This window comes from Microbacterium tenebrionis, assembly GCF_903645325.1.
Classification (GTDB): domain Bacteria; phylum Actinomycetota; class Actinomycetes; order Actinomycetales; family Microbacteriaceae; genus Microbacterium; species Microbacterium tenebrionis.
In genome coordinates this window covers 1-115,343 of sequence record NZ_CAHJXQ010000002.1, presented here as the reverse complement: position 1 = coordinate 115,343, position 115,343 = coordinate 1, and the positions used below count along the sequence as shown (strand labels likewise).

General features: G+C 68.9%; 97 protein-coding genes and 5 pseudogenes (1 of these 102 running past the window's edge). 38 read left to right on the top strand and 64 right to left on the bottom strand.

The genetic code is table 11. The features are described 5' to 3' along the window. On the top strand, positions 1–1,286 hold the 3' portion of the coding sequence (locus tag HWX58_RS03905) for a L,D-transpeptidase family protein (RefSeq protein ID WP_175985740.1). The gene continues 169 nt to the left of window position 1, outside the view; only the last 1,286 of its 1,455 coding nucleotides appear in the window; the start codon falls outside the window, past its left edge; the stop codon is at positions 1,284–1,286. Positions 1,287–1,368: 82 nt separating this feature from the next. Here the strand turns inward: HWX58_RS03905 and HWX58_RS03900 are convergent, their stop codons facing one another. Then, a complete protein-coding gene (locus tag HWX58_RS03900; protein ID WP_175985739.1) occupies positions 1,369–3,585 on the bottom strand; it encodes an NADP-dependent isocitrate dehydrogenase in 2,217 nt (738 codons plus the stop codon). 117 nt (positions 3,586–3,702) lie between these two features. On the opposite strand from HWX58_RS03900, the gene HWX58_RS03895 reads away from it, so the two are divergent. Then, positions 3,703–4,161, top strand: coding sequence for a GNAT family N-acetyltransferase (locus tag HWX58_RS03895; RefSeq protein WP_175985738.1), 459 nt, complete (start codon positions 3,703–3,705; stop codon positions 4,159–4,161). A gap of 84 nt (positions 4,162–4,245) precedes the next feature. On the opposite strand, the gene HWX58_RS03890 is transcribed toward HWX58_RS03895, so the two are convergent. The 8 genes from HWX58_RS03890 to HWX58_RS03855 all read right to left on the bottom strand — a co-directional run bounded on the left by HWX58_RS03890 (position 4,246) and on the right by HWX58_RS03855 (position 14,979). Further along, positions 4,246–5,064, bottom strand: coding sequence for an efflux RND transporter periplasmic adaptor subunit (locus HWX58_RS03890; protein ID WP_175985737.1), 819 nt, complete (start codon positions 5,062–5,064; stop codon positions 4,246–4,248). Positions 5,065–5,122: 58 nt separating this feature from the next. Further along, positions 5,123–6,937 carry an ABC transporter ATP-binding protein gene (locus HWX58_RS03885; RefSeq protein WP_175985736.1) on the bottom strand — a complete coding sequence of 605 codons (1,815 nt, stop codon included), beginning with the start codon at positions 6,935–6,937 and terminating at the stop codon, positions 5,123–5,125. Then, positions 6,934–8,814, bottom strand: coding sequence for an ABC transporter ATP-binding protein (locus tag HWX58_RS03880; protein ID WP_175985735.1), 1,881 nt, complete (start codon positions 8,812–8,814; stop codon positions 6,934–6,936). The genes HWX58_RS03885 and HWX58_RS03880 overlap by 4 nt, the downstream gene beginning before the upstream one ends. A 299-nt stretch (positions 8,815–9,113) precedes the next feature. Next, a complete protein-coding gene (locus HWX58_RS03875; RefSeq protein WP_175985734.1) occupies positions 9,114–9,632 on the bottom strand; it encodes a methylated-DNA--[protein]-cysteine S-methyltransferase in 519 nt (172 codons plus the stop codon). Then, on the bottom strand, positions 9,629–11,182 hold the full coding sequence (locus tag HWX58_RS03870; protein WP_175985733.1) for a DNA-3-methyladenine glycosylase 2 family protein: 1,554 nt from the start codon (positions 11,180–11,182) through the stop codon (positions 9,629–9,631). The genes HWX58_RS03875 and HWX58_RS03870 overlap by 4 nt, the downstream gene beginning before the upstream one ends. Positions 11,183–11,372: 190 nt before the next feature. Next, positions 11,373–12,983 (bottom strand): bifunctional phosphoribosylaminoimidazolecarboxamide formyltransferase/IMP cyclohydrolase, encoded by a 1,611-nt coding sequence (purH, locus tag HWX58_RS03865; protein ID WP_175985732.1) that lies wholly within the window; start codon positions 12,981–12,983, stop codon positions 11,373–11,375. Positions 12,984–13,020: 37 nt separating this feature from the next. Beyond that, positions 13,021–13,602 carry a phosphoribosylglycinamide formyltransferase gene (purN, locus tag HWX58_RS03860; protein ID WP_175985731.1) on the bottom strand — a complete coding sequence of 194 codons (582 nt, stop codon included), beginning with the start codon at positions 13,600–13,602 and terminating at the stop codon, positions 13,021–13,023. Between the two features lie 9 nt (positions 13,603–13,611). Then, positions 13,612–14,979, bottom strand: coding sequence for a cell division protein PerM (locus tag HWX58_RS03855; RefSeq protein WP_175985730.1), 1,368 nt, complete (start codon positions 14,977–14,979; stop codon positions 13,612–13,614). An 89-nt stretch (positions 14,980–15,068) separates the two neighbouring features. Here HWX58_RS03855 and HWX58_RS03850 point away from each other — a divergent pair, with 89 nt between their 5' ends. Both HWX58_RS03850 and HWX58_RS03845 read left to right on the top strand, forming a co-directional pair. Next, a complete protein-coding gene (locus HWX58_RS03850) occupies positions 15,069–16,541 on the top strand; it encodes an NCS2 family permease (protein WP_175985729.1) in 1,473 nt (490 codons plus the stop codon). 195 nt (positions 16,542–16,736) lie between these two features. Beyond that, positions 16,737–16,988 carry a glycerophosphodiester phosphodiesterase gene (locus HWX58_RS03845; RefSeq protein WP_175986125.1) on the top strand — a complete coding sequence of 84 codons (252 nt, stop codon included), beginning with the start codon at positions 16,737–16,739 and terminating at the stop codon, positions 16,986–16,988. A 79-nt stretch (positions 16,989–17,067) separates the two neighbouring features. On the opposite strand, the gene sucD is transcribed toward HWX58_RS03845, so the two are convergent. Further along, a complete protein-coding gene (gene sucD, locus HWX58_RS03840) occupies positions 17,068–17,970 on the bottom strand; it encodes a succinate--CoA ligase subunit alpha (RefSeq protein WP_175985728.1) in 903 nt (300 codons plus the stop codon). Between the two features lie 33 nt (positions 17,971–18,003). Further along, positions 18,004–19,170 (bottom strand): ADP-forming succinate--CoA ligase subunit beta, encoded by a 1,167-nt coding sequence (gene sucC / locus HWX58_RS03835; RefSeq protein ID WP_175985727.1) that lies wholly within the window; start codon positions 19,168–19,170, stop codon positions 18,004–18,006. Positions 19,171–19,303: 133 nt separating this feature from the next. Between sucC and HWX58_RS03830 the strand changes: the two genes are divergently transcribed. Further along, positions 19,304–19,969 (top strand): TetR/AcrR family transcriptional regulator, encoded by a 666-nt coding sequence (locus HWX58_RS03830; protein WP_175985726.1) that lies wholly within the window; start codon positions 19,304–19,306, stop codon positions 19,967–19,969. Between the two features lie 4 nt (positions 19,970–19,973). On the opposite strand, the gene HWX58_RS03825 is transcribed toward HWX58_RS03830, so the two are convergent. Then, on the bottom strand, positions 19,974–20,465 hold the full coding sequence (locus tag HWX58_RS03825; RefSeq protein ID WP_175985725.1) for an SLC41A family transporter: 492 nt from the start codon (positions 20,463–20,465) through the stop codon (positions 19,974–19,976). Between the two features lie 60 nt (positions 20,466–20,525). Here HWX58_RS03825 and HWX58_RS03820 point away from each other — a divergent pair, with 60 nt between their 5' ends. Then, entirely contained in the window at positions 20,526–21,977 is a 1,452-nt protein-coding gene (locus HWX58_RS03820) for a phytoene desaturase family protein (protein ID WP_175985724.1), read from the top strand. Positions 21,978–22,071: 94 nt separating this feature from the next. Then, on the top strand, positions 22,072–23,115 hold the full coding sequence (locus tag HWX58_RS03815; protein WP_175985723.1) for an ATP-dependent DNA ligase: 1,044 nt from the start codon (positions 22,072–22,074) through the stop codon (positions 23,113–23,115). Between the two features lie 196 nt (positions 23,116–23,311). Here the strand turns inward: HWX58_RS03815 and HWX58_RS03810 are convergent, their stop codons facing one another. The 3 genes from HWX58_RS03810 to HWX58_RS03800 all read right to left on the bottom strand — a co-directional run bounded on the left by HWX58_RS03810 (position 23,312) and on the right by HWX58_RS03800 (position 25,891). Beyond that, on the bottom strand, positions 23,312–23,503 hold the full coding sequence (locus tag HWX58_RS03810) for a hypothetical protein (RefSeq protein WP_175985722.1): 192 nt from the start codon (positions 23,501–23,503) through the stop codon (positions 23,312–23,314). 120 nt (positions 23,504–23,623) lie between these two features. After that, the gene (gene ligD / locus HWX58_RS03805) at positions 23,624–24,700 is read right to left on the bottom strand and encodes a non-homologous end-joining DNA ligase (protein WP_175985721.1); all 1,077 of its coding nucleotides are present in this window, start codon (positions 24,698–24,700) and stop codon (positions 23,624–23,626) included. A 39-nt stretch (positions 24,701–24,739) separates the two neighbouring features. Continuing rightward, on the bottom strand, positions 24,740–25,891 hold the full coding sequence (locus HWX58_RS03800) for an SseB family protein (protein ID WP_175985720.1): 1,152 nt from the start codon (positions 25,889–25,891) through the stop codon (positions 24,740–24,742). A 97-nt stretch (positions 25,892–25,988) separates the two neighbouring features. On the opposite strand from HWX58_RS03800, the gene glsA reads away from it, so the two are divergent. Then, positions 25,989–27,371, top strand: coding sequence for a glutaminase A (gene glsA, locus HWX58_RS03795; RefSeq protein WP_217702943.1), 1,383 nt, complete (start codon positions 25,989–25,991; stop codon positions 27,369–27,371). A gap of 2 nt (positions 27,372–27,373) precedes the next feature. Here the strand turns inward: glsA and HWX58_RS03790 are convergent, their stop codons facing one another. Then, positions 27,374–29,851: an ATP-dependent helicase gene (locus HWX58_RS03790; RefSeq protein WP_175985719.1), complete on the bottom strand. Its 2,478-nt coding sequence runs from the start codon at positions 29,849–29,851 to the stop codon at positions 27,374–27,376. Between the two features lie 62 nt (positions 29,852–29,913). Here HWX58_RS03790 and HWX58_RS03785 point away from each other — a divergent pair, with 62 nt between their 5' ends. Beyond that, entirely contained in the window at positions 29,914–30,309 is a 396-nt protein-coding gene (locus HWX58_RS03785) for a pyridoxamine 5'-phosphate oxidase family protein (RefSeq protein WP_175985718.1), read from the top strand. A 15-nt stretch (positions 30,310–30,324) separates the two neighbouring features. Continuing rightward, positions 30,325–30,720 carry a YccF domain-containing protein gene (locus HWX58_RS03780; RefSeq protein WP_175985717.1) on the top strand — a complete coding sequence of 132 codons (396 nt, stop codon included), beginning with the start codon at positions 30,325–30,327 and terminating at the stop codon, positions 30,718–30,720. A gap of 88 nt (positions 30,721–30,808) precedes the next feature. Here HWX58_RS03780 and HWX58_RS03775 read toward each other — a convergent pair whose 3' ends face one another. From HWX58_RS03775 to HWX58_RS03760, 4 genes are all read right to left on the bottom strand, one after another. Then, positions 30,809–33,985: a lamin tail domain-containing protein gene (locus HWX58_RS03775; RefSeq protein WP_175985716.1), complete on the bottom strand. Its 3,177-nt coding sequence runs from the start codon at positions 33,983–33,985 to the stop codon at positions 30,809–30,811. Positions 33,986–34,095: 110 nt separating this feature from the next. Further along, positions 34,096–35,121 (bottom strand): ABC transporter permease, encoded by a 1,026-nt coding sequence (locus tag HWX58_RS03770; protein WP_175985715.1) that lies wholly within the window; start codon positions 35,119–35,121, stop codon positions 34,096–34,098. Next, positions 35,118–36,050: an ABC transporter ATP-binding protein gene (locus tag HWX58_RS03765; RefSeq protein WP_175985714.1), complete on the bottom strand. Its 933-nt coding sequence runs from the start codon at positions 36,048–36,050 to the stop codon at positions 35,118–35,120. The genes HWX58_RS03770 and HWX58_RS03765 overlap by 4 nt, the downstream gene beginning before the upstream one ends. A gap of 20 nt (positions 36,051–36,070) precedes the next feature. Continuing rightward, the gene (locus HWX58_RS03760; RefSeq protein ID WP_175985713.1) at positions 36,071–37,057 is read right to left on the bottom strand and encodes a glycerophosphodiester phosphodiesterase family protein; all 987 of its coding nucleotides are present in this window, start codon (positions 37,055–37,057) and stop codon (positions 36,071–36,073) included. An 88-nt stretch (positions 37,058–37,145) separates the two neighbouring features. Here HWX58_RS03760 and HWX58_RS03755 point away from each other — a divergent pair, with 88 nt between their 5' ends. Continuing rightward, positions 37,146–38,075 (top strand): Bax inhibitor-1/YccA family protein, encoded by a 930-nt coding sequence (locus HWX58_RS03755; protein WP_175985712.1) that lies wholly within the window; start codon positions 37,146–37,148, stop codon positions 38,073–38,075. Between the two features lie 134 nt (positions 38,076–38,209). Next, positions 38,210–38,482 carry a GlsB/YeaQ/YmgE family stress response membrane protein gene (locus tag HWX58_RS03750; protein ID WP_175985711.1) on the top strand — a complete coding sequence of 91 codons (273 nt, stop codon included), beginning with the start codon at positions 38,210–38,212 and terminating at the stop codon, positions 38,480–38,482. Between the two features lie 336 nt (positions 38,483–38,818). Here HWX58_RS03750 and guaA read toward each other — a convergent pair whose 3' ends face one another. The 7 genes and pseudogenes from guaA to guaB all read right to left on the bottom strand — a co-directional run bounded on the left by guaA (position 38,819) and on the right by guaB (position 49,604). Further along, a complete protein-coding gene (gene guaA / locus HWX58_RS03745; RefSeq protein ID WP_175985710.1) occupies positions 38,819–40,396 on the bottom strand; it encodes a glutamine-hydrolyzing GMP synthase in 1,578 nt (525 codons plus the stop codon). Next, positions 40,393–40,917: a DUF3817 domain-containing protein gene (locus tag HWX58_RS03740; protein ID WP_175985709.1), complete on the bottom strand. Its 525-nt coding sequence runs from the start codon at positions 40,915–40,917 to the stop codon at positions 40,393–40,395. The genes guaA and HWX58_RS03740 overlap by 4 nt, the downstream gene beginning before the upstream one ends. 82 nt (positions 40,918–40,999) lie before the next feature. Then, positions 41,000–45,667 carry an ExeM/NucH family extracellular endonuclease gene (locus tag HWX58_RS03735; protein WP_250646080.1) on the bottom strand — a complete coding sequence of 1,556 codons (4,668 nt, stop codon included), beginning with the start codon at positions 45,665–45,667 and terminating at the stop codon, positions 41,000–41,002. 202 nt (positions 45,668–45,869) lie between these two features. Then, entirely contained in the window at positions 45,870–46,625 is a 756-nt protein-coding gene (locus HWX58_RS03730; protein ID WP_175986123.1) for an SURF1 family protein, read from the bottom strand. A 73-nt stretch (positions 46,626–46,698) separates the two neighbouring features. Further along, positions 46,699–47,814 (bottom strand): GuaB3 family IMP dehydrogenase-related protein, encoded by a 1,116-nt coding sequence (locus HWX58_RS03725; RefSeq protein WP_175986122.1) that lies wholly within the window; start codon positions 47,812–47,814, stop codon positions 46,699–46,701. Positions 47,815–47,834: 20 nt separating this feature from the next. Next, positions 47,835–47,978, bottom strand: a pseudogene (locus HWX58_RS03720) (DUF2277 domain-containing protein); the annotation flags it as partial. A 123-nt stretch (positions 47,979–48,101) separates the two neighbouring features. Beyond that, on the bottom strand, positions 48,102–49,604 hold the full coding sequence (gene guaB / locus HWX58_RS03715) for an IMP dehydrogenase (RefSeq protein ID WP_175985707.1): 1,503 nt from the start codon (positions 49,602–49,604) through the stop codon (positions 48,102–48,104). A 247-nt stretch (positions 49,605–49,851) separates the two neighbouring features. Here guaB and HWX58_RS03710 point away from each other — a divergent pair, with 247 nt between their 5' ends. The 4 genes from HWX58_RS03710 to HWX58_RS03695 are packed head-to-tail and all read left to right on the top strand — an operon-like array spanning position 49,852 to position 53,911. After that, on the top strand, positions 49,852–51,165 hold the full coding sequence (locus HWX58_RS03710; protein ID WP_372456263.1) for an ABC transporter permease subunit: 1,314 nt from the start codon (positions 49,852–49,854) through the stop codon (positions 51,163–51,165). A 10-nt stretch (positions 51,166–51,175) separates the two neighbouring features. Further along, positions 51,176–52,153, top strand: coding sequence for a branched-chain amino acid ABC transporter permease (locus HWX58_RS03705; RefSeq protein ID WP_175985705.1), 978 nt, complete (start codon positions 51,176–51,178; stop codon positions 52,151–52,153). Positions 52,154–52,196: 43 nt separating this feature from the next. Next, positions 52,197–53,144 (top strand): ABC transporter ATP-binding protein, encoded by a 948-nt coding sequence (locus tag HWX58_RS03700; protein ID WP_175986121.1) that lies wholly within the window; start codon positions 52,197–52,199, stop codon positions 53,142–53,144. Further along, the gene (locus HWX58_RS03695) at positions 53,141–53,911 is read left to right on the top strand and encodes an ABC transporter ATP-binding protein (RefSeq protein ID WP_175985704.1); all 771 of its coding nucleotides are present in this window, start codon (positions 53,141–53,143) and stop codon (positions 53,909–53,911) included. Before HWX58_RS03700 ends, HWX58_RS03695 begins: the two co-directional genes overlap by 4 nt. Before the next feature lie 135 nt (positions 53,912–54,046). Here the strand turns inward: HWX58_RS03695 and HWX58_RS03690 are convergent, their stop codons facing one another. From HWX58_RS03690 to groES, 3 genes are all read right to left on the bottom strand, one after another. Then, positions 54,047–55,309 carry an ABC transporter substrate-binding protein gene (locus HWX58_RS03690; protein WP_175985703.1) on the bottom strand — a complete coding sequence of 421 codons (1,263 nt, stop codon included), beginning with the start codon at positions 55,307–55,309 and terminating at the stop codon, positions 54,047–54,049. A gap of 123 nt (positions 55,310–55,432) precedes the next feature. Beyond that, a complete protein-coding gene (rarD, locus tag HWX58_RS03685) occupies positions 55,433–56,350 on the bottom strand; it encodes an EamA family transporter RarD (RefSeq protein ID WP_175985702.1) in 918 nt (305 codons plus the stop codon). Between the two features lie 92 nt (positions 56,351–56,442). Continuing rightward, a complete protein-coding gene (gene groES / locus HWX58_RS03680) occupies positions 56,443–56,739 on the bottom strand; it encodes a co-chaperone GroES (protein WP_017203655.1) in 297 nt (98 codons plus the stop codon). Positions 56,740–56,869: 130 nt separating this feature from the next. On the opposite strand from groES, the gene HWX58_RS03675 reads away from it, so the two are divergent. Further along, positions 56,870–58,129, top strand: coding sequence for a class I SAM-dependent methyltransferase (locus tag HWX58_RS03675; protein ID WP_175985701.1), 1,260 nt, complete (start codon positions 56,870–56,872; stop codon positions 58,127–58,129). 3 nt (positions 58,130–58,132) lie between these two features. Here HWX58_RS03675 and HWX58_RS03670 read toward each other — a convergent pair whose 3' ends face one another. From HWX58_RS03670 to tsaB, 5 genes and pseudogenes are all read right to left on the bottom strand, one after another. Continuing rightward, positions 58,133–59,371 (bottom strand): flagellar basal body-associated FliL family protein, encoded by a 1,239-nt coding sequence (locus HWX58_RS03670; protein WP_175985700.1) that lies wholly within the window; start codon positions 59,369–59,371, stop codon positions 58,133–58,135. Between the two features lie 4 nt (positions 59,372–59,375). Beyond that, positions 59,376–59,924 (bottom strand): hypothetical protein, encoded by a 549-nt coding sequence (locus HWX58_RS03665; protein ID WP_175985699.1) that lies wholly within the window; start codon positions 59,922–59,924, stop codon positions 59,376–59,378. Beyond that, positions 59,921–61,014: pseudogene (tsaD, locus tag HWX58_RS03660) on the bottom strand (tRNA (adenosine(37)-N6)-threonylcarbamoyltransferase complex transferase subunit TsaD). The gene HWX58_RS03665 and the pseudogene tsaD overlap by 4 nt, the downstream one beginning before the upstream one ends. Then, positions 61,011–61,454: a ribosomal protein S18-alanine N-acetyltransferase gene (gene rimI / locus HWX58_RS03655; RefSeq protein ID WP_175985698.1), complete on the bottom strand. Its 444-nt coding sequence runs from the start codon at positions 61,452–61,454 to the stop codon at positions 61,011–61,013. Before rimI ends, tsaD begins: the two are co-directional and overlap by 4 nt. Continuing rightward, positions 61,454–62,068, bottom strand: a complete 615-nt coding sequence (gene tsaB / locus HWX58_RS03650) for a tRNA (adenosine(37)-N6)-threonylcarbamoyltransferase complex dimerization subunit type 1 TsaB (protein WP_175985697.1) — start codon at positions 62,066–62,068, stop codon at positions 61,454–61,456. The genes rimI and tsaB overlap by 1 nt, the downstream gene beginning before the upstream one ends. A gap of 47 nt (positions 62,069–62,115) precedes the next feature. Between tsaB and HWX58_RS03645 the strand changes: the two genes are divergently transcribed. Beyond that, positions 62,116–63,078, top strand: a complete 963-nt coding sequence (locus HWX58_RS03645) for an arsenic resistance protein (RefSeq protein ID WP_175985696.1) — start codon at positions 62,116–62,118, stop codon at positions 63,076–63,078. Between the two features lie 219 nt (positions 63,079–63,297). On the opposite strand, the gene tsaE is transcribed toward HWX58_RS03645, so the two are convergent. The 5 genes from tsaE to HWX58_RS03620 are packed head-to-tail and all read right to left on the bottom strand — an operon-like array spanning position 63,298 to position 66,165. Next, positions 63,298–63,783, bottom strand: coding sequence for a tRNA (adenosine(37)-N6)-threonylcarbamoyltransferase complex ATPase subunit type 1 TsaE (tsaE, locus tag HWX58_RS03640; protein WP_175985695.1), 486 nt, complete (start codon positions 63,781–63,783; stop codon positions 63,298–63,300). Further along, positions 63,780–64,880 carry an alanine racemase gene (gene alr / locus HWX58_RS03635; RefSeq protein ID WP_175985694.1) on the bottom strand — a complete coding sequence of 367 codons (1,101 nt, stop codon included), beginning with the start codon at positions 64,878–64,880 and terminating at the stop codon, positions 63,780–63,782. The genes tsaE and alr overlap by 4 nt, the downstream gene beginning before the upstream one ends. Continuing rightward, the gene (locus HWX58_RS03630; protein WP_175985693.1) at positions 64,877–65,242 is read right to left on the bottom strand and encodes a holo-ACP synthase; all 366 of its coding nucleotides are present in this window, start codon (positions 65,240–65,242) and stop codon (positions 64,877–64,879) included. Before HWX58_RS03630 ends, alr begins: the two co-directional genes overlap by 4 nt. A 9-nt stretch (positions 65,243–65,251) precedes the next feature. Then, positions 65,252–65,758, bottom strand: coding sequence for an SRPBCC family protein (locus HWX58_RS03625; protein ID WP_175985692.1), 507 nt, complete (start codon positions 65,756–65,758; stop codon positions 65,252–65,254). Continuing rightward, positions 65,755–66,165 carry an ArsR/SmtB family transcription factor gene (locus tag HWX58_RS03620; RefSeq protein ID WP_175985691.1) on the bottom strand — a complete coding sequence of 137 codons (411 nt, stop codon included), beginning with the start codon at positions 66,163–66,165 and terminating at the stop codon, positions 65,755–65,757. The genes HWX58_RS03625 and HWX58_RS03620 overlap by 4 nt, the downstream gene beginning before the upstream one ends. Before the next feature lie 230 nt (positions 66,166–66,395). Here HWX58_RS03620 and HWX58_RS03615 point away from each other — a divergent pair, with 230 nt between their 5' ends. Beyond that, positions 66,396–67,223: a type IV toxin-antitoxin system AbiEi family antitoxin domain-containing protein gene (locus HWX58_RS03615; protein ID WP_175985690.1), complete on the top strand. Its 828-nt coding sequence runs from the start codon at positions 66,396–66,398 to the stop codon at positions 67,221–67,223. A gap of 142 nt (positions 67,224–67,365) precedes the next feature. On the opposite strand, the gene glmS is transcribed toward HWX58_RS03615, so the two are convergent. The 3 genes from glmS to coaA form a co-directional block, all read right to left on the bottom strand. After that, entirely contained in the window at positions 67,366–69,210 is a 1,845-nt protein-coding gene (glmS, locus tag HWX58_RS03610) for a glutamine--fructose-6-phosphate transaminase (isomerizing) (RefSeq protein ID WP_175985689.1), read from the bottom strand. 222 nt (positions 69,211–69,432) lie between these two features. Then, a complete protein-coding gene (gene lhgD, locus HWX58_RS03605) occupies positions 69,433–70,626 on the bottom strand; it encodes an L-2-hydroxyglutarate dehydrogenase (RefSeq protein ID WP_175985688.1) in 1,194 nt (397 codons plus the stop codon). Between the two features lie 22 nt (positions 70,627–70,648). Next, the gene (gene coaA, locus HWX58_RS03600) at positions 70,649–71,602 is read right to left on the bottom strand and encodes a type I pantothenate kinase (RefSeq protein ID WP_175985687.1); all 954 of its coding nucleotides are present in this window, start codon (positions 71,600–71,602) and stop codon (positions 70,649–70,651) included. Positions 71,603–71,637: 35 nt separating this feature from the next. On the opposite strand from coaA, the gene HWX58_RS03595 reads away from it, so the two are divergent. Further along, positions 71,638–72,579 (top strand): Ppx/GppA phosphatase family protein, encoded by a 942-nt coding sequence (locus tag HWX58_RS03595; RefSeq protein WP_175985686.1) that lies wholly within the window; start codon positions 71,638–71,640, stop codon positions 72,577–72,579. A 58-nt stretch (positions 72,580–72,637) separates the two neighbouring features. Here the strand turns inward: HWX58_RS03595 and HWX58_RS03590 are convergent, their stop codons facing one another. Then, complete coding sequence (locus HWX58_RS03590; RefSeq protein ID WP_438268235.1) at positions 72,638–74,746, bottom strand: heavy metal translocating P-type ATPase; 2,109 nt, start codon at positions 74,744–74,746, stop codon at positions 72,638–72,640. A 98-nt stretch (positions 74,747–74,844) separates the two neighbouring features. Between HWX58_RS03590 and HWX58_RS03585 the strand changes: the two are divergent. From HWX58_RS03585 to HWX58_RS14995, 4 genes and pseudogenes are all read left to right on the top strand, one after another. Then, a pseudogene (locus tag HWX58_RS03585) lies at positions 74,845–75,165 on the top strand (arsenate reductase/protein-tyrosine-phosphatase family protein); the annotation flags it as partial. A gap of 245 nt (positions 75,166–75,410) precedes the next feature. Next, positions 75,411–76,328: pseudogene (locus tag HWX58_RS15000) on the top strand (DUF4012 domain-containing protein); the annotation flags it as partial. 46 nt (positions 76,329–76,374) lie between these two features. Beyond that, positions 76,375–76,458, top strand: a pseudogene (locus tag HWX58_RS15355) (DUF4012 domain-containing protein); the annotation flags it as partial. A gap of 867 nt (positions 76,459–77,325) precedes the next feature. Continuing rightward, entirely contained in the window at positions 77,326–78,636 is a 1,311-nt protein-coding gene (locus HWX58_RS14995) for a UDP-glucose dehydrogenase family protein (RefSeq protein WP_250646122.1), read from the top strand. 54 nt (positions 78,637–78,690) lie between these two features. Here HWX58_RS14995 and HWX58_RS03575 read toward each other — a convergent pair whose 3' ends face one another. Together HWX58_RS03575 and HWX58_RS03570 are read right to left on the bottom strand one after the other, a co-directional pair. Next, positions 78,691–78,912 carry a hypothetical protein gene (locus HWX58_RS03575; RefSeq protein WP_250646078.1) on the bottom strand — a complete coding sequence of 74 codons (222 nt, stop codon included), beginning with the start codon at positions 78,910–78,912 and terminating at the stop codon, positions 78,691–78,693. Between the two features lie 224 nt (positions 78,913–79,136). After that, positions 79,137–79,781: an HNH endonuclease signature motif containing protein gene (locus tag HWX58_RS03570; RefSeq protein WP_175985683.1), complete on the bottom strand. Its 645-nt coding sequence runs from the start codon at positions 79,779–79,781 to the stop codon at positions 79,137–79,139. On the opposite strand from HWX58_RS03570, the gene HWX58_RS03565 reads away from it, so the two are divergent. From HWX58_RS03565 to HWX58_RS03550, 4 genes are all read left to right on the top strand, one after another. Then, positions 79,765–80,346 (top strand): hypothetical protein, encoded by a 582-nt coding sequence (locus HWX58_RS03565; protein WP_175985682.1) that lies wholly within the window; start codon positions 79,765–79,767, stop codon positions 80,344–80,346. The two genes, HWX58_RS03570 and HWX58_RS03565, sit on opposite strands and share 17 nt — an antisense overlap. Continuing rightward, entirely contained in the window at positions 80,334–80,927 is a 594-nt protein-coding gene (locus HWX58_RS03560) for a hypothetical protein (RefSeq protein ID WP_175985681.1), read from the top strand. The genes HWX58_RS03565 and HWX58_RS03560 overlap by 13 nt, the downstream gene beginning before the upstream one ends. 340 nt (positions 80,928–81,267) lie before the next feature. Further along, positions 81,268–82,797: a sugar transferase gene (locus HWX58_RS03555; protein ID WP_175985680.1), complete on the top strand. Its 1,530-nt coding sequence runs from the start codon at positions 81,268–81,270 to the stop codon at positions 82,795–82,797. A 182-nt stretch (positions 82,798–82,979) separates the two neighbouring features. Then, positions 82,980–84,521 carry a tyrosine-protein kinase domain-containing protein gene (locus tag HWX58_RS03550; RefSeq protein ID WP_175985679.1) on the top strand — a complete coding sequence of 514 codons (1,542 nt, stop codon included), beginning with the start codon at positions 82,980–82,982 and terminating at the stop codon, positions 84,519–84,521. 10 nt (positions 84,522–84,531) lie between these two features. Here the strand turns inward: HWX58_RS03550 and HWX58_RS03545 are convergent, their stop codons facing one another. Further along, complete coding sequence (locus HWX58_RS03545; RefSeq protein ID WP_175985678.1) at positions 84,532–85,359, bottom strand: glycosyltransferase; 828 nt, start codon at positions 85,357–85,359, stop codon at positions 84,532–84,534. An 81-nt stretch (positions 85,360–85,440) separates the two neighbouring features. Here HWX58_RS03545 and HWX58_RS03540 point away from each other — a divergent pair, with 81 nt between their 5' ends. After that, a complete protein-coding gene (locus HWX58_RS03540) occupies positions 85,441–85,689 on the top strand; it encodes a hypothetical protein (protein WP_175985677.1) in 249 nt (82 codons plus the stop codon). On the opposite strand, the gene HWX58_RS03535 is transcribed toward HWX58_RS03540, so the two are convergent. Continuing rightward, positions 85,650–86,654 carry a glycosyltransferase family 4 protein gene (locus HWX58_RS03535; RefSeq protein ID WP_175985676.1) on the bottom strand — a complete coding sequence of 335 codons (1,005 nt, stop codon included), beginning with the start codon at positions 86,652–86,654 and terminating at the stop codon, positions 85,650–85,652. The two genes, HWX58_RS03540 and HWX58_RS03535, sit on opposite strands and share 40 nt — an antisense overlap. Continuing rightward, on the bottom strand, positions 86,651–88,597 hold the full coding sequence (locus tag HWX58_RS03530; RefSeq protein ID WP_250646077.1) for a glycosyltransferase: 1,947 nt from the start codon (positions 88,595–88,597) through the stop codon (positions 86,651–86,653). The genes HWX58_RS03535 and HWX58_RS03530 overlap by 4 nt, the downstream gene beginning before the upstream one ends. 92 nt (positions 88,598–88,689) lie before the next feature. Between HWX58_RS03530 and HWX58_RS03525 the strand changes: the two genes are divergently transcribed. Further along, positions 88,690–89,265, top strand: a complete 576-nt coding sequence (locus HWX58_RS03525) for an arsenate reductase/protein-tyrosine-phosphatase family protein (RefSeq protein WP_175985675.1) — start codon at positions 88,690–88,692, stop codon at positions 89,263–89,265. Here the strand turns inward: HWX58_RS03525 and HWX58_RS03520 are convergent. The 4 genes from HWX58_RS03520 to HWX58_RS03505 all read right to left on the bottom strand — a co-directional run bounded on the left by HWX58_RS03520 (position 89,262) and on the right by HWX58_RS03505 (position 95,543). After that, the gene (locus HWX58_RS03520; protein ID WP_175985674.1) at positions 89,262–90,080 is read right to left on the bottom strand and encodes an ABC transporter permease; all 819 of its coding nucleotides are present in this window, start codon (positions 90,078–90,080) and stop codon (positions 89,262–89,264) included. The two genes, HWX58_RS03525 and HWX58_RS03520, sit on opposite strands and share 4 nt — an antisense overlap. Further along, complete coding sequence (locus HWX58_RS03515) at positions 90,077–91,285, bottom strand: ABC transporter ATP-binding protein (protein ID WP_175985673.1); 1,209 nt, start codon at positions 91,283–91,285, stop codon at positions 90,077–90,079. Before HWX58_RS03515 ends, HWX58_RS03520 begins: the two co-directional genes overlap by 4 nt. 104 nt (positions 91,286–91,389) lie before the next feature. After that, positions 91,390–92,469, bottom strand: a complete 1,080-nt coding sequence (locus tag HWX58_RS03510; RefSeq protein WP_175985672.1) for a glycosyltransferase family 4 protein — start codon at positions 92,467–92,469, stop codon at positions 91,390–91,392. Then, the gene (locus tag HWX58_RS03505) at positions 92,448–95,543 is read right to left on the bottom strand and encodes a galactose-binding domain-containing protein (RefSeq protein WP_175985671.1); all 3,096 of its coding nucleotides are present in this window, start codon (positions 95,541–95,543) and stop codon (positions 92,448–92,450) included. Before HWX58_RS03505 ends, HWX58_RS03510 begins: the two co-directional genes overlap by 22 nt. Positions 95,544–95,809: 266 nt before the next feature. Here HWX58_RS03505 and HWX58_RS03500 point away from each other — a divergent pair, with 266 nt between their 5' ends. Continuing rightward, positions 95,810–97,150: an O-antigen ligase family protein gene (locus HWX58_RS03500; protein WP_175985670.1), complete on the top strand. Its 1,341-nt coding sequence runs from the start codon at positions 95,810–95,812 to the stop codon at positions 97,148–97,150. Then, complete coding sequence (locus HWX58_RS03495; protein ID WP_175985669.1) at positions 97,147–98,286, top strand: glycosyltransferase family 4 protein; 1,140 nt, start codon at positions 97,147–97,149, stop codon at positions 98,284–98,286. Before HWX58_RS03500 ends, HWX58_RS03495 begins: the two co-directional genes overlap by 4 nt. 11 nt (positions 98,287–98,297) lie before the next feature. Here the strand turns inward: HWX58_RS03495 and HWX58_RS03490 are convergent, their stop codons facing one another. From HWX58_RS03490 to HWX58_RS03480, 3 genes are read right to left on the bottom strand one after another with little or no spacing between them, the layout of a single operon-like run. After that, complete coding sequence (locus HWX58_RS03490; RefSeq protein ID WP_175985668.1) at positions 98,298–99,350, bottom strand: glycosyltransferase family 4 protein; 1,053 nt, start codon at positions 99,348–99,350, stop codon at positions 98,298–98,300. Next, the gene (locus HWX58_RS03485; protein ID WP_175985667.1) at positions 99,347–100,489 is read right to left on the bottom strand and encodes a glycosyltransferase family 4 protein; all 1,143 of its coding nucleotides are present in this window, start codon (positions 100,487–100,489) and stop codon (positions 99,347–99,349) included. Before HWX58_RS03485 ends, HWX58_RS03490 begins: the two co-directional genes overlap by 4 nt. Then, on the bottom strand, positions 100,486–101,598 hold the full coding sequence (locus HWX58_RS03480) for a glycosyltransferase (RefSeq protein WP_175985666.1): 1,113 nt from the start codon (positions 101,596–101,598) through the stop codon (positions 100,486–100,488). Before HWX58_RS03480 ends, HWX58_RS03485 begins: the two co-directional genes overlap by 4 nt. A 132-nt stretch (positions 101,599–101,730) precedes the next feature. On the opposite strand from HWX58_RS03480, the gene HWX58_RS03475 reads away from it, so the two are divergent. From HWX58_RS03475 to HWX58_RS03450, 6 genes are all read left to right on the top strand, one after another. Further along, positions 101,731–103,038 carry a glycosyltransferase gene (locus tag HWX58_RS03475; RefSeq protein ID WP_175985665.1) on the top strand — a complete coding sequence of 436 codons (1,308 nt, stop codon included), beginning with the start codon at positions 101,731–101,733 and terminating at the stop codon, positions 103,036–103,038. Further along, on the top strand, positions 103,035–103,292 hold the full coding sequence (locus tag HWX58_RS03470; protein WP_175985664.1) for a PqqD family protein: 258 nt from the start codon (positions 103,035–103,037) through the stop codon (positions 103,290–103,292). Before HWX58_RS03475 ends, HWX58_RS03470 begins: the two co-directional genes overlap by 4 nt. Positions 103,293–103,357: 65 nt before the next feature. Next, entirely contained in the window at positions 103,358–103,603 is a 246-nt protein-coding gene (locus HWX58_RS03465; RefSeq protein WP_175985663.1) for an acyl carrier protein, read from the top strand. Between the two features lie 3 nt (positions 103,604–103,606). After that, entirely contained in the window at positions 103,607–105,523 is a 1,917-nt protein-coding gene (asnB, locus tag HWX58_RS03460; RefSeq protein WP_175985662.1) for an asparagine synthase (glutamine-hydrolyzing), read from the top strand. Next, positions 105,510–106,511 (top strand): NAD(+) synthase, encoded by a 1,002-nt coding sequence (nadE, locus tag HWX58_RS03455; RefSeq protein WP_175985661.1) that lies wholly within the window; start codon positions 105,510–105,512, stop codon positions 106,509–106,511. Before asnB ends, nadE begins: the two co-directional genes overlap by 14 nt. A 10-nt stretch (positions 106,512–106,521) precedes the next feature. Beyond that, the gene (locus HWX58_RS03450) at positions 106,522–107,634 is read left to right on the top strand and encodes a PQQ-dependent sugar dehydrogenase (RefSeq protein WP_175985660.1); all 1,113 of its coding nucleotides are present in this window, start codon (positions 106,522–106,524) and stop codon (positions 107,632–107,634) included. Here HWX58_RS03450 and HWX58_RS03445 read toward each other — a convergent pair. From HWX58_RS03445 to HWX58_RS03410, 8 genes are all read right to left on the bottom strand, one after another. Further along, entirely contained in the window at positions 107,631–108,392 is a 762-nt protein-coding gene (locus tag HWX58_RS03445; RefSeq protein ID WP_175985659.1) for an SGNH/GDSL hydrolase family protein, read from the bottom strand. The two genes, HWX58_RS03450 and HWX58_RS03445, sit on opposite strands and share 4 nt — an antisense overlap. 106 nt (positions 108,393–108,498) lie before the next feature. Continuing rightward, positions 108,499–109,092 carry a serine O-acetyltransferase gene (locus HWX58_RS03440; RefSeq protein WP_175985658.1) on the bottom strand — a complete coding sequence of 198 codons (594 nt, stop codon included), beginning with the start codon at positions 109,090–109,092 and terminating at the stop codon, positions 108,499–108,501. 46 nt (positions 109,093–109,138) lie between these two features. After that, positions 109,139–110,080 (bottom strand): glycosyltransferase, encoded by a 942-nt coding sequence (locus tag HWX58_RS03435; RefSeq protein WP_175985657.1) that lies wholly within the window; start codon positions 110,078–110,080, stop codon positions 109,139–109,141. Then, complete coding sequence (locus tag HWX58_RS03430) at positions 110,077–110,751, bottom strand: polysaccharide deacetylase family protein (protein ID WP_250646121.1); 675 nt, start codon at positions 110,749–110,751, stop codon at positions 110,077–110,079. Before HWX58_RS03430 ends, HWX58_RS03435 begins: the two co-directional genes overlap by 4 nt. 116 nt (positions 110,752–110,867) lie before the next feature. Further along, on the bottom strand, positions 110,868–111,743 hold the full coding sequence (locus HWX58_RS03425; protein ID WP_175985655.1) for a glycosyltransferase family 2 protein: 876 nt from the start codon (positions 111,741–111,743) through the stop codon (positions 110,868–110,870). A gap of 3 nt (positions 111,744–111,746) precedes the next feature. Continuing rightward, positions 111,747–113,111, bottom strand: a complete 1,365-nt coding sequence (locus HWX58_RS03420) for a class I adenylate-forming enzyme family protein (RefSeq protein ID WP_175985654.1) — start codon at positions 113,109–113,111, stop codon at positions 111,747–111,749. Continuing rightward, on the bottom strand, positions 113,095–114,141 hold the full coding sequence (locus HWX58_RS03415) for a nucleotidyltransferase family protein (protein WP_175985653.1): 1,047 nt from the start codon (positions 114,139–114,141) through the stop codon (positions 113,095–113,097). The genes HWX58_RS03420 and HWX58_RS03415 overlap by 17 nt, the downstream gene beginning before the upstream one ends. A 101-nt stretch (positions 114,142–114,242) precedes the next feature. Continuing rightward, positions 114,243–115,232: a phosphoenolpyruvate carboxykinase (ATP) gene (locus HWX58_RS03410; RefSeq protein WP_175985652.1), complete on the bottom strand. Its 990-nt coding sequence runs from the start codon at positions 115,230–115,232 to the stop codon at positions 114,243–114,245. Between the last annotated feature and the right edge of the window lie 111 nt (positions 115,233–115,343).

Sequence of the window (115,343 nt, the reverse complement as noted above, 5' to 3'; positions counted from 1 at the left end):
CCGCCGCCGCCGCGTCGCTGATCCTCATCGCACCGGGGACGACCATCGCGGGTGTGGCCGTCGGCGGGCTCACACCGGCCGCCGCCGCGGAGGCCGTCGAGAACCACCTCGCAGCCACGCAGATCTCCCTCACCGATGGGGGCGCCGACGTCGTCGTCAGTGCATCGGAACTCGGCGCATCCATCGATGCGAAGTCGCTCGCAGACACCGCGTTCGCGGAGCATCCGATGTGGAACCTGGGGGCGTGGCTGCCCGAGCCCATCGCCGGCGAAATCGTCGTCGACCCCGAGGTCGCCCACGACACGCTGCGCGGTCTCGTGCCGAGCGCCTACGAGGACGCCATCGACGCGGGCGTCTCGTTCGACGCGGCAAGCAACACCTATGCGACGACCCCGGCCGTCGCGGGAACCGGCATCGACCTCGACGCACTCACGGGAGCGATCGGAAGCGCTCTCGCCGACGGCGCCGAGGCCGTGAGCTACTCCTCCACCCCCGCCGAGGCTCCGGCCGCGATCAGCGACGCGGATGCGACAGCGGTCGCCGATCAGCTGAACGGCATGCTGAAGACGATCGGCTTCTACGTCGGCGACGAGCGGACGGTACCGGTCGACCCCGCGGTCGCGGCGACGTGGATCGATGTCGTCGACGCGGACGGGAAGCTCGAGATCACCGCCGACGCCACCGAGATCCAGAAGACGGTCGAGACGCTGGCCGAGAAGGTCGACCGCGCACCGGTCGATGCCAAGGCCATCGTCAACGGCAGCGGCACCGTGCTGCAGGAGCTCACGGCCGGCGTCACCGGGCGAACGCTCGGCGACACGAGCACGCTCGCCGCCGACTTCGCCACCCGGCTCGAGGCGGGCGAAGCCGTCCAGCCGATCGAGGTCGACGAGGTCGCCTTCAAGGAGCAGACGCTGCTGCGCCAGATCGACGTGAATCTGTCGACGCAGCGCGTGAGCGCGATCGAGAACGGCGTGGTCGTGGATTCCTGGAGCGTCTCCTCAGGAACGACGGGATACAGCACCCACACCGGTTCGTACTCGGTCGGGTGGAAGACCTCGAGCCAGAACATGGGCAACCGGGACCTCACCAAGGCCCCCTACTACTTCCAGCCCGACGTCAAGTGGGTCATGTACTTCAACGGCGACCAGGCGCTGCACGGCGTGTACTGGCACGCCAACTGGGGCACCCCGATGAGCCACGGCTGCGTCGGCATGCCCGAGTGGCGCGCCCAGTGGCTCTACAACTGGACGCCGCAGGGCGTCGGCGTCAACGTCCACTACTGACACCCGCTACGGCTGCCCCGCGGGCCGCACACATCAAGAAGGCCGGATGCTTCAAGCATCCGGCCTTCTTGATGTGTGAGGATCAGAGCGCGTCGATGATCCCGTTGAGCGTCTGCGACGGACGCATGACCTCGGCGACCTTGGCCGCATCGGGGCGGTAGTAGCCGCCGATGTCCACCGGGTGACCCTGCGCACCGTTGAGCTCCGCGACGATCTCCTGCTCCTTGGCGGTCAGGCTCTCGGCGATCGGGGCGAACGCTGCAGCGAGCTCGGCGTCCTTGGTCTGCTTCGCCAGCTCCTGCGCCCAGTACAGGCCCAGGTAGAAGTGGCTGCCGCGGTTATCGATCGTGCCGAGCTTGCGTCCCGGCGAGCGGTCCTCCTCGAGGAAGGTACCGGTGGCGGCATCCAGCGTCTCGGCGAGCACGCGGGCCTTCTCGTTGCCGGTGCGGTCGGCGAAGTGCTCGAGCGACGCGGCGAGGGCGAAGAACTCCCCGAGCGAGTCCCAGCGCAGGTAGTTCTCCTCGACGAGCTGCTGCACGTGCTTCGGAGCAGAGCCACCGGCGCCCGTCTCGAACAGTCCGCCGCCGGCGAGCAGCGGCACGATCGAGAGCATCTTCGCCGACGTGCCGACCTCGAGGATCGGGAACAGGTCGGTGAGGTAGTCGCGCAGCACGTTGCCGGTGACCGAGATGGTGTCGAGGCCGTGGCGCATGCGAGCCAGCGTGTAGCGCGTGGCCTCCTCGGGGGCGAGGATCGAGATCTGAGCGCCCGTGGTGTCGAGGGTCGCGAGAGCCTGGTGCACCTTGGCGATCAGCTGGGCGTCGTGCGCGCGGTTCAGGTCGAGCCAGAACACGGCGGGCGCGCCGGTGGCCTGGGCGCGGGTGACCGCGAGCTTCACCCAGTCCATGACGGGGATGTGCTTGGTCTGGGTCGCGCGCCAGATGTCGCCGGCCCCGACGTGGTGCTCGATGACGACCGCTCCGTCGCCGTCGACGATCTCGACGACGCCCGCCGAGGCGATCTCGAAGGTCTTGTCGTGGCTGCCGTACTCCTCGGCGGCCTGCGCCATGAGGCCCACGTTGGGGACGGTGCCGATCGTGGCGGGGTTGAGCGGGCCGTTCGCGATGACGTCATCGATCACGGCCTGGTAGACCCCGGCGTACGAGGAATCGGGGATGACGGCGAGCGTGTCGTCCTCTCCCCCGTCGACGCCCCACAGCTTGCCGCCGTTGCGGACGAGCGCCGGCATCGAGGCATCCACGATGACGTCGGAGGGCACGTGCAGGTTCGTGATGCCCTTGTCGGAGTTGACGTAGGACAGGCGGGGGCCGGTCGCGATGGTCTTCTCGAAATCGGCGATGATCTCGGCACCGCCGTCGATCTTCGCCAGGCCCGTGAGGATCGACCCGAGGCCGTCGTTGGCGCTGAGGCCGGCGGCGGCGAGCTGGTCGCCGAAGCGCGAGAACACGTCGGCGAAGAACGCCTTGACGACGTGCCCGAAGATGATCGGGTCGGAGACCTTCATCATCGTGGCCTTGAGGTGCACCGAGTACAGCACATCGTCGCTCTTGGCCGTCTCGAGCGTCTCGGCGAGGAAGGCGTCGAGAGCGGATGCCGACAGGAACGTCGCGTCGACGATCTCGCGCGGCAGCACCTTGAGGTTGTCCTTGAGCACCGTGACCGTGCCGTCCTCGGCCGTGTGACGGATCGTGAGGACGTCGTCGTGGGCTGCGATCCAGCTCTTCTCGTTGTGCTTGAAGTCGTCATGGCCCATGGTGGCCACGCGGGTCTTCGATCCCTCGGCGAACGGCTTGTTCGTGTGCGGGTGCTTCTTGGCGTAGTTCTTCACGGCGAGCGGCGCGCGGCGGTCGCTGTTGCCCTGGCGCAGCACGGGGTTCACGGCGGAGCCCTTGATGCGGTCGTAGCGAGCGCGGATGTCCTTCTCGTCGAGGGATCCGGGCTCGTCCGGGAAGTCGGGGATGTCGTAGCCCTGCGCCTGCAGCTCCGCGATGGCGGCCTTCAGCTGCGGGATGGATGCCGAGATGTTCGGCAGCTTGATGATGTTGGCCTCGGGAAGCGTGGCGAGGCCCCCGAGCTCAGCGAGAGCGTCGGACACCTGCTGGTCCGTGGTGAGGCGCTGCGGGAAGGCGGCGAGGATGCGGCCGGCGAGCGAGATGTCACGCGTCTCGAGCTCGACGCCCGCCTTGCCGGCGTAGGCCTGGACGATGGGGAGGAGCGATGCGGTGGCGAGAGCCGGTGCCTCGTCCGTGTAGGTGTAGATGATGGCGTCGTCGGTCACCGGAAGATTCTCCGTTCGCGGGTCGAATTTGTCTCGATACCAAGATACCTGAGTGCCTCTGCCCGCGTTTGCGGACTTCTTCTGCGCGCACTCACCCGGAGAGGTTACCCTGGGGCTATGACTGAACTGCGCGTGGTCGAACTCTCCGCTGCGACGATCGTCGCCGTGAACAACCTGTCGCTCAAGCCCGGGCAGGAGCAGTACCTCGCCCCGGTCTCCTACGGGATCGCCGCCACCGTCATCAACCCGCAGACCTCATGGCAGCGCGTCGTCCTCGACCGCGATGAGGTGGTCGGCTTCGTCAGCGCCAACTTCGATCCGGAGGCCCCGGAGGAGCACTTCCGCTCCGTGTTGTGGCGCATCAACGTCGACGCCGACGACCAGGGCCGCGGCATCGGCCGCTTCGCCGTCGAGGCCCTGATCGACGAGGCGCGGGCACGCGGCATGAACCATGTCGACGTGATCTACGAGGCAGGCGATGCCGGTCCCGCCGCGTTCTTCGAGCGCGTCGGCTTCACCCAGGTGGGCGAGACGGAGTACGGCGAGGTCATCGCCTCCGTGCAGATCTCGTCCTGACAGCGGCGGCGGGGTCTCGGATCCCCCTCCCCCACCGAGGCCCCGTCGCCCTCGGTGCGACCCGGCGGGGAGCGTCCGTCCTGGTCACTCGTCGCGCTTGGGCCTGGGGCGCGCGGTCCACGCCGCGAGCGCAGAGGCTGCGGCTCCTGCCGCTTTGTCGAGCGCCTCGGCCGATCGGCTGAGCATCTCGTGAGCGCTGCCGGGCCATGCAGTCGCCGCATCCGGGTCGCGGCCGGCCGCGCGGGCCTTCGCGGTGTGCTCGGCGACGTCGAAGGTCCGCTCGAGATCCGCGACCGCGTCCCGGTAGGCGGAGAACTCGGCGGGCGTCACTCCCGACGGCGATGACGGTCGCAGGTCTCTGGCACGGGATGCGGCGGCGAGGAAGGCGGCCATCGCCGGTTCCTTGCCGTCACTCATCGCAGGGTACGCGATCAGCTTCGCGGCATCCGTCTCGTAGTCCATCCAGCGCGCGATCACCGCGTCATGCGCGTCGTTCAGGCGCGCAAGCGGATACCGGTCGGTCTGCGATGCCGACGGCACCTGCGCCTGCTCCACACCGACGCGGATCCGGCGGGAACGCACGTCGGCGTGCGCGGCCTTCGCGTCGTGCTCCGCCTGTTTCAGGGCGCGCCGTGCGCTTGCCACATCGGCGGTCGACGCACGGGATGCCCTGCGCTCGGCGACCAGACGGGCGTGCTCTGCCCGCGCGACCTTCACGGCGCGACGTCGCTCGCCGATCTCGCGCTGCGCGTCGCGGAGGTCGCGGCGTGCGGCATCCAGAGCCAGCCGTCGGCCGCTGCGCTTCTGGCCGCGCCGCACGCCGACGGCGGTGATGGCTCCTGCACCGACCGCGGTCGGGGCGATCCACCACCATTCAGCGCCCAGCATCCATAACGGATCCACGCTTCGATCGTAACGGTCGCTCGGGGAGGGCATCCCTGCGTCCCCCGAGCGACCGTCGTCAGACCAGCGTCTCCTGCCAGGCCGCGTGCAGTTGCGCGAACTTGCCCGTACCGCCGATGAGCGCGGCAGGGGCGTCGTCCTCGATGATCTCGCCGTGCTCCATCACCAGCACCCGGTCGGCGATCGCGACCGTGGACAGGCGGTGGGCGATGATGATCGCCGTGCGGTCCTTGAGCAGAGTCTGCAGCGCGTCCTGGATGAGCCGCTCCGACGGGATGTCGAGCGACGCGGTCGCCTCGTCGAGGATGAGCACCGCAGGGTCTGCGAGGAACGCGCGTGCGAACGAGATCAGCTGACGCTGGCCCGCCGAGACGCGGCCGCCGCGCTTGTTCACGTCGGAGTTGTAACCGTCCGGCAGCGCCGAGATGAAATCGTCCGCCCCGACGGCGCGCGCAGCGTCCCGGATCTCGTCGAGCGTGGCATCGGGCTTCCCGAGCGCGATGTTGTCGGCGACCGTTCCGCTGAAGAGGTACGCCTCCTGCGTGACCATGACGATCGCACGGCGCAGATCCTTCGGATGCAGCGACCGCAGGTCGACGCCGTCGAGCGTGATGCTTCCCAGCGTCGGGTCGTAGAACCGCGAGATGAGCTTCGCGAGCGTCGACTTGCCGGCGCCCGTCGTGCCCACCAGTGCGATCGTCTGCCCCGCCGCGATGTCGAGCGAGAAGTTCGGCAGGATCGTCTTCTCCCCCGAATACCCGAACGTGACCTCCTCGAACCGCACGTGACCGCGCGATTCCCACAGATCGACCGGCTCGTCGGGGTCGGGAACCGTCGGCTGCTCCTCGAGCACTCCCGACACCTTCTCAAGCGCGGCCGTGGCCGACTGGTACGAGTTCAGGAACATCGCGATCTCCTGCATGGGCGCGAAGAAGTTGCGCACGTATAGGACGGCCGACAGCAGCACGCCGACCGTGAGCGCGCCGTCGGCGACGCGGATGCCGCCCCACAGCACGACCAGGCCGAGCGTGAGGGCGGCGACCGCCATGAGACCCGGCTCGAACGTGCCGAACAGGAGCATCGATCGGCGGTTGACGTCGCGGTACTCGCCGGCGACCTTCTGGAAGGCGACGTCGTTGCGCGGCTCCTTGCGGAACGCTTTCACGGCACGGATGCCGGTCATGGTCTCGACGAACTGCACGATGACCTTGGCGCTGATGACTCGAGACTCGCGGAAGATCACCTGCGAGCGCGAGTAGAACCAGCGCATGAGCAGGAACAGCGGGATGCCGGCGAGAAGCAGGATCACGCCCGACTGCCAGTCCCACACGATCAGCGCGATGAACGTGAACGCACCGAAGAGCACACCCGAGACGAGGTTGTTCAAGCCTCCGTCCAGGAGCTCGCGGATCGAGTCGAGGTCGCTCGTCTGGCGCGAGATGATGCGGCCCGACGTGTACGTCTCGTGGAACTCGAGGCTCAGCCGCTGCGTGTGCAGGAAGATCCGCTTGCGCAGATCGATCAGCACCGCCTGGGTGATGCGGGCGGCGACCACGACGTACCAGCCGATGAGGGCGGCGGCCGTAGCGCCGGCGAACAGGTAGGTGAAGGCGACGAGGAACGCCGGCATCCAGTTCGCGTGGTCGAGAACCTGCGGCAGTGCCTTGTCGAGTCCGATGCTGATGAGGATGGGACCTGCGACCTGCAGCGCCGTCGAGACGACGAGCACGATCGCGGCGAGCACGATCTGCGCCTTCAGCGGCGAGACGAGTGAGCCGAGCAGGCGCAACGAGCGCTGGCGGATCGCCCTGCTCTCCTCGCGGGTGTAGTTCGAGCGGTCTTCGCCCTTCGTTCCGGTGAGTGCCGCGCTCATGCCTGCACCTCCTCTTCCTCGGTGTGCGTATCCTCGAGATCCTGGTCGGTGATGACCGGGATCGCCCCGGTGCGGGCCGCCTCCTCCGCCTCGAGGCTGGAGATGACGTGCCGGTAGTGGGTGCTCGTCCGCAGCAGCTCGGAGTGGGTGCCGACCGCGGTGATCCGTCCGCTCTCGAGCAGCGCGACCCGGTCGGCGAGTGCCACGGTCGACGGGCGGTGCGCCACGATCATCGCCGTGGTGTCGGCGAGCACGTGCCGCAGGGCCTCTTCGACCAGGGCCTCGGTGTCGACGTCGAGGGCCGAGAGCGGGTCGTCGAGCACGAGCACCTTCGGCTGCGCGGCGACCGCGCGGGCGAGGGCGAGGCGCTGGCGCTGCCCACCGGACAGGCTCAACCCCTCTTCCCCGATCACGGTGTCCACGCCCTCGGGCAGCTGGTCGACGAACCCGGCCTGGGCGACGTCGAGCGCCTCGCGCAGGACGCGCTCGCCCTCCTCGCTGTGGATGTCGAGCTCCGCACGCCCGAGGAGCACGTTCTCCCGGACGGATGCCGAGAAGAGCGTCGCGTCCTCGAACGCCATCGCGATGTGCCGGCGCAGCTCGACGAGCGAGAGGTCTCGCACATCGACGCCGTCGAGCGTCACACGTCCACCGGTGACGTCGTAGAGGCGCGTGGGCAGGGTGGTGAGCGTCGTCTTGCCGCTGCCGGTGAGCCCGACCAGTGCCATGGTCTCACCGGGGCGCAGCACGAGATCGATGCCGTCGAGCAGGTCGCGCTCGGCGGCACCGGCATCCTGATACCGGAAGTGCGCCCCCTCGAAGGCGAGCTCGCCGCGCGGCTCCGCGATCGTGACCGGGCGCTCCGGGTCGGTGATCGTGTTCGTCTCGGAGAAGATTTCGAACACGCGGTCGGTCGCGGTGCGGGCATCCAGCATGAACGAGAACAGGAACCCGATCGACTCGATCGGCCAGCGCAGCACCGTCGCCATCGCGAAGAAGGCGAACAGCTCCGGCAGCTCGATCGCGCCCTGCGCGATGAGCCAGATGCCCGAGAGCAGGCTCAGACCGAACGCGATCTGCGGCATGAGATCGAGCCAGAACCAGATCGACCCGATCGCGCGCGCCTTGCTCAGCTCCGTCGAGCGCAACGACTCGGCCTGCTTGCTGAAGCGGATCAGCGCGTGCTTGCCGCGGCCGAAGGCCTTGAGCACGCGGATGCCGTGCACGCTCTCCTCGACGCTGGTCGCGAGGTCGCCCGCCTGATCCTGGCTCTGCCGGGCGAGGATGCCGTAGCGCTTCTCGAACAGGTAGCCCTGGATCCACAGCGGGATGGCGGTGACGATGAAGATCGTGCCGAGCAGCCAGTGCCAGCGGAACAGCAGCACCGAGCCGATGATGATCGTCAAGACGTTGACGACGAGCAGGATGAGCCCGAAGGCCAGCCACCGGCGGATGAGGCCGATGTCCTGCATCATGCGGCTCAGCAGCTGCCCGGACTGCCAGCGGTCGTGGAACGCGACCGGCAGCGTCTGCAGACGCGCGTACAGCTGCGTGCGCATCCGGTACTCGACCTCGGTCGAGGGCTTGAGGATGAACCAGCGCCGCAGCCACACCATGGCCGCCTCGCCGATGCCGAGCGCGAGCACGATGGCGGCACCGCCCACGATGATCGCGATGCTCGCGGACGTGTCGAGACCGCGGACGATCTGCTCGAGGACGATGGGGACCATCAGGGCGATGACGGCGGCGGCGAGAGCACTCGCAGCGCCTCCGACGAATCGCCAGACGACGGGCTTGACGAACGGTGCGAGGCGCCAGAGCGCTCGGGGTGTGGACAGCGAGGACGAACGTGCAGACGATGACGACGAGGAAGACATGACTCTCAGACGAGGTGCGGAACGGAACGGGAGCGTGTGACGGGCGGCGGGAGCGCTGTGCCCTGGATGCGGTGAGCGGGCGGCTGATCAGCCGCGCGGAAGCCGCATCGTGCGACCACGAGTGATCGAGCCGGGAGTGGCGATTTGCGCGACAGCGATCGAAATCATGATGTCTCCCTCAGGCTCGAAGCTCCGCACCGGTCGGCGCGACAGCCCTCCAGCCTATTCCTGTGAACCGGCTGGAGGCAAGCGTTGTTCCCGGATTTGTTCGCACCCCGCTCGAAATCGAACGTCTCCGCTCAGGCCGAGGCGAGCGCGCGCTCGCGCGCGAGCAGCGACTCCTTCACATCGACGCCCCAGGCGAATCCGCCCATGGAGCCGTCGCCGCGCAGCACCCGGTGGCAGGGGACGAACAGGGCCGGTGCGTTGCGGGCGCAGACGGATGCCGCGGCCCGCACCGCGCCCGGATTGCCGAGTTCCACGGCGAACTCCGTGTAGGTCAGAGGCTCCCCCGGCGCGATCCGTCGCAGCGCAGCCCAGCCGGTGCGCTGCATGCCGGTGCCGAACTGGTGCACGGCGACGGTGTCGATCGCGGCGATGTCGCCGTCGTAGTACGCGCGGACGGCGACGGCGGCATCCGCCTCGCCGTCACGGATCTCGGCCGGGCGGTTCTTCTCGGCCAGGCGGGCGACGATCTCGTCGCGGTCGGCCGTCCAGCCCGAGGAGAGCACGCGCTGTTCGCCGGTGTCGGGCGAGACGTCGGCGAGGATCGTGAACGGGCCGTCAACGGTGTCGATGGTCTGGATGAGAGCGGTCATGAGAGCTCCTTGTGTGCGGTCTTCGTGGTGCGTTTCGTCATGCTTCGTTTCGCCGTGCTTCGTTTCGTCGTGCTTCGTTTCGTCGTGCGGGGTGGCATGGCCGCCCAGAGGTGGGCGCTCAGGTAGCTGCGCCACGGCGCCGTGCGCTCGGCCCATGCGGTGAGCGCGGCGGGTTCCGCCGGGATGCCGGCGGCCGCGGCCCCCGACCGGATCGCGACGTCGCCGGGAAGGATGATGTCGGGGTCGCCGAGAACCCGCATCCGCACGTAGTCGGCCGTCCACGGCCCGATTCCCGGCATCGCCAGCAGAGCCGCGCGCTGGGCCCCGCTGTCGTCGCCGACCGTGAGCGCCAGCGTGCCGTCGGCGAGCGCGGCCGCAGCCCCGGTGACGGCTCTGATCCGTGCGGCGGGTCCGCGCAACACCTCGGCGCCGCGTTCGGCGATGGCCGTCATCGTCGGGAACAGCAGGCCGCCGTCCGGAGCCTCCTCACCCAGCGCGACGGTGAGCGCGGTCAGAGCGGTGCGGGCGGCCGCGACCGTGATCTGCTGGCCGATCATGGCGCGGATGAGCATCTCGTGCGGGTCTGCGGCGCCGGGGACGCGGATGCCGGGGATCCTGCCGACGAGGGGCGCGAGAAGCGGATGCTCCGAGAGGGCGGCGTCGACCGCGACGGGGTCGGCGTCCAAGTCGAAGATGCGGCGCGCCGTGGCCACGAGAGGTGCGAGATCGCCGAGATGGGTCACGCGGGCGCGGAGGCGGAGCGTGCCGGTGGCATCCTGGCGGACCTCGAACCACGCCGGCCCGCCGGGCATCCGCAGGTGGCGGGAGAAGGAGTCAGCGGTGGCGACCTCGACGCCCGGAACCGCGCGGGCGGCCATCCACGCGAAGATGCCGGCGGCGTCCATCGGCTCGCGATGCGGAAGCAGCAGATCGATCTCGCCCGGGACCAGCGCGGCGGCGGCGCCTGCGCCGAGAGGCTGGCGCCGCTTGGCCCGCAACTCGGTGGGTGTCAAGCCGAACACCTCGCGGATCGTGTCGCCCGCCTGGCGGATGCTCGCGAAGCCCGCCGAGAACGCGATGTCCGCGATCGGCAGGTCGGTGCCCACGAGCAGCATCCGCGCGTTGTGGGCGCGGTGCGCACGGGCGAGCGCCAGAGGGCCGGCGCCGAGCTCGGCGGTCAGCAGCCGGGTGAGGTGACGGCTGGAGTACCCGAGGCGTGCGGCGAGGCCGGATACGCCCTCCCGCTCGACCACGCCGTCGGCGATGAGCCGCATGGCGCGTGCGGCGGCATCCCCCCGTACGTCCCAGGCAGGAGACCCGGGTGCCGCCTCGGGCAGGCACCGCTTGCACGCGCGGAATCCCGCCTCGTGCGCCGCAGCGCTCGTCGGATAGAAGCTGACGTTCTCGCGCTTGGGCGTGCGGGCGGGGCACGAGGGTCGGCAGTAGATCCCCGTGGAGTGCACGGCCGTCACGAACTGCCCGTCGAAGCGGGTGTCGCGCGCGTCGATCGCGCGGTACCGCTCGTCGAACGACATGATCGGGAAGCTCATGCCTCCACTCTGACACGTCCGAAACCCGCAGGCGCGCGGAAATCGGACACGGCAGTTGCGCCATCCCCGCACAGACCTCTCCCCAGCGAGGAGCCCCCGCCGTATCGACGTGGATACGACGGGGTCTCGTAGACAGGACGGGGTCTGTCGGGGTAAGACGGGTCTGTCGGGGGCGGGAGCCAGACGGGGATCAGTGGAAGAAGTGACGCTCCCCGGTGAAGAACATCGTCACACCGGCAGCCTTCGCAGCCGCGATGACCTCGTCGTCGCGCACCGAGCCGCCGGGCTGGATGATCGTCGAGATGCCGGCGTCCAGCAGCACCTGCGGGCCGTCGGCGAACGGGAAGAAGGCATCGGATGCCGCGACCGACCCCGCGGCACGGTCCCCCGCCCGCTCCACCGCGAGGCGGCAGGAGTCGACACGGTTGACCTGCCCCATGCCGATGCCGACCGTGGCGTTGCCCTTGGCGAGCACGATCGCGTTGGACTTCACGGCGCGGCACGCCTTCCACGCGAAGATCATGTTCTCCATCTCGGCCTCGTCCGGCTGCTCGCCCGTGACGAGCTGCCAGTCCTTGGCGACCGACTGGATGTCGTCGGGGAAGCGATCGGCGTCCTGCAGCAGCAGGCCACCGGAGACCAGGCGCACGTCCATGCGCTCCTGCTGCCAGTCGTCGGGCAGCTGCAGCAGCCGCAGGTTCTTCTTCGCCTTGAAGACCTCGAGGGCCGCCGGTTCGAAGGACGGCGCGACGATGACCTCGGTGAAGATGTCCTTGAGGTTCTCGGCCATCTTCAGAGTCACCGTGCCGTTGGTGGCGATGACGCCGCCGTAGGCGGACACCGGGTCGCACTCGTGTGCGCGCAGGTGCGCGCTGGCGATCGGGTCGAGGGCGTTGGGCGCCGTGGTCGCGATGCCGCACGGGTTGGCGTGCTTCACGATCGCGACGGCGGGCAGGATCATGTCGAAGGCGGCGCGCAGGGCGGCATCCGCGTCGACGTAGTTGTTGTACGACATCTCCTTGCCCTGCAGCTGCACGGCCTGGGCGATGCCGTGGCCGCCGACGCGGGTGTAGATCGCCCCGCGCTGGTGGGAGTTCTCGCCGTAGCGGAGCGTCGCCAGGCGCTCGGCCTTGATCGTCAGGTGCTCGGGCAGCTCCTCGCCGCCCTCGTTGAGGGTGCCCTCCGCGAACCATGCGGCGACCGCCGTGTCGTACGAGGAGGTGTGCGCGAAGGCGCGGGCCGCGAGCTCGCGGCGCTGCGTGAGCGTCGTTCCGCCGGACTGGATCGACTCGATGATGGCCGGGTACGACTCGGGCGAGACGACGATCGCGACGTTCGCGTGGTTCTTCGCCGAGGCGCGCACCATGGCAGGGCCGCCGATGTCGATCTGCTCCACGACTTCGTCGCCGGTCGCGCCGGACTGCACGGTCTCGACGAACGGGTAGAGGTTCACGACCACGAGCTCGAACGGCGAGATGCCGAGTTCGGCGAGCTGGCGCTCGTGGTCCTCGAGGCGCAGGTCGGCGAGCAGGCCGCCGTGGATGCTGGGGTGCAGGGTCTTCACGCGCCCGTCGAGCATCTCGGCGACACCGGTCACCGCGGCCACGTCGGTGACGTCGTATCCGGCCTCGCGGATGGTCGCGGCCGTCGAACCGGTGGAGACGATCTCGACGCCGGCGTCGGCGAGGGCCGCCGCGAGCACGAGCAGATCGGTCTTGTCGCTGACCGAGACGAGCGCCCGCTTGATCGGGACGATGTCGCGGTCGCGGTACAGGGACTTGTCGCGGCTCGGGCCGGCCATGGATGATCTCCTTCGTGCGGGGGCGTACGGGTTTCGGTCAGTGGGTGAGCGCGAGGTCGCCGGTGGCGATCCGGCGCACGACGTCGATGAGCAGGCGCCGTTCGACGGGCTTGATGCGCTCGTGCAGGGTCTCCTCGGTGTCTCCCTGCTGCACGGGGATGCGCTCCTGGGCGAGGATAGGACCGGAATCGACGCCGTCGTCGACCACGATGACGCTCGCCCCGGTCTGCGCGACGCCGGCGGCGAGCGCGTCGCGCACACCGTGCGCACCGGGGAACTCCGGAAGGTACGCGGGGTGCGTGTTGATGATGCGCGGCGCATAGCGGGCGACGAGCGAGGCGGGTAGCAGGCGCATCAGTCCGCTGAGCACGACGAGGTCGGGCCGGTGCTCGTCCAGGCGATCGCCGAGCGCCTCGCCCCACGCGTCGCGGCTCTCGAACGACCGGTACGGTACCGTGAAGCTCGGGATGCTGAAATCCGCGGCGTGCGCGAGCCCCTCGGCGTCGCGATCGGCACCGACCGCGACGATCCGCGCGGGGAAGTCGGGGTGACGAGCGGCTTCGAGGAGGGCACGGAGGTTGGAGCCGGTGCCGGAGATGAGGACGGCGACCGTGAGCACCCGGCCAGTCTAGCGGGGCGCCGGAGTGCTCCCGTGCCCGAAGAAGCCGTGGTCGTCGAGGGGCTGGGTGTCGCCCTCAGACAGCTCCTCGACCGCCGTGGTGCGCGGGGCCGGGTCCACCGTCGGCGAGGATCCCATCTCGGCGACCCAGCGGTCCGTGCGCTCCTCGGCGAGCTCGTCGCGGTGCCGCGGGGCGAGCAGCATGATCGCCCCGCCCACGAGGACTTCGGCGCCGACGGCGAGCGCGGTCCAGCCGGGATGCGGTCCGAGGTGCGCCATGCGCCCGGGGCCGATCGACCCGGAGGCCAGCACCGCGGCCAGAGCGATGACCCCGGCGCTCGCGAGGGCGATGCCGCCCGCGATCCCGGCGCGCACAGCCGGCTCGGTCGCAGAGCCCTGCCAGACGAGCCGCGACCGGACCACCCATCCGGCGAACGCGCCCGCGCCGACGGGGAGGAGGATGACGATCAGCATCCAGATCGAGCTGTTCTCAGGCAGGAGGCCGAGGATCGGGATGCCGGGGACGACGCCGAGCTCGGTTCCGGCCGGCGACACCGCCGTTCCGGAGCCGACGGCGAAGCCGGGGCCGGCGATCCACGCGAGCGCCCACACCAGCAGCGTCGGCAGGTAGGCGAGGTGCCCGAGCGTCAGGACGGTCGCACCGGTGGCATCCACCCGTGCAGCCTGGAACAGCGCCACCATCTCGCCGCCGCGCAGCGCGACCATGAGCGCCACGGCGAGTCCGGCGACACCCGCGAGCGCGACGACCACGACAGCCGTGCCGCGCACGACCTCGCCGGGGACGACGCTCCACGAGCCCCAGCCGTCCACACGGTCGTGGATGCGGTCTATGAGACCACCGTCCCCCTCGCACCACGCGTGACTCACCGCCCCGGCGATCGCGCCGATCCCGTACGCCGCCGTCGGCAGCAGAATCGCCGGCCACAGCGGCACGCTCGCGATCTCGCTGCGCGCCGTCAGCGCGACGGCGGCGGCGATCACTGCGAACGCGAGGGTGCCGAAGGCGACGCCCAGGCCCCAGGCGCCGGATCGCGCGGCGCGGATGCCGGAGTGCCCGGCGAACAGCATCGTGAAGATGAGGAACGCCAGCGGTGTGACCGAGAGAGCGAAGCGCGCGGCATCCGGCGCGATGCCGACAGCCGAGACCACGTCGTCCGGCAGAGCGATCTCGATCGGAACCCCGTGGCCGAACTGCCAGAGGGTCCCCACGGCCGGCCACAGGCCTCCCCAGTCGGCCGTCGCGCCGAACGCGAGCGTCCACAGCAGGGTGAGAGGTGCGAGCAGCACGGCGAGGCCGACGGCCGCCGCGATGGCAGCGTCGACCGCGGCGAGGATCGCGACGAGGAGGCGTTGCATGTCTCAATGAGACTACGACGAGAACCTGACGGTCCCGCGCGGGCGCGCGCGAGGGCGCGGACACGATATCGTTCCCGAGGAGGTTCCCGATGACAACTGCCCCCTCGTCCGCTCCCGATCAGACCGCCGAACCGAAGAACGCGCTCGACCGCTTCTTCGAGATCACCCGCCGCGGCTCGACGATCGGCTCCGAAGTCCGTGGCGGCATCGTCACCTTCGTCACGATGGCCTACATCGTGATCCTCAACCCGATCATCCTCACCGGCGCTGCCGACGTCGACGGCAACACCCTGAGCTTCCCCGCAGTCGGAGCCGCGACGGCGCTGACAGCCGGTGTGATGACGATCCTGTTCGGCCTGATCACCCGGTTGCCGTTCGCCTTCGCCGCGGGCCTGGGCATCAACGCGTTCCTCGCCTTCTCCGTCGTCGGCCAGGTCACCTGGGCCGAGGCGATGGCGCTCGTGATGATCAACGGCGCCGTGATCGTGCTGCTGGCCGCGACGGGCCTGCGGAAGATGATCTTCGACGCCGTTCCTTTCCAGCTGAAGATCGCGATCACGGTCGGCATCGGCCTGTTCATCGCGTTCATCGGCTTCGTGAACTCCGGCTTCGTCACGACCACCGGCAGCGCGTCCCCGCCCGTCGGCCTCGGCCTGGACGGATCCGTCGCGACCGTGCCGACGCTGCTGTTCGTCGTGACGCTGATCGTCACCGGCATCCTCGTCGCCCGCAAGGTCAAGGGCGGCCTCCTCATCGGTCTCGTGACCGGCACCGTGCTGGCCGTGATCGCCGAGGCGATCTGGCACTTCGGGCCGCAGTTCGCCGATGACGGCACGTTCAACGCCGGCGGCTGGAGCCTGACCGTCCCCGCGCTGACCGGCACGCCGGTGAGCCTGCCCGATCTGAGCCTCGTCGGCGCCGTGGACTTCGGGTTCGACTTCGGCAAGGTCAGCGTCGTCGCGCTCATCATGATCGTGTTCACCCTCGTCTTCTCGAACTTCTTCGACGCCATGGGCACCATGACAGGGCTCGCCAAGGAAGCCGGGCTCGCCGACGAGAAGGGCGACTTCCCCCGCATCAAGTCGGCGCTGATCGTCGAGGGCATCGGTGCCATCGCCGGAGGTTCGACGTCGTCATCCTCGAGCACGGTGTTCATCGAGTCGGGCGCGGGCATCGGCGAAGGTGCGAGGACGGGCCTGGCCAATGTCGTCACCGGCGTGATGTTCCTCCTGGCGATGTTCCTGACGCCGCTGACCTCGATCGTCCCGACCGAGATCGCCGCGGCGGCCCTCGTGATCGTGGGCGCGATGATGATGGCGCAGATCAAGCACATCGATCTGACCGACTTCGGTGCGCTGCTGCCGGTGTTCCTCACCGTCACCGTCATGCCGTTCACCTACTCGATCGCCAACGGCATCGGCGCGGGCTTCGTGAGCTGGGTGCTCGTGCAGGCTGTCGCGGGCAAGGCCAAGGCCGTCCACCCGCTGCTGTGGATCGTCGCCGCCGGCTTCGTCCTGTTCTTCGCCCGCGGGCCCATCGAGGCTGCGTTCGGCGTCGCCTGACCGCGGTACGGGCGCGCAGGCCCGCAGAAAAAGGTGACGAAAGAGTTTCGACGCCAGGGTGATGCTCTGCCAGGATGCAGAGCATGAGCCGTCGCCGACGACGCCTGTGGGCCGCAGCATCCGCAGGCGTCGTCGCCTGGGCGACCACGACCGCACGGTCGACCGGACGACCGACGACCTGGGGATGCGTCGACGATCGCTACGGCGGCATCGCTCGGTGCACACGCCGTGGACCCGCGCGTCGCGACCGCACGAGGCGTCGCGCTCGCCCATCGGGCCGGACTCGGGGTCTTCGTGTGGACGCAGGATGACCGTGCGCAGTGGGAGGAACTCACCGCCATGGGCGTGGACGGCATCATCACGAACCGCCCCGACGCCCTGCACGGCTGGGTGCAGGAACGAGTGAAGGCCCCGGGGTGGAGCCCGGGGCCTTCAGGTCAAGCGTAGCTCAGATCAGAGCGTCTCGACGTCCTTCGACGCGTCGCTGCGCTCCTTGCTCAGGAGCCAGTGCGCGATCGCTTCGCGATCAGAGGCCTTCCACAATCGCGCGCATCAGGTCGGCGGTCTCGGACGGGGTCTTCCCGACCTTGACGCCGGCGGCCTCGAGGGCCTCCTTCTTCGCCTGGGCGGTGCCGGCCGAGCCGGAGACGATGGCGCCGGCGTGGCCCATGGTCTTGCCCTCGGGAGCGGTGAAGCCCGCGACGTAGCCGACGACCGGCTTGGTGACGTGCGCCTTGATGTAGTCGGCCGCACGCTCCTCGGCGTCGCCGCCGATCTCGCCGATCATCACGATCGCCTTGGTCTCGGGGTCGGCCTCGAATGCCGCGAGGGCGTCGATGTGCGTGGTGCCGATGACCGGGTCGCCGCCGATGCCGATGGCGGTCGAGAAGCCCAGGTCGCGCAGCTCGAACATCATCTGGTACGTCAGCGTGCCCGACTTGGAGACGAGTCCGATCGGGCCCTTGCCGGTGATGTTCGCCGGGGTGATGCCGACGAGCGACTCATCCGGCGTGATGATGCCGGGGCAGTTCGGGCCGATGATGCGGGTCTTGTTGCCCTTGCGCTTCGCGTAGGCCCATGCCTCGGCGGAGTCCCCGACCGGCACGCCCTCGGTGATGACGACGAGCAGCGGGATCTCGGCGTCGATGGCCTCGATCATGGCGGACTTGGTGAATGCACCCGGCACGAACGCGATCGACACGTCGGCGCCGGTCTCCTTCATGGCTTCTTCGACGGAGCCGAAGACGGGCAGCTCGACGGGGTTGCCGTCCTTGTCGGTGTGCGAGACCGTGGTGCCGGCCTTGCGGGCGTTGACGCCGCCGACGACCTGGGTGCCGGCCTTGAGCATGAGGGCGGTGTGCTTGGTGCCCTCACCGCCGGTGATGCCCTGGACGATGACCTTGGAATCCTTGTTCAGGAAGATCGACATTTCTTCTTGTTCCTTTTCTCAGATCTCAGGCGTTCAGGCGTTCGCCAGCTCGGCGGCCTTGTCGGCGCCCTCGTCCATGGTGGCGGCGAGGGTCACGAGCGGGTGCGCGTACTCGGCGAGGATCGCGCGGCCCTCGTCGACGCGGTTGCCGTCGAGACGGACGACGAGCGGCTTGGAGGCCGCGGAGCCGAGCGTCTCCAGCGCGCCCTTGATGCCGTTGGCGACGGCGTCGCACGCCGTGATGCCGCCGAAGACGTTGACGAAGACCGACTTGACCTGCGGGTCGCCGAGGATGACGTCGAGGCCGTTCGCCATGACCTCAGCCGAAGCGCCGCCGCCGATGTCGAGGAAGTTGGCGGGCTTCACTCCGCCGTGGTTCTCACCGGCGTAGGCGACGACGTCGAGCGTCGACATGACCAGGCCTGCGCCGTTGCCGATGATGCCGACTTCGCCGTCGAGCTTGACGTAGTTCAGGCCCGCCTTCTTGGCCTTGGCCTCGAGCGGGTCGGCGGCCTCCTTGTCCTCGAGCTCCTCGTGCTCGGGGTGGCGGATCTCGCTGGCGTTGTCGTCGAGCGTGACCTTGCCGTCGAGCGCGATGATGTCGCCCTCTTCGGTGCGCACGAGCGGGTTGACCTCGACGAGCGTGGCGTCCTCGCCCTTGTAGACCTCGTAGAGCTTGACGAAGACGTCGGAGACCTTCTCGACGAGGTCCTCGGGGAACTTCGCCGCACGGGCGATCTCTGTGGCCTTCGCCTTGTCGATGCCCGTGAGCGGGTCGACCTCGATGCGGGCGAGCGCCTCAGGACGCTCGACGGCGAGCTCTTCGATCTCCATGCCGCCCTCGACGCTGCACAGCGACAGGTAGGAGCGGTTCGATCGGTCGAGCAGCACGGAGAAGTAGAACTCCTCGGCGATGCGGGCACCGGCGGCGACCATGACGCGCTTGACGATGTGACCCTTGATGTCGAGGCCGAAGATCGCCTTGGCCGCCTCGTACGCCTCATCGGGGGTCTTGGCGACCTTGACGCCGCCGGCCTTGCCACGACCGCCGGTCTTGACCTGAGCCTTGACGACGACGACGCCGCCGAGCTTCTCGGCTGCCGCTTTCACCTCCTCGGGGGTGTCCGCGACGATGCCGGCGAGGACCGGCACTCCGTACTTCTCGAAAACGTCTCGTGCCTGGTACTCGTACAGATCCACTGTGCTTCCTTCACTGGGCTGCGGGCGGAAAGTCTCTCGATATCGAGATAACGACCGGGAACAAAGCTTACTACTCCCGCCTGAACGCCGCCGCCGACGGCCGACCGGTTCACCCGGCGTTAGGCTTCTCGCTATGCATGAGTCCGCAGAAATGCGCACCGGCGTCGTCGCCGCCGCGCTCGACCTGTTCCAGGCGCAGGGATTCGACCAGACCTCGGTCGAGCAGATCGCCAAGGCGGCGGGGGTCTCGCGGTCGACGTTCTTCCGTCAGTTCGGCGGCAAGGAGGACGTCGTCTTCGCGGACCACGAGGTGCTGCTGGCCGAGCTGCGCGACTTCCTCGCCGAGGGGCATCCGGACCCGTGGGAGGCCGTCTGCCGCGCCTCCCAGCACGTGTTCGACCACTTCGCGCACGATCCCGATCTCGCGAGGCTCCGCTATCAGGTCGTCCGTCAGGTGCCCGCACTGCGCGAGCGGGAGATCGTGACGGTGTTCCGCTACGAACGCCTCTTCGACGACTACCTGCGCCGGTCGCTGCCGGGCATCGACCCGTTGGACGCCGTCGGCTTCGCAGCTCTCGTCACGGCCGTGCACAACCACGTGCTGCGCCAGCTGCTGCGCAGCACGAAGCGCGTCGCGCCGTCGGTGCTGCAGTCGGCGCTCGACGACGTCCGCCGCCGGTACGGCGTCCACCAGGACGGCCATCAGGATGCTGCGGACGAGGTCGTCGTGGCGGTCTTCCCCCGCGCCATGCCGATCGCCGAGGTCTCGCGGCGCCTGCAGACGCAGCTGGAGCAGTAGCCGCTCAGTCGCAGCCGCAGCCGCCGGAGGGCGTGCGCACCATGAAGCACACGTCGCACACGCCGTAGTCCCGATCGGCGACCGGCTTCGGCTTGGGCTTCACCGGGGCTGCGGCACTGGTGCGCGGGGTGCGGGAGGCCGCCTTCTTCTTCGGTGCGCCGACCGGAAGGAACTCGCTCGGGTGGACCGCGTACCAGTACGGCGCCCTGCCCTCGCTCGGCTGCAGCCGCAACGGCGCGGAACCGACGACGACCACCTCGTCCTCGGTGAAGCCGTTCGTGTACGTGCGGCCGATGTGCAGCGCCCCGCCGTCGCCGCGGCGGATCGCCTCGATGTACCGGCCTCGATCGATGAACGACGAGATGCCGATGGCATCCACGATCGCCGTGATGAACGCATGGTTGGCCGGGTCGATCCGGTGCGCGCGGAGCGCCTCCGGGAGATTTCGATACGGTCGGGACGTGCCGGTGGGCGTGGGGCCCTGGATCTCGTTCATCGCTTAACAGGATCGCACGTCCGCACCCCTCGTGCAGGCGGGTGCTGGAAGACTGGACGCATGGCACGGGCGACGATCATCGGCAGCGGACCGAACGGACTCGCAGCCGCCGTCTCGCTGGCGCGTGCCGGGTACGAGGTGCGCGTGCTGGAGGCCGCCGACACCGCCGGCGGCGGTCTGCGGACCACCGCGTCGACGCTCACCGGGTTCGTGCACGACGTGTGCTCGGCCGTGCACCCCGCGACGATCGCCTCACCGTTCTTCCGGGCGTTCGGCATCGAGCGGCGCGTCGACTGGATCACGCCGGATGCCTCGTACGCGCATCCGCTCGACGGCGGCCGCGGGGCCGTCGCCTGGCGTGACATCGAGCGGACCGCATCGGGTCTCGGCCGGGACGGACGGGCGTGGCTCGCGCTGCTGCGCCCGCTGAGCCGCCGCATCGACGGCGTCGTCGACTTCACGGGGAACCAGCTGCTGCGCATCCCTCGGGAACCGGTGACAGCATTCCGGTACGCGCTGCGGATGCTGGAGCACGGCACTCCGCTCGCGGAGGCGTCGCTGCGCACCGACGAGGCACGCGCGCTTCTCGCCGGCGTCATCGCGCACGCGGCGGCCCCGATGCCCTCGCTGTCCGGCGCCGCGGCCGGGCTCCTCATCGCCGCCGAGGCGCACGCGGGCGGCTGGATGTACCCGCGAGGTGGCGCGCAGCGCATCGCCGACGCGCTCATCGCCGATCTGACCGCGCACGGCGGCGTCGTCGAGACCGGTGCGCACATCAGCGACCTCAGAGGCCTCGACTGGGGCGACCCGACGCGCGGCGACGTGCTGCTGCTGAACACCGCGCCGAGGCTGACGCTCACGCATCCCGACATCCCGTCCTCGTACGCACGGGCCGTGCGCGCCTATCGCTACGGCCCCGCCGCGGCCAAGGTCGACTTCGCGCTGGACGGCCCTGTGCCGTGGGCGAATCCCGAGATCGCGCTCTCCCCCACGGTCCACCTCGGCGGCACGCGCGCCGAGGTGCGGGCAAGCGAGAATGCCGTGGCGACAGGGCGCGTCGCCGATCGGCCGTACGTGCTCGCCGTGCAGCCGTCCGTGCTCGACGACTCGCGCGCCCCGGCCGGCAAGGCCGTGCTCTGGGCCTACATCCACGTGCCGCGGCGCTCGGGCCTGGATGCGACCGAGCTCATCACCCGCCAGGTCGAGCGGTTCGCACCGGGTTTCCGCGACCTCGTGCTGGCGTCGCACTCGGTGCCGGCATCCGATCGCGAGGCGATCAATCCCGCCGAGATCGGAGGCGACGTCCTCGGCGGCGCGTTCACGATCGCGCAGGCGCTGCGCCGCCCCGTCGTGTCGCGGCACCCGTGGCGCACGCCGATGCGCGGCGTGTACCTGGCATCCGCGGCGACGCCGCCGGGGCCGGGGGTGAACGGCATGGCCGGCTGGCACGCCGCGCGTACCGTGCTCGAGGACGCCGGGACGCCCACCACGCTCGCCGACCTGTTCGCATAGCACCCCGCGGGGTCGCGAACGGCGGCCACGCGCGAGGAACGGCCGCCACATGCGCCCCCTCGCGCGCAGGCCGCGGGAGCGCGAGGATGGATGCATGCGCTACGAGATCCCCGCACCGATGCTCGCGAAGGCCGCAGCGGCGGTCCCCGATCCGGCGAAGACCGCGGGCGGGATGCTGTTCGAGCCGAAGTGGGACGGCTTCCGGGGTCTGATCGCCTGGGACGGCGAGAGCGCCGAGATCGGTTCGCGCGGCGCCAAGCCGCTCACCCGGTACTTCCCCGAACTCGTCGACGCGCTGCCGCGGATCCTCCGCGAGCCCTGTCTGCTCGACGGCGAGATCGTCGTGGCGACCGGAGAGCCCGGCTCGCAACGGCTGGACTGGGAGGCGCTGAGCCAGCGTATCCACCCCGCGGCATCCCGCGTCGCGCTGCTGTCGCAGCAGACCCCGGCGATGTTCATCGCGTTCGATCTGCTCGCCCTCGGCGAGGAGTCGCTGCTGGCGGAGCCGTTCCACCAGCGCCGTGCACGCCTCGAGGAGCTGCTCGCCGGCGCCGAGCATCCACTGCACCTCACCCGCGCGACGACGGACCACGCCACGGCCGTGCGCTGGCTCGACGAGTTCGAGGGCGCCGGGCTCGACGGCGTGATCGCCAAGCCGCTCGATCAGCCGTACGCGCCGGGCAAGCGCACCCTGATCAAGATCAAGCACGCCCGCACCGCGGATGTCGTGGCGCTCGGGTACCGCGTGCACAAGTCGGGGTCCGGTGTCGGCTCGCTGCTCGTCGGGCTCTACGACGGCGACGGAGGCCTGCACCAGGTCGGCGGCGTGGCCGCGTGGAGCGACAAGCGCCGCCAGGAGCTCGTCGACGAGCTCGCGCCTCTCGTCGAGCGCGACGAGGCGGGTCAGGCCGTCACGGGCGAAGGCGAGCGGAGCCGCTTCACCGGTGCGAAGGACGTCTCGTTCGTGCGTCTGCGCCCCGAGCGCGTGCTCGAGGTGCGCTACGACCAGCTCGAGGGCGCGCGATTCCGCCACACCGTGCAGTTCGAGCGCTGGCGTCCCGATCGCGAGGCGCGCTCCTGCACCTACGACCAGCTCGACACGGTCGCCGGTTACGACCTCGCGGACGTCCTCGCATGATGCGGGGATGGAAGGTCCTCGCGCTGATCCTGACCGTCATCGTCGCCTGCTGCGCGGTCAGCGCCTGGGCGTTCATCGCCTACCTCGGGCCGATCGCGATCGGCACGGGTGAGATCGGGCCGAGCGATCAGATCGTGCTGCTCTGGCTCGCCATCGTCACCATGATCGCCGGGGTGGTCCTCGGCTTCGTGCTCGACTACTCGCCGCTGTGGACGGATCGGCTGCCGATGCTGTCCGACGCCGGGAGCGCGGCGTCCCTCGCCGGAGCCTCCCTCGGCTCGTTCGCCGCTGCGATCGCTTTCGCCGTCTCCATCCCCGATGCCGTCGTCGTGGCGGTCATCGCGGCCGCGATCGGGATCGGCTTCGCCTGGCTCGCGTCGCGGCGCATCCGCGGGGCGGTCCGCGAGGTCCGCGCTCACGATCGAGAGCTCGCCAGGGTCGACGCGCTGCACGCCGGGGGCACGAGGGTACGAGATCAGCCCCCGACGGTTCGACTCGCGATGCTCGCTCAGTGCGACGCCCGGTTTCCCTCAGAATCCCAGTTCTCGGCGACCCGCTTGCTCGGCTGCACTCGGGGCGGTTCGCCGGGCATCTTCGGGAACTCCGGCGGGAACGGCAGCTCCCCCAGCCCGTTCTCGACGTCGCGCTCCCACCAGCCGAGCAGCGTATCGATGCGGCCCGGACTCTCCTGCATCTGCGCCCAGGGGTCGCCGACGTCGGCCAGGCGCTGCGGGATGCTCCGCACGGTGAACGTCTTCGGATCGACGTCGTCGAGCTCATCCCACTCGACCGGCGTCGAGACCGTCGCCATCGGCAGCGCGCGCGGGCTGTACGCCCCGGCCATGGTGCGGTCGCGGTTCGCCTGGTTGAAGTCGATGAAGACGCGCTCGCCGCGCTCCTCCTTCCACCAGTTCATCGTCACGCGATCGGGCATCCGGCGCTCGAGCTCGCGGCCCGCGGCGATCACGGCGTGCCGCACGTCGAGGAACTCGTGGGTCGGCTCGATCGGGCAGAACACATGCAGGCCGCGGTTGCCGCTGGTCTTGATGAACGGCTCCAGCGCCGCTTCGCGCAGCACCTCGCGCAGTGCGTGAGCGGCGGTGACGGCATCCGCGAAGCCTGTTCCCGGTTGCGGGTCGAGGTCGATCCGCAGCTCGACGGGGTTGTCCGTGTCAGAGGCGAGGGATGCCCAGGGATGGAACACGATCGTGTTCATCTGCACGGCCCACACGATCGCACTCGGCCGGTTCAGGACGATCTGCGGATGCCGTCGCCCGCTGTTGTAGGTGACGGTCACGGCGTCGACGTAGTCGGGCGTCCCCTTCGGCGGATTCTTCGAGAAGAAGCTCTCGGAGTCCTTCGTCACTCCGTCGCGGAACCGCTCCAGCGATACCGGCCGGTGTCCGTTCGCGTTGAGGAACGGCGCCGATACCGTCTGGACGTATTCGGCGAGCTCGGCCTTGGTGATCCCGGCGCCTGAGTCTGTCGAAGCGTCGGGCCAGATGACCTTGTTCGGGCTGGAGAGGTCTACCTCGCGCTCCCCCTCGGGATCGGAGACCGTCAGCGTCACGCGTTCAGAGGCCATGCTCCGACCCTAGGGGCGCGGCGCACCGGACGGTAGGGGTCAATCGCCCAGGTCGACCGCGCGCACCAGGACGGCACCGAGTGCCGCTCGCTCGACCACCATCGACGGCCCCGCCGAGTCGATGATGACGCCGGCGAGCGAATCATGGCTGGAGAGCACCTTGGCGAGCTGGTCGGGCTCAAACGGCATCTGCCGATCGCCGCGGCCGAGCGCGACGATCTCGAGCGGATGCGAGAACAGCTGCAGGAAGCGGCGGCCGTCCGGGGTGTGCGCCTCGGCGATCCCGACCTGCCCATTGCCGCTGCCGTCGTTGACGGCGACCCACATCTTCGTCTTCGCCAGGGCGTCGCCGACCTTCTGCGCCGAGTCGGCGTCGCGGCGCGCGGCCAGGAGCGTCTTGACCGTCATGTTCACGTCGGCCTGGTCGAGCGCCTTGGTGAGCACCTCGACGGGGAAGACCGCGCGGTGCACTCCGGAGGCGTTGTCGAGGATGAGTCCGGCGAAGTCGCCCGTGACGACCTGGTGCAGCACGGCGGTCACCGGCTGAGCGATCGCCGAGGTCGCCGTGGGGTCGGTCTCGCGCTGCACGGACTCGCGCACGGCGTCGGCGGAGCTGAAGGCCAGCATGTAGCTGCGGTCGCCGTCGCGCACGACCGCGATCGACAGCGGCTTGCCCTCGGCGAGCTGCTCGCGGGCGTCTCCGTGCACGCGCAGGTAAAGGTGGTTCTGCATCATCTGGCGCAGCACCCCGATGAGCTGCTCGTTGCTCGGACCCTCCTCGAGTTCCGCGAGAGCCGCGCGCAGCAGCGTGTTGTCCTTCATACCGGGGACGGATTCGACCGGCTCCGGCGGCAGCACCGGGGCCAGGGGTAGAACCCGCTTCTGAGGCGCGGCCTGCGTGTGCGGAGCGGATGCCGAAGTGCCCTGCGCGCCCGCGACCGGCGAAGTGGCGCCCTCGGCGTTCGGCGTCTGGGATCCAGGGGCCGGGGTGCTCGGATCCGGCAGCGCGACCTCCGGGCCGGCCGCGGCGCCGACGCCGCGGAACGCCTGGACGGAGATACCGATCTGCGGAACCGGCTCGCCGGGCGCCTCGTCGACCGAGGGACTCTCCGCCGGGGCATCCGCCTCGATCGACGTCGGGGTTTCGGAAGCTGCGTCGTCGGTCTGCTTGCGGCGGGAGAACAAGGCCATATCGCTCAGCCTAACCCGCGACCCCGGGCGCGAGCACCCGCCCGGCATCCGGCCCGCACCCGCTCCGGCGCATCCGCCGGGCCGTAGCATGGGGGCCATGGCAGCCCCGGAGAAGCTCTCTGACATCGTGACGTCGTTCCTCGACGTCGTGCACGACCGGCTCATCGGCGACCGGCGCGGAGCCGTGGCCGACTACATCCCGCAGCTCGCTGAAGCAGACCCCGAGCTATTCGGGATCGCGCTGTGCGGTCTCAACGGCCGCGTGTACGAGAGCGGCGACACCGCGGCGGAGTTCACGATCCAGTCGGTCTCGAAGCCGTTCGCGTACTCGCTCGCCCTCGACGACTGCGGCCTCGACACCGTGCACGCCCAGGTCGGTGCGGAACCGAGCGGTGAGGCGTTCAACTCGGTCAAGCTCGAGGCCTCGACCGGGCGTCCGCCGAATCCCATGGTCAACGCGGGGGCGATCGTGACGACCTCGCTCGTGGCCGGCGGCTCCGCCGAGGATCGCTTCGCACGCATCCTGGCGCGCCTGAGCGCGTTCGCCGGACGCGAGCTGACCGTCGACGAGGCCGTGCTCGCCTCCGAACAGGAGTCCGCCGACCGCAACCGGGCTCTGGCGTACCTCATGCACGGCGCCGGCTCCCTCACCGCGCCGGTGCTGGAGACGCTCGACACCTACTTCCGCCAGTGCTCGGTGCTCGTCACGGCCCGCGACATCGCGGTGATGGGCGCGACTCTCGCGAACGGGGGCGTGAACCCGATGACGGGCGAGCGCGTGACGAGCGCCGAGACCTGCCAGCACGTCATGACGATCATGGCGACCTGCGGCATGTACGACTACGCCGGGGAGTGGCTGCTGCGTGCAGGACTCCCGGCGAAGTCGGGTGTCGCCGGCGGGCTCGTGGCGAGTTCGCCCGGCGAGTTCGGACTCGGCCTGTTCAGCCCGAGGCTCGACGCGAGCGGTGCGAGCGTGCGCGGCGTCGCGGCCGCCCAGCAGCTCGCGAACGGCTTCGGTCTGCACGTGCTGCACCGGCCGTTGACGCTGTCGGCCTCGGAGGTGATGTCGGCCGGCGATGAGCTCGCCGCAGGGCTCGGGGCGGAGCAGGATGCCGCCGCAGCGCAGATCCTGCAGGAGAACGCCGACGACCTGGCCGTCTGGCGCCTGCGCGGCTACATCGACTTCGACGGCGCCGAGCGGCTGCTGCTCGACCTCGACGCGTGGATCGAGGCCCGCCCCGCCGACCGCGAAAGCCCTGCTGTGATCGTCCTCGATCTGACCGAGGTCACGCAGCTGCAGTCGGTGGCCGTGTGGATGCTCGCAGCCCTCGCCACCTGGTGCCGCGCGCGCGGCATGAAGGTGATCGCCAGCGACCCGCAGGGACGCAGCCTCGGCGTCGCCGGGTTCTCGCAGTCCGCCGGCTTCGACGACGCCATGCGGGATGCCGCGGCGAGGGTCGGTGCTCCCCCGGCCGGCTGACGCTACAGCTTCTCGATCGGAGCGATCTTGATCAGGAGCTTCTTGAGCCCCGCGGAGTCGAAGCGTACATGGGCGATGCGCTTGGCGCCTTCGCCGGTCACGGCATCCACCCGGCCCTCGCCGAAGTCGTCGTGGCGGATGCGGTCGCCCGCGGCGAGCTCGAGATCGCCGTTGTCGCGCACCTTGCCGGTGACCTTGTTGGGGAACCTGTCCATCGCGGTCGCCAGAGGCTTGAGCGAGTCCCTCGGCGGCAGCTTCTTGACGCCGAACCGGTCGTCACCGCGCCCGCCGGAGCCGAACCCGCCGCCGCTTCCACCGCCGAACCCGCCGCGCCGCGCATTGAGGGCACGCGACTGCGTGCCGCCGCGGGAGTTGACGTCGCCCGGCGACTGCCGCCAGTCGACGAGGGCGGCCGGGATCTCCTGCAGGAACCGGCTCGGCATCGCCACGGACACCTCGCCGAACTGCGCCCGCGTCATGGCGAGCGACAGGTGCAGGCGCTTGCGGGCGCGCGTGATGCCGACGTAGAACAACCGGCGCTCCTCCTGCGGGCCACCGGGCTCCCCCGCCGAGATGCGGTGCGGGATGAGGTCCTCCTCGACGCCGGTGACGAACACCGCGTCGTACTCGAGCCCCTTGGCGGTGTGCATGGTCATCATGGACACCGAACCGGACTCGTCGTCCAGGTCATCGGCGTCGGAGACCAGCGCGACCTCGGTGAGGAAGTCGGCGATCGTGCCCTCCGGGTTGTTGCGGGCGAAGTCGCGGGCGACAGCGACGAACTCGTCGAGGTTCTCGACACGGGCCTCGTCCTGCGGGTCGCGGCTGGCGCGCAGCGCGTCGAGGTAGCCGCTCTTCGCGAGCAGCAGGCTCAGCCCGTCGGCGACGACGGTGGGCGGCGGCACCTCGCCCGATGCCGGCAGCATGAGCGCGGTCGCCTCTTTCAGCACGGCATCCAGCTGGCCGATCGCCGCCTGGATCTTGGGCCCGACGCCGAGCTCTGCCGGCACGGACAGCGCGTCGCGGAACGTGATGCCGTGCGTCTCGGCGAACTGCGCGATGCTCGCCTCGGTCACGCCGCCGATGCCGCGGCGGGGCTTGTTCAGGATGCGCCGCACCGACATCTCGTCCGCGGGGTTCGCGACGGCGATGAGGTAGGCGAGCGCGTCCTTGATCTCAGCCCGCTCGTAGAACTTCGTGCCGCCCATGATCTTGTACGGCACGGCGGAGCGGATGAAGATCTCCTCCAGCGCACGCGACTGCGAGTTCGTGCGGTAGAAGACGGCCATCTCGGAGTACGGCATGCCCGCGCGGTGGAGCGCTTCGACCTCGTCGGCGACGAACTGCGCCTCGTCGTGCTGCGAGTACCCGGTGAAGCCGACGATCTTGTCGCCGTCGCCCCTGTCGCTCCACAGCTTCTTGTCCTTGCGGTCGAAGTTGTGGCCGATCACGGCGTTGGCTGCGGAGAGGATGTTCTGCGTCGAGCGGTAGTTCTGCTCGAGGAGCACGACTTTGGCCCCCGGGAAGTCGCGCTCGAACTCGCTGATGTTGCGGATGTCGGCGCCGCGGAACGCGTAGATCGACTGGTCCGAGTCGCCGACGACGGTGAGCGATGCGCCCTCGAGCTCGGGAGTCGTCTCGGGTTCGAAGATCATCATGCCGTTCGAGGCATACGGATCGGGGGCGTCGGCCGATACCGGCCGGGTGAGCTCGTGGATCAGGGCGTACTGGGCGTGATTGGTGTCCTGGTACTCGTCGACGAGGATGTGTCGGAACCGGCGGCGATACGTGTCTGCGACCTTCGGGAACGCCCGGAAGAGGTATACCGTCTGACCGATCAGGTCGTCGAAGTCGAAGGCGTTCGCCTTGCGCAGCTGGCGCTGGTAGTCCGCGAAGATCTCGACGAACTTCTGCTCCGCCGGATCGCTCATGTTCGCGTCGCGCGCGTACGACTCGGAGTCCTGCAGTTCGTTCTTCAGCTTCGAGATGCGCCCCTGCACGGACGCCGGCGTCAGACCGTACGCATCCGCCTCGTGCTCCTTGACGAGCCGCTTGATGAGCGCCCGCGAATCGCCGGAGTCGTAGATCGTGAACGACTTCGTGAACCCGAACTGCTCGGCCTCGCGGCGCAGGATCCGCACGCACGCCGAGTGGAACGTCGAGATCCACATGCCCCGGGATGCCTCGCCGACCAGTTGCTCCACGCGCTCGCGCATCTCGCCGGCGGCCTTGTTGGTGAACGTGATCGCGAGGATCTGACTGGGCCACGCCTCGCGTCCTCGCAGCAGCGAGGCGATACGGCGGGTGAGCACGCTGGTCTTGCCGGATCCGGCACCCGCGACGATGAGCAGCGCGGGGCCGCGGTAGGTGACTGCGGCGAGCTGCTGCGGGTTGAGTCCGGCGAGAAGCTCGTCCTCGCCGCGCGATCCCGAGGACCCGGGACCGACGGATGAGGGAACGATGAGAGGGGCTTCGGTCATGGCCCTACGAGTCTAGGCTGGACGACAGACACCCGGTTGCGATCAGCATCGAGGAGGACGAGATGATCAGCGATCTGCAGGAGCACGAGTGCTACGAACTCCTGAGCAGCACAACGGTGGGAAGAATCGGCTTCGTCCGGGACGGACAGGTCCACATCCTGCCCATGAACTATCGGATGACAGATCGAGGACTTCTCCTGCGCACCTCCTCGAGCGGCGTCCTGCGCCGACTCGCGGGTGACGACTCCGCGGTCTCGTTCGAGGTGGACTTCCACGACGACCTCGGCGGAACCGGATGGAGCGTGCTGATGCACGGAACGCTCCGGATCGTCTCGGAGGAGGAGCCTCCCGAGACGCAGACCCCTCCGTCCCCCTGGGCCGGCCCCGATCGCGAGACCCCGTTGCGGTTCACGATCGACAGCATCACCGGTCGCCGAGTCCGCCGCGAGCGCCACTGATCGAAGGAAGCATCGATGCGCACCATCCTCAATATCATCTGGGTCATCTTCGCCGGGTGGGTCCTGTTCCTCGGCTACGTCGTCGCCGGCATCCTGCTGTGCATCCCGATCGTGACCATTCCATGGGCGATCGCCTCGTTCCGTCTGGCCGGATACGCCTTCTGGCCGTTCGGGCGGCGCGTGGTCGACAAGCCCAAGGCCGGCGTCGGGGCGTTTCTCGGCAACATCATCTGGGTGGTGCTGGCCGGCTGGTGGCTCGCGATCGGCCACATCCTGTCCGGTCTCGCGCTGTGCATAACCATCATCGGTATTCCGATGGCGATCGCCGACTTCAAGATGGTGCCGATCTCGCTCATGCCTCTCGGCAAGGACATCGTCTCCACGCGGCGAGGTCCATTCGATCCGAAGTAGGTCAGCGCGAGCGAGCCCGCCACGGCTGGCCGGGAACGCCGAAGACGCGTGGGGCGCAGAGCCCCACGCGTCTTCGTGCGCGGTCCGATTACGCCTGCTGCGCGCGGAGGCGCAGCGTCAGCGCCAGCGCGCCGGCGAGCACGAGCCCGAGACCCAGCACGAGGCTCCCGATCGAGCTCTCGGCTCCGGTCGTCGCGAGCGCGGCACCGGAGCGCACCTCGATGTCGGCCCAGCCGAGCAGCTCGCCGTCCGCTGAGTAGACCGCCAGACGGTGCTTCCCGGCCGGGGCATCCGCCGGGATCGTCACCGTTATAGCACCGGCGGCGTTCAGCGCGCCGGCGGCGAGGAACACCGGGTCGGAGTACATGAAGACCTCTGCTTCGACACCCGCGTGCTGCGCCCCGACTGTGATCGTGACGTCGTCACCGGGTGCGACGACGCTCTGCGAGACGGTCGCCCCACCGCGGTTGCCGTCGACGAGCGCGGTGCCGGGGAGCGGCTCGACCGACGGTCCCGGCTGGCTGCCGCCGTCCGGCGGCGTGCCAGGAGTCTCACCGGCGTTCTCACCCGGGTTCCCACCAGGGTTCTCCCCGCCCGCGTCGCCACCGGGCAGAGTGCCCGTGCGCAACGCCTCGGAGGTGTACCCGTCGGCGAACCACCAGACCGGACGCTGACCGTCCTGCGACAGCGAGGCCGGCGCCGTGGCGAAGCCCTCGTTGTTGATGTCGGGCATGCCGGCCGGACGCGCGAAGTGCGCGACGCCGGGCTTGTCGGTGCCGTTGAATGAGAGCTGAGCGGACTTCCCGCCGCATCCTTCGTCGCACACCGCCCACAGCACGCCGAGCACGCTGTCGTAGTCGAGGCTCATGGCGCCGGCGAGGCCGGGGTCGATGGTCGACACGAGCGTCGCGAAGCCACCGGCCGCGAGCGCGAACGCGTACACGCCGCCGCCGTCCTCGACCGCGACGAAGAACAGTCCGTCACCGGCGTAGCTCGCCGCCTCGTAGGGCGCCTTGGTGTTGTCGTCGTACAGCTTGCCGGCGAGCGCGGCATCCGGAATCCACTCGACGGCCTCGATGCCGAGGTTCGCGCCGACAGCGGGTAGCTGCGCGGTGAGGTCCCACTCGGTCAGCGCGACGAGGTCGGGGCCGGCGGCGTTCGGGTCGACCTGCAGGATCTTGTTCTGGTTGACGCCCTTGGCGCTGTTGTCGCGCTCGGATGCCACGTAGACCAGCCCTGCGCCGTCGACCGTGATGCCCTCGGTGTCGGGACCCGCGGCCGACGGATTGTCCGCGTCCTTCTGGAATCGGACGCGCTTGCCCTCGGTCCAGCCCTCGGCGAACTCGACGGACCCGTCAGCGGATGCGGCAAGCTTCCAGATCGTTCCGGTGCCGTTGTCGACGGCCCAGAGGAACGTGCCCTCGTCGGTCACCTGGACGTCGAGTCCGGAGCTGTCCTCGAGGAACGTCGGTGCGGTGTCGACCACGCGGACGTCCTGCGAACCCGGCCACGACGAGACCGCGATCTCACCGGCGCAGACGTTGGGCGCACCGGGGGTGGACTCGGCGGTCGCCGCGAACGTGCCGGTCGTGTCGGGGCAGCGACCCCAGGTGGGTGTCGCATGGGCGGCACCCCACGAGGTGGAGTCGACGAGCTGTTCGCCGTCGAACACGCGGACCGTGTCGTCCTTGCCGATCCCGAAGTCGAGATCGTCGATGACGAGGTAGCCGTTCGCGGGGATGCTCGTGCCGGCGGCGATCGTGTACGCGTGGGCGTCGTCATCGTCCTTCACGACGATGCCGGCCACGTCGAGCACCTCGGCGGTGGGGTTCACGAGCTCGATCCAGTCGGGTTCGCCGTCGGATTCCACCTCGTTGATGCGCACCGGGTTGCCGCAGGCGTTGCGGCTGCCAGGGGTGCCCGCCGCGACGTCGACGAAGTCGCCGGTTCCGTCCGCGCAGCGGGCCCAGAAGCCCTCTGCGTGCGCCGCGTACGCGTGCTCGGCGACGGTGCGCCCGTTCGCGTCGCGGATCGTGACGGTGTCGCCGCCTCCCAAACCGAACGTGAAGTGATCGGTGCCGTTGAACACGAAGTAGGCGCCGGGCTCGAGGATCGTGCCCTCGGCCAGGGGCATCACGTCGGCTGCGTGACCGGTCGGGTCGTTGTCCATCAGCGTCCAGCCCGAGATGTCGACCGGCTCGGTGCCGGTGTTGACGATCTCGGCCCAGTCGGGTGCGCCGTTCGAGTCGATCTCGTTGACCGCGATCGTCGGAGGTACGCACTCGTTGGCTGCGCCCGGGGTCGCGTAGGCGAGCACGAAGTCGCCCGTGCCGTCGGGGCAGCGCGCGAGGGTTGCGGCGATCTCGTCGCCGTCGATGTTCGCGTGGCCTTCCCAGGCTCCGGTGCGGTCGACCTGTGCTCCGTGGGCATCGAACAGGCGGATCTCGTCGGCGCTGCCGATGCCGATCGGCGCATCGAAGCGGGCCTCCGCGCCGCCGACGAGACCGATCGTGGTGGCCTCGACGACAAGGAACTCGCCGCCCGCGATCGAGGTGCCGGGCAGGAACGCCCACCGGTGGTCGTCGGAGTTGTCGCGGATCTCGTATCCCGAGAGGTCGAACGACTCGTCGCCGGGGTTGTACAGCTCGACCCAGTCCGCAGGGCCCGAGTCGACCTCGTTCAGCACGACGGAACCGGGCTCGCCGGCACCGGTCTCCCCTTCGCCGGGCTCGCCCTCACCGGGCTCGCCGGCGACCGGGAAGACGTTCGCCGCTCCCTTCGTGGCCTCGGCGGTCATCTCGTACGCGACCGCGGCTCCGTCGCCGTTCGCGCCCCAGCTCGGGGCTGCATGGGTGTCGGCCGGCCACGTCGCCTGCAGCAGCGGCGTCTCGCCGTTCGCATCGCCCGGCGCGAACAGGCGCACGCTGTCGCCCTTGCCCAGCCCGAAGTCGAAGTCGCCCTCGCCGTCCTTCAGGGTATCGAAGACGAAGAAGCCGCCCGCCTCCACCACGGTCCCCTCCGGGATCGTGTACGGGTTCTTGCTGCTGTCGTCCTGCAGGACGTATCCGCTGAGGTCGACGGATGCCTCGGAGTAGTTGTAGAACTCGACCCAGTCATCGGGGCTTCCGCCGCTGGAGACGACTTCGTTGATACGGATACCGAGCGGCTCCGCGTCGGCGAGGGCTGCGGTCGGTGCGGCGAGCAGGGCGGCGGCGCCGAGCGCGCACACCACCGATGCGGCCAGCCCGCGGGACAGGCGTGTCATGGGACTCCAGGTGGTCGGGTGGCGGCGGTCTCGCCCAGTCGACCGATATCCGCTGTCCGCGAGGAGTCCGGCATTCGTCCGGAAGGTGAATGGACCGTGTCGTGACGGGTTCAGGCGATGCGGGTGCCCGGCGGCAGCATCCGTGCCGGCGTCCCGGTCCGCGCCCATGCGCCCGCGAAGAGCCCGCCGGCGATCACGATCTGGATGCCGAGGCCGATGAACCAGCTCGGCACCGTGCTGCTCATGATCTGCTCAGGCGTGCGCTGGTCCGCCTGCGACTGATCCGGATCGCATTCGTCCCACCGCGATTCCTGCGGCGGCAGCTGCGAGATGCGCACCCCGTACTTGATCTGCCCGAACATGTCGGCGGGCCAGCCATCGGCGGTATAGACGGTGGGCGTGGCGTCGGCGAGCACGACGAACGGGTTCGCCGTCAGCACCCACCACACCCGGTCGAAGCGCGGCTCCTCGTAGGTGTAGGTCTCCCAGCGCTCGCAGTCGACATTGCCCATGCTGTCGTAGGGCCGGCTGTAGCTCGTCGTCTCGGTGCGCAGAGCCGTGCCGCCGAGTCCGAACGCGATCAGGGTTCCGACGGCGAGCGCCGCGACGACGAGATAGGTCGCCGCGACCGAGAACAGCGGGCGCGCGACGAGTCCGCTGAACCCGACGCCGATGGCCGCGATGATCACGATCTCGGCAGCGAGGACCAACAGCGAGACGGCGAGGGTCGCCGGGTGCGCTCCCCCGCCGATGAGCGAGATCGCGAGGAACGGCACGGCGACGAGCAGGAACACCCCGCCGGTGGCGACGGCTGCGAGGAGCTTGCCGAGCATGATTTCGCCCGTGGATGCGGCTGTCACCTGCACGGCGGCGAGCGTCGCGGAGTCGCGGTCGCCGTTGATGGCGTTGCCGCTGAGTGTCGGCGAGACGAGCATGACGAGCAGCAGCACGATGTTGACGACGATCGAGTAGACGCCGGCGCCGGCCATGCCGGTGAACGAGTAGACCGCGAACGACAGCCCGGTGACGCCGAGCAGGATCAGCGCGTAGACGCCGAGCAGGATGTACCAGCCGACGCTGCGCAACCGCTGGGTCAGCTCGAGCCGGGCGATGATGCCGATGTGCGTGAGGTTCATGCGTTCGGCTCCGATCCCGGCAGGTTGAGGAAGGCGTGTTCGAGCGCACTCTGCGCCGGGGAGAACTCGGCGACGGCGAGACCGGCCTCGACGATCCGCCGGAGCCCTGCGGCTGCGGCATCCTCGGTCTCGAAGCCCGCGATCGCTGCGCCCCGGTCGAGTCCGAGCGCCCCGATCTCGAGGCCCAGGGCTCCGGCGATCCGCTGAGCGTCGCCGTCGGCCTGCGCCGGGTCCGCTCCGGCGAGACGGATGCGCCACCCGCGGGTCGTCGCCAGCGCCGGCGCCGCGTCGACGACGGTTCCCGCGACGAGGAACACCGCGTCGTCGATGACCTCTTCGAGCTCGGAGAGGATGTGGCTGGAGATGAGAATCGTGCGCCCTTCGGCGGCGAGTCGGCGCAGCAGGACGCGCAGCTGGACGCGCGCGGCCGGGTCCAGGCCGGATGCCGGCTCGTCGAGCAGCAGCACCTGCGGGTCGTGCACGAGGGCCCTGGCGAGCCCGAGCTTCTGCTTCTGCCCGCGCGAGAGCACCTTCGCCGGAGCATCCGCCAGGTCATCGAGGCCGACAAGGGCGAGCAGCTCGCCGGCCCGCCTGTGGGCCGCGTCACGGTCGATGTCGTAGAGCCGCGCGGTCGTGACGATCGTCTCGCGAGCGGTGAGCGAGGGCCAGGCGCCGAGGGCGTCGGGCATCCAACCGAGGAGCCGCCGGGCGCTGAGCGGGTCCTCCATCGGGTCCACCTCGCCGATGCGGATCGATCCGGCGTCGGGTGCGAGCAGGGATGCCAGCATGAGCAGCAGGGTCGTCTTGCCCGCGCCGTTCGGGCCCACGAGGCCTGTCACACGACCCGGCTCGGCGCGGAAACTCGCACCACGGACGGCATGAACCGTCCCGAACGATCTGCTGACGCCCTCGGCGACGATTCCGGTCATGCGGTCAGTCTGGCAGGGAATCAGTTCCGGAAGAACGCCACGCCGAGATCCGGATGATCCACGAACACGCCGTCGACTCCGGTCCCGGCGATCACGGACCATTCGCCCTCGTAGTCCCCGAAAGAACCGCGGGGGCCGTCGCCGCGGAACTCGGCCGCGAGGAAGGCGTTCTCCGGTCGCGCCGTCCAGGTGAAGACCTTCAGCCCGCGCGCGTGCGCGTCGGCGACGATCGTGTTGCCCGGCACGAGCAGCATCCGCTTGTTGACGCTGATACCGTCCACGGATCCGACCAGAGCGTCCAGCCCTTTGGGCCGCACGACCGACTTGTACGACTTCGCGTGCGCGCCGAGGGCCGCGACCTGGTCGTACGGCCGGCCGGATGCCTCGATCAGGTAGATGTACGATGCCGCGATCCCCTCGGCGCGCAGTTGCCCGAGCACCGTGGATTCGAACGCCTCGATCACGAGGGGCAGCTCGCCGTCCGCCCACCCGGCCGCGCGCAGATCCCGCGCGATGAGCGGCGCGAGGTCGAGCCCGATGCCCGCGAAGTACGTGGCGTGCTTGACCTCGAGCACGATCCCGATCTCCCTGCCGTGTTCGACGGAGCCCGCACGCACGAGATCGAGCAGGTCGGTCAGACGCAGGATCGGCTGAGCATCGTCGAAGGAGGCGCTCGTCGCGCGCACCTCGGGCAGGCGTTCGCGCACACGGAGCGTGGAGAGCTCCTGCCAGGTGAAGTCCTCGGTGAACCAGCCGGTCAGCGGCTGCCCGTCGATCCGCTTGGTCGTCCTGCGTCCGGCGAACTCCGGGCGGTCGGCGACATCCGTGGTGCCGGAGATCTCGTTCTCGTGCCGGATGACGAGCACGCCGTCCTTGCTGGCCACGACGTCCGGTTCGACGGCATCCACCCCCATCGCGAGCGCAAGCTCGTACGACGAACGGCTGTGCTCCGGCCGGTAACCGGGAGCGCCCCGGTGTCCGATCACGAGGGGCGACTTCTTGGGCATGGATTCAGGGTAGAACACCCCATGCATAGGAATCCGCCGGTATCATAGAGGAAAGCGACCTTCAACCACTTTCGGAGTGAGGCCCACCATGAGCAATTTCGCCTTCAACAACCCGGCGTTCCAGAAGCAGGATCCGCGCAACGTGGCAACGTATCCGGGTGCTCCGGGCGCTCAGCCCGGCATGCAGGGCGCGCAGGCCGCGTCCTTCCAGCACGCGAGCATGGATGCCGCGGCCAATGCACAGCTCGAGGGCATGTATGCCTCCCCCTCCGCCGGTGCCATCGAGACCGACCGCATGTCGGTCGAGGACACCGTGTGGAAGACCGCAGGGCTCTTCGGCATCCTCCTCGTCACCGCGGCGATCGGCTGGGTGTGGACGCTCGGCGGGCTCGCCGCCCCCGAGTACAACCCGTACTCGGACTTCTCGCCGAACATGCTGCCGTGGATCGTCGGCGCACTCGGCGGCTTCGTCCTGGCGATGGTCATCACCTTCACCGCCCGCAAGAAGGTGCGCCCGGCGCTGATCTTCGCGTACGCGGTGTTCGAGGGCCTGTTCGTCGGCGGCATCTCGGCGTTCTTCGAGGTGATCTACCCCGGCATCGTGACCCAGGCGACGCTCGCGACGGTCTCCGTCGTCGGCGTCACCCTCGCGCTCTTCGCGAGCGGCAAGATCCGCGCCTCCAAGAAGGCAACCAAGATCTTCATGATCGCGATGGTCGGCTACCTGGTCTTCTCGCTCCTGAACCTCGTCCTCATGTGGACCGGCATCAACCAGAACGCCTTCGGCCTGTTCAGCGCCGAGATCGCTGGCATTCCGCTGGGTCTGATCATCGGAGTGCTCGTCGTCATCATGGCCGCGTACTCGCTGGTGCTCGACTTCGACCAGATCCAGCAGGGCGTGCGCAACGGCGCTCCCCGCAAGTACGGCTGGATGGGGGCCTTCGGCATCATGGTCACGGTCGTCTGGCTGTACGTCGAGATCCTGCGCATCATCGCGATCGCCCGCGGCAACAACTGACCGACAGCCTCTGAAGGAAGCCCCGTCTCCGGAGACGGGGCTTCCTTCAGTTTTCGCCACGCCGCGAGGAACTGGCGCGTCGCACCCAAATACCGGCATAGTGAGATGACCGCTAACAGAAAGGGGATTACATCATGGGTTTCCTTGCATTTCTTCTTCTCGGACTGATCGCCGGCGCGATCGCCAAGCTCATCCTTCCCGGCAAGCAGGGTGGCGGATGGTTCGTCACTCTGCTCCTGGGCGTCGTAGGCGCAATCCTCGGGGGATGGCTCGGCGGACTCCTGTTCGGTGCGAAGATCGATGGATTCTTCGACATCACGTCCTGGCTCCTCGCCATCGGCGGCTCGATCATCGTGCTGCTGATCTACGGCCTCATCGTCGGCCGTGGCAGCAAGGCCAACAACTAGTTGCCACCGCGCGCTGATGCGCACGAGGCCCCCGGGTGGATTCACCCGGGGGCCTCGTGCGTCAGTCTCGTCGACGGCGTGGCACTCTGCGATCGCGGCCTGGAGTCCGTACGCGCCGCGGCCGGTGCCGACGGCATCCGTTCGTTCCAGGGCCGCGCGACCACGTGAGATGCGCCCGCGGTCCTGGTCGGCGCGCAGCATCCTATCGCCGTCCGCGTCGACGCGAGCGGGACATCGTCGGAGAAAAATCTCAGACGACCCCGAACCTCACTCCCACTCGACCGCTGGCGCGGCCGAGTACCACACAGCACTCATCGTCGAGTGCTCGCGACTGCGTCACTCCCACTCGATGGTCCCCGGGGGCTTCGAGGTCACATCCAGCACCACGCGGTTGACGTCGCGGACGCCGTTGGTGATGCGGTTCGAGATCTTCGAGAGCACGTCGTAAGGCAGACGCGTCCAGTCGGCGGTCATGGCGTCCTCGCTCGAGACAGGGCGCAGCACGATCGGGTGACCGTACGTGCGGCCGTCGCCCTGAACGCCCACCGAGCGCACGTCGGCGAGCAGAACGACGGGGCACTGCCAGATCTCACTGTCGAGGCCGGCCTTCGTCAGCTCCTCGCGGGCGATGGCGTCGGCCTCGCGCAGAATCTCGAGACGGTCAGCGGTGACCTCGCCCACGATGCGGATGCCGAGGCCGGGGCCCGGAAACGGCTGCCGGCCGACGATGGCCTCGGGCAGCCCCAGCTCACGGCCGATCGCGCGGACCTCGTCCTTGAAGAGGGTCCGCAGCGGCTCGATGAGTTCGAAGTCGAGGTCGTCGGGGAGGCCGCCGACGTTGTGGTGCGACTTGATGTTCGCCGTCCCCGTGCCGCCGCCGGACTCGACGACGTCGGGGTACAGGGTTCCCTGCACGAGGAACTTGATGGGCTCGCCTTCGGCCTTCGCCTCGTCGACGAGCTCGCGCTGCACCTTCTCGAACGCGCGGATGAACTCGCGGCCGATGATCTTGCGCTTCTCCTCGGGGTCGCTGACGCCCTGCAGGTGCCCGAGGAACGTGTCCGCGGCATCCACGGTGATCAGGCGTACGCCCGTGGAGGCGACGTAGTCCTGCTCGACCTGCTCGCGCTCGCCCTTGCGGAGGAGCCCGTGGTCGACGAAGACGGCCGTGAGCTGGTCGCCGATGGCCTTGTGGACGAGCGCGGTCGAGACAGCCGAGTCGACGCCGCCGGAGAGGGCCGAGATGACGCGGGCCGAGCCGACCTGCTCGCGGATGCGCGCGACCTGCTCCTCGATGACGTTGCCGCTGTTCCAGTCTGCGGCGAGGCCCGCCGCCTTGTGCAGGAAGTTCTCGAGGACCTCCTGGCCGTGGTCGGAGTGCTTGACCTCGGGGTGCCACTGCACGCCGTAGAAGCACTTCTCGTCGCTGCCGAATGCTGCCACAGGGGTGTCGGCGGTGGATGCCAGGACCTCGAAGCCCTCGGGCGCGCGCGAGACCTGGTCGCCGTGGCTCATCCAGACGTTCTGCGTGGCGGGCTGGCCGCCCAGCAGCACGCCGCCGTCGTTCGCGACGACCGCGTCGGTCGCGCCGTACTCGCGCAGCCCCGTGTTGGCGACCTCGCCGCCGAGAGCGCGGGCCATGACCTGGAAGCCGTAGCAGATGCCGAGGGTCGGGACGCCGAGGTCGAAGATCGCGGCATCCAGCGACGGCGCGCCCTCCTCGTAGACCGACGACGGGCCACCCGAGAGGACGAGGGCGACCGGATTGCGCTCGGCGATCTCGGCAGCACTGACGGTGTGCGGCACGATCTCGCTGTAGACGCCGGCCTCGCGGACGCGGCGGGCGATGAGCTGCGCGTACTGGGCGCCGAAATCGACGACGAGAACGGGGCGCTGTGCGGTGTCGGCGCTCATCGCGCTGCCTCCTGGGTCTGGGGTTCTACGGCGAGTGCCGCCTCACGGGATGCGAGGTACGCCTTGACCTCGCGGGAGACCCGGACCTCCATGATGAACGAGAGGGCCGGGATGACGCCGCCGAGCGCGAGCGTGATGAACCGGATGAACGGCCAGCGCATCAGGCTCCACAGACGGAAGACCGCGAACAGGTACACGACGTAGAACCAGCCGTGCGCGACGAGGATCAGCAGCGAGATGTTCGCGCCGCCCGCGGTCTGCCCGGTCGATTCCAGATCGCATCCCATGCCGCCCGGGACGAACAGGGAGTACCACTGGCATCCGTCGCCGACGATGACCGGCGCGAACCAGAGGAATCCGCCGTCGCCGCCCGCGAACAGCTCGATGTGCGTGGGGCTGTACTTGAGGATCATCTCGGCCAGCAGCAGGAGGAGCATGACACCGGTGATGACCGAGGCGATCTGATAGAACCTCAACGCCCCGCGGATCTTCGGGAACGAGGCGGCTTTCGGTTCGGGCATGGCGTCCAGTCTACTAGCGCGGACGGGACGGCGAAGGCCGCCGGGATCGCTCCCGACGGCCCTCGCGTGACTACCCGATGGTTCAGAACCAGCCGCGGATCAGATCGATCAGCCAGTCGACGATCGCCTTGACGATGCCGCCGCCGTTCCCGCCGCCCTTGTTGACGGTGACCTGGTCGGTCGCCTGGTCGCCGTCCGCCTGGGCGACGATGACCGTGTAGCGGCCGGCATCCGTCTTCTTCGGAACCGTGAGCGATGCGGAGAACGAGCCGTCCTCATCGACCACGACAGTGCCGAGCTCGACGAGCTTGCCCTTCTTCGACTCGAGGGTGACGGTCACCGTCTCGCCCGGCGTGAAGTCAGCACCGGTGACGGTGAGCTTCTTGCCTGCGCTGACGGTGTTGCCCTGGACCTCGATGGTCCCTGCGAACTCCTCCTCGCCGGCATCCGCGAACGTGATCGGAACCTGCACGGTCGTCTCGCCTGCGACGACGGTGAGCTGCTGCTCGCCGGTCGCCCCCTCGGGGACGGTGAACGCGAGGCTCGCACGGCCGACCTCGTCGGTGGTGTCGACGATCGCCGGGTCGACGGCGCCCGTGGCGAGCACCTGCTCGCCGAGCGACACGGTCGCCTCGCCCGGAGCGGCTTCCCCGGCGCTGAACGCGAGCGAGGAGAGGTCGATCGTGACCTCGTCGCCTGCGCTGTAGCCGTCGGCATCCGGTGCGCTCAGCGTCACGCCGACCGCGCGCTGCGCGAGGTCGGGCGTCGCGGTGCCGTTGGCGTCGAACCAGTCGACCATGGACTGCAGATCGATCTTGCCGGTGTCGGCCTTGTTCGTGCCCTCGGCGAAGGTGAAGAAGTTGTCTCCACCGGCCGCGAGGAACGAGTTGGCCGCCACGACGTACGACGCCTCGGGGTCGATCGGCTCGCCGTTCAGCGTGATACGCGTGATCCGCTCCTCGGCTGCCGCCGTCGGGTCGTAGGTGTACTGCAGCCCCTCCGAGACGCCGAGCTTGAGGAATGGCCGGCTCGAGCCGGCCGGCTGCCACTGCTCCTCGAGCACGCTCTTGATCTGCGCACCGGTGAGGTTCAGCGTGACCAGCGTGTTGGCGAACGGCTGCACCGTCGCCGCCTCGCGGAAGGTCACGTTGCCGTCGGGGTCGTTCGCGTTCGCCGACGCGTACGTCAGGTTCGCGCGGATGCCGCCCGGGTTCATGATGGCGAGGTCCGCGCCGGTCGCCCACTGGTGGACGTCAGCGACGAAGTTGCCGATCGTGGACTCGCCACCGCGGTTCTCGGACCCGTTGGTCTGACGTGCGCGGTTGAAGTCGCCGGTGATCTCGCCGACCTTCTCGGCACCCAGCACGTCGGCCTCGGCCTTGGCCGTGTCGACGATCGACTGCACCGCGGCGACGGGCTCGTAGAGCGGCGCGCCGCCCTTGGTCAGAGGCTTGATCTCGTTGGTGATCGAGAGCAGTTCCTTCGACTCCGGGTCGACCTGCAGGTTCATCAGACCGAAGTTCTCGCCGTACTGCCCCGCCGAGACGACCGGGCGGCCGTCGATGACGTGGTTGTACGCGAGGTGGGTGTGCGCCGAGACGATCGCGCTCACGCTGTCGTCGACGCCGTCGACGATCTGACCGAGAGCCGACTCGGGCGTGATGCTGGCGACATCGGTGGACGTCGCCCCCTCGTGCACGAGCAGGATCAGAACGTCGGCCTCTCCGTTGGCGGTGTCGCCGTCGGTCAGGTCGTCGGCGACGTCGTTGACGGAGTCGACGATGCTGCGCACCTCGAGATCGGCGATGCCCTCGGGCGAGACGAGCGAGTCGAGCTCCTCGGTCACGGCGCCGATGAAGCCGACGCGCACGCCGTCCATCTCCTTGACCCACGCGGGCGCAAGAGCTGTCTCACCGGTCTCGGTGAGGAACACGTTCGAGGAGATGTACTCCCAGTCCGCGCGGTCCTGCACGCGATCGCGAAGGTCCTCCCAGCCCTGGTCGAACTCGTGGTTGCCCGCAGCGCTCACCTCGAGACCGGCCGCGTTGAGCGCGTCGATCGTCGGGTTGTCGTCGTTGATGAACGACGTGAACGTGGATGCTCCGATGAGGTCGCCCGCAGCCGCGAACACCGTGTTCGGGTTCGCGTCGCGCACTGACTTCACGGCGCCTGCGAGCACAGCGGCACCGGCAGCTGCGCCGTCGGCCTCGATCCGGCCGTGGAAGTCGTTGATCGTGACGATGTCGATGTCCACCGGCGGGATCTCGCTGGAGATGCCGACGATCACCGGGTCGTGGTCACTGGAGCGGTACGGGGTGCCCGCCTCGGTGGCGCCGAACGCGTAGCCGCGGTCGCTCCACTCGGACGAGTTGATCGTCCAGACGCCTGTGCCGGTGATCGACGCGTAGAGCGACGGCGAGGCGATGGCGTGGTCGAGCGAGCCGAGCTCGCCGTCGAACGTGTAGGTGTACTGGCCTGCCGCGTTCGCGGGAACGAGGTCGCTCCAGCCCGCCTCGGAGAACACGTTGATCGGGTCCTCCTTCGCGTAGGCATTGAAGTCGCCCAGGAGCAGCACGTCCTCGCTGCCCGAGGCGTCCGCGATCTCGCCGGTGAACTCCAGCAGCGACTGCGCCTGTGCGGTGCGGTCCGCGTTGAAGTGGCCCTGGCCGTCAGCGGGCTCCGCGCCGTCGCCCGACTTCGACTTGAAGTGGTTGGCGACGACCGAGACCGTGCGTCCGTCCATATCGAAGGCCTGCGCGATCGGCTCGCGGGCGTTGCCCCACACCGACTCGTCGATCCCTGCCATCGGGTCGCCCACCGGGGTGACCTCGGCCTTCTTGTAGATGATCGCGTTCGTGATGACGTCGGTGGTGGTGTTCAGCAGCGCGTCCGGGGTCTCGACGTAGTCCCACACGTCCGTGCCCGCGTCGGCGTTCAGGCCGTTGACGAGGTTCTGAAGCGCGACATCGGGGGTGCCGTCGCCGAAGTGGACCGAGTTCTCGATCTCCATCAGCGCCACGACGTCGGCATCCAGACCATTGATCGCGGTGATGATCTTCGAGCGCTGGACGTCGAAGAACGCCTGGTTCTTCGCACCCCGCGCGTCGGAGTCATCCTCTGAGAAGGTCGTGAAGTAGTTGAAGACGTTGAACGCCGCGACCTGCACGTCGCCGCCGACCTCGGGGGCCGTGGCAGGGCGGGCGTTGGCGGTGGTGAAGCCCGCCTTGTCGGCGCCGGCTGTGTCGCTGTTGATCGGCGTGACCGGCTGCAGTCGCCAGTCGTCGAAGCCGTACTGCAGCACATAGCCGGCATCCGCGAAGTCGACGACGTCGCCGTTGCGGACGACCGTGTCCTTCGTGAAGTAGGGCTGGTCGCCGGGGTGCGCGCTGTTCGAGATCTGGACGTTGTATCCGTCGTCGAGCAGGATGCGGTCGGCGCGGTTGGATGCCGCGATCGTGTTCGCGTCTGCACCGGGGCGGGTCGTCTCGGTGCTCTTGACGTTGAGCTCGCCCGGGTTCAGCCAGAGGGTGCCGAAGTTGTAGAGCTGGTGGCTGGATGCCACGAGGTAGTCGCCGGTGGGGGCGACGAGCATGTTCTCGTACGCCTCGCGGTCTGCTCCAACGACGTCGCCGGGGAGCGGGGTCACCGTGGGAACGCCGACGCCGGCGGTGACGACGGTGACGTCGCCGGCCGCGGCGGGCGCGATCTGCGTCTGACCGAAGTACTCCGAGACGGAGCCGGTGACCGAGACGAGGTCGCCGATGGCGCCGGGGACCGTCTTGCCGTTCAGGAAGACGAACAGGCCGTCGGAGGCGCCGGGGGTGGCGTCGCTGTCGCCGCCGGAGCCCTGGGTCTGGATGACGATGCCGTTGTAGCCGCCGGTGCGATAGTCCGCCGTGACGATGCCTTCGACGGTGACGGTCTGGCCGTTCAGGGGCGACACATCAACGGTGCCCTGCACCTCGGCGATGGTCGCCGTGGTCGGCTCTTCGGGCTCTTCGGGCTCCTCCGGCTCGGTGTCGCCGGTGCCCTCGGGCGTGATCGTGGCCGAGAGCGAGAAGTCGGCGGAGTTGTCGTCGGTGTCGACGCCATCGGTGCGGTTCAGCGACTTGACGTCCTGGTTGTTCGCCGGCGCTGTCGCGCGTGCGCCCTCGAACGTGTTGGACGCGCCGTAGCCGAGCAGGTCGACGACACCGTCTGCGCCGACGACCGAGCCGGTGCCGAGTGTGACCGCGGAGGTGCCCTCGACGAGTGCGAGTGTGCCCGTCGTGCCGCTCGGGTTCAGGTTGCCCGCGGCATCCGCCTCAGGCAGGTCGGCGCCGTTCGCGCCGTTGGATCCGCCCTGGACCAGGTAGTGGCCGCCCGCGGGAATGGTGCCGGAGAGGGCGACGACGCCGTTCGAGTTGCCGATTCCCGTCGCCGAGCGGTACTGGAGCGACATGCCGTCGAGGGTGATGTCGGAGCCGGTCGGGTTGTACAGCTCGACGAACTTGTTCTTGAAGGCGGCGCCGGCGCTGCCGCCGGAGAGATACGCCTCGTTGATGACGACGCCCGTGCCATCGGCGGCCGCGAAGGCCGGGGCGGCGACGAGCGATCCGAAGCCCATCGTGCAGGCTGTGGTCAGCGCGACGGCGACGATGCGCCCGCGTCTGCGTGCGATGGACGACCCAGCGCGCTGCGCTGCACCATCGGGGTTGGACATCATGGGTTTGTTCTCCTCGTCGACGGATGAGACCCCGAGCGCCGTCATGGGGCGCACGAGAGAGCGCAGGCGTTGCACAGGGCAGGTGCGACGCGGCTCGTTCGTGAGCTTATGAGCGGGCTGGGACTTTCCCGAGAGAGTTCACAGATCGCTAACCGGAAGTTCGTCCGCGCCGATACGGCCTACGACTTTCGATAGATGCCGATGCGGTTGGGGCTGGACGAAAGGAGGGCGCGAAGGTGGATCCGGGTCAGGATGCCGCGGCTGAGCGCTCCTCGAACTCCTCGACCTCGAGCTGCCAGCGGTCCTTGGCGAGCCGATACCAGATGTAGAACGCGAAGCCGGCGAAGACCGCCCACTCGATCGCGTAGAAGACGTTCAGCCAGTTGACGCTGGAGAGCTCGTGCGGCGCGGGCGAGACGATGTCGACGAGGCCGTCCGGAGCATCCACCGAGGCCAGATACGGCCGGTACACCGAGAGCTGCTCCGTGTCGTGCCACTGCCCGAGCAGCATCGCCGGCGACATCCGGCTCATCCCGAACGGATCGTCCCTGGTCGGGAGCGAGGAGCCCTCGTCCGAGATGATGCGGCCGGTGATGTCGGCATCCGATCCTGCGGCATCCCGTTCGAGGGCGGCCGCCGCGGCATCCGCGCTCTCCCGATCCGGTGCCCATCCCAGGGCGACGGCGATCGAGGTGCGGTCGGCGACGCGCAATTGTCCGGTCACCCAGAATCCCTCCGCGCCGTCGTTGAAGCGCGAAGAGACGACGAGGAAGTCGCCGGGCACCCATGTGCCGGACGTCTCGACGCGCTGGCCGACGAGCGGCTCCGGCAGGTACTCCCCCGGTTCGAGGACCTCGGCGAGCGGCCGCACCTGCTCCGTGATCCCGGCGGGCGGCGGGTCGGTGTCGATCGCGCGCTGGAGCTGCCACTGACCGAGGAAGGCGAACACCCCGGCCACCACGAGGCAGGCGCACAGCACGGCGATCCAGCGGCCGCGCAGCATCACCTCTCGAAGGGTCGGCGGGAACTCCTGCGCAGCGGGAGCGGTCGATGAGGTCACGGGCGACGAGCGCCGATCACGACTCGTAGGGGGCGAGCACGACCTCGACGCGCTGGAACTCCTTCAGGTCGGAGTACCCGGTGGTGGCCATCGACTTGCGCAGCGCACCGATGAGGTTCGCGGTGCCGTCGGCGACCGGCGCGGGCCCGTAGAGGACCTCTTCGAGCGTCGCAATACCGGGCGTCTCGACCCGGCGGCCGCGCGGCAGCTGCGGGTGGTGCGCCTCCGGGCCCCAGTGGAAGCCGCGACCGGGTGCATCCGTGGCGCGCGCGAGCGCGACGCCGAGCATGACGGCATCCGCGCCCATGGCGAGCGCCTTGACGATGTCGCCGGAGGTGCCGACGCCGCCGTCCGCGATCACGTGCACGTAACGTCCGCCGGACTCGTCGAGGTAGTCGCGGCGGGCCGCGGCGACGTCCGACACGGCGGTGGCCATGGGGGCGTGGATGCCAAGGGTCGCGCGGGTGGTGGATGCCGCTCCCCCGCCGAATCCGACGAGGACGCCTGCTGCGCCCGTGCGCATGAGGTGAAGGGCCGCGGTGTAGGTCGCGGCCCCACCGACGATCACGGGGACGTCGAGGTCGTAGATGAACTTCTTGAGGTTCAAGGGCTCGTCGACGCTCGAGACGTGCTCGGCCGACACGGTCGTGCCGCGGATCACGAACAGGTCGACGCCGGCGGCTGCGACGGTGTCGTAGAGCTCCTGCGTCCGCTGCGGGGTCAGGGAGCCGGCGACCGTCACTCCGCCCTCGCGGATCTCGGCGAGACGCTGGGTGATGAGCTCGGGCTTGATCGGCTCGGAGTACAGCTGCTGCATCCGCACGGTCGCCTTGTCTGCGGGGAGCGCGGCGATCTCGGCGAGCAGGGGCTCCGGGTCGTCGTAGCGGGTCCACAGGCCCTCGAGGTCGAGGACGCCGAGTCCGCCGAGCTTGCCGAGCATGATCGCCGTCTGCGGGCTCACGACCGAATCCATCGGCGCGCCGATGACCGGGGTGTCGAAGGAGAACGCGTCGATCGTCCACGCGGTCGAGACGTCCTCGGGGTTGCGCGTGCGCCTCGACGGCACCACGGCGATGTCGTCGAACGTGTATGCGCGGCGCGCGCGCTTGCCTCGGCCGAGTTCGATGTCCATGCTCACGCGTCCAGCCTACCCGCCCGGTCGAACACGGCCTGGTTCGCGCGCGACGGCGCATTCGTGCCGGCGATCTTGCGCACGAACTGCAGGGCGGCGTCCTGGCACTCCTGATCGGTCGCGGCCGGCTCGAGATTGTTCAGCGGAACGATGTTGCGGCACATACCGCCACGCTACGCCGGGCGCGCAACGGGTGGAACCCCGGGCAGAGGTTTCGACTCGCTGCGCTCGCTCAACCTGAGTCGGGCCGCGTCAAGGTCGCTGCGCGACCGTGACCCGATCCCGACTCACTTCTTGTAGTTGGGCGCCTCGACGACGATCTGCACGTCGTGCGGGTGCGACTCCTTGAGTCCGGCCGCCGTGATCCGCACGAACTTGCCGCGGGTCTTGAGCTCTTCGATCGTGCGGGCGCCGACGTAGAACATCGACTGACGCAGGCCGCCGACGAGCTGGTACGCGACGGCCGACACCGGGCCGCGGTACGGGACCTGACCCTCGATGCCCTCGGGGATGAGCTTGTCGTCGCTGGGGACGTCGGCCTGGAAGTAGCGGTCCTTCGAGTACGAGGTCTGCTTGCCGCGGGTCTGCATGGCCCCCAGCGAACCCATGCCGCGGTACTGCTTGAACTGCTTGCCCGACTGGAAGACGATCTCACCCGGCGACTCGTCGGTGCCTGCGAGCAGGGAGCCGAGCATGACGGCATCCGCACCGGCGACGAGCGCCTTGGCGATGTCACCCGAGTACTGCAGGCCGCCGTCGGCGATGACCGGGATACCGGCCGGCCGGGCCGCCAGCGAGGCCTCGTAGACCGCGGTGACCTGGGGAACGCCGACGCCGGCGACGACGCGCGTGGTGCAGATGGATCCGGGACCGACGCCGACCTTGACGGCATCCACGCCCGCGTCGACGAGCGCCTGCGCGCCCTCGCGGGTCGCGACGTTTCCGCCGATCACGTCGATGTGCGCGAACGACTCGTCGGCCTTCAGCCGCTTCACGAGGTCGATGACGCCCTGCGACTGGCCGTTGGCGGTGTCGACGACCAGCACGTCGACACCGGCGTCGCGCAGTGCCTCCGCGCGCTCCCAGGCGTCGCCGAAGAAGCCGATCGCAGCTCCCACGCGCAGACGTCCGTGCTCGTCCTTCGTGGCGAGCGGGTACTTCTCGCTCTTGTCGAAGTCCTTGATGGTGATCAGGCCCGCGAGCTTGCCGTGCTCATCGATCAGCGGCAGCTTCTCGACGCGGTGCTTCGCGAACAGCGCGATGACCTCGCCCGCGGCGACTCCGACGGGAGCCGTCACCAGATCCGAGGACGTCATGACGTCTTTGACAAAGGTGCTGGGCCGCTCGAACTCCGACACGAACCGCATGTCGCGGTTGGTGATGATGCCCACCAGGTGCCCGTCGTCGTCGACGACGGGAAGTCCCGAGATTCGGTACTTCGCGCACAGCGCGTCGACCTCTTCTACGGTCGCGTCGGGCGTCGTGGTGATCGGGTCGGTGATCATGCCCGACTCGCTGCGCTTGACGCGGTCGACGTGCGCGGCCTGATCGGCGATCGAGAGATTGCGGTGCAGGATGCCGATGCCGCCCTCACGCGCCATGGCGATGGCCATGCGCGATTCGGTGACGGTGTCCATGGCGCTGGACAGCAGCGGGGTGGCGACAGAGATCCGACGCGTGATGCGCGAGGAGGTGTCGGCCTCACTGGGGATCACATCGGTATGCCCGGGGAGAAGAAGGACGTCGTCGTAGGTGAGTCCGACGAAACCGAAGGGATCGTGCTGGTCCATGAAAGATCCTCCTGCGGGGGCTGCGTCGACGGTGTACCAATTCTAAGCGCCCTGGGGCGCGCGCATATTCCCGGGCCCGCGCCACGCCGTGAGCAGATTGTGCCTTGGCTGAAACAGAATCGACACATTACGCTCATAGCGTCGTACACCGAGGTCGACGAACCCGATCAGCCTCGGTCTGCGTATCCGGACAGGAGGCCCTGTGAGTCCAAAGACCTTGCGCGCGAGGCGATCCCACCCCGTGTTGATTGCCCTTCTCGGCGTGTTCATCGCCGCGCTGGCGGTCCTAGGGGCGCCGCTGTCCGCGAGCGCATCCGCGCCAGACACTCCCGGCGCCGATCAGGAGCAGACCGACTTCTACTTCGCCGGTGTCATCAAGTACGACGATGAACCGGTTCCCGATGTGACGATCTCGGTGGAGGGCAACGGCTTCGAGGCCGAGACCGTCACCAACGAGACCGGCGCCTGGCGCCTGTACGTGCCCGAGAAGGACACCTACACGATCACCGTCGACGAGGAGACCCTTCCCGACGGCGTCATCGTCGACGCCGCACAGCTCCCCGAGGGCACGCAGCCCTCGCAGGGCACGACGGCCTCCTTCGAAGTCGAGTTCGGGCTGACCGGATCGAAGATCCTCAACCTGTTCCTCGGCGAGGGCGAACGCGTCACCACCTCGTTCTTCGATCAGCTGGTCGAACGCCTCATCAACGGCCTCAACTTCGGTCTTCTCCTCGCCCTCGCCGCGATCGGCGTCTCGCTGATCTTCGGCACGACGGGGCTGACGAACTTCGCACACGCCGAGATGGTGACCTTCGGCGCCGTCATGGCGGTGGTGTTCGGTTCGTTCTACGCGGTGCCCATGTGGGTGACGATACCGATCGTCCTCCTGCTCGGCGCGGCCCTCGGCTGGGGGCTGGATGCCGGGCTCTGGCGACCGCTCAGGCACCGAGGCATCGGCATGGTCCCGCTGATGATCGTGAGCATCGGCCTCTCCCTGCTCATCCGCTACGTCATCCAGTTCTTCATGGGCGGATCCACCCGGCAGCTCCCGGGAGCCGACGCACCCAAGATCCAGCTGCTCGGCCCGATCAAGCTGTCGGTCGTCGACATGATGTCGATGGGGATCAGCATCGTCGTCATCGTCGCCGTCGCTTTCTGGCTGCTGCGCACCCGGGTGGGCAAGGCGACGCGCGCCATCTCCGACAACCCGGGACTCGCCGCCGCATCCGGCATCAACGTCGACCGCGTGATCCGCACCGTCTGGATCCTGTCGGCGTCGCTCGCCGGCCTCGCCGGCGTGCTGTGGGGTTACTTCCGCCCCGGCGTGAAGTGGGACATGGGGGTGCACATCCTGCTCCTCATGTTCGCCGCCGTCACACTCGGCGGACTCGGCACCGCCTTCGGCGCCCTCATCGGAGCACTCATCGTCGGCATCCTCGTCGAGGTCTCGACGCTCTGGCTGCCGTCCGATCTGAAGTACGTCGGGGCGCTCGCCGTACTCATCCTCATCCTGCTGGTGCGACCCCAGGGCATCCTGGGTCGCCGCGAGAGAATCGGTTAGGGGCACGAGCATGGACTGGGGCGGAATCCTCAACAACACCGCGGGCTGGCTGTTCAGCCCGACGACGATCGCCTACGCACTGGCTGCCACCGGCCTCGCCGTGCACTTCGGCTATGCGGGCCTGCTGAACTTCGGCATGGCGGGCTTCATGGCCATCGGCGCGTACAGCTACGCGATCTCGATCCTCTCGTTCGGACTGCCCTGGTGGCTGGGCATCATCATCGGCATGATCGGCGCCGCCGTCTTCGCGGTCATCCTCGGGATCCCGACGCTGCGTCTGCGCGCGGACTATCTCGCCATCGTGACGATCGCGGCCGCCGAGATCGTGCGCCTGCTGTTCACGACGACGGCGTTCGACGAGTTCACGAACTCCGCCGACGGACTCGGCGGATATCACGCCGGCTTCCGCGCGGCGAACCCGTTCCCGCAGGGCACGTACGGCTTCGGTCCGTGGACGTACTCGGCGGACGATCTGTGGGTGCGCGTGTTCGGTCTGATCCTGCTGGCGATCGCGATCCTCATGGTGTGGTCCCTCATGCGCAGTCCCTGGGGGCGCGTGCTCAAGGGCATCCGCGAGGACGAGGACGCCGTGCGCTCGCTGGGCAAGAATGTCTTCAGCTACAAGATGCAGGCGCTCATCATCGGCGGCGTCTTCGGCTCGCTCGGTGGCCTCGTGTTCGCACTGCCGAGCGCGGTCGTCCCGGCGACGTACACGACGAGCCTGACGTTCTTCATCTGGACGATCCTGCTGCTCGGTGGTGCGGCGACCGTGTTCGGCCCCGTCCTCGGTGCCGTCATCTTCTGGGTGATCATGGCGTTTCTGGACGGTGTGCTCCCCGCACTCGCGGCGCAGGGCATCCTGCCGATTTCGTCGATCCAGGCGGGCACGCTCCGCTTCGTGCTGGTGGGCCTGGCGCTCATGCTGCTGGTGATCTTCCGCCCGCAGGGACTCCTCGGAAACAAGAGGGAGCTGACCTTTGTCAAATAACATCTCGGTCCCTGAGCCTGTCGAAGGGTCGCAGACCGGCAGCATCCGCCGCCCCAAGACGACCGGACTCGCCAAGGGTCCGGCCGCCCCCGGCGTCGCCAAGGTCGACCCGGTCCTCGTGGCCGATCACGTGACGCGCCGCTTCGGCGGACTCACCGCGGTCGACGTCGACCACCTCGAGATCCCCCGCGGCGCGATCACGGCGCTCATCGGCCCCAATGGCGCGGGCAAGACGACCCTGTTCAACCTGCTGTGCGGGTTCGACAAGCCCAACGACGGCTCATGGTCGTTCGACGGCAAGAACCTCAGCGGCGTGCCGTCGTTCAAGGTCGCGCGAATGGGTCAGGTGCGCACGTTCCAGCTCACCAAGTCGCTCTCGCTGCTCACCGTGCTCGAGAACATGAAGCTCGGCGCCACCGATCAGCGCGGTGAGAGCTTCTGGCAGAGCATGTTCCCGTGGCTCTGGCGCGCCCAGGAGGAGAAGATCGAGGAGAAGGCTCGCGCCCTGCTCGAGCGCTTCAAACTCGACGCCAAGCAGGAGGACTACGCGGCATCGCTCTCGGGCGGTCAGCGCAAGCTCCTCGAGATGGCCAGGGCGCTGATGAACGACCCCACCCTCGTCATGCTCGACGAGCCCATGGCCGGCGTGAACCCCGCGCTCACGCAGTCGCTGCTCGATCACATCCTCGACCTGAAGGAGCTCGGCATGACCGTGCTGTTCGTCGAGCACGACATGCACATGGTGCGTCACATCGCCGACTGGGTCGTCGTGATGGCCGAGGGACGCGTGGTCGCCGAGGGGCCGCCCGATGAGGTCATGCAGGATCAGGCCGTCATCGACGCGTACCTCGGCGCCCACCAGGATGTCGATCTCGGTGTCGTCACCGGACGCGTCGAGGGGGAGCTGGATGCCGAGGCGCAGACGCTGCTCGACGACATCCATCAGGAGGAGGCGGCGTCGATCGCCGAGGCCGAGGAGGAGAAGCCATGAGCGCCACCGCAGCAGTTCCCACTGGCGAGGCGGCCAAGACCGACCGCGTCGTCGTCGACGTCTCGAACCTGACGGCGGGTTATCTCCCGGGCATCAACATCATCAACGGCGCGAACCTCGTCGCCCGCAAGGGCGAGCTGATCGGCATCATCGGACCGAACGGAGCGGGCAAGTCGACGCTGCTGAAGGCGATCTTCGGCATGGTGAACGTGCGCGGCGGCGACATCACCGTCAACGGCGAGAGCATCGTCGGGCTGAAGTCCGACAAGCTCGTCGCCCGCGGGGTGGGGTTCGTGCCGCAGACGAACAACGTGTTCCCCTCGCTCACCATCGAGGAGAACCTGCAGATGGGGCTCTACCAGAACCCCCGCGTCTTCTCGGAGCGCCTGGATTTCGTCACCGGCATCTTCGCCGAGCTCGGCAAGCGACTCAAGCAGCGTGCGGGTTCGCTCTCGGGCGGTGAGCGGCAGATGGTTGCGATGGGTCGCGCCCTGATGATGGATCCGGCGGTGCTACTGCTGGACGAGCCGTCGGCCGGCCTCTCCCCCGTCCGTCAGGACGACGCGTTCATCCGCGTCTCCGACATCAACAAGGCGGGCGTGACGACCATCATGGTCGAGCAGAACGCGCGCCGCTGCCTGCAGATCTGCGATCGCGGCTATGTGCTCGATCAGGGCCACGACGCTCACACCGGCACCGGACGCGAGCTGCTGGCCGACCCGAAGGTCATCGGCCTGTACCTGGGAACGCTGGGTCAGGAGGACTGACCTCCAGCACCCCCGCAAGCAGCGCACAGCGCTCAGCGCACACTGCGCACAGCGCACACTGCGCACAGCGCACACTGCGCACAGCGCACACGAGAAGACCCCGGGCTCGCGCCCGGGGCCTTCTCGTTCACCCGATCAGTTGACGCGGGTGTGGGTGTTGTCGGCACCGTACTGGAAGACGCCGATCGACGCCTCCGTCGGGTCGCCGGCGTCGTCGAATCCGATGCCTCCGGAGTATCCGTCGTAGTCGGCGGTGCCCCCGCCGAGGATGATGTCGGCGCAGTCGGCGAACGAGTCGCACTTCTCGCCGTCGCCGGAGCCGCCCGAGACCTCCTGCAGCTTCGAGGCGATGTCGGCCGGGTCGGTCGAGTTCGCCGCGAGGGATGCGAGAGCGAGCAGCACGGTCGCGTCGTACGACTCGGCCGCGTAGTTGAAGTCGACGAGCTCGTTGCCGTCGCCCTGCTCCAGCCACTGCGCCTTCAGGCGCTCCTGGAAGTCATCCGCGAGGACGGGGCCGGGCTGCGTGCCCTTCGAGCCCTCGATGGAGACCGGCATGTCGTCACCCCACTGCGAGATGTTCCCGTCGACGAAGTAGAACTTCGAGCTGTCGAACCCGCTGTTCACGAACGAGGGGACGATGGTCGAGGTCTCCTCGAAGCCGATCACCGCGATCGCGTCGGGGTTGGCGGCGAGGATGGTCGACACCTGGGCGCTGAAGTTGGTGTCACCGGCGTTGTACGACTCGCTGGCGACGACCTCGCCGCCGCTGGCGGTGAAGGTCTCGTTGACGACCTTCTCCAGGCCCGTGCCGTACGCGTCGTTCAGGTAGATGATGCCCAGTGCCTGGTTGCCGTCCTCTGCGATCAGGTTGCCGAGCACTTCGCCCTGGAGCAGGTCGCTGGGCGCTGTGCGCCAGTACAGGTTGTCGTCGTCCCACGTCGTGAAGTCCGGCGAGGTGTTCGCGGGGGAGAACGTGATGACCCCTGCGCTGACTGCCTGGTCGAGGAACAGCTTCGTGACACCGGACGAGGCGGCTCCGATCAGCGCTGAGACGTCGGAACCGAGCAGCTTGGGAACCGTGGTCTCGTACGCCTTGTTGTCGGGGTCACCCGAGTCACCGTACTGGACCTCGACCGTGACGCCCTTGGCCGCCTCGTTGATCTCGGCGGTCGCGAGTCCGACACCGGCTTCCTCGGGCGGACCGAGGTAGCTCAGCGCACCCGTCTGCGGCAGAACGGTGCCGATGCTGAGGGTGAGGTCCTCACGGTCGGCCGAAGGCGCGGAGGACTCGGATGGGGTCGTTCCCCCAGAGCACCCGGCCAGGATGAGTGCGCTCGCACCGACTGCGGCGACAGTGCCGTAGACCCTGCGTGCACGCGAGCTTGAGAAGATGCTCATGCTGCTCCTTGCTTGTTTCTGTCGGCCCGATCAGACTCGGGCGCCTGATCGGTTTCCACAAACGTAGCCGTGAGACAGTCACGGAATTGTTGCGATGCGTTAACGGTGTGAAACAGTCCAGTCTCAGATCGGTAACGGCGGACGCCTGCGTCGTGTGAGCAATAGATCGACCACGAATACGCCGACCGCGACCCACACGATGATGAAGCCGATCCAGCGCTCCGGCGGCATCGGCTCGTGCAGGATGAGCACCCCGGTGAGGAACTGCATGATCGGGGTGATGAACTGGATCATCCCGATGATCGCCAGGTCGATCCGCCGCGCGCCGGAGGCGAACAGCAGCAGCGGCACGGCGGTGACGACGCCGGCGAACAGCAGCAGCGCCGTGTGCCAGGCCCCGACCGAGCCGAAGGTGATCCCGGTCGTATGGGCCACGATGACGAGCTGCACGACAGCGATCGGGATGAGCCAGAGCGATTCCAGGGTCAGACCGCTCACGGCATCCACCGCCGGGCCGATCTTCTTCTTGATGAGCCCGTAGACGCCGAATGACGCCGTCAGCGACAAGGCGATCCACGGGAACGATCCGTAGGCGAGGATGATCACGACGACGGCGAGCGCGGCGATGCCGATCGCGACCCACTGCAGTCGGCGGATGCGTTCGTGCAGCACGAAGACGCCGAGCAGCACGGTGGTGATCGGGTTGATGAAGTAGCCCAGCGCCGTCTCGACGACCCGGTCGCTGAGGGTGCCGATCAGGAACACCTGCCAGTTGACGTAGATGAGCACGCCGGCCAGGGCCGTCCCGCCCAGCAGACGGGGCTGCCGCACGATTGCGAGGATGCGGCGCCACCCGCGCGTGAATGTCAGAAGCAGCACGCAGAACACGAACGAGAACAGCACGCGTGCGGCCACGATCTCCCACGGGCCCGTCGGCACCAGCAGCAGGAAGTACAGCGGCAGAACGCCCCACAGAACGTACGCGCCGCCGGCGTAGGCGACGCCCGCCGCGCGTGTTCTGGCAGCGGCATTCGGGTTCACAGATTCACCCTAGCCGCCGCAGGAACGACGAAGGTCCGGATGCCGTGGCATCCGGACCTTCGAGGAACTGCGTGTTCGCTGCGCTCGGAGCGTCAGCGGACCACGACGGCGAGGACGTCGCGGGCCGACAGGACGAGGAACTCGTCTGCGCCGAACTTCACCTCGGTGCCGCCGTACTTGCTGTAGAGCACGCGGTCGCCGACGGCGACGTCGAGCGGAACGCGGTTGCCGTTGTCATCGATGCGGCCGGGGCCGACCGCCACGACCTCGCCCTCCTGGGGCTTCTCCTTGGCGGTGTCGGGGATGACCAGGCCACTCGCGGTGGTCTGCTCGGCCTCGACCTGCTTGATGACGATGCGGTCCTCGAGCGGCTTGATGGAAACCGACACGGTCTACCTCTTCTTTCTTGACGCTGACACGAAAGACTCGTTCGCACTCTCAACCCGAGAGTGCTAATCACAGTGTAGGCGCTCGGTTGGCACTCATGCAATGCGAGTGCCAACCCCGTACGCTGGGCGGGTGGAGATGTCCGAGCTGACCGCGCTGCTCACCCCAGAGGGGCTTCGCCTCCTCGACGAGGTCGGGGCCATCGGCACGACCGCCGAGGTCGCGCAGACCGTATCGCGACTGCGGCAGGCGGGCCGCTCCCCCGATCTCGTGTCCGCCGTCGTCGGCCAGGCGCATCTGCGCACGAAAGGTGCATCGAAGTTCGGCGGTTTCGCCGAGCGGATGCTGTTCACGAGGGCCGGGCTCGAGCAGGCGACGCGTCTGGGGGTCGCCGCCCGCCACGCCGGCCGCATGCGCCGCGCGGGGATCGAGCAGGTCGCCGACCTGGGCTGCGGCATCGGCGGAGACTCCCTCGCATTCGCGGGCGCAGGGCTGCGCGTGCAAGCCGTGGACGCCGACGAGGTCACCGCAGCCATCGCTGCCTACAACCTCGCCCCGTTCGGCTCCGACGCCGAGGTCCAGCACGGCACGGCCGAGGACTTCGTGAGCGCGAACTTCGCAGAATCGCACGAACCTCGCACGAATTCCGCAAATTCCTCCGAAGAAGCCGCACTTCTGCGAAGGGAGCGCACGGCGGTGTGGCTCGATCCTGCCCGCAGGACGAGCGGGCACAGCGAGACCAGGCGGGTTGCGGCATCCGACTACTCCCCCTCGCTCGACTGGGCCTTCGATCTGGCGCAGCGCATGCCCGTCGGCATCAAGCTCGGCCCCGCCCATGACCGGGATGCGCTGCCGGCGGATGCCGAGGCGCAGTGGGTGTCGGCGGACGGGAGCGTGGTCGAGCTGGTGGTGTGGTCCGGCATCCTCGCCCGCGAGGGCGTGCGGCGCTCGGCGCTGGTGATCCGCGGCGACGAGTCGCACGAGATGACCGCCGGGGCGGATGCCGAGGACGCCGAAGTCCGCGAGCTCGGCGCGTTCCTGCACGAGCCCGACGGCGCCGTCATCCGCGCACGTCTGATCGGCGACGTCGCTCGGAGCCTGGATGCCGGGATGCTCGACCCGAAGATCGCCTATCTCACCGGGGATGCCGCCGTCACGAGCCCCTTCGTGCAGTCGTTCCGCGTGCGCGAGGTGACCGCGGCGAACCCTAAGGCGATCAGCCAGGTGCTGAAGGCGCACGATATCGGGACGCTCGAGATCAAGAAACGCGGGATGGACATCGACCCCGCCGCGTTCCGGAAGAAGCTCGCGCTGCGCGGCGACCGGACGGCGACGCTGATCCTGACCCGCGTCGGATCGCGGCGCCTGGCCATCATCGCCGACCGGGTCTGACCGTCAGGATCCGGTCTTGTCGTCGATCGACGGCTCCTCGGTGAAGAAGTCGTCGAACATCGGGTCGTCGGAGCTGCCGAAGTAGTACTCCGTGTCGACGCCCTTGTAGATCGTGAGCTGAGGACCGCGCATCTCGGACTGCGTGACGACGTACTCCGTCGGGATGCCGTCGACCGTCGCACTGAGTGTCAGCCCGCCTGTGCCGTCCTCCGTGCAGGCCTCGGTGACCCCGTCACTCAGCACCGCCACGACGCACAACCCGCTGGCATCCCACTCGTAGAAGAGGGTCGTGTCGCCGTCGGCGCCCAGGGTGCTCAGGTTCTGCGGGTCGTAGCCCTCGGCCTCGAGCTGCCGCAGCTGTGCCAGCTCGGCATCGGTGTACTGCGACTCCCAGTCGTAGCCGACCGTGGGCTGCAACTGGATGTATGGGACGAGCCGGCCGTCGACGCCGCGCAGCACAGCGGCGATCAGTGTCTCTCCGGCGTTCTCCTGCCCGTCGGGAACAGTGACCGACGTGGACGGCCACCAGCCGTTCGCGGCCACCTCGTCATAGGTCATGCATCCGCTCGAACTGCGCCCGGGCAGCGTGACGACCACGCAGGTCTGTTCCTCCTCCGCGCGCTCGGCGACCCAGACGACGATGCCGTCCTGCTCGGCGACGGCGACGACCGTGCCGGGATCGAACTGCTCCTCGAGTTCGGCCCGCTCATCGCCGTGCGCCGCGGTGAGCATGAAGGACTGCGCGTCCCACCCCCAGATCGCCCAGCCGATGCCGAACCCGATCCCCAGGGTCGCGACGACGGATGCCGCGATCAGAGGCCAGCGGCGGCGGTGTGAGGGCGCTTCGGTTTCAGACGAGGCTTCCGCATCGTCGGAGGCTTCGGCGCGCTCCGCTTGCTCAGTCGGTCCCTGAGCCTGTCGAAGGGTCGTCTCGCTTCGCTCGCTCAACGACCCGCTGAAGTCATCCCCCGCGTCGCGTCCCCGCGATTCGTCCGCTGCGGCAGCCCCGTCTTGCGGGTCGTTGAGCGGAGGCGGCGCAGCCGCCGCAGACGACCCTTCGACAGGCTCAGGAACCACGGGCTGAGCGACCGCAGGGAGCCGAAGCCGCTCGTCCTCCCCGGCAGCATCCCGTGCCCGCCCCTCCAACTCCTGCAACCGCGCGAGCTCGGCGTCCGTCAGCTCTCCGCCCGGCCCGTAGGCCTTGGCGCGCAGCATCCGCAGCTCTGCGGAGGAGTCGGTCATCGCGCTATCCGATCTGCTCGAACTGCATGGCCGCCCAGATGAGCCAGCCGAGACTGAAGATGGTCGCGGCAAGCCCGAGCACGAGCGCCCACGTCGCGATCGCCCTGCTCTCGACGGGCCGGCGCAGCGACATGATCGCCGCGATCACGGCGATCACCGCGAGCGGGATGCCCCAGCCGACGAACCACGACGCGACGAGGGCCACGATCGCCGCGACGAGCGCCCAGGGCGCGAGGCGGCTGTTGTCCTCGACCACCGGCTCGTCCGCCGGCGCCCACTGCACCGCGGGCATGCCGGCGGTGTCGGCCGGTCCGCTTGCGACGACCGGTTCGATGCCCACAGGGCCGGTCGGCATGCGTGTGTACTCGCTGCGCCGCGCCCCGGGAACGTTCGTGCGGTCGGCGGGCTGCTCGACGTCGGGGCTCGGCGCCTCGACACGAGGGTCGGCAGCAGAAGGCGCGAGGTCGGCAGCGGAGGGCGCGGGGTCGGCAGCGGCAGGCGCGGGGTCGGCAGCGGAGGGCGGCGGCGGATCGGGCTGCGTCGGATCGCTCATGCGGCGCTCCCCCTGGTGACATCCTCGGTGCGCTCGGCGACCTGGATCTCGGTGACCGGCAGCGTCGAGTCAGCACCGAAAGCGAGGGTCGACGGCCGGCGTCCGGACGCGATGAGGTCGGCGGCGAGGGCTGCGATCATGGCGCCGTTGTCGGTGCAGAGCGAGAGCGGCGGGATGCGCACGGTGACCCCCGCGGCGGCGGCCCGCTCGAGAGCGACCTCGCGCAGGCGCCTGTTGGCGATGACGCCCCCGCCCAGCAGCGCCGCGTAACCCCCCGATCGGCGCAGGCCGCCAGCGCCTTCGTGACGAGCACGTCGACGACGGCCTCGCGGAAGCTCGCGGCGACATCGGCGACCGGCACGTGCACCCCCTCGGCCTCGGCGCGCTCCACCCAGCGGGCGACCGCGGTCTTCAGGCCCGAGAACGAGAAGTCGTAGCGGTGCTTCGCCATGTCGGTGCCCTTGGACAGTCCGCGCGGGAAGCGGATCGCCTTCGGGTCGCCGCCGACGGCTGCGCGATCGATCTCGGGCCCGCCGGGGTACGGAAGCGACAGGAGCCGGGCGACCTTGTCGAACGCCTCCCCCGCCGCGTCGTCGATCGTCTCGCCGAGCAGTTCGACGTCGGTCGTGAGATCGCGCACGTGCAGCAGGGAGGTGTGCCCTCCCGAGACGAGCAGGGCGATGGTCGGGTACTCCAGCGGGTCGGACTCCGGCGTCACGATGTCGGCGGCGATGTGGCCGACGAGATGGTTGACAGCGTACAGCGGCTTGTTCAGCGACACCGCGAGTCCCTTGGCCGCGCCGACGCCCACCATGAGGGCCCCCGCAAGGCCGGGACCGCTGGTGACGGCGATCGCGTCGAGGTCGGCGAGCGAGACCTGCGCCTCGGCGAGGGCCGCCTCGATCGCCGGCTGCAAAGCCTCGAGGTGGGCTCGCGCGGCGACCTCGGGCACCACACCGCCGTAGCGGGCGTGCTCGTCCATGCTCGAGGCGATCGTGTTCGACAGCAGGGTGCGGCCCCGGACGATCCCGATGCCGGTCTCGTCGCAGCTCGTCTCGATCCCGAGCACGAGAGGTTCGTTGGCGGTCACAGCTTCACCTTCATCACGATCGCGTCGACGTCATCGGGCTGGTAGTAGCGCGGGCGGCGGCCGATCTCCTCGAACCCCTCCGAGCGGTACAGCCCCTCCGCGGATGGGTTGTCGGCCCGCACCTCGAGGAAGACCTCGCGGGCGCCGCGGGCGGATGCCTCGGCGAGAAGCGCACGCAGCATCGCGCGGCCGCGGCCCTCTCCCCTGCGCGACTCGGCGAGCGCGATGGTCTGGATGTCGGCATCCGCGTTCCCGCGGATCGACCGGAGCCCCGCGTACCCGATGACGGCGCCGTCCTCCTCGTCGACGAGGTAGTGGCTGTACGGGGTCGCGAGCTCGGCCGCCATGGACTCGCTGCTCCACGCGTCGGACGGGAAGGAGGCGTTCTCGATCGCCATGATCGCGTCGAGGTCGGCCGGGGTCGCGGTGCGCATGGTCATCAGCTCACCCGCTTCGGAGCGCCGGGCACCGTGACGTCCGGCTGGCGGAGGTACAGGGGCTCGGGACCGGTGAGCTCGCGTCCGGCGGCAGCGGCGCGGAGTCCGACGCGGGCGAGGTCCGCGGCGTCGAGCTCGGCCACCTCGAACGATCGGATGCCGCCCAGCCGCGCCTCGGCGTCGGCCGCGGGAACGAGCACGGTGGGCTCGACGAGGTTCGGGATGCCGTCGGGATCCAGCCCGTCGAAGACGGAGATCGCGACCTCGCGGCGGCGCGCGTCGGTGACGATCGCGAACGGCGAATCGGGTGCGTCGTCCTCGAGGACCGACAGGGCGGCCCCGAGATGGCTGGGCACCGCGATCACCGGGATGCCGCGCCCGAGGGCGAACGCGCGGGCGGTGGCGATGCCGATCCGCAGCCCCGTGAAGGGCCCGGGGCCCATCCCGGCGACGACCGCCGTGATCTCCCCGGCATCCGCGAGGACCTGCTCGAGGAGCCCGCCGATGACCTCGGCATGGCCGAGCGGATCGGGGCTGGCGGCACGGGCGCGCAGCGAGCCGTCGGAATCGATGAGGGCGACGGCCGAACCCAGGGAGGTGTCGACGGCGAGGATCACCTCTCCAGGGTAGTCGCGGTTCGCGCCCCCGCTGCGAGGATGGTTCTGTGCGGACGAGCGTCGAGTGGATGGAGCGGCATCAGGTGCTGCTGTACGTCGCCGCGCTCGTGGTGGGCGCCGGCGCCGGCCTTCTCGCGCCCGCCCTCGCCGGTCCTGCGGAGCTCGCCATCACTCCGGCGCTCGGCGTCCTGCTGTACGCGACGTTCCTCGGCGTGCCGTTCGCGCGCATCGGGCAGGCGCTGCGCGACGGGCGCTTCCTCGCGACCGTCCTGGTCCTGAACTTCGTCGTCGTGCCGGTCGTCGTCTGGGCGCTCTCCCGGATCGTCGCGCACGACCGGGTGCTGCTGGTCGGCGTGCTCTTCGTGCTGCTGACGCCGTGCATCGACTACGTGATCGCGTTCACGGGCATCGCCGGCGGCGCGAAGGACCGGCTGCTCGCGGCCGCAGCGCTGCTCATGGTCGCGCAGATGCTGCTGCTTCCGCTGCAGCTGTGGCTGTTCGTCGGACCGGAGTTCGTGCAGCGCATCGATCTCGCCCCGTTCGCCGAGGCGTTCGTGCTGCTCATCGTCGTGCCGTTGGCCGCAGCCGGCCTCACCCAGCTCGCCGCAGCGCGCACCCACTGGGGGTCGGCGACGCAATCGGTCGTCTCGGGCGCCATGGTGCCGCTGATGATGCTGACCCTCGCGCTCGTCGTCGCCTCGCAGCTCGCCGCCGTCGGTGCGCGCATCGGGTCCCTGGCCCTGGCCGTCCTCGTCTACGTCCTCTTCGCCGTCCTCATGGTGCCCATCGGGGCTCTTGCCGGGCGCATCGCGAGGCTCGACGTGCCGGCGCGCACAGCGGTCGTCTTCAGCGGCGTCACCCGCAACTCGCTCGTGGTGCTGCCCCTCGTGCTCGCGCTCCCCGCGACGTTCGACCTCGCGCCGCTGGCGGTGGTGACGCAGACCCTCGTGGAGCTCGTCGCGATGGTCGTCCTCGTCCGTCTCGTGCCGGCTATCCTGCGGCGCCGCTGACGCGCATCATCCACCGCCGCTAACGCTGTGGGCCCGGCAGTCGGTCGCTGCCGGCTTCGACCCGCTGCGCTCGCTCAGCCCGTTTCGCCTCCGGCGCTCTGAGCCCGCGCGCAACGACGGCCTACGGGGCGTGGAGCGCCCTTCGACTCGCTCCGCTCGCTCAGGAACCGCTGCGCGAGCCGAAACGGCGTGAGCGAGCCGCGGATGGGTCGAAGCTCGTCAGTGCGCCGCGACGCGCTCGATCGTGACGATGCGGGCGGCGTCGGCATCCAGGTCCTCGTCCGCGATGTCCTCGGCGCCGCCGACGGGTCGCTCGATCTCGATGTCCCACCAGGCGTCAGCGATCGCCGGCGCCATCTCGCGCCCCCACTCGATCACGACGACCGAGCGGGCGAAGTCGACGTCGAGGTCGTCGAGCTCGGCGGCCGATCCCAGACGGTACGCGTCGACGTGCACGAGCGGCGCCCGGCCGACGAGCGACGGATGCGTGCGTGCGATCACGAACGTCGGGCTCTGCACGGGGCCGCGCACGCCGAGGCCCTCGGCTAGCCCGCGGGTGAACGTCGTCTTCCCCGCTCCGAGCGGCCCGGTCAGCACGAGCAGGTCGCCCGCGGTCAGCTGCTCGCCGATCACGAACCCGAGGCGCTCCATCTCGTCGGACGTGGCGATCTCGCGCCGGCCGAGGAAGGCGGGGTCGACGCTCATGCGCTCCTCCGCGGCACGCGGTTGCCGATCCGGGTGACGATCTCGTAGTTGATCGTGCTCGCCGCGTTCGCCCACTCGGTCGCCGAGGGAGCGCCGAGCGTCGGGTCGCCGAACAGCACGACCTCGTCGCCCACCGACACGGCGGAGTCGCCGACGTCGACGACGAACTGGTCCATGGCGATGCGGCCGGCGACCGTGTGCCGGCGGCCGCCGATGACGACAGGGCCGCGTCCGGATGCCTGCCGGGGGATGCCGTCGGCGTATCCGAGCGGCACGAGGGCGAGGGTCGTGTCGCGGTTCGTGCGGTGGTCGTAGCCGTACGAGACGCCCGTGCCCGCAGGAACGCGGCGCACGGCGGCGACGGCGCCGCGGAGCGTCATGGCCGGGCGCAGGCCCAGCTCGGCGGACGAGCGGTCGTCGAACGGCGAGAGCCCGTACAGCCCGATGCCGATGCGCACAGCATCCAGTCGGGTCTCGGGCAGGTCGATCGCGGCGGCTGTGGCGGCGATGTGGCGGATCTCGGGACGGATGCCGGCGGATGCCGCGGCCGCCGTGCCCTCCTCGAACCGGGCGAGAGCTGCGCGATCGTCGGCGGGCGAGGTGTTGGAGAGGTGGCTGAACAGGCCCACGACACGGATGTGTCCGATGCGCTCGAGCCGCGCGGCCTCCGCGAAGACCCGACCCCAGTCGCTCGGTGCGATGCCGTTGCGCGAGAGGCCCGTCTCGAGCTTGAGGTGCACCGCGACGTCTCCGCCCGCGACGGCACCGGCCGCCTCGAGCTGGTCGAACGATGAGATCCCGAGTTCGATGCGGTTCGCGGCGGCGAGGTCGAAGCTCTGCCCGGGCTCGTGCAGCCAGGCGATCACGGGGGCGGTGATGCCGGCGCGACGCAGTTCGAGTCCCTCGGCGATCTCGGCGACGCCGAGTCTGGTCGCCCCGCCCGCGAGCGCCGCGACAGCGGATGCCGTGGCCCCGTGCCCGTAGGCGTTCGCCTTGACGACGGCGATGACCTGGGCACCGGTGAGCTTGCGGATGTGCCGGGTGTTGTCGGTGATCGCATCCATCTCGATCGTCGCCTCACGCAGCGGTGCGCTCATGCGGTGCCCACGATCCGCTCAGCGATCACCATGGCCGTGGCGAGGCCGGCGTCGTGCGACATGGTCAGGTGCAGGGCCGTGATGCCGCGCTGCTCGATGACGTCGGCGGTCGTGCCCGTGAGGCGGAAGTACGGCTTCCCCGATTCCTCGGAGCCGATCTCGATCTCGGTCCAGTGCACGCCGTCGGAACCGCCGAGCGCCTTGATGAGCGCCTCCTTGGCGGCGTAGCGCGCGGCGAGCGACGGCAGGCGCAGCTCGCGCTCGGTCGGCGCGAACAGGCGCTCCATCAACCGCGGTGTGCGGGACATGGTGCGCTCGAACCGCGGGATGTCGACGAGGTCGATGCCGGTCCCGATGATCACCGTCCCAGCCTACCGGCGCTCTGTCCAGAGGTTTCCGAACCGCTTCTCGTACTCGGGCGACAGTTCGGCGAAGCGGGCGTCCCAGTCCTGCGGGATCGGCTCGCCCCCAACCTCGGCGTCGAGCCGTTCGAGGTAGGTCTGCCATCCGGCTCCGTAGAAGATCGAGCGGATGCCGGTGTGCACGAGCCGCATGCGCGCGCCGCCGTCTGCCTCCTCGAGCGTCACGGTGAGCTCGGTGGGCTCCTCGCCGGTCGCGTGCCAGGTCGTCGTGAACGACCGCGGCGCATCGCACGATGCGATCGTTCCCGTCGCCCACGGCTCCTCGTCGCCCTCGGCCGCGACGGCCCATGTGCCGCCCTCGCGCAGGTCTCCGGTGTAGTCGGCCATCCAGCGCGCGAGGCGGTCGCGGGTGGTGATCGCCTCCCAGAGGTCGTCGACGCCTGTCGCGTAGACCTCGTCGTAGACGAGACGGAAGCCGTCGCCGTGCCGTTCGATGGTGGGGCTGTGGATCGTCATGATGCACTCCTGTTCTCTGGATGGTCCCGATCCGGATGCTCCCGATCCGGATGCTCCGCCCGCTGCGCTGCTCCGGCGGCTCGCTTCGCCTCGCGCTGACCGCGGGCGACCTCGGTGTGCAGCGCGTCGAGGCGCTGCGCCAGAGGCGCGCGCAGCGCCTCGAGAGCTCGTGCCGCGGCATCCGGCCCCGCAGGGTCGAGGGCGTAGATGCGGCGAGGTCCGTCGGGCCGCACGGTCGCGAAGCCGTTCTCACGCAGCACCTTCAGGTGCTGCGACACGGCGGGCTGAGAGATGCCGAACTCGGTGCGAGCGATGTCCGTCAGGATGCCGGCGGACTGCTCCCCCAGCGCGAGCACGGCGAGCAGCCGCCGCCGCACGGCATCCGCCAGCACCTCGAACTCATGCACGGCTCGATCATATAACACTTGTCTTATACGATCGACCATCGACAAGCGTCAGTCCAGATCACACCTGTCGGGCCAGATCGCGGATCCAGACCGACAGGTGCGATCCGGGCTGACAGATGTGCGGATGCCGCCCGCACGACTCGTTCTGCACAGATGCCGGTCCTCTCCGATGCATCCACATTCGCCCTTTCCGGCTCCGGCATGACGCCGCGTTCGGGCAGAGTGTGCGGATGCTGAAACCCGACCAGCTCCTCGCTCGATTCGGCGGCATCGCGCGAGGCGCGCTGCTGCAGACCTACGGATCCACGCGGACGCAGTTGGCTCAGGCGGCCCGCGCCGGTACCGTACGCCGCATCCGCCAGGGCGTCTACGCCCTTCCCTGGCTCGATCCTCGGATCATCAGCGCCGCCGAGCACGGGGGTGCGCTCACGTGCGCCGCGGCGCTCCGTGCTCACGGCGTATGGATCCTGCCCGATCCGAACGACGAGATCCATGTCTGGATGGGCGCAGCAGGCCGAAAGCACCATGGAAGGTGCGAGTGCGTGGCGCACTACACTCCGGGGACGGCTGGGCTCGGATTGGCTCCCGCGCCCCAGGCGCTGGTGCATCTGTACCGCTGCGCCGATCACGAGACGTTCTTCGCCGCATACGAGTCGGCCTGGAGACTGCGTCTCATCACAGCGAGCGACCGCGACCGCATCCGGCGCGAGCTGCCGAAGAGTGCCGGCTGGCTGCTCGACCTCGCCCGCGGCGACGCGGACAGCGGCCTGGAGTCTCTGCTCCGACTGCGCCTGCATCTGCTCGGCATCCGCCTGGACTCTCAGGTGCGGATCGAGGGAGTGGGCCGGGTGGACTTCGTCATCGGAGGGCGCTTGATCTTCGAGGTGGACGGCAAGCTCAATCATGACGGCAACATGCGCCACAAGGATCTGATGCGCGACGCCGCGGCATCCGCGCTCGGGTACGAGACGCTGCGGTTCGACTACGCGATGATCGTGCACGACTGGAGCACGGTGATCGCAGCCATCCTGCCGGCGCTGGAGCGAGCACGGGACTGAGCCGGCTCGCTCGTGTCCGGCATCCGGCTGCCCTCAGCCCTTCCTCGTCGACACTTGTCAGTCCCGATCACAACGGTCAGCCCAGATCGCCGATCCGGCCATGCATTCGTGATCCGGACCGACACGTGTGTCGGCCCGAGGTCTACTCGACAGTGACGGACTTCGCGAGGTTGCGGGGCTGGTCGACGTCCAGGCCCTTCGCGGTCGCGAGCGCCATCGCGAAGATCTGCAGCGGCACGACCGCGAGCACGGGCTCGAACATGGCGCCGGCGAGCGGGATGTGGATGACCTCGTCCGCGAACGGCAGGACGGCGGCATCCCCTTCTTCGGCGACCACGATCACACGGGCACCCCGAGCGCGGATCTCCTGGATGTTCGAGACGACCTTGGAGTGGATGAGCGCCGAGTGACGCGGCGACGGCACGATGACGAAGACCGGCTGGCCGGGCTCGATGAGCGCGATCGGGCCGTGCTTGAGCTCGCCGGCGGCGAAGCCCTCGGCGTGGATGTACGAGATCTCCTTGAGTTTCAGCGCACCCTCGAGGGCGATCGGGTAACCGACGTGGCGGCCGAGGAAGAGCACCGAGCGGGTGTCGGCCATCCAGTTCGCGAGCTGGGTGACGTGGTCGTTCTCCTTCTCGAGCACGCTGGCGATCTTCTCCGGCAGAGAGGCGAGCTCGGCGACAGCCGCCGTGTCGGTGAGCACCGAGCGCACGCGCCCCATGTGCAGGCCGAGCAGCAGGAGCGCGGTGATCTGCGCCGAGAACGCCTTGGTGGATGCCACGGCGACCTCGGGTCCTGCGTGGGTGTAGACGACGGCATCCGATTCTCGCGGGATCGTCGCGCCCTGCGTGTTGCAGATCGACAGCGTGCGGGCGCCGCGCTCGCGGGCGTACTTGACGGCCATGAGGGTGTCCATGGTCTCGCCGGACTGGCTGATCGAGATGACGAGCGTGTCGTCGCCGATCACCGGGTCGCGGTAGCGGAACTCGTGCGCGAGCTCGACGTCGGTCGCGACGCGGGCCCACTGCTCGATCGCGTACTTGCCGACGAGGGCCGCGTAGGATGCTGTGCCGCAGGCGGTGATGATCACGCGGTTGATGCCGACGAAGAGGTCGTCCAGCCCGTCGAGTTCGGGGATGACGACCTCGCCGTCCTGCACACGGCCGCGGATCGTGTTCGCGACGGCCTCGGGCTGCTCGGCGACCTCCTTGGCCATGAACGAGGCCCATCCGCCCTTCTCGGCGGCGGCGGCATCCCACGACACGTCGAACGGCTCGGCTTCGACCGGTGTGCCGGCGAAGTCGGTCACGGTGACGGCATCCGGCGTGATCGCGACGATCTGGTCCTGGCCGATCGCGAGCGCCTTGCGGGTGTGCTCGACGAAGGCGGCGACGTCGGATCCGAGGAAGTTCTCGCCCTCGCCGAGCCCGATCACCAGCGGCGAGTTGCGGCGGGCGCCGACGACGAGGCCGGGGGTGTCCTGGTGCATGGCGAGCAACGTGAACGCGCCCTCGAGGCGGTTCACGACAGCCTGGAAAGCAGCCTGCAGGTCGCCGCCGTTGCTGCGATACTCACGGCCGAGGAGGGCCGCCGCGACCTCGGTGTCCGTCTCGCTGAGGAACTCGACACCCTCTGCGACGAGCTCATCGCGCAGCGGCGCGAAGTTCTCGATGATGCCGTTGTGGATGACGGCGAGCTTGCCGTCGTCGGCGAGATGCGGGTGCGCGTTGAGGTCGGTCGGCCCGCCGTGGGTCGCCCAGCGCGTGTGGCCGATGCCCGTGGTGCCCTGTCCGAGCGGAGCATCCTCGAGCGAGTCGCGCAGCACGGCGAGTTTGCCGGCCTTCTTGCGCATCCCGAGGTTGCCGTCGCCATCGATGACGGCGATTCCGGCGGAATCATAACCGCGGTACTCGAGGCGGGCGAGGCCGGCGATAAGGATGTCCTGGCTGGGGCGCGGGCCCACGTATCCGACGATTCCACACATGAGGTCAAGGATAAGCGGTTGATTTTGCGAGGGTTCCGAACAATATCCGTCTGCTGTGGATGCTGAGCTCCGCGCCAGGGGTCGCATATGGTCGCCTGAGCCGCGCCGAAGCAACCATATGCGCCCTCTCGGACCCGGCGCGCCTGCCCCCGCCGCGACAGGGGTCGCAGTTGGTCGCCAAGTGCGCGCGCGAGCAACAATTTGCGACCCCTCCTGCAGCGGCTAGAGCTGCGCGATCAGGTGGTCGGCGATCGCGAGCGAACTCGTCGCCGCGGGCGAGGGCGCATTGCGCACGAGCATCACGGCGCCCACGCGGTCGATCGCGAAGTCGTCGAGGAGCTCGCCGTCCCTCCCCCATGCCTGCGCGCGGACGCCGGCAGCCCCGCTGCGGCGCAGATCGCCCATCGTCAGCTCGGGGATGAACCGCTGCGCCTTGCGGAAGTAGCGCGGCTTGAGGATGGAGGCGCTGACCTCGTCCACGCCCATGCGCCAGTGCCTGCGGGCGAGAGGTCCGGCGCCCGGCCAGCGCAGCGATTCCCACGTGTCGCGGATCGAGATCCGCCCCCAGCTGTACCCCTCGCGGGCCAGAGCCGGCACCGCGTTCGGCCCGACATGGACGTCGTCGTAGACGCCGCGGGTGAAGTGCACGCCGAGGAACGGGAACCGCGGGTCGGGCACGGGGTAGATCATCCCGCGCACGAGCCCGGTGCGCTCGGGTCGCAGCGACCAGTACTCGCCGCGGAAGGGCAGGATCTTCGGCGACGGATCCGCTCCGACCAGACGCGCGGCGATGTCGGACTGCAGCCCGGCGCAGACGACGACGCGGTCGAACTCGTGGTCGGATGCCGCCGTGCGGACCTGCGCGCGGTCCGTCGACGCCGTCAAGGCCGTCACCTCGTGGCCGAGCAGGATGCTGCCGCCGGCGCTGCGCACATCCTGAGCCATCGCCTCGGCGATCGCGGCGTAGTCCACGACCGCGGTGCGCGGTGAGTGCACGGCCGCCACCCCGTACGCGTGGGGCTCGATCTCGCCGATCCGGCCCCGGTGGTCGATGCGCTCGAGGTCGGGCACTCCGTTAGCACGGGAGCGGCGTTCGATCTCGTCGAGCGCTGCGATCTCGGTCTCATCCACGGCGATGACGAGCTTGCCGACCTCGCGGTACGGCAACTGCTTCTCCTGGCAGAACTCGCGCAGCTGCGCGCGGCCGGCGGCGCACAGCGTCGCCTTCAGGGATCCGGGCGCGTAGTAGAGACCGGCGTGCACGACGCCGGAGTTGTGCCCGGTCTGGTGCGCGGCGAGCCTGGACTCCTTCTCGAGCACCGTGACCTCGTCGCCGCGCTGGGCCAGCGCCCGCGCGAGCGCGATGCCGACGATGCCGCCGCCGATGACCCCTGTTCGCTTCCCCCCTGTCCCCATGCGGTGAGCATACTCACGGAGATCAGAGCTTGCGCAGCAGCACGCTCTCGACGTTGTGGTCGGCGCCCTTGTTCAGAACGAGCGTCGCCCGGTGCCTGGTGGGCATCACGTTCTCGATGAGGTTCGGCATGTTGATGTCGCGCCAGTATCCGAGCGCGGTGGCCACGGCCTCGTCGTCGGTGAGATGCGCGAACACGTTGAAGTACGACGACGGGTTGCTGAAGGCACCCTTCCGCAGGGCGAGGAACCGGTCGACGTACCACTTCTCGATGTGGGTCGGGTCGGCGTCGACGTACACGGAGAAGTCGAACAGGTCGCTGACGGCGACGTCGTTCGGTGCGGGCGGCGGCTGCAGCACGTTCAGACCCTCGACGATGACGACATCCGGTCGGCGCACGACGACTCTGGCGTCGGGGATGATGTCGTATCGCATGTGCGAGTAGAACGGGGCGTGCACCTCGGCCGCACCCGACTTCACCTCGGTCAGGAACTCCAGTAGCGCGCGCCGGTCGTACGACTCGGGGAAGCCCTTGCGGTCCATGAGCCCGCGGCGCTCGAGCTCGGCGTTCGGATAGAGGAATCCGTCGGTGGTGACGAGCTCGACGCGGGGCGTCCCCGGCCAGCGGCTCATGAGCTCGCGCAGCAGTCGCGCGATGGTCGATTTGCCCACGGCGACGGATCCGGCGACGCCGACGACGAAGGGCGTCGTGACGTCCTCTTCATCGAGGAACGCGCTCGTCGCGGCACCGAGCTGCTTGGTGGCCGTGGCATAGAGGCTGAGCAGGCGACTCAGCGGCAGGTAGACCTCGCGCACCTCGGTGAGGTCGAGCCGGTCGCCGATGCCGCGCAGTTCGACGACCTCGGTCTCGCTGAGCGGCTGGTCCAGGCCCGCGGCCAGTCGCGCCCACTCCGCACGTCCGATCTCGCGGTACGGCGACAGTGGCGTGGTGGATTCGGCGGCGGTCACGGCAACCATCGTATCGACAGCGCCGCGGACAGTAGTCTCTTGCCGTGCGCTTGGGAATCCTCGACATCGGGTCGAACACCGTCCACCTGCTCGCGGCGGATGCTCGCCCCGGCGGCAGACCTCTCGCGACGACGAGCGACCGATCGGTGGTGCGGCTCATGCGCTTCCTGACGCCTGCGGGCGCGATCAGCGAGGAGGGCGTCCGCGCCCTCGAGGATGCCGTCACCAGGGCCCGCGGGATCGCCGAGGCCGAGCGCGTCGAGACGCTGCTGGCGACCGCGACCAGCGCGGTGCGCGAGGCGCTCAACGGCGAAGAGGTCATCGCTCGCATCGAGCGGGCGCTGGGTCAGCCGCTGCAGGTGCTGACCGGCGAGCAGGAGGCGGAATTGACGTTCCTCGCGGTGCGGCGCTGGTTCGGGTGGGATGCCGGGCGCATCCTGCTGCTCGACATCGGCGGCGGTTCGTTCGAGTTCGCCGCAGGCGGTGATGAGTTGCCCGAGGTCGCAGCCTCCGTGCCGCTGGGCGCCGGACGCATGACGGTGCAGTTCCTGCCGGACGACCCGCCCGGCGAGGATGCCGTGGAGCTGCTGCGCGCGCACGCCCGAGAGGTACTGGCGCCGGTGGCGGCGCGGCTGAACGCGTTGCCGTCGCCGGATCACATGGTGGGGTCGTCGAAGGCGATCCGGTCGCTCGCGAACCTCGCAGGGCGCGAAGTCTCGGGGCTCGGCTTCGACCGGACGGTGATGTCGCGGGCCTCGCTGAAGTCGTGGATTCCGCGGCTCGCGCGGATTCCGGCATCGGCCCGTCAGGAGCTTCCGGGCATCACGCCCGACCGCACGTTCCAGATCGTCGCGGCCGCCGTCGTGCTGCACACGGCGATGAAGATGCTCGACATCGATGAGATCGAGGTGTCGCCCTGGGCGCTGCGCGAGGGCGTCATGCTCCGCTACACCGAGTCGATGACCTGGGGTGGCTCCGGGATCTGACCGGGTGCGGCTCGCCACCGGACCCCCCCCGCCGCCCGTGCGCTGCGCCACTGCGACCTCATTCAGCGAGTCTGTCAGGGCGGATGTCGAGCCGCCGCAGCCACTGCGCGTTCAACGCGACGACGATCGTCGACAGCGACATGAGCACGGCCCCGACCGACATCGGCAGCACGAAGCCGATCGGTGCGAGCACGCCTGCGGCCAGCGGCACGGACAGCAGGTTGTAACCGGCCGCCCACCACAGGTTCTGCGTCATCTTGCGGTAGCTCGCCCGCGACAGCTCCATGATCGACAGCACGGCGCGCGGATCGTCGCTCGCGAGGACCACCCCGGCGGACGCGATCGCGACGTCGGTTCCCGCACCGATCGCGATGCCGACGTCGGCCTGCGCGAGCGCGGGCGCATCGTTGACACCGTCGCCGACCATGGCGACGCGGCGCCCCTCGTCCTGCAGCTGCTTGACCGTGGCGGACTTGTCCTCCGGGCGGACGCCGGCGAAGAACCGGTCGATCCCGAGATCGGAGGCCACAGCGGATGCGACGGCCTCCGCATCGCCCGTGATCATGACGACCTGCACGCCTCGCGCATGCAGCGCCTCGACGGCCGCGCGCGATTCGGGGCGCACCTCGTCGGCGAGCTTCAGCGCACCCGCCACCTGCCCGTCGACGAGCACGTGCAGGATGATCGCTCCGTCCGCGCGCCAGCCGTCGGCGACCGGAAGCTCCGAGGCGCCCTCCTGCTCGAGAAGGTACGGCCCGCCGACCTGCACGACATGCCCGTCGACGTCGGCGCGGACGCCGACCGCGGGCGACGACGAGAACCCGGATGCCGCGGGCACGGCGAGGTGCTCGGCGGCGCCGACGATCGCGCGGGCGAGCGGATGCTCCGAATCGGCCTCCGCCGCGGCGGCGAGCGCGAGCAGCCGGTCCTCGTCGAGGTCGCCAGCCGGGTGGACGGCGGTGACCGCCGGCGCGCCCTTGGTCAGCGTTCCGGTCTTGTCGAACAGCACCGTGTCGACCGTGCGCATGCTCTCGAGCGCGAGCCGATCCTTCACGAGCACGCCGCCGCGCGCCGCGCGCTCGGTCGCGATCGAGACGACGAGCGGGATCGCGAGGCCCAGGGCGTGCGGGCACGCGATGACGAGAACGGTGATGGTGCGCACGACGGCCTCGTCCGGCATCCCGAGCACACTCCACGCGACGGCGGTGACGACGGCGGCGATCAGGGCGAACCAGAACAGCAGCGCGGCAGCGCGGTCGGCGATGCGCTGCGCGCGAGAACTGGAGTTCTGCGCCTCGGCGACGAGCTTCTGGATGCCGGCGAGCGCCGTGTCCTCGCCGATCGCCGCGACCTCGACCCGAAGTCCGGAGTCCGTGGCGACCGTGCCGGCGACGACCTGGTCGCCCTCGGCGCGACGGACGGGGCGGGACTCGCCCGTGATCATCGACTCGTCCATGCTCGCCGAGCCCTGCACGACGGTGCCGTCCGCCGGGACGCGCCCGCCCGGCCTGATCACGACGACGTCGCCGACCCGCAGGTCGGCAGGCGCGACGGTGACGATGGTGTCGCCCTCGACACGCTCGGCCTCATCGGGCAGGAGTGCTGCCAGCGAGTCCAGCGCCGAGGTGGTCTGCGCGAGGGAGCGCATCTCGATCCAATGGCCGAGCAGCATGATGACGATGAGCAGCGCGAGCTCCCACCAGAACTCGAGCTCGTGGTGCAGCATCCCCAGGCTCGCACCCCAGGACGCGAGGAACGCGACCGTGATCGCGAGACCGATCAGCAGCATCATGCCGGGCGTGCGTGCTCGCAGTTCCCGCACGGCGCCGACGAGGAACGGCGCGCCGCCCCAGATGTACATGACGGTGCCGAGCACGGGCGAGATCCAGCGCACCCATGCGGCATTCGGCAGCGTGTAGCCGAGCACCATCGCGAACATGCCCGAGAAGGCGATCACCGGGATCGCGACGACGAGCATGATCCAGAAGAGCAGCCGGAACTGTCCGACGTGATCGCCGTGGCCCCCGTGGCCGGCGTGACCATGCCCTCCGTGCCCGGCGTGCCCATGCTCGTCGTGACCGGTATGGGAGTGGTCGTGCTCGGCGTGCGCCACGGCCGCGTGATCGTGCTCGCCGTGCTCGTGCATCGTGTGCTCGTGCTGATTCATAGGACTCCTCGATTCCCGTTCAGGATACCCCAGGGGGGTATAAGGCGCCACCGCCCGTCGGCATTCCCCGCCCGCACCGGAGCATCCCTATTCTGGCGCTCGCCGGCGATCGCATCGAGGTGCTCTCGGCGGGCTCCGAGCCGAAGGATCAGATCAACCCCACGGCCGTCCAGGTCATGGCCGAGGAGGGCATCGACATCGCGTCGGGCACCCCGAAGCTGCTGACCGTCGAGGCCGTGCGGGAGTCCGACGTGGTCATCACGATGGGATGCGGCGACGCGTGCCCGATCTTCCCCGGCAAGCGCTACGAGGACTGGCAGCTCGACGACCCGGCGGGGCAGGATGCCGCGACCGTCCGGTGCATCCGCGACGACATCCGCGCTCGTGTCGAGACGCTCATCGGCGAACTCACCGCGTGAGCACGCATCCGCTCGGGCGGCGCGACCGGTCGCACGATGGCACTGTTCCCGGTGCGTCACCCGGCCACGGGCCTACCGCCGACGCCGCAGAGTTGGTGACGTCTCAGGATCAGGCACATGTGAGCCGAGACTGGGGTTGAGACTCGCAGTTCCGCCCAGCGGAACGTCAGCGTTGTGGGGACGCGCGCCTGCGACCGTTCGCCTGGGGAGGTGACGGTCGTCGACCACTGGGGAGGGGTTGACAGATGTCAGAACTGCACGTTCGTGGACGCCATTCGCGTTCGCACATCCGCCGCACCGCGATCTGGGTTCTTCTGGGAACCCTGCTGGGGCTGATCGCCGTCGTCGTCACCGCCGGGGTGGTCGGCAATCGCGTCTACGCACAGGCGATGGATGCGAAGTCGTCGCTCGAACAGGCGATGCCGCTCGCATCCACGGTGCGCGACCAGATCCTCTCCGGCGACACCGCCACGTCGGCGGCCGCGATCGAACAGCTCACCGCGCTGACGGCGGATGCCAGGGCGCAGACCGATGACGGCATGTGGCGGCGCCTCGAGTGGTTGCCGATGATCGGCGACGATCTGCGCGCGATCCGCGTCGCCGCCGAGGTCACCGACGATCTGGCGACGGCCGTGATCGCGCCGGCATCCGAGCTCACCCTCAACGCGCTGAGGCCGGTCGACGGCGCGGTGGACCTCGCGGCGATCGCCCGGTTGCAGTCGAGGCTGGCCGATGCGTCGACGGCTCTCGATGACGCGACGACGGAGCTCGCCGGGCTCGACCGCCGCGATCTGCTGCCGCAGGTCGATGGGGCGCTCATGCAATTGACCGAAGCGCTGGGCGCGGTACGCCCCGTGCTCGGTGCCGCGGACGAGATCATCGGCGTGCTTCCGGCAGCGCTCGGCGCCGACGCGCCTCGCACATATCTGCTGGTGTTCCAGAACAACGCGGAGTCGCGGAGCACGGGCGGCATTCCGGCTGCCTTCGCGCTCGTGACGGCGGATGCGGGCGAGCTTCGCCTCACCCAGAGTGCATCGAGCGCAGACTTCCGCAGCGCGAGGCCATCGCCGATCATCCCGCTCGACCCGGGCCTTGAGGGGCTGTACGGCGACAAGGTGGGCCGCTGGGTCACCGATGCGACGATGAGCCCCGACTTCAGCGAGTCGGTCGACATCCTGCGCGTACTGGGAGGAGTCGTTCGGCACGCACGTGGATGCCGTGATCTCGTTCGACCCGGTCGCGCTGAGCTATCTGCTCGAGGCGACCGGACCTGTGACGGTTCCGGCGGCCACCGGATCGCCGGTGACCGTGACGAGCGAGAACGCCCTCGACGTGCTGCTGCACGAGGTTTACTCCCGGTTCGATGCCGAGGATCAGGATGCTTTCTTCGCCGCCACCGCGAAGGAGGTGTTCACCGTCCTCACCTCGGGCGCCGCTCCCCCGCAGGCGCTGCTGCAGGCGCTCACACGAGCGGTCGACGAGAACCGTCTCATGTACTCGCCGGCGAGCGACGCCGAGGCCGCGCTGGTCGGCGACTCGAAGCTCTCGGGGCGGCTGCCCGAGACCAATGACGAACGCACGCTCGTCGGGGTCTTCCTGAACGACTACACGGCAGCGAAGATGGACTACTTCATGCAGCTCGACGTCGCAGCGGCATCCACGCAGTGCATCTCGCCCGAGTCGCCGACGTTCACGACGACGGCGACGCTGACGAACACGGTGGCGGCCGACCAGGTCGCGGGGCTTCCCTGGTACGTCGACCCGCCGCTGTACTTCGCGCGCGGCACGGTCGCGACCTACGTCGTGTTCTACGGGCCCGTGGGCTCGACGTTCACCGGTGCCACCGTCGACGGCGAGCCCGTCCGCGGCACGGTGGTCGAGCACCTGGGGCGTGGCGCGGTGAAGATCGCGGTGCAGAACCTGCCCGCCCAGACGCACACGATCACGGCCACGTTCGCCGGTGAGGCGGGCACCTACGGTGCGCTCGAGGTGCAGCACACCCCCATGGTGCGCCCCGTCGACGTGGAGCTGATGCAGAGGGGTGTGAGTGAGATGGCATCGCTTCTTCAACCGCCGTTCCCCTCCCGGGCAACCGCCGCTCTCCCAGACGTAGACGGCACGTCGAAGCTGGAGCACGGTACGCGACGGGAAGGAACAGCAATGCGGCTTTCAGTGATCGGATGCGGGTACCTGGGAGCCGTGCATGCGGCTGCCATGGCATCCATCGGGCACCACGTCGTCGGGATCGACATCGACCAGCGCAAGATCGACGCGCTCTCGCGGGGCGAGGCGCCGTTCTTCGAACCGGGGCTGCAGGAGATCCTGTCGGAGGGCATGGCCTCGGGGCGGCTGGAGTTCACCACCGACATCGACGCCGCCGACGGCTCGGCCGTGCATTTCGTCGGTGTGGGGACGCCGCAGCAGCAGAGCGGTCACGCGGCCGACCTCACGTACGTGAACGAGGCGTTCGCGTCGCTGACCCCGCACCTGCGCGAGGGCGACATCGTCGCGGGCAAGTCGACGGTTCCGGTCGGGACGGCCGCGACGCTGGCCCCGAAGGTGTCGGATGCCGGCGCCACGCTGGTGTGGAACCCGGAGTTCCTGCGCGAGGGGTGGGCTGTGCAGGACACGATCGATCCGGACCGTCTCGTCGCCGGCGTCCTCGAGGGTGCCGAGGGCGAACGCGCCGCCGACATCCTGCGCGAAGTGTACGCGCCGGCGGTCGCGAAGGGCACGCCGTTCATCGTCACTGATTACGCCACGGCCGAGCTCGTGAAGGTGTCGGCGAACGCGTTCCTGGCGACGAAGATCTCGTTCATCAACGCGATGGCCGAGATCGCCGAGGTGACGGGAGCCGACGTGACGCTGCTCGCGGATGCGATCGGGCACGATGTGCGCATCGGCAGACGGTTCCTCGGTGCCGGTATCGGGTTCGGCGGCGGATGCCTGCCGAAGGACATCCGCGCGTTCGCCGCTCGGGCCGAGGAGCTCGGGCGCGGCGAGTCGGTGAACTTCCTGCGCGAGGTGGATGCCATCAACATGCGCCGCCGCGACCGGGCGGTGGAACTGGTGATCGAGGGGCTGGGCGGTTCGGTGTTCGGCAAGAAGATCGCCGTGCTCGGGGCAGCGTTCAAGCCGCACAGCGATGATGTGCGCGACTCGCCCGCGCTGGACGTGGCCGTGCGGTTGAACGGGCTCGGTGCCGAGATCGTCGTGACGGATCCGCGGGCGATCGACAACGCCCGGCGACTCCACCCGCAGCTGACGTATGTCGCCGACCGTGACGAGACGCTGCGCGACGCGGATGCCGTCGTGATGGTGACCGAGTGGGATGAGTACCGGCGCGAGATGGCACCCGAGCACGTCAGCACCTTGACGGACGGACGCGTCGTCGTCGACGGACGCAACGGACTGGATGCCGCCGCCTGGCGCGCCGCCGGCTGGACCTATTACGGCATGGGCCGCCCGTAGTCGGCGGCCTCATGCATCCGCGTCATACCCTTCAGCCTCCCGAAGGGTCGGCGATCAGCGACCTGTGATCAGGTGTCGCGGCGTGCCCTCGATGCGAGCGACCGCGATCTTCACCTCGACGAGCTCATCGGCGACCCTGTCGATGCGGGCTCCGAGCCTGCTCTCGACGGAGTCGATGCGCGAGTCCATCCGATGAATCATCCAGCCGAAGCCACCCGCAAGGGCAAGCAGGATCGAGACGGTGCTGACGAGCATCGTGATCGGTTCGACTGACATGTACACGCTCCCATTGTGCCCGAGTTCCCCGCAGGTGACCTTTGCAATCGACCATACGGATGACGCAGGGCGTGTGGCGAGGCGAAACCCCAAAGGCGTGCGCACCGGCCTCGATCTGCCTTCGGCGCGGGTCGAGTGGGTTCTGTGTGCGTCGACGGCGTCAACTGCGCGAAGCACGCACGGTCGGCCGGCGACCGCGCCGACGCTCGCGTGGCGCACGGGCGTCACGCAGCGGGTCTGAAGCGTTTCGGGGGCGGGTCGATACCGGCCCAGGCGTAACTCAAGGCCGCGCGTGGTCGCATCGGGAATGTCTCACCCGACGGATGGTGCAGGACGAAGTCGCCTGTGCCGTCGCGGGTGATCCACCACCCGCCGTGATGGAGAGTCATGTGATGGTATCGGCACAGCAGGATCCCGCGATCGATGTCGGTCCTGCCCTGATCTCGGTGCCATTCATCGATGTGGTGCGATTCGCAGTATGACGCTGGCCGGTCGCATGCTCGCCAACGGCATCCGCCGTCCCGGATCGCGAGAGCGATGCGCTGCTTCGGCGTGAACAGACGCTGCTCCCGCCCAACGTCGAGTGGATTTCCGCACGCATCGACCGTGACCGGCACGATCCCGGTGTCGCAGATGTGCTGATCGATGGACGACCCCGGAAGCGACAGCACGTGGTCCTCACTGTGCGCGACCGGTGCACCGCGGCCGTCGGCATCCACGACCTGCACGAGGCGCACTCCCGGCTGCCGCGCACCGAACACAGACTCGGCGTCGGCGCTCTCCGGCTCGACGCTGACGCCGTTCGACCCGCGCATCTCCACCGGCGCCGCGGTCCTGCTCCCGGTCGCGGCCGTGCTCTCAACAGGCATCGACCCGGTGATCGGTGCACGCCTCATTCCGCTGGCGTACTGGGCGCTGCTGCTCGTGGGGCTGGCGGTGCTCGGCTGCCGCATCGGCGGACGGTGGGCGGCTCTCGCCGCCGTTGCCGTCCCGCTCGCCTTCACCACCGGCGCCGGGAACTCCCCCATCCAAGGACCGGCGGATCTGCTGGGCGAGATCCCCGCGGCCGCTCTGCTCGTGTGGGCGCTGATCGTGCTGCCACGGCGCGCGTGGCTCGCCGGGCTCCTCGTCGGTCTCGCCGTGCAGGCGAAGCTCATCGCCCTGCTCGCAATGCCGGCGTTCGCCGTCGCGCTGTGGGTCAGTGCACCGGGTGCGTCTGTGCGAGAGCGGTTCGTGGCGACCCTGAAGCGATCGTGGGTGCCGCTGCTGTTCGTCGCTCTGCCGACGTTCCTGGTCGAGGTGTTCGCGCTGGTCTCGCGTGGTTCGTGCGCAGCGGCGGTCAGAACGTCGAACCCACGACGGTCGCGCAGAAGTTGCCGACCCTCGCCGGCTCATGGTCGCTGCCGGAATGGGCGGCCGTCGTGCTCGCGGTGATCTCGGTGATTCTGATCGCCGGGGCGCTGTTGACGACTCGAAGTGATCCCTCGGCACACACCGTCGGACTGTACCTGTGGCCCGCGGCTGTCGGCGCACTCGCGTTCGTCGGATGGTGGGCCACCGCCTCGCACCTGCCACTGTGGGTGCGGCATCCGGCTCCCGGCGTGTTCGCGTTCTTCCCGATCCTCGCGGCCTCGACTGCACGGGCTTGCGGAGTGCTGCTGCGGGGGCGGACGACGCGCGTGCTCGCGGTCGTCGCGGCGTCCGCCCTCGTCGTCGGAATCGGCACGGGTTCGGCGCTCCACGCCGTCACGTCGACCACCGCCGAGCGCTGGGAGACGCTCGCCGCCCAGCGCGCTGCCGTCGAGCCGCTCGCCGCGTGGGTCGACGAGAACGACGCGGCGTGGCTGTCCGCGCAGCCGTGGGGCGCCGCGGTCTCGGCGATCGTCCTGTCGGGGGCGCACGTCGGGCTGTTCGACGCCCCCGCGATGGACGGCATCCCGCGGCTGACCGGTGCCGAATGCACGACCGAGGTTCTCGCCGACAGCGGACGATACCGGATCTGCGCCGCGGAGTGACGTTCGGGCGACCGCGTGGACACGGGATCATCCCCGTATCCGGAGGAGATCGGGTGGGGCATACCCCCTTCGCGACGTCATCTTCAAGATAAACCGCTGAATGTCTATGCATCCCACGCCGGGTTGGGCTAGTGTGATCGGCATCCGAACTGCAAGACAGTGAGCATCGAGTGGGATCGATGCGAACAACCGTGATGTGGGATCACGTGTCTTCCAACCGTCACAAGGGGTTGTGACATTCGGATGCGCCGTGATGTGGGATCACGGTAACTGGGGATGAAACTGGGGAAGCAATGTCGCACTGGGGTATGCGTACATGCATTGCTCGGGGTGCACGGACATGACGTCCGTGGAGAACGCCCTGAGCCTGACACGCGAAGAACCGACCGCTGTCGCGGCCGTCGTTCCGAGCGTCCGGGTCGAGACGACCACGGCTCCCATGCCGCGCGTCTCGGCGACGCTGGAGCACCGTCTGCACTGGGAACGGGCGCACCGCGCCCGCCTCGGCCTGACGGATGCTGCCGTGATCGCGATCGCCTCAGGCGTCGCATCCGGAATCCAGCTTCATCTAGGTGAACCGCCCATGGATGTCGTGACGCGTGCTGCGCTGTTGGCGGCGGTGTGGTTCGCCACGCTGCTCGCCATGCGCACGAGCCTCACGGCTCTGTTCGGCTCGAGCACCGCCGAGTATCGAGGCATCGCGCATGCCTCGGGCCTCGCCATCGGACTGATGGCGGTAATGGCCCTTCTTCTCGGCTGGGACTCGATGCGGCTCACCGTGCTCATCACCCTCCCCATGGGCCTGCTCGGCCTTCTGATGAGTCGGTGGTCGTGGCGGCGCTGGCTGAGCAACCAGCGCCGCCATGGCCGTTTCACGTCGCGGACTCTTGTCGTCGGCAACCGCGATGAGGTCGAGTACGCCGTGCGAGCCCTGGAGCCGATCGGCATGTCCGGCTACCAGATCGTCGGCGCCACGCTGCTCGACGCCAACGCCCGCGAACTCGACCTCGGCCGCACGGTCGTGCCCGTGCTCGGCAACCTCACCTCCGTCGCGAGGGTCGCCGCCGAGCTCAGAGCCGACGCCGTGATCGTCGCAGGCCAACCTGATCACGAGCCCGACTTCGTCAAGCGGCTCAGCTGGCAGCTCGAGGGAATGGCGGCAGAGCTCGTTCTCTGCGATCGGCTCGCCGACGTCGTCGCCTCCCGGCTGTCGTTCGCAACGGTCGACGGACTCCCCATGATCAGAATGCGGATCGCGGAGTACGAAGGCACCAGGCACGCGGTCAAACGCGTCTTCGACGTGATCACCGCAGCTCTCGCGCTCGTCCCGATCGTCGTGATGACGCCGCTGCTCGGACTGCTGATCAAGCTCGATTCCCCCGGTCCCGTATTCTTCTTCCAGGAACGGGTGGGTCGGGACGGCAAGCCGTTTCAAATCGTCAAGTTCCGCTCCATGCACGCGGATGCCGAACAGCGACTCGCCGCGTTGAAGGCGAGCAACGAAGGCGCAGGCCTTCTGTTCAAGATGAAGGATGACCCGCGAATCACCCGCGTCGGCCGGATTCTGCGCAAACTTTCGCTCGACGAACTACCGCAGTTCTGGAATGTGCTCGCCGGCGAGATGAGCGTCGTCGGCCCTCGGCCACCGCTGCCGAGCGAAGTCAGCGACTACGACGACGACGTGGCACGCCGACTGTATGTGAGACCCGGAATCACGGGCCTATGGCAGGTATCGGGGCGCAGCGACCTGTCCTGGGCCGAGAGCGTGCGCCTCGACCTGCGATATGTGGAGAACTGGTCGATCTCGAACGACCTGCGGCTCATGTGGAGCACCGCCCGAGCCATGGTGCACCCCAGCGGGGCGTACTGATGCCCCGGCCGGTCCGCGAGATCGCGTAAGCCCGGCAGGAACGGGGCCTACCCCTCAGCCCCGTTCCTGCCGTCCCCGCACGGGCGCGGACACGCCGCATACTGCGACGTGTCAGTGCCCTTTGCTGTGCGCACGCACCTCGTGGGACACAATAGGGTGGTTCGACAAGACTCTGGAGACCTGTGACATTCCGTCAGATCCTTTCAGCGCTGCGTCAGCGGTGGTGGCTCATCCTTGCGGTGACCGTGCTCACGGTGCTCGGCACGCTCTTCTTCCTGAGCCGCACCACGCCGACGTTCTCATCGACAGCCACGCTGCGCACGAGCGCAGCCATGGCATCCGGCGAGCTCGAGAGCGCGTTCGGGGCGATCGCCGTCGACCTCGAGCCCGAGAGCCTCGCTTCGCCGGACGTGCTGGGCGCGGCCGCAGATATCACCGGCGAGTCGCCGACCTCGCTGTACGGGTCGGTGACGTGGGAATCAGTCGAAGGAGCCCGCCGTGACACTCTCACGATAACGGCGACGGCCACCGACCCCGGCACCGCCGAGCGGCGTGCATCAGCGGTGGCCGAGGCGTACGCGGCCTATGTCGCGACGCAGGTCGAGACCGGCGCTGCAACCCTTGCCGAGCAGATCGATGAGGCGACCAAAGAGGCGACCGTGCTGCAGGTGAAGGCCAACGCCGATCCTGATGATGCCATCGCCGCCGCATCTCTGGCGCGTGCGCTGCAGACCGTCGGCACGATGAGCACCCAACGCGATCTCATTACCCTCTCCGGCCCCGCGCTGACGTTGCAGACCGCCGCCTCACCGGCACAACGCGACGGGAGCCCTCCACTGATCCTGCTCGCCGTCGCCCTCCTCAGCGGTCTCATCGCCGGGACAGGGATCGCGCTGATCTGGTCGCAGTTCGACACGAGGGTGCGCACCGCCAAAGACCTGGAATCCATCCCCGGCGCCCCATACCTGGCCGAGCTGCCGCGGGATAGACGGTCCGTCCGCCAGACGCACCGGCTGCCGGCTCTGGACCGATCGCGCACAGCGCTCAACGAGGGACTGCGCGGACTGCGCACGAGCCTGCAGGTGCTGGAGCCTCGCCCCAGAGCCGCGTTCGTCTTCACAAGCGTCGAACCGGACGACGGCAAGACGTTCGTCGCAGCGAACCTGGCTGCGATCTGGGCTCGCGCGGGCAAGTCGACCATTCTCGTCGCCGGCGACCTGCGTCGCCCGAGCGTGGATCAGTACTTCGGCGAGGCCGCGGACGGACCGGGACTGGCGGATCTTCTCATCCGATCTCGTGAGCAGTCAGCACCCCTCAGCACGGACGAGATCCTCGGCACTCTCCGGACCACCGAAGTCGACGGCCTGCGTGTGCTGCCTTCCGGCCCGGAGCCGTCGGATCCGTCCGATCTGCTCGCCACCGATGCCCTGTCGCAGATAATCGCCACGCTGCGAGACGACGCCGACGTCGTGGTGATCGACTCGCCGCCGTCGTACGGTCTCGTCGATGCGGCGCTGCTGTCGAGGACCGCCTCGGGAGCCGTCGTGCTCGCACGCCTCGGGCGCACCAGACGCGAGCTGCTGAGCGAGACAGTCGAAGCCCTGACCGCCCGCGGTGTGCGTGTGCTCGGGCTCGTCGGCAACGGGTCGACGCGTCCCGTCCCCAGCTCGTACGACCGCTACTACACGTCGCCACGGGTGCAGGAGCCTTCCTCCGGGGGTTGATCGCACAGCGTCACCGCGCGGCCAGCCCGTCCACCACCTCGCGAATTGCCCGCACCCGCTCTCCCCAGACCGGCAGATCATCCGGCACCGCACCAGATGTCTCGTCAGCCAAGATGGACGAGACGGCGGATTCGGCGAACCCGTCCCCGTCAGCGACCGTCACCTGCGCGCGACGTTGCTCCCGAAACCCTGCGACCGGCGTACTCACGATCGGTCGTCCCACGGCCAGGTACTCATACAGCTTCAGAGGATCGAGAGAATCGGTGAAAGACGTGACGACGTGTGGCACGACGAGGGTCGTCGCGTGCTGGAGATAGCCGGGCACCTCGCCGAAGGGCTTCGCGCCCAGCAGCCTCACCGACGGCTCCGCCTTGAGGCGCTGAGTGTTCATGGCGCTGAGCGCGTTCGGCCCGACGAGCACGAGAGAAGCGCCGACAGCAGCGAGGGCTCGGCCGACGCGAATGCACAGGTCGACGTCGAGTCGGTCCTCGTGCAGGGTCCCCGCGTACACCGCGACGGGGGCGTCGGGCAGGTCCAGCGGTCGCGCGGCCGGACGGCTATACCGGGCGAGATCGACCGCGTTGGATATCAGGCGCACGTCGCGGATCCGCCCACGCGACCGCGCGAGCCCCTCCGAGCAGACGACGACTTCGTGCGCATCGCGCAGGAGTTCGGTATCGCCGCGCCGCAGCCGGGCGCTGATCCGGTCCGACCGCGCTGCCTCGGACCAGTCGTCTGTCATGTCGTACAGCGTCGGCCAGCCGGTGGCTGACGCTGCCGCAGACCACATCGGATCGTTGATCCACAGCACTGGGCGACGCCATTCCAGGCTGTCCACGGCCCGCATCATGCTTCGTCGGAGCATCCGATCGCTCACGGAGCCGAGCGCTCGCGGTACCCATTTGGTCGGCGCGAGCAGATGAAGGCGCCCCTCGTACGGCCGTCCGACGCGCAGGCCGGCTCCGCGACGAGGACGACGCCCGCTGCGCAGGGCGTGGAGCGGATCGGACGCCGGCTCGACGAAGAGAACCCGCAGGTCCGGATCCGTGCGCAGGAGGCCGTCGACCAGGTACTGGTTGCGTCGCCACACGTCGTCCCACGGCTCGAGCGAGATCACGACGAGGGCCGTCATCGGAGCACCTGCCGGTACACCTCGAGCGTCGCCTGAACCTGGTGCTCGGTCGTGAACTCCGCGCGCTGCCGGTCGCGCCCTGCCCGCGCTGTGGCGGTCCGCAACGCGGAGTCGTCGATCAGCTTCCGCAGGTGCCCGCCCGCGGCATCCCAGTCACCCGGGACGAACATTCGCGCGTCCGTCGTCGCACCGATCGTCTCCCTGTGCCCGCCCCCGTCCGCCGCGACGACGGCGACCTCATGCGCCATTGCCTCGAGCACGGAGAGCCCCAGTCCTTCGCGCGGTGTCGGAGCTATCAGGATCGCCGCCCTCCGGTACCACTCCGCCGGTGCGGACGCGAACCCGCAGAACTCGACGCTGCCACCCACACCGAGATCGGCGGCGAGCCGCTCGAGCTGCGCGCGTCGGCTCCCGTCTCCGAGCACGACGAACCGCCAGCCCCTCTCCGCGCCACCGCTCGTCGCCCAAGCTCTAACCGCCACCTCCGTGGCCTTCTCGGCCTCCAATCGCTGAACGGCCAGCACAATCGGCTCCGGCGCGGATGCACGGTCCGGGACCGGGGCCACTCCGGTATGCACCACCCTGCTCTCGACGCCGATGCGACGAGCCACGTAGTGCGAGACGCTCAACTCGGCGCGGAAACGCGATGCGGCCAGCCTTCCGGCCAACCTCGCAGGCGCCGATGCTCCCCGCGGAGCGGCGAAGTGACGCGTGCTCACCAGCGCCGTCCTTCGCGGCGCGAGCACCGCCGCGATCAGATCGGCATCCGTCATATGACTGTTGAGAACGTCGATCGTCCCCGCCCCGCGCAAAGAACGCACGGTCTCAGGGATGGTCGACCCCGGCATCCAGCGAACCCCGGGCACCGCCTCCGGCATGGTCGCGGCGTCCCCGCCAATCACCGTCACCTCAGCGCGGGCCGTCATCGCCTGAGCCGTCGTGGCGATGTAGCGCTCGACTCCGGCGAACGCCGACGAGCGCACCAGGTGCACGACCCTCACGGTCGCAGTCCTCTGGCGCATCGCTCCGGCCCGGCCCGATAGAGGTCTCGCCGGCGCGCCGCCTGCGCTCGCCTCTCGCCCTTCAGCACGAGCGCCCGTACCGCAGAGCCGATGACGATCGCCGCCCGATAAACCTGCCACCCGGAAGAGCCGAAGTGCTTGCGCACGTACGTCTCCGCGCTCGCGTGGAACAGCCGATCGCGGACATCGCTGTCGGAGCTGGTCGCACCGCCGACATGAGTCGCGTTCACGTCGGCCACCTCGATGCGCCACCCCTGATCGACGGCGCGCTTCTGCCAGTCGACCTCTTCGGCGTAGAGGAAGAACCGTTCGTCGAAGTCGCCGATGGCGCCCAGCGCCTCGGCGCGCAGCAGCAGCACCGACCCGATGGCGAAACCGTGAGCGCGGTTCAGCGCGCCCAGACCGACCGCCTCGACCCATGCCCGGAGCGGATGCGGGAACGGCCACCACACCCGGGCTCTCGCGCCGCGCTCCGGATCCGTCTGAGTGGCTCCGACAGCAGCCGTGGACGGCGACTCGTGCAGGCGTGCCTGCATCCGCTGAATGCCTGACATGGTGATTCGGGCATCCGGATTCAGCAACAGCACATCGGGCAGGTCGCCCTTCGCGCGAAGCGCGGCGAGCGCCACATTGACTCCGGCACCGAATCCGAGATTGGCCCCCGGGTCTATGTAGTCGGCTCCGTGCCGGGCTGCCACAGCGGCGGTCTGCGGAGACGAGGAGTTGTCGACGACAAGGGTCGTCAGCGCGCCGTCGAGCCGCGCAAGAGCGCCATCGAGGTCTCCCGGGTCACCGTACGCCACCACGACGACTACGGGATCGCGCGAGGCGGCTCGGTCGTTCGGGAGGACGACGCGCCGGTACATGTCGTCGTGGGCGCGAGACACCTCCTCCCACGTGAATCGCGTGGCGCGCCTCAGTCCGCGCTCGCGCAACCTCGTCCAGGTTTCCGTCGAGACGGCCTCGACGAGCGCCCGGGCGATGTCAGAGGCATCCCCCGGCTCTGCGAGAAGGCCGGCATCGTCCACGACATCGGGCAGCGCCCCGCTTCGGCTGGCGACGACGGGAACTCCGCATGCCATGGCTTCCACGGCGACCCGGCCGAACTGCTCCTTCCACGAGGGTGTGGGCACAGACGGCACGCACAGCACGTCCATGCGCCGGTAGCGATCGGCGAGCGCGGAACCGCTCGCGAATCCGGCGAAATCCACGCGATCGCTCACGCCGAGCTCGTCGGCGAGGCGCTGCAGCCGCCCGAGATCACGGCCGTCCCCGGTGATCTCGAGTCGCCATCCGGGCAGCTCGGCGATCGCGCGGAGCAGATGATCGACGCCCTTGTGCGCCTCGAGCCGTCCGACATAGCCGACCACCGGCGATCCGCCGGGAACCGCGCGTGCATCGTCGGGCTCGAGACTCGAGAGGTCGACGCCCAGCGGGATGAGCGGCGTCTCCCCGCGCAATCCTTTGCGGCGGAGGATCTGCCCTGCTTCACGATTGCACACGTATACGGCCGAGGCGCCGCGGAGCGCCCAGCGCTCGAACCAGCGGATCGGGATCGGATAGCGCTTATCGATGTTCTGCGCCGAATACAGCACGTAGGGAGAGCGGTTGCGCCGCAGCGCACGCAACAGCAACACCTCGGCGGTGACGAGCGCGAACGGCTCCTCGTGCAGGTCGATGAGATCCGGACGCCGCTTGATCAGGCGCCAGATAGGCCGCGGATCCATCAGGAACCCGTTCGGGTGAGAGCCGAGGGTGGGCGCAGCCGACACGAATCCGTCGCAGCCCGCCACCAGCTCTATGTCACGCCCGCCTTCGTTCCAGCGTCGTGCGGTCAGCAGCCGCAGCCTGTGCCCCCGGGCGACGAGTTGCCGCTCCCGCTCCCGCCATGCGTCGACGACCGCATGGTGCGCAATCCGCATGACCCGCACAGTTCCCCCAAGCTCCCCGGCCTCAGGCTTACCCCTACGGCCACTCTAGACCGAGACGCGCACATCCCGCCTAGAATCGCAACGTGATAGTTGAGAGGGAGCGAACCGATCTGCTTCAGCCGGTGCGCGTCCTCTATGTCTGCACCGCGAACCAGTGCCGCTCTCCCTTCGCCGAAGCCACTCTTCGGCGCGAAGCCGGGTCGAGGCCGGTCGAGGTGTCGTCGGCGGGGCTCATGGACGGGGCACGGCAGATGCGCCCGCACGGCATCGCCGTCGGGCGAGAACGCGGCCTCGACCTCACGACCCACCGCAGTCGGCCGCTCACAGCGATCGACCCCGCCGGATTCGATCTGATCCTGACGATGGAGCGCCTCCACTCGCGCGAGATCGCGGCGGAACACCCCCGGCTAGCCGCGCACACCTTCACCGTGAGGCAATTCGACCGGTGGTCGCTCGAACACCGGCGCCCTCGGCGAGCAGCTCTGCGGCCCTGGCTCGATCTGCACGGATCGACGAGACCCGTCCAGGAGATGCTCGGAGACTCCGTGAACGACGCCGTCCCCGATCCGTACGATGCCCCCGTCGCGGCCTGGCGGAGGATGGCCGATGTCTTCGACGCCCATGCCCGGCTCCTGATCGCCTGGCTGGAGGGACGCTAGATCACGTCGGCGAACTCGCGCTCCATGCGCTGGAACACGAGCAGTCCCGCGAGCGCCACGACGACGCCGGCGATCGGCAGAAGGACCAGTTGCCATGCTGACGGCGGCGCGGTGCCGAGGAAGGACCAGCGATACGCCTCGAGCAGCCACGCGATCGGATTCAGATCGACCAGCCAACGCAGCGAATCCGGCACCGCGTCGAGCGAGTACGCCACCGGTGATGCGTACAGCAGTATCTGCAGAAGCCAGGGGACGACATACGCGATATCGCGGTACTTCACAGTGCCCGCTGCCGCCGCCACGGCGATACCGCTCGCGAACAGGCAGGTGATCACCACCCACACCGGGGTCAGCAGTACCGCCCAGCCGGGCGTCACCCCGAACACGATCAGCAGCACGATCATCATCACGACCGCGACGGCGAAGTCCAGCAGCACGGAGATGATGCTCGAGAGGGGGACGAGTATCCGCGGAAAGTACACCTTCGAGACCAAGGCCTGATTGGCGACCAGGGAAGTCGAGGCCCGGCTGATGACGCCGTTGAATAGGTTCCAGCCGAGGAGCCCGGCGAAGCTGAATACGAGGTACGGAATGCCGTCGCTGGGCAGGCCGGCGATTCCGCCGAAGACGAGGCTGAAGATCCCCGCCGCCAGGAGCGGCTGGATGACGACCCAGGCGACGCCGACCGCGGTCTGCCGATAGCGCAGCAGGATATCCCTCTGGCCGAACCGGTAGAAGACCTCGCGGGCGCGCCAAAGCTCACCGAGATCGGGAAGCGGCAGCCTGCTGGGCGGCCGGATGATCGTGCGGCTCATGAACGCTCCTCGTAGACGAAGTCGGCGAGCACGACGCCGTGCTCCAATGCCTCATCCGATGTCATCTCGGGATAGGGCGACGACGGCAGCACGTCGAATGCCTCCGCGCCTTCCCAGATGTCGAGGAGCCCGGCCTGGCACACGTACATGTCAACCGTGTACCTCCCCGGCTTGAACCACAGTCCCTTGATCCTCAAGCGTCCGGAATGTGCCTCGCCGGGCTCGAACCACTGCCCTGTGAGGCGGGAGTCGCACTGCACGACGACGTTGCCGTTCACGTCATTGACATGGCACGACACGAAGTACTTCCCCACCGATTGGCCTGCGCCCAGATCGAACTCGATCACAGTATCGTCCGACGGATCCTGTGTCTGCTCGGTCACGGCGACTCTCGCGAAGCGGACCTGCCCGGTCCCCGGGCGACGATCGGCGTCGAGTTGCTCCTTCTGGAACGCTGCGAACGAGGCGCGATACCGGCTGAAAGCGGTGTCGACGTCGCCGAAGTAGGACAGCCGGCCGCTTTCGAGGAACATCGCCGAGGTGCACAGCGCGGTCACCGTATGCGCCTGGTGACTCACATAGAGCACGGTGCGTCCGCTTCGCGCGACGTCGCGCATCTTGGCCAGGGACTTCGCCTGGAACTCGGCGTCGCCGACGGCAAGGACCTCGTCGATGGCGAGGATCTCTGTCTCGAGATGAGCTGCGACCGAGAACGCCAGCCGGACATACATACCGGACGAGTACCGCTTGACGGGCGTCTCGAGGAACCTCTCCACACCCGAGAACCCGACGATCTCATCGAAGCTCTTCTTGATCTCCGAACGACTCATGCCCAGCAGCGCGCCGTTCAAGTAGATGTTCTCACGTCCGGTGAGTTCGGGGTGGAAGCCTGTGCCCACTTCGAGCAGCGACCCTACCCGCCCGCCGAGATCGATCAGGCCCGCCGAGGGCGCGGTGACGCGGGTGAGGAGCTTGAGGAGCGTGCTCTTGCCCGCTCCGTTGCGGCCGATGATCCCGACCGCTTCGCCCCAGGGGATGTCGAAGGTGATGTCTTCGAGCGCGTTGAACTCCTCGTACCGCGTCCGCGACATCGGGCTGCGGAGTCTGTGGAGCGCGGCCTCGGTGATCCGAGTGGGTCCGGTGCCGCCCTGCGCTATCCGGTAGGTTTTCGACAGACCCACCGTGCTGATCGCGGTATTGCGCATGTGCTGATGCCCCCCAGCTTGTCTCCCCAGACGTGCACGGCCCCCATGTCCGCGTGGGGATACTATCAGCAGAGCCGGACATGAGAACACGCTCGACGCGCGCTTTATCCGCGCGGATCGGCGGCCGAGCGGATCCAGGCGTCGATCGGCCCCACTGCTTGGGCCCAGGTCAGCTCGGCGAGCGCATACGATCGGGCAGCCGCGGGTGCCGCCTCAGCGCGGCGGTTGCGCAGCCGCGCCACGATCCACTCGGCCCACTCCCCCGGATCGGCCGAGACCAGGCACGGCGGCGAATCGACTCCGTTCGCCCCGTCGGGAGTCGCGGCTACCGCCGCCCCCGTCGCGAGCGACTCGGCGAATTTCACCGAAGCGCCGAGCCCTTCGAACACCGGGACGGCGACCACGGTCGCCGAAGCAGTGAGCGAGACGAGGTCATCGACCCTCCCAAGGACGGCGACCCCCGGGAGAGAAGACGGATCGGCACCCGTGCCCGCGATCTCCAGCCGCGCGTCCGGCACGTGCTCGCGCACCGACGGCCACACCTGGTCGAGCAGCCACTCGAGCCCGAGCCTGTTGGGATGCCACGACCAGTTCCCGAACGCGGCGACGATCGGATTCTCCCTGTCCAGCGGAGCATCGGGCCACTCCCGCGGATCGACACCCAGCGGCGCGACTATCACGGGCAGGCGCAGCTGCGGATGCGATCCGCGCAGTCGCTCGGCCTCGAGTGCGGAGCACGTCATGACCGCGGTGACGTGTTCGAATGCCTCCTGCTCTGCCTCCAGCTCATCATCGCGGAGCTCCACGATCCCGCGCTTGTCGTACCAGGTGCTGAGCACGTTGTGCACGTCGAGAAGGACGGGCCGCTCGACATGAAGTCCCGAGGGGAGCATCCAGCGGGAATCCACGTGAGAGACCACCACCGCGTCCGCATCTGCGGTCACGATCGCACGATGCATCCGGGCGACGAGCATCGGGACGGACCTGCCGCGCACGGCCACGCGGAATCGCCGGATAGGTGCGATCGTCTCGATCGAGGAAATGGATTGATCCGAATGCAGACTGATGACCTGGACCTCATGCCCGCGGCCGACGAGTCCGTTGATCTGATGGAACTGCCGGCGCTGCCCCCCCTGGCCTTCGCGGTCGGGGGTCTCCACGCTCACCCAGAGGATACGTGCCACAGCTCCCCCTTCGACGAAGCGACCGTCCTACGGGGCATCCCCGGCCCCCACGCCTGTATCGCGGCGATGGCCACGACGTAGTCGCTCTCGGTCTGCAGTCCCATGAAGGGAGGAGGCAGACCGCCGGCGAAACCGGTGTAGTTCACATCGAGCACCCGGATATCCCGGATGGTCGTCCAAGGAACCCGGACGCGAACCGCCGTCGCTACCATCGGGTCGAACGAGATGAGCGCGACGCGGTCCCAGAATTGATCCGATACGTCGGCGACCGTGCGCCACCGCCCGTTCTCGTCCCGAACGTCGATGCTGTATTCACGAAGCCCTGCCTGGCAGCACACGATGCTTCCCGACGCCACCGCGATCCGCTCGATCTCCCTGGGCTGGTCGAGCTCGATCGTCACCGACGGGTCCTCGTCGACCCTCCCGCCCTCCAGCCTGCCCGACCGCCAAGCCATGTACGGGTTGACAGTGCCCGATGTGATGACCTGCGCGTCGGTGTCCGGGTGGGTCGAGGACGCCTCGACCGCGAGCCCGCTCAGAACATCGTCGCCGAACGCCTCGACAGGCGATATCGACACCGCTCCCCCGTCGACGGCGGAGACGAACTGCACGGCTCCGGACAGCGGGATCCTCGCGACTCCGTCCTCGAGCCCGACGATGGTCACCGCCCCGTATTGGTCGGCGACTTTCACCTGCGGGCCCTCGGCCGAGACCAGAGCGTCGACTCGAGCATCGTCGGTCCAAATCGCGACCGCCGGATCGACGGCGCCGGTCAGGTGCATGGCGTGAGCCAGCGGGATGCCGGTGTCCATCGGGGCGGCCGCTTCGTAGCCCGCGAGCAGTCGGCTGACGGCGGCGAACGCGAGCCCGCCCGGCTTCACGAACGACCGGTACTGGATCAGCGACCAGCTCAGCCCGCTCTCGCCCCAGCCGCCCTCGGTGAAGAAGTACGTCCATCCGGCGATGTCGTCTTTCTTGTACCAGAGGAGCTTCCGGGCGATGTTCGCGGCTTGTGCCCAGTTCGCGAACGAACCATCGGCCGTCCAGCCCGACTCGGTGTCCCAGATCGGCAGGTCCCCGCATTCCGCACCGAGAGTGTGCCTCAATTGCTCGAACCCGGCGCCGGACAGCGTGAAGCCCTCCTGCTCCCATGAGCGGTTCCACCCCGTGTACGGATGCACCGCAAGCGCGTCCGCGCTGCTGCATATCCCGGCGGGCACCGCTTGAGCCCACCAGTCGACGGCGAAACCGAGCGTATTCCCTTCGATCACCCTCGCGGCAGGATCGGCACGGCGCACGCCGCGTGCGAACGGCGCGGCGACCTGCTGGGCGTACTCCGCCCCGGAACCGAAAGTGTTGTTGGGCTCGTTCCAGGGAGACCACGACGTGATCTGCGGAGCGTACCTGGCGAATCCGGCGGCCAGCACCTCCACCCATCCCTCCCAGGTGCTGGCGTCGACGGCCGCACGCTCGGCATCCCCGCCTTGGCCGACCTGCATGATCAGATCGATGTCCGCTTCCTCGGCCGCTGCCGCCGCACGTGCGATCTCGCCGAACGCGGTCTCGGGTGCTTCCCCTTCCGCGCCCGGAAGCGCTGCCCAGTTCACAGCGGAGGGGTCCGGCTGTCTGGATGGATACGCGATCAGTGCGCCGAAGTCCAGCTGGATCCGATGGCTGCCGGTGCCGAGCCGCGAGGCCAGCTCCACCCCGCGCAACGGTGCCGGGCCGCCCCAATCATCCCCGGGGCTGAGTCCCTCCAGATCCAATTCGAGACCCGGCGCGCCCACCGAATAACGGAGGCAGGTCGCGGAGACCGGTTGCTCGTCACCTTCGCGCGTCAGCCATGCGCTGACTTCGTAGGCACCGGGGAGCGTGGGGACCTCCAGCACGACCTCGCCCCCGCCCGACGGGGCTGCGGCGAGCCGGGCCTCCTGCACCACCGGGCGCGCCGAGAGGGGGTCTCCGGTCACCGTGTACGTCGCTACGAGGTCAGAGCCGCCGAGTTCGGCCCAACCGTCCTCGGCGCGCAGAGAGACGACGGGGCTGGCATCCGCATCGAAGTGGTTGAACGGTGCGGTGGTACTCAGCCCGATCCCGATCCCGAGTCGGGTCAGCCTCCCCTCCTCGGCGGCCGTCAGCGTCGTCGGCAGCGCCAGCGCGGCCCGCATCTCATCGCCGCTGAGCGCGGTCACCGCCGGCCCGTCCTCCCCGCTCCCGAGCACCCAGTAGCGTCCGTCCGCCTCGGCCAGGTCGCCCCATTCCCAGATATCAAGTCCGGCGGCTCCGTTCGGCCATCGCCCGACGCGCAGTCCGTCGGCATCGAGCCACTCGACTCCCTCGGCACTCGCCGCCAGGAACCCCTCGTCACCGGACCGGGTGACGAGGGACTGCAGCCGCAGCGGCGACGGCGTGCTCGGTTCCTCCGCCGGAGCGAACGGCGCAAAGAAGGAATCCACGTGGGTCGAAAGATCGGTGACCCGAAGCTGCGCGAGCTCCTGCCCGCCCGATACACCGGCGACGGAACTGCTGCCGACGCGTCCCAGGACCTGTGCAGGAGCGTCATCGACGACTCCGAGGACCTCGCCGTCGGTGCGGAACAGGTGCAGCAACGACTCGCCCTCGCTGACCACCAGAGCCGGTGACCCCTCGTAGTCGGGCAGCCAGGTCATCCCGGACAGCTCGAGCGGGTGCCCGGTCGTCAGATCGGATTCGGGAATGTCGAAGGATCCGCGCGGCTCGCCGTTGCGATCGAATGAGACGACGGCGCGGCGCCCCTGGTAGGAGTCGATGGCGTAGATCGTCCCGTCGGAGGCGATCTCCAGCGGACCGTTGTCGTGGCCCTCCATCATCGGATCCGGTCGGACATCGATTTCGATCGTAGACGCATATGCGCCCGTGGCACGGTCGTAGGAGATCAGCGCGGTCGCACCTGTCGCGGCTGCTCGCGCGACGACGGGGACCTCGTCGGTGACATAGATCTGTCCGACGGCGCCATCTCCGGCGCGATCGACCGGCCAGGTCTCGAATGCGGGCTCCGGTGCGTCCCGCGGGCGATCGGCGGTGATGCTGCTCACGAGCGCGCCCGGGAATCCGCAGACATCGGTCTCGCTCGTCGCCAGGGGAACTGCGAGTACGGGCGCCGGCGCTGGATGAGGTTCCGGCGCGACCAGAGTCACCGCGATCATCGCCGAAGACACGACAGCAGCCGCAGCCACGCTCCCCAGAAGCCATGCTCTCGTCCGCTTGCGCAACGACACTCCCCAGAACTGTCTCTCGCAACCCAGCGGCGGCGAGCCCGCCGCTCGTGCAAAGGATACTCCTCCGGCCTAACATGTGAGATGTGCGCGCATCCGAAGTGATGAAGCGAGTGCGCGGATTCGCGCTCTCCGCTCTCGGTCTCCTGGCGCTGATCGCCGTGGCCGCGGCACTCGGACTGCTCACCGTGCAGAACTCGACCTTCGCCGTCGGAGCCGCGATCGCCGTCCTCCTGATCGGAATCGCGGCGATCGATCTGTCCGCGATCCCCGTCCTCGCCGTGCCCGCGACGCTGGTGATGCTTCGGGTCGGCGGCGCGCTCAGCGTCAGCGACGTCGTGCTGATCCTCGCAACCGGGGTGTCATTGCTGATGATCAGGGCAAGGGAGCTCAGACCGATGCAGCCCCTGTTGTGGTCGGGCGCGATCTACTTGGCGACGGCCCTCCCCGTGCAGATCCTGCAGCCGTACACAGCGAACATCATGGAGTGGGCGCACGAATTGGTGCTTGTGCTCGGGAGCATGCTGGTGGGCTTCGTCATCGGACGCGAAGGCAAGGCGAAGCTCGCGATGAATGTGTACGTCGCCGCATGCTCAGCCATCGGAATCGCCGCAGCAGTCGTCGCGGCTCTGTCGTATGCGCGGACCGGCGCCTTCGAACCGGCGTATCTGCCCGAGTTGCACAAGAACACGATCGGCGGCATGCTCGCCGTCGCCGCTGTGATCGCGTTCGCCCGCCCCGTGTGGCTCGGGTGGAGCAGGCGATGGGCATACACCGTGCTCGCGCTGTGCGGCATCGGGATGCTCGCGGCCCAGTCACGCCAGGCCCTGATCGGAGCGGCCGTCGGCGTGCTGTTCATCGCGCTGCGTCCACGTCCGCAGACCGGCAGGAGGGCCTGGTGGGTGTGGCTGGCGGTCATCCCGGCGGTGATCTACGTGGTCTCAGAGGTCAACGCCCAGTTGAGCTCTGACAATCGGTTCAACTCGGCGCATCAGCGGCTCACGTGGTACCAGGACTCCATCGATGTCTGGAGCCAGTCCCCGGTATTCGGAGTGGGGCTGCGATGGTGGTATACCGACCGCTTCAGCGTCGCCTTCCAGCCGCCGAATGCGGAGCTGGAGGTGCTCACCTCCGTCGGCGTCGTCGGACTGCTCGGCTTCTTCGCCATGTTCGGCGGTGCGCTGTGGTTCCTGCTGCGGATGGATCCCGCGTACGGAACGGTCGGCGTCGCCGTCGTGCTCACCCGTTTCACCCAGGCGCAGTTCGACCTGTACTGGGTGGCGGGGCAGGCGTCGCTGCTGTGGATCATCGCCGGCGTCTGCTACGGAGTGCAAGCGCGCGACCGGGCGCTGGCGATCACCCGCGAGCTGCCGAGGCGACGCTGGTCACCGCATCGCGCGTCGGAGAAGGAACCGGCGGCCACATGACGAACGTCTTCCACATCATCACGCCCGGCGATCACTTCTCGCCGCGGACCGGCTCGGCTGTTCCCACAGTGGTGCACGGCCTTGCCGGCGGAATGGCCGAGTCGCCCTTCCACAACCACGTGATCGTTCAGGAGGGCACATATCAGCCGTACTACACCTCAGCGCCGGTCATCGAGTACCCGCGTCCGGTCGTGCCGACCCCATCCGGACGCTATCTGGACGGGGCACGAGGTCTGCTCGGTCTCCCACGCCGCAGCATCCAGCACTATTTCCAGCCGGCAGTCGACGCGCTGCAAGATCGGGAGCCGGGGATCGTGGTCGCGCACAACGCGCCGGCGGTCGGCAGGCTGCTGAAGCGCACGGCGCACCGCGGCGTGCTTCATGCGCACAACGACATCCTCCGCACCTACTCGCGCTACGAGGCGTCGCGCGCGCTGGAGGGCTTCGAGAGGATCGTGGCGGTCAGCGAGTCGTTGGCCGACCAGCTGACTCCGCATCTGCCGCCATCGCTGCGTGAGCGGTTGCGCGTCGTCGGCAACGGCGTCGACACCGGCATGTTCGTCCCCGGCCCGAACTCCGAGGGGCCGGTGCGAGTGATGTTCCTGGGCAGGGCGATCCCCGAGAAGGGACCGGATGTCCTGCTTAAGGCAGCACGGCTGATCGGACGGGACGACGTCGAGTTCGTCGTGGTCGGCAGCCACGAGTTCAACTCGACGACCGCGCTCTCCCCATACGAACAGCGGCTCCGCGCCCTCGCGGACGATGTTGCCGGCATCGTCAGGTTCGAGCCGTTCGTCGAGCGCACCGCGCTGCCCGCACTGCTGCAGACCGCGCACATCCTGGTCATCCCGTCCCGCTGGCCGGACCCCTGCCCCCTGACGATCGGCGAGGGCATGGCGACCGGCCTCGCCGTCGTGGCGGCCGACCGCGGCGGGATCCCGGAAGCGCTCGGCGATGCCGGGATCCTGTTCGACCCGGATCATCCCGATCAGCTCGCTGCCGTACTGACCGATCTCATCGCCCACCCGGCGCATCGAGCGGCACTCGCTGAGCGCGCTCGCGAGCGGGCCGTCGCCCACGACTGGGCGTGGAGCTGGACGGAATTCGAACGGGTGCTCGACGAGATCACGGACTGATACCGGCGCCGTCAGGCGACGACCGCGCGCCACACCGCTGCGTGCGCAGCGGCGCTGCGCTCCCAGGTGAATCCACTCGCCCACTCCCGTCCCTGCGCGACCACGTGCTTCCGCCGGAAGCCTGGTTCGAGGACGGCATCGATGCCCGCGGCGAGCTCGCCAGGTGAGGTCCCGACCAGGATGCCCGCAGGCCCCGCAACCTCGACGAGCGAACTCGTCCTGGCCACCACGACCGGCGCCCCGGCGGCCATCGCCTCAAGCACCGGCAGGCCGAAGCCTTCGTCATGGGATGGCACGACCACAGCTTCGGCAGTAGCCATCAGCCGAGGGAGCATCTCGGCCGGGACCCTCCCGACTATCTCGGCGCGGTCCATCCCGCCGAACAGCGAGGTGCGGCGCGGGTGCTCCGGGCCGGCGAGCACGAGCGACGTATCGCGATGCTTCGCTGACAGCGCCTCCCATGCGCCGGCAAGACCTTCGAGGTTCTTGCGCGCTGTCGCCCCGCCGGCGTGGAGGATGAACCGCTGCGGGATGCCGGCATCCGTGCGCTCCTGCGGACTGAGCGGCACCGCCGACCAGAATCTCGGGTCGATCCCGAGATGCGCGACATGCACGCGATCGAGACCGAAACGTCGGGCGACGTCGTCAGCGGTGAACTGGGAGACGCAGATGACCGCGGCTGCCGCGCGAAGCTCCTCCGCCGCATGGGCCGGCGGGTCGGCCTCGTCCTCGTATCGCCACGCCACGGTGTCATGCATCGTCAGGACCTCGTCCCGACCCGGCGGCAGCCCCAGCTCCATCCGGTGCACGAGAGCACCGCGGGGATAGACGAGCGCGCCGATGGCACGCCGCTGGCGCGTGTTCGCCCTGTTCAGCCAAGTGAGCGGGACCCGTCGGTTCCCCGCCAGATCCGAGCGCATCGAACGGAAGACGAGCCGTTCGACATTCCAGTGATCGCCGCGGCCGTTCAGCGCCGCGGCCGCGCGGGATGCGATCTGCTCCTGGTACTCCTGCGCGCCCATCGGCACAGAGGTCGCGATGGACGCGATGCACAGCCTGCTCATCCGAAGCCTCCGGCTATCCGATCGTAAATCGCTTCGTACCGGGCGGCGACATCAGCCCATCGGAAGCGTTCCACGTTGAGCGCGCCCTCCCGGGCGATGCGCTCCCGAAGAGAGCCGTCGCGTGCGATCCGCTCGAGCACACGCGCGAACCCCGTCTCATCTTCGGGGTCCACCAGCAACCCGTCGACACCGTCGCGTACGAGTCCGGGTATGCCGCCGCGGTCCGCCGCTACGAGCGGGCGTCGCGCGCGCCACGCCTCGAGCACGGCGATGCCGAACGCCTCGAACCTACTGGGCACCACGACCGCGAGCGCTCCCTCGAGCAACCCGGCCACGGCGGGCGGAGAAAGGCGCCCGAGCAGCCGGACCCGGGAAGAGAGGCCGAGCTCGTCGATCAGCGAACGCAGCGATGGAGCCAATCGCCCGTCGCCGCCGAGAACCAACTCCACGTCCGGTCCGAGCCCGGCTGCAGCAAAGGCGCGCACGAGCAGATCGAAGCCCTTGATGTGCTCGAGTCGTCCCGCCCCCGCGAAGTACACCGACGGGAGCCCGGCGGGCGGCTCCGCCGCGATCGACGGTTCCACGCCATTCGGCACGACCTCGCCGCGCCCGGCGGCGAGGCCGAATCGCCCGCGCAGATCATCCAGCACCACCGGGGAGCATCCGGTGACGGCTGCCGCATCACGCAGTGCCCGGCGCAGGGCGTGTTGTGCGATCGCCGACGAGCCGAAGACGTCGTCGTCGTCGGCGATCGTCTCGCCGTGGGAGCTCACCACCAGAGGCAACCCGCGCGACCGCGCGAACGCCGTCCCATAGGCGCCGTTCGGGCCGAAACACTGCACGTGCAGGATCTCCGGTCCGAAGTTCGCGATCGCCAGACTCCATGTGCGGCGTGCGGCAGCGAATGTTTGCGCGAACCGCAGGACCGCCCTCGTGTCGCGCGCCGGCAACGGCGCCGGCAGATCCCGGACGACGATATCCGAGTCCACCCGCTCACCGGGGACGCCATCGCGAGCCACGCTCCACACCTCGATGTCATGTCCTCGTCCCGCCAGTTCGCGGGCGACTTCCCGGACGTGGGTCTCGACGCCGCCGATGTACGGGGCGAAGGAACTGGTGACGAGCGCGACACGGGTCATGCTCCTCGTGCACCGATCGTCTTCACCCATTCGGAGATGTTCGCATCGAACACCTCCGAATCGAAGGCCTCGGCTCGCGTCGTGAGTGCCGCGGTGTCGATCTGCCGCACCCGCTCGAGCGCATCGCGAACCTCCGAACCGCCGAAGTCTTCCACCAGGAAGCCGGTGACCCCGTCGACCACGGTTTCGGCCGCACCGCCGAGACGGTTCGCGATCACCGGCGTACCTGCGGCCATGGCCTCGAGGGGCATGATGCCGAAGTCCTCGACCGGGGGGAACACGTACGCGACGGCACGCCGGTACAACTCGCGCAGCAGGTCATCGCTGGTGCGTCCGACGAACACGACGCGCACCCCGCGAGCCTCCGCTTGGTCCTCGAGCTCCCGGCGTCTCGGCCCGTCACCGGCGAGCACGACAGGCAGACCGCTGGTCGCACCGGCCGAGATCACGAGGTCGAGCCGCTTGTAGGTCACGAATCTCGACGCCCCGAGAAGGTACTCCGACGGCAGCCCGTCGAGCGTCGCGGCGTCCTCGGCCGACAGTGTCTCCGTCGCGGCGCCGAACGTCCGCACATCGACGGGCGGGTGGATGATCCGCGCATCGCGATCCCAGCACCGTTCGACCCGTTCCCGCACGAACTCGCTGACGACCGCGATGTCGGTCGCTTCCTGTGCGCGGCTCCGGTCGATCGCCCGCAACGGCAGAGACGCCAGACGCTGCGCGACGCCGTCCCCGCGGGTGTCCAGGTCCGGCTCCCAGATGTAGCGGGCCGGCGAGTGGCAGAACACGAGCTTGGCCATGTCTCGGTCACGGCCGGCGAACCGCGCATGGTGCGCGAAGAGATGAGAGCTTACGAGCATCCATTCCGCGTCCGTCGCGCCGAGGTGACGCCAGGCGGACAGCATCGCCGGGACGGCCACGGCCTTGTGCCGGCGCAGAGATGTGCGCGCGAGGAACGACTCGTGGACGCGCTCGGAGGCGAACCGATCCGGCGCGTCATTCCACAGCACGTGGATCGGGGCGTCGGGGAAAACCGCCGCGAACCGGTCGACGACCTTCTCGGCGCCGCCGACCTGCTCCAGCCACTCGTGGACGATGACGCCGCTCACCGCAACGCCTCTCGGACGCTCGAGGCTGGTTCCGTATGATGACCGTGGCAGCAGCGGAGGGCGTCGGAATCGGCGCGGATCCACCCGATGGTCACGTGGCCTCCCCTCAGCCGCGTCGCCGACGAGGGCGACATGACACGAAGCATAGCCGAGACGCGGATGCCGCAGACAGGAGCACTGGCCATGACCGGCAACCCGCGCCCGATCAGGGTCCTCGCCGTCGATCACACAGCGGCTCTCGGCGGTGCCGAGATCGCACTGACGCGTCTGGCAGGGCAACTGCGTATGGACGGCGTGGACGTGCGGGTCCTGCTTCTCGGGCACGGCCCGCTCGAAGCACGCTTGCGAGACGCGGGCGTGCCCGCGATCGTGCACGACCTCGACCCTCGCATCGCCGCTACACCGCGCGAAGCCGCGTTCCGGCCGGGTTCCTTCTTGGTCAACTTTCTCCGCAGCGCTCGTGCGGTACCCGCTCTGGTGCGGCAGGTGCGGCAGCTCGGGGCCGACCTCATCGTGGCGAACTCCCTGAAGTCCGCCCTGCTCGTCGCCGTTGTAGCACCTCTCGCCCGCCGGCGGTGGGTGTGGCATCTTCACGACCGGATAGCGACCGACTATCTGCCGCGGGTCGCCGTGCTGCTCCTGCGAAGCCTCGCCGTCGTCGGCCCTGCGATGATCATCGCGAACTCACATGCTGTCAGGGCGACTCTGCCGCGTTGCACGGGCTCCAACACGCGCGTCGCGTACCCCGGCGCGGACATCGGCCCGCCGGCTCAGCGGCGCGCGCGAGACGGCGGGCCGGTCGTCGGGATGCTCGGCCGCGTCAGCCCGACGAAAGGGCAGCGTGAGTTCATCGAGGCTGCGGCGATCGTCATCAGGACCCAGCCCCGCACGCGGTTCCGCATCGTCGGAGCGGCACTGTTCGGCGAGGACGACTACGCCGATGCGCTCCGGACTGACGCCGCGTCGCTGGGTGCGGAATCGGTCATTGAGTTCGCCGGATGGAGCGACGACCCGTCCGCAGAGCTGGCAGGCTTCGACGTCTTCGTCCATGCGTCCCCCGTCCCCGAGCCGTTCGGTCAGGTCATCCTCGAGGCGATGCTGGCCGGCACTCCGGTGATCGCGACCAGAGCCGGAGGCGTCCCCGAGATCGTGGATCCGGACGAGACGAGCGACCCGCTCTCCTCCGTCGCGCTGACCGAGTTCGGCACGCTGGTGACCGCAGGCGATGCGGTCGCGCTCGCTCAGGCGATCGGATCATGTCTCGCGGATCCGGATCGCGCCGCCGAACGCGCAGCGAACGCGCAGCGGATGGTGCGATCGCGATTCGACATCGCAGTTTCGGCCGAGGTGGTGCGGTCGGCGTGGCGCGAAGCGTTCCGCCACCCCAAGACAGCCGTCATGCGCCATAATCGGTGGCGATACGACAGGAGGTCGCGATGAGGATCCGTACCGACGGAGTAACCTGGCAGGAGATCGACAGCGAGCTGGTCCTTCTGGACCTGAAGACGTCGGCCTACCTGACAACGAACGCCGCAGGCGCCCTTCTGGCCAAGCACCTCACCGAGGAACGCACTGAGCAGGACCTGGTCGATGCGCTGGCGAAGGAGTTCGACATCGACGTCGAGCGCGCCCGCGCCGATGTCGACGCGTACCTGACGCAGTTGCGGGAGAAGTCTCTACTCATAGAACGGTGAGCGGACGCGAGCGCGCACGAATGGTGTAGGTTCTTCTCAAACACCGTATGACTGGGGAGTCGCATATGGACACGGGCGCGCTCGCTGACGAGCTCCGTCAGCTCATTCTCACCGATCTCGTTCCGCTCGAGGACGACGAGTTGACGAACCGGACGCCGTTGGTCGACACCGTGCTCGACTCGCTCGGCATCGCCGAACTCGCTGTCTTCATCGAGGAGAAGATCGGTCGAACGCTCCGCGCGGAAGAGGAGACACGGGCGACGTTCGCGAACATCGACTCGATCATCGACTTCATCGCAGCCAACGACTGAACGATGTGCGGCATCGCGGGCATCGTCACCGCTGGACCCGCCGCATCGGCGTCGACGCGGTTGCCGTTGATGCTCGCGTCGATCTCTCATCGCGGACCGGATGCGTCCGCATGGGTTGTCAGCGGCTCAGCCGCACTCGGAACAGTCCGCCTGGCGCTGGTGGACCGGCCGACCTCCCGGCAGCCGATGAGCGATCCGTCCGGCCGCTACGCACTGTCATTCAACGGCGAGATATACAACTACCGGGAGCTGCGCGACGAGCTCACGGAGCTCGGGGCCGAATTCCGCACGACCGGCGACACCGAAGTGCTGTTGCAGTCCTTGATCGTGTGGGGGCAAGCGGCCCTGCGCCGGCTGCGTGGGCAATTCGCACTCGCCTTCTGGGACGCCGCGACCTCCACCCTGATGCTCGCCCGTGATCGCTTCGGAATCGTCCCTCTGTTCTGGCATGAGGCAGACGCCGAGTTCGCATTCGCCTCCGAGGTAAAGGCGCTGGCCGCCGGCGGCTACCGGACGCCCCTTTCCCTCCCGGACGTCATCGACTCCGGGGTGCTCTGGGGAGTGCACCCCGGTCGCTCCTGCTTCCAGGGCGTCCGCTCGGTATGCCCCGGCGGCTTCATCACCGTCGTCGACGGCTCCGTGCGCGAGGATCTGTACTGGGAATTCGCGTTCGCCGAGCAACGTGACACGACGGGAATCGACGCGCAGGCCGCACAGTTGCGTGCGCTGTTCGCCGCCGCCGTCGCCCGCCGAGTCCCCGAAGAGGGCGATCCTGCTGTGCTGCTGTCAGGCGGACTGGACTCGAGCGCCGTCCTCGCAACGTTGCGCTCGATGCTGCCGGACTCGCCCATCGACACATATTCGATCCGATTCGCCTCGTCGGCACTGGACGAGTCGCCATTCCAGCAGCTCGCAGCCGAGCGCTTCGGCACGGCCCACGACTCAATCGTGTGCGACGACGAGGCGATCGCCCGCGGCCTCGCCGAGGCGGTCCGGCACGCAGAATCGCCGCTGGTCCGGACAGCACCGGCCGCAACGATCCGGCTCGCCGCCCGCATCCAGGATCGTGCGACGCGCGCCGTCCTCAGCGGCGAGGGTGCAGACGAGCTGTTCTGCGGATACGACCTGTTCAAGGTCGCGGAGATCCGCGACGCCTGGGCGCGCGATCCCGAGGGCCCGGACCGTCTGGACGCGCTCGAGGCTGTGATGGCGCAGCAGAAGAACCTCGGTCGTGCCGTAGAGCGGGCGTTCTACGAGCAGGGCGTCGATGCGCCGGACGATCCCGTTTTCTCGCACATCAACCGGTGGGCGTCCGCCCACCACATCACGCGTTACCTGCGGGCGGACTTGCGTGAAAAATACTCGCTCAGCCGCGTCCTCGACGGTGTCAGAAAGCGCCTCCCCCAGGGGTTCGAGACCTGGTCGGCGGTGGAGCGCGCGCAGTTCCTCGAGGTCCGGTACTTTCTCGCGCACACCCTGCTGGCGAATCAATGCGACCGTCCGTACATGTCGCACAGCATCGAGGCGCGCTATCCATTCCTCGACGAGGACGTGGTGGATTACGCGCTCACTCTCCCGCAGGATTCGAAGCTGCGCGGCGCAGAGGAGAAGCGGGTGGTGAAGGCCGCTGCAGCAGGGACGGTCCCCGACGAGATCGTCCACCGGGTGAAGCAGCCCTACACGGCGCCGGAAGGCGATGCGTTCCGGTCCCCGACGGGCGCGCAACTGCTGGAGCTGCACGCCTCGACCGCGGCGGTGGAGCGGCTCGGCGTCTTCGACCCGAAGCGGGTGGCCTGGCTAGTGGACAAACTGCGCCGCACGCGCACGAGCTTCCACGACGACCTGGCGCTGCTCTGGATCGTTTCGGTGCAGATGCTGGCGGCCCAGTACGGCCTCGGAGACCTCGATGACCTGGAATGAGCGATTGGAGCAGACGATGGTCGATCTCACCGAGCTGGAGGCCGGGGTCCACCTGGCCGACCCGGAGAAAGTGACCGCGCAGCTCGTGGACGACATCCGCGAAACCGCGCGACGGTTCCGGCGTGTCGGCGCCGTGGTGGCGCTGAGCGGCGGGATCGACTCGTCGACCTCGGTCGGGCTCGCAGTGCGGGCGCTGGGCACCGGCCGAGTGCGTACGATCTCCCTACCCGACAAGGAGAGCTCCAGCAGGACCGTCGGGTACGCGCAGGAGGTCGCCGACGCCTTCGGCGTGCCGCTCGAGGTGCGCGACATCACGGAGCCGTTGGCCGCCCTGGGCGCCTACAACGACCGCGTCGCCGTCGTGCGCAAGCACGTACCGGATTTCGACGAAAGGCACGGCGACAAGTTCTCGGTGGAGTTCGATTCGGCAGAAGGCGAGGCGGGCCGCTTGCAGCGCTTCATGCTGAACGTCGAGCGCTCCGGCGGCACGGAGTCCTACCGGCTCGGCGGCCGCGACTTCCTCACGATCATGGCCGCGACAAATCAGAAGCAGCGCGTACGGATGCTCTCCGCCTACCGCATCGCGGACGAGGCAAACCTGCTCGTGATCGGCACTTCAAACCGCCCGGAGATCGAGCAGGGCTTCTTCGTGAAGCACGGCGACGGCTGCGGCGATGTCTTCCCGTTGCGGTTCCTGCTCAAGAGCCAGGTGTATGACGTGGCGAAGGTGGTGGGCGTGCCGCGATCGGTGATCGAGCGAGCGCCGACGACCGACACGTTCAGCGCCGAGCAGACGCAGGAGGAGTACTTCTACGGCACATCGATCGAAACCGGCGACAGGCTCTGGTTGGGCTGGCATCGCGGTGATGATCTCGCGGCGGTCGCCGCGGACACCGGACTCGCCGAAGAGGACGTGCAGAAGTACTACGACCTGTACTCGCGCCGAGCGGAGTACACGGCGTACCTCACCACGACCATCTCGAGCTGACCGGCCCACGATGCGCGTCCGGTTCGCCTTCGCCGCTCTCGCGGTCGGCCTGCTCGCTGTCGGCACCGGCTGCGCACCCGAATCGGCGCCTTCTTCGCCGGCATTCACCGCCCCCGCTGAACATTCCCCGCAGGCAACCGCGACGGCGCCGTCGGAACCGAGCATCGCTGCCGTCGACGAGGTGATCACCGAGGTGGGAGTCCCCTGGGGCATCGATTTCTTCGACGACGGCGACGCGATCGTCTCGTTGCGCGATACCGCAGAACTGCTGCGCGTCTCGCCGGACGGGGAACGCACAAGCTACGGCATCGTCCCGGGCGTCGCTGGCGACACCGACGAGGGCGGGTTGCTCGGCCTCGCGATGAAGCCGGGCGATGAGGACATTCTCTTCGCCTATCTGACCTCGAGCACCGACAACCGGGTAGTGAGGATGTCCATCGCTGGAGGCTCGATCCGGGACGTCACCCCGATCGTCACCGGGATCGCGCGCGCCGCGAACCACAACGGCGGGCAGCTGATGTTCGATCCGGACGGCAACCTGCTGGTCTCGACGGGCGATGCTGCGGACCCGTCGCTCGCGCAGGACACCAGCTCGCTCAACGGCAAGATCCTGCGCGTCGACGAGCACGGCGACCCGATCCCCGGCAACCCGTTCGGGAACCGGGTGTACTCATACGGGCACAGGAACGTACAGGGGTTGTCTTTCGACTCCCAGGGCCGACTGTGGGCGACGGAGTTCGGCCAGGACACGACCGATGAACTGAACCCGATCGAGGCCGGGGGCAACTACGGATGGCCCGAGAAGGAGGGCGCCGACGGCGACCCGGCCTACGTCGACCCCTTCGCCAGCTGGACTCCTACGAGCACGGCATCCCCCTCCGGGCTCGAGATCGTCGACGACATCGCCTACCTCGGAGCGCTGCGCGGGACGGCGCTCTTCGCCGTCCCGCTGACCGGAGATCGCGCAGGAGCGACGTTCCGATTGCTCGAAGGCGAGTATGGACGCATCCGCGCCGTCGCCGCGGCACCCGACGGCGCGCTGTGGATCACGACCAGCAACACCGCCGGCTGGATCGAGCCGCGTCCCGGCGACGATCGCGTCCTCCGTCTCGACATCGACTAATCCAGGCCCGCCAGGAACGCCACGAACGCCGATCCGATGAACGCGGCGCCATCGGGATTCAGATGCCCTGGATCCGAGGCGAGGCGACCATCCATCGCGGCGTACTCGCGGCCTCCGCTCTCCCGGTACGTGACGGTTCCGCCCGCATCGGCCGCGATGAAGGAGGCGATGTCGAACAGGCGCCCGGTGCCGGCGTACTCCGCACGGATGCGCGAGTTGAACTCCTCACGCGCGACGTTGTGCGTCGGAAGCCGGTGCGTTGATCTCCCCAGCAGATTCTGGACGCGGTCGCCGATGGTTCGGTCCGTGACGAGTGGAACCGTCGTGTAGACGAACGTGACGTCGGGGAACTCCGTCTCGAGTTCGCCCATCGTCGCCCGGTACGCCTCGAACACCTCCTCGGCAGGCGGCGCCGGCGGCTCGAAATCCATGAAACAGAACTTCAGCACCGCGATATCGACCCGGTGGGCCAGTCCTCCTCGCAACAGCGATGCGAACTCCTCGAGCTTGCCCAGGGGGTCGCCGTTCACGCCGATCGCCACCTCCGCGATGCCCCGGTCTGCCTCATCGATGCCGGTCACCGGGATCTCGGCCACTCCCAGACGGGAGGTCACCTCCGGGAGCGCATCGATGAGGTTCTGCCCGACTGACTGATGTGCGAAGAACACCCGTCCCTGCCCGACAGCCGTCGCATCGTCTGCCGTCGCCTCCGGGATATCCACCTGCGTCGTACGCGTAACAGCGTCCTGCTTGAACATGAAGAATCCTCCGATGGCGACCACTCCTACGATGAGCCCGAAGACGACCGCGCCGACGGCGGTCGTCCAGCGTCGATTCCCTGGACCGAGTGGCCGTCCGGCCGTTTCAGCCATCATCGGCTCCCGCGGTGAGGCGCAGGATGCGGGACGGCGCGGCTACGACGGTAGCGCCGGGCGGGACATCCCGAGTCACTACGGCATGCGGTCCCACCCGGGCATCATCGCCGATCGACACAGCCCCGATGATGGTCGCTCCGACGGCGATGACGACCCGCGCTCCGATGCGCGGAACGCTCTCCTGAATGCCTGCCAGCTCGTTCTCGTCCTTGAGGCCGATCGTCACGCCGTGGTGGATCTGCACCCCGTCGCCGATCACGGCGAACGGATGGATGACGATGCCGTGCTGATGCTCGATTCTCACCCCGCGCCCGACCTTCGCAGTAGCGACCAGCTCGATACCGGACCTGTTGCGGACGGCACTGAACAGCAGCCAGTACAGCTTCTCCCCCAACCACCAACCGCGTCCCCCGCCGCGATGCGCGAGAATCCACTGGCCGTACCGGTAGACGATGAACGCGTGTGCCGCAGGCTTCATCAGTCCGCTGAGGCCGTGGCACGAATTGGCTCGCAGATCATCACGGATCACCCGCAGAAGCGCGAGCCTGCCGGGGGGATGCCAACGGGTGGGCGGGGTCAGCATGGCGGCAGTCGGTCCGGTCGATGCACCGCCCGATGCATTCACTTCGTCAGTCGTCATTCGCGACCCTCCCATCCGACTGCACCTGCGGAAGCGTGGTACTCGGTCCCCATTGCCTGCCGAGTCGGTGGAAGAACCCCCAGAGCAGGTCGATCCGTACCTGCGGATCTCCGGAGCCAGAAAGCCGACGCAGCACGCTGTACAGTTGCGCCCCCCGGACTGTTCTTTTCGATCGGACGTCCGCGCCGGAGCCGTCGACGAGGTTCTCGCGCGACGACGCGGCGCCTCGGACCCTTGCGTACCGGCGTTCGAGCATCCTGTACACCGAGCCGTAGGCGAAAGCCTGGCGGCTCAGCTCTCTGAGAGTCCCACGCACGCGAATATGGCACAGGCCTCCGCCCCGGGCGAGTTCTGTACCCGCGAGCTGCAACCGCCAGACGAGATCGGCGTCCTCCGCGGTGCGCAGCCGCTCTTCGAATCCGCCTGAGCTCAGGAAGACTTCCCGCGCGACGGAAAGGTTTCCACTTCCCGCCCCGTCGAGCCACGGCAGCGCCGGGAGCCTGAACACCAGCGGACCCCGCGTGAGCCAGCTCGGTCCGAGCACGCCGACCGGACGCAGCCGTTCGTACTCGACCTCCCCGGTCACGAGATCAGCGTGCCGGAGCGCACGCAGATGATCAGATATCCACGAGCGATCGACCACGTCGTCGGCGTCACAGAAGAGCAGCCATCTTCCTGCCGCCTCGCGCGCCCCGGCGTTGCGGGCCGCTGCCGCGCCCCGCCGGTGCGATGCATCCACGAGGCGTGCAGACGGGAACTTCGGCAGGTACTCCGCCACGATGTCCGTGGTGCGGTCCGTGGAGCCGTTGTCACAGATCAGGAGCTCCCACGCCTCCTGCGCGTCCTGCGCCAGCAGCGCCTCCAGCTGCTCGCCGATCGTTGCCTCCGCATCGTAGGCGGGAACGATGATCGACGCCACAGGCGCGGTCATCGCGGACCCCGATGATAGGCACGGGCGGCGACGGCCGCCCCCCGTCCCAGCAGTTCGGTCATCGTCACTGCCGTCAGCCCGCGCACCGCGGCCTCCTGAAGCAGACGATCGATCACGTCCGCGCGATCGAAGCGCGGCAGCTCTGCCTCGCTTCGGGCGGTCTGCGGATCGGCGCGGGAGTCGTGCATGAGCAGCACCGCTCCAGGGAAGACCGCCGCGGCTCCGCGCTGAGCGATGGCACCCTCGTCGTCGTGCTCCCAATCTCGCGAATCCCCCGAGGCCAGTGCGAGCGTGAGCCCCGACAGGCGCACGGCCATCATCTGGCTGCGGCGGAACTGCATGTACGGCGGCCGGTAGAGCGTCGGCCGCACGCCGACCGACTCGAGGTCTCGGCGGGCTCGGCGCACGTGGCGCCAGAACTCGCCTACCCCGCGGGTGAGCATGCTCTCGTGGTCGCGCCCGTGCACCTGCACTTCATGCCCGCCGGCGATGATCTTCTTGACGATATCGTCGTGCTCGACTGCGCGATCCGTCATGACGAAGAAGGTGGCGCGCGCACCGTGCCGGGCGAGCACCTCCAGAATCCGAGGAGTGTGGTCAGGGTCGGGACCGTCGTCATACGTCAATGCGAATACGGGTTCACGGGTGTCGACGCACAGCACTCCGAGCATCCGCGCAAACGCCGAAGGGACTCCCCAGCGGAACAACTGTCGCGAGGCGAACCGGCCGGCGTTGCCACCAGCCGGATCCACATCGGTGCGCCTGACCAGGAAGGTCCTCTGTCTTTTCATGAGATTCCAGCAGTACGGTCGTCGGCGGTCGTCCTCCCGATGAGGATCCCCCTCGCGCGTGCGTAACGACGCACCCGCCAGATTCCGGCCGGATCGAGACGTTCATCGGCAAGGCGGAGCACGGCATTCGCCTCGCCGTCGTCGAGCAGAGGCGCATTCCCGGACCTCCGGAGCCCGAAGCACGACCACACGAATTCATCGAATGCCCGCTGAAAAAGCCGATCGTCTCGCATCCGTTCGTCGAATGCCTCGGCGCGGCTCGTCTGCGCCGGATGGAGTCGGTACGCGAGTCCATACCCTCTGCTCTGCGCTAGAAGCGCGCCCCCTGCGATCAGGCGAACATACAGGTCGAAGTCCTCGGCGACGACCTCGCGATACCCGCCGACCGCCTCCAGCGTGCTGCGCCTGATGACCAGCGTCGGGTGAGCGAGAGGGCAGCCGAACGCGAGCAGGAAAGGGAGCGTGGACGCGAGGATCGAGCCCGGCATCCCCGGGCGCAACCGGAGCGGATCCGTGGAGAAGCGGATCACCGGGGAGACCACCGCGTCCACCCGATCCAGCATCGGCAGCTGCATGCGGAAACGACCCGGCAGCGAGATGTCATCGGCATCCATGATCGCGACCGCCTCGCTGTCGGTCTCGACGACGAGCCTCCGCCGAGCCGCGGCATACCCAAGGTTGCCGACCAGCGGCAGGCGCCGAAGCCTGCGGTCTGCGAACGCGTCCAGGGCAGCGGATGTTCCATCGGACGATCCGTCGTCGTGCACCACCAGTTCGGAGTCCTGCGGCAACGCCCGCAGCGTCGAGCCGACCGCACTGGCGATCGTCGCCTCGGCGTTGTATGCCGTCATATGTACCGAGAGTCGTGGCATGAGTCAGTCCTCGAAACGGATCGCCTTGCCGGAGCGCGTCTTCGGCAAGGACTCGACTCGCGCGATGCCCGCGATGATGCCGCGCGGCTCGATCGTCGCGATGAGCACCCGGCGGACGCTGCTCATCTGCGCGCCCTCCGCGAGCACGACTCTCAGGAGGCATTGCGCGTCCTCCGCGCGCGATTCGGGAATGGCGCGGGCATCCAGCACACCGTCGACCCTCATCGCCTGCGCCTCGATCCGCACGATCGAGACACGATTGCCGCGGAAGTTCATCATCTCGACCTCGCGCCCGGTGATGAAGAGGTTCCCTCCATCGTCCAGCCGGCCCAGGTCACTCGTGGTGATGGGATTGCCCGGTGTGCGCGGCGGCTCGCCGAGATACCCGATCATCAAGCTCGGTCCCGTCGCGCGCACTAGCCCCTCAGCGCCGATCGGCATCACGACTCCCTCCGGTGAGACGATGTCGATGTGGGTACCCGGCAGTGGAAGCCCGACCGATCCTGTCGGAGCGCCGTCACCGTGTCGGCGCACCGCAGCCCGTGCCGTGGTCTCGGTGAAGCCGTACATCAGATACAGTGGTCCGCCCAGATCGGGGAGAAGCTGAGCGATCTCGCCGTCCGCGATTCCTCCGCCGGCGAGGAAGAGGCGACGGATGCTCCGAGCCGATTCGCCGCCGAGACTGATGCCGCGACGCGCCATCAGCCGCAGGAAGTACGGCACGCACGCGAAGACCGTGACTCCGTGCACATCGATGGCCTCGCTCATCGCGCGTCCCGGGGCGCCGTCGGGCAGCCAGACGATGGGGGTGCCGCGCGCGATCGCCATGAGCGCCATCGACAGTCCGAAAGAATGAGAGATCGTGAGCACCTGGCCAAGACGGTCCGCCGGCGTCCACGGGTCGGTGATCCGCAGCATCGCAGTCAGATTGGACAGCACATTCGCGCGCGAGAGCCGCACACCCTTGGGTCTTCCCGTCGTGCCGGAGGTGAACAGGACGACCGCCTCCAGCGAGTCCGACTCGGAGAGGCCGAAGCGCGGGCTCGCAGCGGCATCGGGGATGTACTCGATCTCTTCGGTCTCGCCGCAGTGCAGGATGGCAGCGCACTGCGCACGCCGTGCGAGCTCACGCGCGGCGTTGGTTACCGCGCCTGTTCCGAGCAGGGCGAGCGGGACGCCGGCGAAGATGCCGGCGAGCAGGTCGATCAGCGCCGTGTCGTCGCGGGAGTCCACCAGGCCCAGGCGCTCATCCGGACCGCAGAATGTGGGCAGCACGGCGGCGCGCTCGCGTGCTGCCGTCAGTATGCTGTCTGGATAACCGCCGCCGCCGAGCACACCCGTCAGCGCATCTTCACCGCGTCGCGGCACGTCGAACCCCCTCGAAGTAGTCCGCTCTGGCTTCGGCATCATCCACGTCCCGGTGAAGCACCCGATCGACGGCCGGGGACTTGGCCTCTCGGCGCTCGATGCTGTGAAGAGCCCACGTGCGAACGAGTGCCTGCGCCACGGAGGCGCCGAGAGTGTCGCGCGCGCTGGAGAACTCCATCCCCCCCGCGTGCTTGTCTCCCGGGAGAGACGGGAAGTTCGCGCGCCTGCCCACGGCGCCCGCGAATCGTCTCCACGCGGGGTTGCGCCGTGTCAGGGGCCACCATCCGTCGCCGACCGGATCGAACGTGCTCTCCACACGCCGCAGCACGAGCCCGGCCATCACGCACATCCGCACGTGCTCGGCGCGCTGGACGAACAGCTCCCAGTCGAACTCGTCACGGCGCGTCGCGAACCAGACGTCGGCCATCCACATCAGCCGATTGGCGCCGTTCTGCGCCGCATGGAAGATCAGATGGAGCGCTGTATCGACCGGATCGAACACGCGCACCGGTGTTCCGCTGCCCAGAACTGCCTCCTCGCTGCGGCGGAGCATCTCCGGCAGACCAGTGCGGAACGCCCCGCGCAGGGACTCCGGCACCGCGATGTCCCAGTGCAGGTCGAGGTGGCTCCCCGCCGGGCCCCGCAGAGCAATCTCCGCTCTCATGGTCCGGCGCAGTTCGGGCCAATTGCGATCGACGTACACGAATCCGGCGTCGATCAGCCGCGCGAGCGCCCGCTCGAAGTCGGCGGGAGCGATGAACACATCCACGTCGTAGTACTCGCGCATATCGGGGGCCGGCCACAGCAGATCCGCCGCCATCGGCCCCTTGCCGAGCGCCCACCGGATCTCCGAATCGCCGAGCACTCCGCCGAGCACCTGCAGATCGCCGCTGGCCTGCATGTGCCTCAGCAGCTGTTCATAGCGCTTCGTCCGGAGCGTCCCCCGCCACGACGATGGCGAATCGGGCGCCGCGTCGACTCGGCGCGCCACCGCGGGCGCGATGCGATGCTGCGCGGCTGCGGCTGCCACCGTCTCGATGGGAAGATCGCACACCGCGCCCAGCGGTCCCGCTCCGTCGCCACGGGCCGATTCCACAAGGAGTCGTCGAAGACCTTCCCGATGCCGGGGTGTCATGACCTGATCCCCGTCATCTCCATCGCTTCCTCGAGCGATACCTGCGGACGGTCGGCGAGGCTGTCCGCAATGATCTCCTCGGCTATCGAGGCGGAGAACGGCGGCCCCCAGGGCACGTGGACAAGGCTCACGGATACTGTCTCGACCAGGCGCGCCAACATCTCGAACTGCTGCGCCCGTATGTCGGCGTCGAGCCACCCGAACAGTCGCGGAGTGTTCACCAGCACGAACAGCGCGTCGCTTGCACGCATCCGCCGGATCAGCGGACGTTCCAGTTCCCGCGACGGGATCGGAAGGTAGATCGCGCGGACCGGGATATCGCTGTCCGCGCGGTCGGCTGGAGTGAGTACCTGGCGGGCATCGGCGCTCGTCCGGCGCTCCGGGCTGCTCTCTCCGAAAGATGCGAGAAGGGACTCTGCTCCCTTGCGAAGCCTGATGTCAGGCGAGCCCAGCCTGGCAATCTGCCGGCCGCCCCGGCTGTCGACGGCGAGGATGTCGTCGGTGAGGATTCTGGCGCCGTCCCCGCACAGCAGCGTCGCCATCGTCGACTTGCCACGACCGGATCCACCGGTGAAGGCGATGGCGAATTCTCCGACCTGCACGGCACTCGCATGCAGGACCAGCGTCCGGCGAAGATAGAGCTGGAACGCCATCTGCGCGCCCGAGGCCAGAACATTCTCGATGTCCTTTCTAGCCCCGGGGTACCGGTGCACCGCGACCTCGACGTGGTCCGCGCTGATGCGGAACTCGCAAGAACCGCGGAACACGAGCCGAATGGCCCCATCGGCATGCCTCTCGGCGAAATAACTGACACCATCGCGGTCGAAGCTGAGCAGCAGCTCGTCCTCGATTCCTCGCTCGAGCACTTCTTCGCGGAAGAAGACGCGTACATCTGCGGGATCCTCCGGCGACGCCTTGCGCGCGAAAGGAAACAGTTCCCTCTCCGACTGCACGACGAGCCCGTAAGCGACGCGCTTCTCGTTCATGCTCCTGCTCCCCCACTCGGCACGTGATAGGCGCGGTCGCGCATCGCGTCGATCGCGACGCCCTCGACTTCGATCCAGGCGTGCGCGAACACCTCTCCGCCTTCCTTGGCG

Bases quoted from the DNA above. Each gene is read 5' to 3' on its own strand.
- HWX58_RS03735 (WP_250646080.1), bottom strand. From the start codon at position 45,667: ATGACGGCGCTCGGGGTCTCATCCGTCGACGAGGAGAACAAACCCATG.
- HWX58_RS03780 (WP_175985717.1), top strand. From the start codon at position 30,325: ATGCGCACCATCCTCAATATCATCTGGGTCATCTTCGCCGGGTGGGTC.
- HWX58_RS03445 (WP_175985659.1), bottom strand. From the start codon at position 108,392: ATGTTCAAGCAGGACGCTGTTACGCGTACGACGCAGGTGGATATCCCG.
- HWX58_RS03695 (WP_175985704.1), top strand. From the start codon at position 53,141: ATGAGCGCCACCGCAGCAGTTCCCACTGGCGAGGCGGCCAAGACCGAC.
- HWX58_RS03440 (WP_175985658.1), bottom strand. From the start codon at position 109,092: ATGCTGACCCCGCCCACCCGTTGGCATCCCCCCGGCAGGCTCGCGCTT.
- sucD (WP_175985728.1), bottom strand. From the start codon at position 17,970: ATGTCGATCTTCCTGAACAAGGATTCCAAGGTCATCGTCCAGGGCATC.
- glmS (WP_175985689.1), bottom strand. From the start codon at position 69,210: ATGTGTGGAATCGTCGGATACGTGGGCCCGCGCCCCAGCCAGGACATC.
- alr (WP_175985694.1), bottom strand. From the start codon at position 64,880: ATGAGCGCACCGCTGCGTGAGGCGACGATCGAGATGGATGCGATCACC.
- HWX58_RS03450 (WP_175985660.1), top strand. From the start codon at position 106,522: ATGCGCGTCCGGTTCGCCTTCGCCGCTCTCGCGGTCGGCCTGCTCGCT.
- HWX58_RS03885 (WP_175985736.1), bottom strand. From the start codon at position 6,937: ATGAGCGCGGCACTCACCGGAACGAAGGGCGAAGACCGCTCGAACTAC.
- HWX58_RS03800 (WP_175985720.1), bottom strand. From the start codon at position 25,891: ATGGCCTTGTTCTCCCGCCGCAAGCAGACCGACGACGCAGCTTCCGAA.
- HWX58_RS03690 (WP_175985703.1), bottom strand. From the start codon at position 55,309: ATGAGCATCTTCTCAAGCTCGCGTGCACGCAGGGTCTACGGCACTGTC.
- coaA (WP_175985687.1), bottom strand. From the start codon at position 71,602: ATGGTTGCCGTGACCGCCGCCGAATCCACCACGCCACTGTCGCCGTAC.
- HWX58_RS03870 (WP_175985733.1), bottom strand. From the start codon at position 11,182: ATGAGCTTCCCGATCATGTCGTTCGACGAGCGGTACCGCGCGATCGAC.
- HWX58_RS03670 (WP_175985700.1), bottom strand. From the start codon at position 59,371: ATGACCGACTCCTCCGCAGAGCTGCGGATGCTGCGCGCCAAGGCCTAC.
- guaA (WP_175985710.1), bottom strand. From the start codon at position 40,396: ATGAGCGCCGACACCGCACAGCGCCCCGTTCTCGTCGTCGATTTCGGC.
- nadE (WP_175985661.1), top strand. From the start codon at position 105,510: ATGACCTGGAATGAGCGATTGGAGCAGACGATGGTCGATCTCACCGAG.
- glsA (WP_217702943.1), top strand. From the start codon at position 25,989: ATGGCAGCCCCGGAGAAGCTCTCTGACATCGTGACGTCGTTCCTCGAC.
- HWX58_RS03825 (WP_175985725.1), bottom strand. From the start codon at position 20,465: ATGAACGAGATCCAGGGCCCCACGCCCACCGGCACGTCCCGACCGTAT.
- rimI (WP_175985698.1), bottom strand. From the start codon at position 61,454: ATGACCATGCGCACCGCGACCCCGGCCGACCTCGACGCGATCATGGCG.
- HWX58_RS03760 (WP_175985713.1), bottom strand. From the start codon at position 37,057: ATGCCCAAGAAGTCGCCCCTCGTGATCGGACACCGGGGCGCTCCCGGT.
- HWX58_RS03820 (WP_175985724.1), top strand. From the start codon at position 20,526: ATGGCACGGGCGACGATCATCGGCAGCGGACCGAACGGACTCGCAGCC.
- HWX58_RS03540 (WP_175985677.1), top strand. From the start codon at position 85,441: ATGAAGGCGCCCCTCGTACGGCCGTCCGACGCGCAGGCCGGCTCCGCG.
- HWX58_RS03850 (WP_175985729.1), top strand. From the start codon at position 15,069: ATGACAACTGCCCCCTCGTCCGCTCCCGATCAGACCGCCGAACCGAAG.
- HWX58_RS03590 (WP_438268235.1), bottom strand. From the start codon at position 74,746: ATGAATCAGCACGAGCACACGATGCACGAGCACGGCGAGCACGATCAC.
- HWX58_RS03740 (WP_175985709.1), bottom strand. From the start codon at position 40,917: ATGCCCGAACCGAAAGCCGCCTCGTTCCCGAAGATCCGCGGGGCGTTG.
- HWX58_RS03470 (WP_175985664.1), top strand. From the start codon at position 103,035: ATGAGGATCCGTACCGACGGAGTAACCTGGCAGGAGATCGACAGCGAG.
- HWX58_RS03725 (WP_175986122.1), bottom strand. From the start codon at position 47,814: ATGGACATCGAACTCGGCCGAGGCAAGCGCGCGCGCCGCGCATACACG.
- HWX58_RS03775 (WP_175985716.1), bottom strand. From the start codon at position 33,985: ATGACACGCCTGTCCCGCGGGCTGGCCGCATCGGTGGTGTGCGCGCTC.
- ligD (WP_175985721.1), bottom strand. From the start codon at position 24,700: ATGGCCTCTGAACGCGTGACGCTGACGGTCTCCGATCCCGAGGGGGAG.
- HWX58_RS03570 (WP_175985683.1), bottom strand. From the start codon at position 79,781: ATGCCTGTTGAGAGCACGGCCGCGACCGGGAGCAGGACCGCGGCGCCG.
- HWX58_RS03575 (WP_250646078.1), bottom strand. From the start codon at position 78,912: ATGTCAGTCGAACCGATCACGATGCTCGTCAGCACCGTCTCGATCCTG.
- HWX58_RS03425 (WP_175985655.1), bottom strand. From the start codon at position 111,743: ATGCCACGACTCTCGGTACATATGACGGCATACAACGCCGAGGCGACG.
- HWX58_RS03830 (WP_175985726.1), top strand. From the start codon at position 19,304: ATGCATGAGTCCGCAGAAATGCGCACCGGCGTCGTCGCCGCCGCGCTC.
- purH (WP_175985732.1), bottom strand. From the start codon at position 12,983: ATGGCCGGCCCGAGCCGCGACAAGTCCCTGTACCGCGACCGCGACATC.
- HWX58_RS03705 (WP_175985705.1), top strand. From the start codon at position 51,176: ATGGACTGGGGCGGAATCCTCAACAACACCGCGGGCTGGCTGTTCAGC.
- HWX58_RS03555 (WP_175985680.1), top strand. From the start codon at position 81,268: ATGACGTCCGTGGAGAACGCCCTGAGCCTGACACGCGAAGAACCGACC.
- HWX58_RS03880 (WP_175985735.1), bottom strand. From the start codon at position 8,814: ATGTCTTCCTCGTCGTCATCGTCTGCACGTTCGTCCTCGCTGTCCACA.
- HWX58_RS03465 (WP_175985663.1), top strand. From the start codon at position 103,358: ATGGACACGGGCGCGCTCGCTGACGAGCTCCGTCAGCTCATTCTCACC.
- HWX58_RS03770 (WP_175985715.1), bottom strand. From the start codon at position 35,121: ATGAACCTCACGCACATCGGCATCATCGCCCGGCTCGAGCTGACCCAG.
- HWX58_RS03810 (WP_175985722.1), bottom strand. From the start codon at position 23,503: ATGCGCCGCGACGCGAGCCAGGCGAAGCCGATCCCGATCGCGGCCGCG.
- lhgD (WP_175985688.1), bottom strand. From the start codon at position 70,626: ATGGGGACAGGGGGGAAGCGAACAGGGGTCATCGGCGGCGGCATCGTC.
- HWX58_RS03410 (WP_175985652.1), bottom strand. From the start codon at position 115,232: ATGAACGAGAAGCGCGTCGCTTACGGGCTCGTCGTGCAGTCGGAGAGG.
- HWX58_RS03515 (WP_175985673.1), bottom strand. From the start codon at position 91,285: ATGCGCAATACCGCGATCAGCACGGTGGGTCTGTCGAAAACCTACCGG.
- HWX58_RS03665 (WP_175985699.1), bottom strand. From the start codon at position 59,924: ATGAGCGATCCGACGCAGCCCGATCCGCCGCCGCCCTCCGCTGCCGAC.
- HWX58_RS03495 (WP_175985669.1), top strand. From the start codon at position 97,147: ATGACGAACGTCTTCCACATCATCACGCCCGGCGATCACTTCTCGCCG.
- HWX58_RS03435 (WP_175985657.1), bottom strand. From the start codon at position 110,080: ATGACCGCGCCTGTGGCGTCGATCATCGTTCCCGCCTACGATGCGGAG.
- guaB (WP_175985707.1), bottom strand. From the start codon at position 49,604: ATGGACCAGCACGATCCCTTCGGTTTCGTCGGACTCACCTACGACGAC.
- tsaE (WP_175985695.1), bottom strand. From the start codon at position 63,783: ATGAGCGTCGACCCCGCCTTCCTCGGCCGGCGCGAGATCGCCACGTCC.
- HWX58_RS03895 (WP_175985738.1), top strand. From the start codon at position 3,703: ATGACTGAACTGCGCGTGGTCGAACTCTCCGCTGCGACGATCGTCGCC.
- HWX58_RS03520 (WP_175985674.1), bottom strand. From the start codon at position 90,080: ATGAGCCGCACGATCATCCGGCCGCCCAGCAGGCTGCCGCTTCCCGAT.
- HWX58_RS14995 (WP_250646122.1), top strand. From the start codon at position 77,326: ATGCGGCTTTCAGTGATCGGATGCGGGTACCTGGGAGCCGTGCATGCG.
- HWX58_RS03485 (WP_175985667.1), bottom strand. From the start codon at position 100,489: ATGACCCGTGTCGCGCTCGTCACCAGTTCCTTCGCCCCGTACATCGGC.
- HWX58_RS03475 (WP_175985665.1), top strand. From the start codon at position 101,731: ATGACACGAAGCATAGCCGAGACGCGGATGCCGCAGACAGGAGCACTG.
- HWX58_RS03750 (WP_175985711.1), top strand. From the start codon at position 38,210: ATGGGTTTCCTTGCATTTCTTCTTCTCGGACTGATCGCCGGCGCGATC.
- HWX58_RS03430 (WP_250646121.1), bottom strand. From the start codon at position 110,751: ATGCTCGGAGTGCTGTGCGTCGACACCCGTGAACCCGTATTCGCATTG.
- HWX58_RS03755 (WP_175985712.1), top strand. From the start codon at position 37,146: ATGAGCAATTTCGCCTTCAACAACCCGGCGTTCCAGAAGCAGGATCCG.
- HWX58_RS03730 (WP_175986123.1), bottom strand. From the start codon at position 46,625: ATGCTGCGCGGCCGCTGGATCGCCGTGCTGTGCGCCTGCCTCGTGGTG.
- asnB (WP_175985662.1), top strand. From the start codon at position 103,607: ATGTGCGGCATCGCGGGCATCGTCACCGCTGGACCCGCCGCATCGGCG.
- HWX58_RS03875 (WP_175985734.1), bottom strand. From the start codon at position 9,632: ATGACCGCTCTCATCCAGACCATCGACACCGTTGACGGCCCGTTCACG.
- HWX58_RS03815 (WP_175985723.1), top strand. From the start codon at position 22,072: ATGCGCTACGAGATCCCCGCACCGATGCTCGCGAAGGCCGCAGCGGCG.
- HWX58_RS03490 (WP_175985668.1), bottom strand. From the start codon at position 99,350: ATGAGCAGGCTGTGCATCGCGTCCATCGCGACCTCTGTGCCGATGGGC.
- HWX58_RS03790 (WP_175985719.1), bottom strand. From the start codon at position 29,851: ATGACCGAAGCCCCTCTCATCGTTCCCTCATCCGTCGGTCCCGGGTCC.
- HWX58_RS03615 (WP_175985690.1), top strand. From the start codon at position 66,396: ATGCTGAAACCCGACCAGCTCCTCGCTCGATTCGGCGGCATCGCGCGA.
- HWX58_RS03530 (WP_250646077.1), bottom strand. From the start codon at position 88,597: ATGCGGATTGCGCACCATGCGGTCGTCGACGCATGGCGGGAGCGGGAG.
- HWX58_RS03765 (WP_175985714.1), bottom strand. From the start codon at position 36,050: ATGACCGGAATCGTCGCCGAGGGCGTCAGCAGATCGTTCGGGACGGTT.
- HWX58_RS03785 (WP_175985718.1), top strand. From the start codon at position 29,914: ATGATCAGCGATCTGCAGGAGCACGAGTGCTACGAACTCCTGAGCAGC.
- HWX58_RS03855 (WP_175985730.1), bottom strand. From the start codon at position 14,979: ATGCAACGCCTCCTCGTCGCGATCCTCGCCGCGGTCGACGCTGCCATC.
- HWX58_RS03625 (WP_175985692.1), bottom strand. From the start codon at position 65,758: ATGACGATCCACAGCCCCACCATCGAACGGCACGGCGACGGCTTCCGT.